This window comes from Streptomyces sp. NPDC005791 (genome assembly GCF_042871485.1).
In the GTDB taxonomy this organism is placed as follows: Bacteria; Actinomycetota; Actinomycetes; order Streptomycetales; family Streptomycetaceae; genus Streptomyces.
In genome coordinates, this window is the sequence record NZ_JBIAIP010000006.1 from 1 (window position 1) to 114310 (window position 114310).

Here is a 114310-nt window from a genome sequence, read left to right on the forward strand (position 1 = left end):
CAGTTGTACGACTGCAACGGTACGGCGGCGCAGCAGTGGTCGGTGGGTGCTGACGGGACCGTGCGTGCGCTGGGCAAGTGCTTGGACGTGGCTTCCGGTGGGACGGCGGACGGTACCCGGGTGCAGTTGTGGGACTGCAACGGTTCGGCGGCGCAGCAGTGGGCGACGCCGGCTGCCCGGGACATCGTGAACCCGCAGGCGAACAAGTGCCTGGACGTGGCCGGTGGCAGCAGTGCCAACAGCACGCGGCTCCAGATCTGGACCTGCACCGGCTCCGCCAACCAGAAGTGGACGGTGCCGAGCGGCGGCGGGACCCCCGGGCCGGGAGCCATGGCCGTGGCCCCGTACCTCTACAACGGGTGGGGCGGCCCGCCCAGCCCCATCACCGTGATGAACGCGACGGGCGTCAAGTGGTTCACGCTCGCCTTCGTCCTCAGCAACGGCTACTGCGACCCGCAGTGGGACGGCAGCCGGCCGCTGACGGGCGGCGTGGACCAGCAGACCGTCGACACCGTGCGCGCGGCCGGCGGTGACGTCATCCCCTCCTTCGGGGGCTGGAGCGGCAACAAGCTGGAGAGCTCGTGCTCCAGCGCGGGTGAGCTGGCCGCGGCGTACCAGAAGGTCATCAACGCCTACAGGCTCAAGGCCATCGACATCGACATCGAGGCAGCGGCGTACGACAGCCCCACTGTCCAGCAGCGGACGGTCGACGCGCTGAAGACCGTCAAGGCGAACAACCCCGGGATCAAGGTGTACGTCACCTTCGGCAGCGGTCAGAACGGCCCCGACAGCAGCCTGATCAGCAAGGCCGCAGCGTCGGGGCTCACCGTGGACAGCTGGACGATCATGCCGTTCAACTTCGGTGGGGCCGGTCAGAACATGGGCACCCTCACCGTCCGCGCCGCCGAAGGCCTCAAGACCGCGGTCAAGAACGCCTACGGGTACTCCGACGACCAGGCCTACCGGCACACCGGGATCTCCTCGATGAACGGCATCACCGACAACGGGGAGACCGTGACCGTGGCCGACTTCCGCACGATCCTCGGCTACGCGCAGCAGCGCCATCTCGCACGGCTGACCTTCTGGTCGGTCAACCGTGACCGGCCCTGCACCGGTGGCGGAGCCGACACCTGCTCGGGAGTCTCCCAGCAACCGTGGGAGTTCACCCGGGTCCTCACCTCGTACACGGGCTGAACACCGCGCTTCGGCGCACGGCCCTGACGGACGCCTCCCCGGAATGCCCGCGGAGGCGTCCGTCAGGCGGTCAGCGACCGCCCTGCTCCTCGATGGCGGCGGGGCGGGACTGGGCGGCGCGGATGCGATCGACGTCCAGTTTCGTGCTGCGGTCGAAGCGGTAGATGCCGTTCTCCTCCTGGAAGACATCGGTGAGCTGCGTGTAGCAGTAGCCGAACATGGCGGGGTCCTGCAGCAGCACCCCGGTGAGGCCGCTGAAGCGCGCGTGGAACTCCTCCTCGTTCCGCACCCGCTCGCCGTAGCCCCAGGAGACGGTGCGGTCCTCGCCGGACAGTTCGGCGGCAGCCTCCGGGTTCCACCAGATGCCGCCGAACTCGCTGACGAAGTACGGCTGCCCCCGGTAGGGCTGGGAGTACGGGGCCCCGTTCTCGTAGGCGTTGACGAACGGCTCTCCCTTGGACAGGCCGGCCATCAGCTGCCGCAAGGCCTCCGGATCCTGCTCGTAGGTGTGGGCGTCGTAGATGTCGGTCTCCGCCACCCGGTGGGCGTAACCGGACGCGTCGATCACGGGCCGCGTGGTGTCCATCGCCTTGGTGGCCAGGAACATGGCCCGGGTGACGTCGTCGAGCCCGGTGATGCGGTCGTGCAGTTTCTGGTACGTCTCGTTGAGCGGGCACCAGCCGACGATCGAGGGGTGCGAGTAGTCACGCTCCACGGCTTCCAGCCATTGGCTGACGTAGGAGGCGTCGGGCTGCTGGTTGTTCCCCGACGAGCCGCCCGTCTCGCAGCCCCAGTCGCCGAACTCGCCCCAGACCAGGTAACCGAGGCGGTCCGCGTGGTAAAGGAAGCGCTCCTCGAAGACCTTCTGGTGGAGCCGGGCCCCGTTGAAGCCGGCTTCCATGGCGAGCTCGATGTCGCGGACCAGTGCCTCGTCGGTCGGCGCGGTCATCAGCCCGTCCGGGTACCAGCCCTGGTCGAGTACGAGCCGCTGGAAGAGCGGGCGCCCGTTGAGGGTGACCGCCTTGCCCCGTAGACCGATCGCCCGCAGCCCGGCATAACTGTCCACCGTGTCGAGGACCTCCCCCCGCTCGTCGAGGAGTTCGAGCCGGAGGCCGTAGAGGTGCGGGTCGTCAGGGCCCCACTCACGCCTCCTGTCCGCCGGGACCGGCAGGTGGAGGCGGGGCGCGAGATCGAGGTCGGCGCGTGCCTCCGCACGGCACACCTCTCCGTCCCCGTCGCTCAGGAACGCGCGTACGCGGTGGCCCGGGAGGTTACCGGACAGCGGGAGTTCCAGGTGGAACGCGGAACCTGTCAGGTCCGGGGTGATCCGCGGACGCCTCAGGTGCACCTCGTGGACGGGCTCCAGCCAGACCGTCTGCCAGATCCCGGTGACGCGCGTGTAGTTGCAGTCGTGGTTGGCGAACTGGATCGCCTGCTTTCCACGGGCCTGCGGGCCCGAGCGGGGATCACGGGCCCGGACGGTGATGACGACGTCCTCCCCGGAGCCCGCGATGTCACCGAGATCCGCGGTGAACGGGGTGAAGCCACCGCGGTGGCGCCCGACCTCGGTGCCGTTCGCCCAGACGGTCGCGTCGTGGTCGACGGCCCCGAAGTGCAACAGGACCCGGCGCCCTGCCCAGGCGGCGGGCAGGGTGACGACGCGCCGGTACCAGACGGCTTCGAGGAAATCGGTGTCGCCGATCCCGGAGAGCTCGGATTCGGGGGGGAAGGGGACGAGGATCTCACCGTCCAGTTCACGGCTGAGGAGACCGCGCTCGAGGCCGCTGTCCCCCCGGTCGGTCTCGAACTGCCAGAGGCCGTTCAGGTTGAGCCAGTCGCGACGGGCGAACTGCGGTCGCGGGTATTCCGGGCGCGGGAGGGACGGAGTGGGCACGCATGCTCCAGTGAGTCGGGAGGAGGGGAGAGGCGGGAGAGGGGTGGATCAGGCGCCGCCGAGGCCGGTGGTGGCCACCGAGCTGACGATGCGGCGCTGGAAGAGGAGGAACACCACGAGCAGAGGCAGCGCGGCGAGCAGTGCCGACGCCATGGCCTGCGCGTACTGGATGCCGAAGGCGTCCTTGACGGTGGCGAGCCCGACGGGCAGCGTCATCAGGTCGGGGTCGTTGGTGACGATGAACGGCCACATGAAGTTGTTCCACGCGCCGATGAACACGAAGATCGAGACGGCTGCCACGATCGGGCGGGACAGCGGCAGGACGACCGACAGGAAGACCCGCAGTTCGGACGCGCCGTCGAGCCGGGCGGCGTCCTCCAGCTCCCGGGGGACGCCGTCGAAGAACCTCTTGAGGATGAACACCATCATGGGTGCCACCACTTGGGGCAGGATCATCGCCGCGTAGGTGTCCACCAGGTCGAACATCAGCATCTGCTCGAACAAGGGCACGACGAGGAGCTGCGGCGGGACCATGACGGCGGCGACGGTGACGGCGAGCAGGGCGCGGCGGCCGCGGAAGGTGCCACGCGAGAAGCCGTAGGCCGCCAGCGTGGAGATCACGATGGTGATCAGGGTGACCAGCCCGGCCACCAGGAAGCTGTTGGCCGCCCAGACCGTGACGTTCCCGCGTTCCAGGATCTGCCGGTAGGCGTCCAGGGTGAAGGCGCCCTTGAAGGGGGACAGGCCGGGCTTCGCGACGTCCTGCTCGCTCTGGACCGAGGTGGCGACGGCCCAGAGGAACGGCACCAGCCAGACGGCCGCCAGTACGCAGAGCGCGGTGCCGGTCAGAACGCGTGGCAGCCGGCCGTGCCCGAGGAGCAGAGGGGAGCCGGCCGGTTCCCTGCGGGGGCGGCGGCGGATCCCCGAGGTGGGTGCGGTGGTGGACATCGGTCAGTCCTCCTGGCGGAAGAGGCGGAGCTGGGCGAGCGAGACGACGATGACGAGGGCGAAGAAGACGTAGGAGATGGCGGACGCGTAGCCCAGCCGGTAACCGGTGAACCCGACGTCGTAGACGTACTCGAGGAGGGGGCGGGTCGAGCCGTTCGGCCCGCCCTTGGTGAGGATGTAGATCTGGTCGAACACCTTCAGCGAGGCGAGCACCTGGAGCATGGAGATCAGTACCGTGGTCCTGCGCAGCTGCGGCAGGGTGACGGACCACAGGCGCCGCCAGGCACCGGCGCCGTCGAGCGCGGCCGCCTCGTCGTAGGCGGTCGGCAGGGACTGCAGCGCCGCCAGGTAGAGCAGGAAGTTGAAGCCGACCGTCCACCAGACGGTGAGTGCGGCGACCGACCACATCGCGACAGCTTCGTCGGACAGCCAGCCGACGGGCTCCATTCCGAAGGTGCCCAGCAGTTCGTTACCGAGTCCGACCTCCGGTTGGTAGAGCCAGGTCCATATGAGGGTCACGACGGTCACCGGCAAGAGGTAGGGCACGAAGAAGGACAGTCGCCACGCCCACTGCCCGGCGAGCCCACTGTGCACCAGCAGCGCCATCGCCAGCGCGATCAGCACCAGAGGGACGCTGGAGGCAGTGGTGAAGAAGACGGTGTTACCGAGGCTGCTCCAGACGTCCGGGTCGCCGAACGCCTCGGCGTAGTTGTCGAGCCCGACGAACGACGTGTCGCGCAGCGCCAGGGAACTGTCGGTGAAGCTCATCCAGAGGCCTTGGGCCACAGGCCACACCAGGAAGAGTGCGAACGGCACCGCGAAGGGCAGGACGAAGAGCAGGCCGGGCCCGCGGCGGCCGGTGCCGCGGCGCGGCGCCCTGGCGACAGGGGGCTCGGCGGCCGGTGCGGGGGCGCCGGTGGGCGCGATGGTGGTCACGTCGGAAACTCCTTCTGCTCGGTCAGGCCACCGGATTGGGCTGCCGCAGCAGCGCGTTCGCCTCACGGACCATCTGCCGCACCGCCTTCTCGGCCGAGGTGTTGCCCAGCAACGCCGACTGGAGCGGCTGGCACATGCGGTTCTGGAAGTTCGAAGCCGCCCCGGCGAACCAGTTCGGCGGATCGAGCACCGCGACATCTCCGGCATCGGCGTACGAGGACTGCGGGTCCAGCGCCGCGTACCGCGGTTCGGCGAGCACCGGTCGGTAGGCGGGGATGTGTCCGGCGCTCGCCCAGGTCAGGCTCTGCTTGAGTATCTCGGCGACGTAGCGGTGTGCTTCCCTCCGGCGGGCCGGGTCCGGGTCGCTCTGGTGCGGCAGGACGAAGCTGTGGGAGTCGGTGTAGACGGCGGGCCGGCCGAACACCTGGGGGAAGGGCGCCGCTCCGAGCGGGATGCCGGACTTCTGGAGCGTCGGCAGCTCCCATTCCCCGAGCATGGCCATACCACCGCGACCGCCCAGGAATCCGGCCAGGGCACCGTTGTAGTCGAGGTTGTTGGGATTCGTCCGGCCGTCGAAGAGCTGCTGCATGAACGACACGACCTGTACCGCGGCATCGGTGTCGATCTCGGCCGGTCCGCCGTCCGGCAGGGTGAAGGCGGCTCCGGTCTGCGCATAGAGAGCGGCGAACTGCCGCCAGCTCTGGGCGGTGTCCGTGACATGGCCGAAGAGGATGCCGGACTTCCCCGTCACCTCCGCGAGTGCCTTGCCCGCCTCCAGGAGCGCCCTGGGCGAGCCCATCGGGGCGAGTTCACCCTGCGGGTCGAGGAGGCCGGCCTTTCCCGCGGCCTCCCGGTCGTAGAAGACGATGAACGGGTGGACGTCCAAGGGGACCGCGTAGACGCCCCCCGCGTGCTTCGTACGTGCCCAGACCGCTGGCGCGAAGTCCTTCTCGGTCACGCCGAACTCGGCGAGTACCTCGAGGTCGAACGGGTCCAGCAGGCCGCCGGGCGCGTAGCCGGCCAGCCGGGACAGGTGCAGGACCGCCACGTCCGAGGCCCGTCCCCCGGCGGCCGACATGGCGAGCTTGGTGTAGTACGACGGGCCCCAGTCCAGGATGGGAGAAGCTCTCCCTCACGGTACTGATCCACCAGAGCGGGGCGGACCGTGAGCACGAGCTGGCAGCCCTCGCCGGTTTCGGCTCCGACTTCGTCGACGGGATCATCCTCAGCCCGCTCGCCCTCACCGCGGACGATCTCCGTGAACGGGCGGGCGTACCGCCGACCGTGCTGCTCGGAGAGCTGCTGGAGGAGGGCGCCGACCACGTGGCCATCGACAACGAGAAGGCCGCGCGCGAGGCCACCGAGCACCTGCTCGGCCTCGGGCGCCGGAACATATGCGCGGTCGGCGGACGGGAGGCCCCCGGCCTGGGGACCGCGGAGGCCCGTACCCGTGGCTACCTCGCCGCCCTGACGGAGGCGGGCCTCGCCCACCACCCGGACGCGGTGCTGCCGGTGGACGACTTCCGGATGCCCGACGGCGCCCGGGCGGTGACCGGGGCCCTGCGCGCCGGAGCACGGCCGGACGCGCTGCTGTGCCTCAACGACCAGCTCGCCCTGGGCGCATTGCGCGCTCTTCATGAACACGGCTTGCGCGTACCTGAGGATGTGGCGGTCATCGGGTTCGACGATGTGGAGGGAGGCCGGTTCAGCGTGCCGACGCTGAGTACCGTGGCGCCCGACAAGGCAGCCGTGGCCAGGGTCGCCGTCCACCTCCTGCACCACCGCATCGAGGAGGCCGCACAGACACCTCAGGCGTCCGGCGCGGGGGCCGCCGTCCGCGAAGTCCAGTCACCGCAGGACCGCGTGGTGGCACACCGCCTCGTCCTGCGTGAGAGCACGGAGGGCGTGGCGTGAAAGAGGGCGCGGATCGCTGCCCCAGGTGATCGTGGTGCGTCCCGTCCCGGTACTGCCCGCTGCCCAGAACCGTAGACGTACGACTCGCACCACCGCGTCGCCGAGTGACTCGCGCGGGAATCGATACTGCTGTCGACCGTCCTGTCGATACCGGTCCTGGTCACCATCGCCGCTCTCCTGGGATAGGCGGCATGCTGCCTGCGGCGACCGGCACGCCCAGGGACGGCGTGGGGCACGGGCGTGGATTGCTGGTCCATACACCCGCCGAGCGGGCTCACGCAGCATTACTGAAGTATGCGTCTGCCGGACGACGTCACCCGCATACGTTCGTGCACATGTCTGATTCCCTTGACGCCTCGTCACCTTCCGTCCCTCCCTCCCGGCGCGGTGTGCTCCGTGCGGCAGCCGTCGTCGGCGGAGTCATCGGCGTCCCCGGAGGGGCGCTGGCCGCGGGAACGCTCCCGTCCGCCGCGGCAACGCCGACGATCGTCCCGGCCCGGGCTCCCGAACTGCCCTCAGGGCTGGAGGCGTACCGCACCCCGTACATCAACTGGTCCGGCGAGATCACCCACCACGGGCTGTGGGCCTGCGCTCCCCGCACCGGCCAGGATCTCGCCGATCTCGCGAACTGGGCGCACAGCAACGGCTGGCGGCTGCGCGCACGCGGCAAGGCGCACAACTGGTCCCCTCTTACCATCACAGGGCCCGCCGAGTCGGATCAGCACGTGCTGCTGCTGGACACCACCGAGCACCTGACCGCCATGGAACTCGTCGCTCCGCCCGCCGGGGCCCCCGGCGCCGTCCGGGCGCAGACCGGGGTCACCCTGGAGACGCTGACGGCATTCCTCGCCGACCACGGGCTGGGCGTCACCAACACCCCCGCACCGGGTGAGCTGACACTCGGCGGCACGCTGGCCATCGACGCGCACGGCACCAGCGTGCCGGCCGTGGGGGAGGACCCCCGTCCGGGACACACCTACGGCACCCTGAGCAACCTCGTCCTGTCCATCACCGCTGTCGTCTGGGACGCTGCCCGGTCCGCCTACGTGGTGCGTACGTTCCACCGTGGCTCCGACAAGGAGTGCGAGGCTCTGGCCACTCACATCGGCCGAGGTCTCGTCGTCGAGGTGGTCCTCCAGGCCGGTGAGGAGGTACCCCTCCGCTGCCGGAGCCGGGTCGACCTCACCAGTGACGAGTTGTTCGCCGCGCCGGGCAGCGCACTCGCGGCCCGGGGAAACACGTTCTCCGACTTCCTCGACCGTTCGGGGCGGGTGGAGGCGATCTGGTTCGCCTTCACGGACAAGCCCTGGCTGAAGGTGTGGAGCCTCAGCCCGGAGCGCCCCGTTACGGCGAGGGCAGTGCACCATCCGTACAACTACCCGTTCAGCGACTCGCTGCCCACGTCCGTCGCCCGCCTGGCCGGGCGCATGGTGGGTGAGGCCGCCTGGTACCTCGCCCCGGCCTTCGGCGCCGCCCAGTACACGGTGGCGGCGACGGGGCTGGCCGCCACCTTCGCCACGGACCTGTGGGGCGCCGCGCACAACCTGCAGTTCTATCTGCGCCCCACGACACTGCGGGAGACCGCCAACGGCTACGCCGTGCTGACCCGGCGCGCGGACGTGCAACGTGTCATCTCGCGCTTCGCGGCCTATTACGGCGAGCAGTTGAAGACACTGGCCGCACGAGGCGAGTTCCCCGTCAACGGGCAGGTCGAGATTCGGGTGGGCGGGCTGGACCGGCCCGAGGAATCGGTGGCCCCCGGCGCGCGGCCGCCCCTGCTCTCCGTCGTACGACCGCCGGTGGACCGGCCGGAGTTCGACTGCGCGGTGTGGATCGATGTCCTGACCCAGCCGTCCACTCCCGGAGCCCACGCGTTCTACCGGGACCTGGAACGCTTCCTTCTCGCCACCTTTGACGGACAGTACGCGCTCACCCGGGTCGAGTGGTCCAAGGGCTGGGCGTACACCGACACGGAGGCATGGGCGGACCCGGAGATCATCGGTACCACTGTTCCGGCGTCCTACGGGCCGGGACAGTGGGCGGAGGCCGTCGGAGCACTCGACCGTCTGGATCCGCACGGCGTCTTCGGTAACGCCTTCACCGACCGGCTGGTCCGCGTGTGACCGCTCCCGCCGTGCCTCACATCGTCCGGTGCAGCAGGAACCCGAGCAGCACCTCGATCTCGCGTGCCGCGCGTGGGACGAGGGGCACGCTCCGCAGGCAGGCGCGGGCCGCGTCGAGGTGGTGGCGGGCTTCGTCCAGGGTGGCGGTGCGGCCGCCGCAGGCTTCGACGAGTGCGGCCGCGCGCCCCGTATCCGCGTCGTCGAGGGGGAGCGGGGAGTCGAGGAGGGCGGCGAGTTCCCCGGCGGGCGGACCGCCCTCGGCGAGAGCGGCCAGCACGGGGTAGGTCTTCTTCTGCTGGCGAAGATCGTTGTGCACGGGTTTGCCCGTCACCGCCGGGTCGCCCCAGATGCCGAGCAGGTCGTCGACGGCCTGGAACGCCACCCCCAGATGCCGTCCGGCCAGGTCCAGCGCGGCGACGGTGTCGGCGGGCGCCCCGCCCAGAAGGCCGCCGAGCGCCGCGGCACACCCCAGCAGCGTGCCGGTCTTGAGTTCCGCCATGGCGCGGTACTCGTCGGCCCGGACGGCCCCCGGACCCGTCCAGGGCCGGGCGGCGAAGAGCAGGTCGTCCGCCTGGCCGTGTACGAGACCGCTCGAGGTCTCGGCCAGGCGGCCCACGGCCGCAGCCGTGTGCGGCCCCGGGGTTTCGGCGAGGATCTGCACAGCGAGGGCGAACAGTGCGTCGCCCGCGAGCACGGCGGGCCCGGTGCCGTACGCCTTCCACACGGTCTCCCGCTGCCGCCGGGTCCCGTCCCCGTCCATGATGTCGTCGTGCAGCAGCGAGAAGGTGTGGATCAGCTCGACGGCCACCGCCCCTGCCACGGCGCTCTCCCCGGCGGCCCCCGCCGCCTCGGCGCACAGGACCGCGAGGGCCTGGCGGACCCCCTTGCCCTCGAACGACCCGTCGGTGGGCGCGCCCCCGACCTCGCACCAGCCGAGTGAGAACGCGGCCATCTCGCCCGTCCAGGGATGGAGCCGGCCTATCGCGGCCGACAACGAGGGGCGCACGAGGTCGCGGCAGCGGGCGAGTATGCGGGGAGCCTCGGCCTGCGGGGGCGCGGCCTTTCCGGAGGGCGCCGCGGTGCGTTCGGCGGTGCCGACGGAGAACTTCGTCACAGTGGTCATCGCGTCGCCGCCTCCTCGACACGACGGCCCACGTCGGGCAGGGGTCCCACCCCCAGCTCGACGGTCGCCTTGTCGACCATGTCCCGGGCGTGCTTGAGACCGATCCGGTCCAGCGTCCGCCGCAGTTCGGCCAGTTCCACGACTGTCTCCGCCGGGTTCCGCCCGAGCCGGGCCAGCGACTTGGCGAGCCCCAGCCGCGACAGAGCGGTCCCCCGTGGCTCGTTCATCTCCTGGAACTCCGCCAGTGCCTGCGCGTAGGTGTCACGGGCCTGCGCATACTGCCCGGCCCGGTAGAGCACATTGCCCCGCATCTTGTGGTTGTACGCCAGCGCGCTGGACAACTTCATCTCGCGGCAAGCGGTTTCGGCCTCGGTGAGCAACGCCAGTGCCCGCTCCACATCGCCGTCCCGTACGGACACCACGTCGGCGATGCCGCGCAGCGCCCAGGCCCGGCCTCGCCAGTCGTCGGCCCGGCCGGCGGTTTCGGCCGCCTCCTCGAACAGAGCGAGCGCCTTGTCGTACGAGCCGGTGTTCCGGTGCATCTGGGCTATGCCTTCCAGGGCCCACACCGTGTGCCGGGCCTCGCCCCGCCTGCGGGCCTCGGCCAGCAACTGTTCGTGCAGTTCGCCGACGGCCTGGTAGTCGCCCTGGATGCGCCCGGTTTCCGCGAGGCCTGCGAGCGAGTAGCCGCGGACCACCACGTCGCCCCCTCGTTCACCCATGTCGGCCGCGAGCCCGAGCAGTCGGTACGCCAGGGCCAGCGAGCCCCGTTGGCGGGCGAGTGTGCCACCACTCCACAGGGCCCAGGCCATCGCCCCGACGTCCTCGGCCGAACGTGCCGCACGGAAACTCGACTTCCACGCGGCATCGGCCTCGGTCACCCGCCCCAGCCTCCGGCAGGCCTCCGCCACCGCGAGCCCGCAACGAGCCATCTCCGCATGCTCGCCGGCCCGTTCGGCCGCACGCAGTTCCTCGATGCCCTTCGCCAGTACCTCGGTGAGGGAGGAGTTCACCGACAGTGAGCCGAGGGCCCCCTGATACTCGGGAGCGAACGCCTTGCCCTTCGGCCGATCCTGCTGAGTCACCCGTGCCACCTGCTCACTGTGTCGCCCGTCTCCGGAACCGCTGACCACGGCGGTGGTCGGCCGCCGTCCCTGATCAAGACGGTATGAGTGAGGAGAGGTTCCGCGAATCCCTCTCCGTGTTGGTCGTGGGTCGTCCTTGAGTGCTACGTGAGCGACCTGGACCAGGTAGTGGGACGGACACCGGCCGGCCAGGCCGGCAGCGCGGGCGTGGTCGGGGGAACGGTGGGCCCCGGGGCGACAACCAGAAGCGGGATGGGTAAGGTACCGACAGGCAAGTGAAGGTAGCCTTACCTAACTTTGAGGAGTGTCGGTGACCAACCCCTTCGAGGACGAGAACGGCACCTATCTGGTGCTCGTCAACGACGAGGGACAGCACTCGCTGTGGCCCGCCTTCGCGGAGGTGCCCGGCGGCTGGACCGTGGCCCACCAGGAGGACACCCGTCAGGCGTGCCTGGAGTACGTGGAGCGGAACTGGACCGATCTTCGGCCCAAGAGCCTGATACGGAGCATGGCTTCCGGTTCCGCGTAAGTGTCGCCGGGGACCGCTCACGGAACGCGCGAGGGCGTTCGTCCGGACACTCGGACGAACGCCCTCGCGCGGTGAACCGTCCGGGCGGATCCCGTTCAGGACCCCTCGGCCGCCGCCTGCTCCGCTACCGGATCGGCGACCGACGGCGCCGGCTCGTCGCGCCGTGACCGGTGGGACATCCAGGCGGCGACCAGGGCGCCCGAGATGTTGTGCCACACGGAGAACACCGCGGCCGGCAGGGCGGCCAGCGGGCTGAAGTGGGCCGTCGCCAGCGAAGCGGCGAGCCCGGAGTTCTGCATGCCGACCTCGAAGGCCATGGCGCGGCTGGCCGGCCTGCCCAGGCCCGCGATCTTGCCCGCACCGTAGCCGAGCGCGAGTCCGAGGCCGTTGTGCAGCACGACGGCGATCAGCACGGTCACGGCGGCCGACTTGATCGTACTGGCGCTGCCCGCCACGACGGCACAGACGATCGCGGCGACGGCCAGGGAGGACAGCCAGGGCATCAGGCCCAGCACCCGGTCCACCAGTCCGCCCGCGACCAGTCGCACCACCAGGCCGCCGACGACCGGGAGCAGGACCGTCTTGAGGATGTCGGTGATCATCGAGCCGGCGTCCACCGGCAGGTAGGCCCCGGCCAGCAGCAGCGTCAGCGGCGGCGTGACCAGAGGGGCGACCAGGGTGGAGACGGTGGCGACGGAGACCGACAGCGCCACATCACCGCGGGCCAGGAAGGTCACCACGTTCGAGGCGGTGCCGCTCGGTGCGCAGCCGACCAGGATGAGTCCGGCCGCCAACTGCGGCGGCAGCCCGAGCAGGTGCGCGATCGCCCAGCCGAGCCCCGGCATGATCACGTAGTGCGCGACCAGGCCGATCGCCACGGCCCACGGGCGTTTCGCCACACCCTTGAAGTCCAGCGGGGTCATCGTCAGCCCCATGCAGAACATGACGATGCCCAGCAGATACGGGACCGATTCCGTCCAGCCGTCGAACGTGCCGGGGGTGACGAGACCGGCTACGCCCGCCACGAGCACAAGGACGGGGAACACGGTGACGGCGCGCCTCGCCGCCTTGTCGTCGGAGGCCGGTTGATCAGGGGTTATCTGTTCTGTCTGCACAGGCGCGATGGAACGCCGCAGCCATGTGCCTCCGCAAACCCGTCTCATCATGCGGACGGGATGTCCAGGATGTGTTCACGCCGGGGTCTTTGTCGATCTGGGGCACAGGCGTACCTCACGCCCCTGCCAGCGCCTTCGCAGCCAGCGGTCGTCACCGGCCAGGACGATCGCTCCAGGGCCCGCTCCCATCGCTGCCTCGAGTTCGTCACAGAGTCGCGGGGAGAGGTGGTTCGTGGGCTCGTCGAGCAGCAGGAGCTCGGGCGGGTGCGCCACCAGAAGGGCCAGCGCGAGCCGGCGGCGCTGACCGACGGACAGCCGTCCGACCTGCTTGCCCAGATCCCTCTCGCGTCTGGGCGATCTGCACATCGACGCGCGATACGTGCCCGCCGAGAGCGAGGCGATGATCGGCGGAGACCTGTACGTGGCGCAGAGCACCCCGTACGGAATCCGGGTCATGGTCGGTGACGTGCGAGGGAAGGGACTCGGGGCGGTCAGCGCCGTCAGCGCCGACCTCGGCGCATTCCGGTACGCGGCGGACGAAGCCGAGGACCTGCCGCGGCTGGTGACCCGGCTGGAACGGGCCCTCCTGCGTGAGGGTGGCCGGCGCGGCGGCCAGCAGCAGGAGGAGGGCTTCACGACGGCCCTCATCGCGGAGTTCTCCACGGACCTGGAGACCGTACGCATGGTCAACCGGGGGCATCCGCCCCCGGTGCTGCTCGACGCGCACGGCCACGCCATGCTTCTCGAGCCGTCCGAGGAAGCACCCCCGCTGGGCATGAGCGATCTTGGCGTGTGGTCCGCCCCGGTCGACAGCTTCCCGTTCCCGGCCGGCTCCACCCTGCTCTGCTACACCGACGGCGTCACCGAGTCCCGCGACGCCACCGGGCGTTTCTACGACCCCGTCACCCGTCTGCCGCTCGTGCTCGGCAGGCGGGCGCGCTCCGTGCACCTCTCGCGCCGGGGCAGGTCCTGGACATGCTGATCCAGGACGTCCGCCGCCACTCCGGCGGCCGGCCCCAGGACGATCAGGCCATGCTGGCCCTGTACCGCGCGCCCGCCGGAGGCGAACCCGCTCCTCCGGTCTCCCTGAGTTGACCGCCGTGGGGGACGGCTGCCGGTCGCCGAAGCACGACGGGCCGCGGAGTGAGCACTGCGGGCCGCTCCGCAACGGTGGCGGGGTGAGGCGCGTCTCACCCCGCCGTCAGCCCTTGCTATGCAACCAGTTGCATAGAACGATCGGGGCATGGCGCTCGAACACGCGATCCTCGTCTCCCTGCTGGAACAGCCGGGCTCGGGCTATGAGCTCGCCCGGCGGTTCGAGCGGTCCATCGGCTACTTCTGGACTGCCACGCACCAGCAGATCTACCGCGTCCTCAAACGCATGGAGAGCGACGGCCTGCTCGACGTCCGTGAGGTCCCCCAGGAGAGCCGGCCGGACAAGAAGGAGTACTCCGTCGCCGGCCCGGGCCGCGCCGCCCTCTCCGACTGGCTGCACGAACCGATCGAACCCGAGAGCCTGCGCCACGATCTCGCCGTGAAGATCCGCGGCGCGGCCTTCGACGATCCGGCCACGCTCCTCGACGAGGTCGAGCGGCACCACCGGATCCACAGTGACCGGCTCGCGCACTACCTGGCCGGGGAACTCCGCGACTTCACCGGCCCGGACGCCCCCGCCCCGCTCGACGCGGGTCAGGAACTGCAGCACGTCGTGCTGCGCGGTGGCATCGCGTACGAGCGTATGACGGTCGCCTGGCTCGACGACGTACTCGCCACCCTTCATCGGCTCGGCGCGACCGACCCGCGCATCTGAACATCCCCGGCATCCTCTGCCCCCACCCTCGGAAGGCGTATCACCATGGCCGACCCGCTGCTCCTCAACCCGCGTACCTACGACCCGGCGCACTTCGACCCGGAGACCCGCAGGCTGCTGCGCGCCACCATCGACTGGTTCGAGAACCGTGGCAAGCGGCGGATCGTCGAGGACTACCGCTCCCGCGCCTGGCTGGGGGACTTCCTCGAGTTCGCCGCGAAGGAGGGACTCTTCGCCACCTTCCTCACGCCCGCCTCCGCCGCGGAGCGGGAGGACCAGCGCTGGGACACCGCCCGGATCGCCGCGCTCAACGAGATCTTCGGGTTCTACGGGCTCGACTACTGGTACGCCTGGCAGGTGACCATCCTCGGCCTCGGCCCGGTCTGGCAGAGCGACAACGCGGCAGCCCGGAGCCGTGCGGCACAACTCCTGTCCGAAGGCGAGGTGTTCGCCTTCGGCCTGTCGGAGAAGGCGCACGGCGCCGACATCTACTCCACCGACATGCTGCTGGAGCCGGACGGCGCACGCGGCTTCGTGGCCACCGGTGCCAAGTACTACATCGGCAACGGCAACGCCGCCGGCCTCGTCTCCGTCTTCGGCCGCCGTACCGACGTCGAGGGCCCGGACGGCTACGTCTTCTTCGCGGCCGACAGCCGCCACCCCGCCTACCACCTGGTGCAGAACGTCGTCGACTCCTCCAAGTACGTCAGCGAGTTCCGTCTCGACGGCTACCCGGTGGGTCCCGACGACGTCCTGCACACCGGCCGAGCCGCCTTCGACGCCGCCCTCAACACCGTCAACGTGGGCAAGTTCAACCTGTGTACCGCCTCGATCGGCATCTGCGAACACGCGATGTACGAGGCCGTCACCCACGCGCACAACCGCATCCTCTACGGCCGCCCCGTGACCGCCTTCCCACACGTCCGCCGTGAGCTGGCCGACGCGTACGTCCGGCTCGTCGGCATGAAACTGTTCAGCGACCGCGCCGTCGACTACTTCCGCTCCGCCGGGCCCGACGACCGGCGGTACCTCCTGTTCAACCCGATGACGAAGATGAAGGTGACCACGGAGGGCGAGAAGGTCATCGACCTGATGTGGGACGTCATCGCCGCCAAGGGCTTCGAGAAGGACACGTACTTCGCCCAGGCGGCCGTGGAGATCCGCAGCCTGCCCAAACTCGAGGGCACGGTCCACGTCAACCTCGCCCTCATTCTGAAGTTCATGCGCAACCACCTGCTGGATCCGGCCGGGTACGAGCCGGTGACGCCCCGTCTGGACGCCGCGGACGACGCGTTCCTCTTCCAGCAGGGTCCGGCCCGTGGTCTCGGCTCCGTCCGCTTCCACGACTGGCGCCCGGCCTACGACGCGTACGCCGCGGTCCCCAACGTCGCCCGGTTCCGGGAGCAGGCGGACGCACTGTGCGACTTCGTCACCCACTCCGCGCCCGACGAACAGCAGAGCCGCGACCTCGACTTCCTGCTGTCCGTCGGCCAGCTCTTCGCCCTGGTGGTCCACGGTCAGCTGATCCTCGAGCAGGCCCGGCTGACCGGTCTGGACGAGGACGTGCTGGACGAGCTGTTCTCGGTGCTCGTCCGCGACTTCTCCGCGAACGCCGTCGAGCTGCACGGCAAGGAATCCGCGACCGAGGAACAGCAGCGTTGGGCCGTTGCCGCGGTACGGCGCCCCGTCGTGGACGAGGCTCGTTCGGCGCGGGTCTGGGACCGGGTCGAGGCGCTGTCCGGGGCCTACGAGATGGGCTCGTAGGCCCTGCGCGCCGCGGTCCGGTCCGTGCGGGAGTTCAGCGGTGGGCGGACCGGCCCGGCCCACCGGCGCGCACCACGTTCACGAGTGGCTCACCTCGCTGCGAACGGCCGATGTTGTCCGCGATCTCCTCCGCACGCGCGGCGAAGGTGTCGGTGGTGTGGCCCGAGTGGTGGGGCGTCATGAGCACATGGGGAAGCTCGTGGAAGGGCAGCCGGCTCGGCCGGTCCGGCGGGCCGGACCACCACACGTCCAGGGCCGCGCCGCCGATGGCACCGGAGCGGAGCGCCTCGTAGAGGGCCTCCTCCTGCACCACCGGCCCCCGGGCCACGTTGACCAGCAGTGCCCCGGGCCCCATGGCCTTCAGTTCGGCCGGGCCGATCATCCCGCGGGTGGCGGGGCTGAGCGGGACCGTGACCACCACGATGTCGGACTCGGCGAGAAGGTCGGGCAGCCGGTCGTCGCCACCGACCCAGTCGGGCCGCAGGTCGACGGGGATCGGTGCGGTGGGATCGCGCCGCACGGCGCGCACCCCGAGTCCGACCGCCTGACACAGCCGCGCGACCTCGGTCCCGGTCTCGCCGAAGCCGATGATGCCGACCCGCCGGCCGCGCAGGGTCGAACCGAACGGGAGCCCCGGATCGACGGCCACGTTGCGCCAGCGTCCGGCGCGCAGCGCGCGGTCGGCTGTCAGCACGTCGCGGGAGAGCATCAGTACGGACATCAGTACGTGCTCCGCGATGGAGCTCCCGTGGTGGTGGGTGGTGGCGACCGTCACCCCGGGGGGCAGCGCGTCGAGCGGTATGCCGTCGTAACCCGCGCCGACGACGTGCACGAGCCGCAGCCGCGAGGCCCGCCGGGCGTCCTCGGCCCGGAGCTTCGTTCCGACGTACACCTCGACGTCGGGCAGGGCCTCGGAGATCCGGTCGGCGTCCCAGTCGCAGGCGTCCAGCCAGACGTGTCCGCTCCCCGCGCGCGTGATGAGTGGTTCGTGGAACCGGCTGAGGATGCGGTGATTGAGCATGATGCGCACGAGCGGGTCACCACCGGGGGGTCTCGGTCGAGAACGAGGGGTCGAAGCCACGCATGTAGCCGGTGTCGTCGCGGTCACGGAGCCCGCAGTCGAGATACTGGCGGTGGAGCCGTGCCAGCGCGTCCCGGTCCAGTTCCACGCCCAGGCCGGGAGCCGTCGGTACGGCGAGGCTGCCTTCGCTGAACCGCAGCACGCCAGGATCCACCACATCCTCGTCCGGCCGTTTCCAGGGCCAGTGCGTGTCACAGGCGTACGTCAGGCGCGGGGTGGCCGCCGCCAGGTGGGTCATCGCCGCGAGGCTGATGCCGAGGTGCGAGTTGGAGTGCATCGACATGCCCAGCCCGAAGGTCTCGCAGATCGCGGAGAGCTGGCCGCACCGTCGTAGTCCGCCCCAGAAGTGATGGTCGGACAGGACGATGCCCACCGCTCCCTGGGCCACGGCCGGGGCCAGGTCGTCGAAGGAGACCACGCACATGTTGGTCGCCAGCGGGGTCGGGGTTCGCCCGGCCACGGACGCCATGCCCTCGATGCCCTCGGTCGGGTCCTCCAGGTACTGCAGGACGCCGTCGAGCTCGCGGGCGACGTACAGCGATGTCTCCGTGCTCCAGGCGGCGTTGGGATCGAGGCGCAGAGGCAGATCCGGGAACGCCTTCCGCAGTGCCCGTATCGCCGCGATCTCCTCGTCCGGCGGGAAGACGCCTCCCTTGAGCTTGATGGAGGAGAAGCCGTACATCCCGATCATGCGGCGGGCCTGGTCGACCAGGCCTTCCGGGTCGAGGGCCGGGCCCCAGTCGTCGTCCTCCTGAGAGGGGTGTCCGGCCCACTTGTAGAAGAGGTACGCGCTGTAGGGGACCGTGGAGCGCACGGCCCCACCGAGCAGATCGCAGACCGGCCGGCCGACGAGCTTGCCCTGGATGTCCAGGCAGGCGACGTCGAACGGTGCCATGATCCGGTCCACGGTGCTGCTGCCGGTGACCATCCCGGACATACCGTCGCCGCCTGTGGTGTCGGCTCCCAGCGCACGTGTGGTGCGGGCGATCAGATCGTTGAGGCTCCAGACGTCCATGCCGGTCAGTTCGGTGGCGGCGCGGCGCAGCCGCTCCAGGTGCACCGTGCCGCCGTAGGTCTCGCCGATGCCACGGATCCCGCCCTCCGTGGTGATCTCCACGACGGTGCGCAGCGCGTACGGCTCGTGCACACCGACCGTGTTGAGAAGGGGGTGGTCGCGGAAGGCCACGGGGGTCACGGTGACGTCGGCGATACGTTCGGAGGTGCGCGCCATGGAGACCGTCCTCACATGCTTGGCGTTCTCATCTGTAGACACCATTTCTATATGTGGACGCACTGCGGCGTCAATGGGTCGTCGGGGACGCCTCCGGTACCGGAGTGAGCAGGATTCCCTCGGTCATGAACCGCCGCACGTTGCGCAGGGCCAGGTCGCCCATGGCCGCACGGGTCTCATGGGTGGCGCTGGCGATGTGCGGGAGCAGTACCACCCGGTCCGACTCCAGCAGGCCCCGCGGTACGTTCGGTTCGTCGGCGAACACGTCGAGCGCCGCACCTGCGATCCGCTCGGCCTCGATCGCCGCGACCAGGGCCGGCTCGTCCACGACGCTGCCCCGTGCGACATTGACCAGGTAGCCCTCGGGGCCGAGGGCGTCCAGCACCGCCGCCGAGACCAGCCCATTCGTGCCGTGTCCTCCCGCGACGGTGACGACCAGCGCGTCGCAGGCTTCTGCCAGGGCCTCCGCGGTGGGCAGGTGGCGGTAGTCGACGCCGGGGACCGGTGAGCGCGTGCAGTAGGCGACCTGCGCGCCGAAGCCGTCGAGCCGTTGCGCGACGGCCCGGCCTATGCGGCCCAGCCCGAGGATGCCCACCCGCTTCCCGCTCATCCGGGAAGCGAGCGGGAAGGGCGTGGTGCCCCAGTTCCCCGCGCGCACGTACCGGTCGGCGGCCGACATCCGGCGCATGACGTCGATCAGGGCGCCGACCGCGAGGTCGGCCACGCAATCGGTGAGCACGTCAGGGGTGTTGCTGACGTCGATGCCCCGCGCCCGGGCCCGGATCACGTCGGTCGTCTCGTAGCCGACACCGAAGTGGACGATCGCCCCGAGTCGAGGCAGTGCGTCCATCACGGCGTCACTGACGCCGACCCGCGCGCTCGTCACCGCGGCCACCACGTCCTTTCCGTGGTCGCGCAAGTAGTCCGCGGGGTCGGGAAGTTCCGTCAGGCGAACCGTGTGGAAGTGCTCCGACAGCGCGTCCTCCAGAGCGGGAAGCAGGGCGGACACCTGGAGGACGGTGCCCGGGGTGCTCGTGCGGAGGGATGGGTTCGGCAAGGTGGGGCTCCGGTTCTCGGTGGCGGTTCGGGGGTTTGATCCGGCGGTCGGCGGCGTGGGCGTGGGAAAGGTCGCGGGGATGTTCGTTATTCCACATGTCTTGACGCTGCCGCGGTGCCGGTTTAGCTTCGCGTTCACAGATACAGACCGAGTACGCAATTGTAGACAGCCCGCAGTGACGGGCCCTCTACCCCGTGCACGGAACGCGACACATAGCGTTTCCCCGGAGACAGGTGACGATGAAGTCCTCCGTTTCATCCACCCAGCGCGCCGCGCCGAGGCGGACCCACAAGCTGATGGCCACCTTGCTGGCGGGCGCCGTGCTCACGTCCAGCGGCTGCGCCGTGGCCAACAGTGCGGGCGGCGAGACCGGACGCGCCGACGGCCGGACCCTACGGGTGGTGCTCACACAGGAACCGCCCACCCTGGAACCCTGTGAGGCATCGCTGACGAGCACCGGTGTCGTCGTCCGCTCCAACATCACCGAACCCCTGGTCGAACGAGACCCCGTGTCCGGTGAGCTGAAGCCCTTGCTGGCGACCGGCTGGGAACGGAGCGGCCCCCGCACCTGGACCTTCGACATCCGTTCCGGGGTGACCTTCCAGAACGGTGCACCCTTCACGGCCGAGGACGCCGCCTTCTCCATCGACCGCGCGGTCAACTCCGATCTCGCCTGCAACGTCGAGGGCTACGTGTTCGGCAACGACGACCTCGATGTGGAGGCGGCGAACGACCACCGGCTGACCGTCACCACCGAGGAGCCGGACCCCATCCTCCCGCTGCGCCTGAGTTTCGTGGAGATCGTGCCCCGCACGACCGACACCGACGCCAAGGTGCGCACCCCGGTCGGGACAGGCCCCTACGCCGTCCACTCGTGGCAGCCGGGAGCGGCGATCTCGCTCAACCGATACGCCGACTACTGGGGCGAGGACCCGCCCTTCCCGCGGGCCCGTTACGTCTGGCGCAGCGACGCCAGTGTCCGAGCCGCCATGATCGACAAGGGTGAGGCGGAGATCGCCGTGGCGCTCGACCCCATGGAAGCCGAGAAGGACACGACGGTCGCCTATCCCAACAACGAGACGACCGCCCTGCGGCTGGACGGCCGTGAGGCCCCGCTCGACGACGTGCGGGTGCGGCGGGCGATCGACCTGGCCGTGGACCGCCAAGGCATCATCGGCGCCCTGCTCGGCGGTCTGGCCGAACCGGCCGGCCAGCTGGTTCCGCCCGGAGTGGTGGGACACAGCGACACGATCGAACCCGCCCGGCAGAACGTCACCGAGGCCCGCGCACTGATCGAGGAGGCGGCGGCCGACGGTGTGCCCACCGACCGCCAGATCACCCTGGTCGCCCGCAACGGCATGTTCTCCGGGGTCTCGGAAACCGCGGAGGCCCTGCAGTACCAGATGGGGCGGATAGGGCTGAACGTACGGGTCCGTATGGCGGATACCGCCACCCAGCTCCAATACCAGCTCCGTCCGCTGCCCGAGAACGTCGGCCCGATCGCTCTGCTGATCATGCACGGCAACCAGGCCGGTGACGCGGCGTTCACCACCAGTCAGTACCTGCTGAGCGACGGCCCCCAGTCGGCGTTCGGCTCGAAGGACCTCGACCGGCGTATCGCCGAAGCGGCTGAACTCTCCGGCGAGAAGCGGCAGAAGGCTTTCGCCGGCCTGCTCGCGGAGCAGAACGAATCGGTCGTTCAGTACGCCCATATCGCACACATGACCGGACTGCTCGGCCTGTCGCCGTCGGTCCGGTACCGGCCCGACTCCGCCACCGGGGACGAACTGCGGCTGGCCGAGGTAAGCCCGGCCAAGGGGGCGGAGCACTGATGATCCCATTCCTGCGCAAGCGCATAATCTCCAGTGCCGTCCCCCTGGTCTGCGTCGTCCTCGGCGTGTTCTTCCTCGCCCGGATGACCGGCAACCCCGTCGACCTCTACCTCGCCCTGAGCGCCACCCCCGAGCAGCGTGCGGAATTCTCCGCCGCGCAGGGCTTCGACCTCTCGATCCCGGCACAGTTGTGGAACTACCTCGTCGACGCCGCGCACTTCGACTTCGGCACCTCGTTGCGGACCGGACAGTCGGCGGGCTCGATGGTGATCGACGCATTCCCCGTCACCCTGCAGCTCGCCGGCGTGACCATGCTGCTCGCGATCACCGGAGCGCTGCTGATCGGCAGCCTGGCCGCCTACCGTCCCAACTCCCTGATCGACAGGATCGCCAGTCTGCTGTCGATGACGGCCGCCAGCATTCCCGACTTCTGGTTCGCCATCATGGGCGTGCTGGTCTTCGGCGTGAGCCTCGGGCTCCTGCCGACGTCGGGCACGATCGGCGGACCCGAGATCTGGGTGCTGCCCATCGCGACCCTGCTCATCCGCCCGTTCGGTGTACTGGTGCAGGTGGTCCGCGGCAGCATGGTCACCGCGCTCTCCGCTCCCTACGTCAAGATCGCACGGAGCAAGGGTGCCACGCCCCAGCGGGTGGTCTTCGGCCACGCCCTGCGCAACGCCATCACACCGGTGCTGACCGTGGCGGGCGACCTGGCGGTGGGTCTGGTCAACGGCGCGGTGATCGTCGAGACGATCTTCGGCTGGCCCGGCATCGGCAAACTCATGATCGACTCCATCCTCCAGCGTGACTTCGCGGTCCTCCAGGCGGCCGTCCTCATGACCGCCGTGACGATCTTCGCGCTGAACATCCTCGTCGACGTCTGCCACGCGCTGACCGACCCCCGAGTGCGTCAGGCGGTGCCGGCGTGAGCGAAGGAAGCACCATGACCCGAGACGATTCCTCCACCGGGGACGCGGCCGCCCCGGCCCGCACGGCGCAACCGAGCCGGTGGCGGATGCTGGGCCGCGACCGCGCCGCGACCGTCGGGGCCCTGATCCTCGGCGTGGTCGTCCTCGTGGCCCTCTTCGGCCGGCTGTTCATCGGTGACCGCGCGCAGAGGCAGGACCTGGGCGCCTCCTTGCGGCCACCGTCCCTGAGCGACGGGGTGTACGGACTGCTCGGCACCGACGTCCTGGGGCGCAGCATGGTGGCCCGGCTGATCGAGGCTGCCGGCACGACGCTGTCCGTAGCCGTCCCGGCCGTCCTGTGCTCCCTGGTGATCGGCTCGGCCGTGGGGCTGTGGGCCGGCTACCACGGAGGACGCCGCGAGAGCGTGGCCATGCGGATCGCCGACGTGATCCTCAGCTTCCCCTCGCTGCTGATCGCGGTGGTCGTGCTGTACGTCTTCTCACCCAGTGCGCTGAACCTCGTGCTCATCCTGGCCGTGACGCGTATCCCGGTGTATCTGCGCACGGCGCGGGCGGAGGCGGCTGAGCTGCGGAGCCGACTGTTCGTCGACGCTGCCCGGACCTTCGGCACGGCCGGCCGGATGATCATCTATCGGCACATTCTGCCGATCGCCCTGCCGACCCTTCTGACGGTCGCCACCCTCGACTTCTGCTTCGTGATGCTCACCGAGTCGTCGCTGAGCTTCCTGGGCATCGGCATCCAGCCTCCGGACGTGAGCTGGGGCCTGATGGTCGCCCAGGGACGGCAGTACCTGCAGTCCGCATGGTGGATCACCGTGCTGCCCGGGCTGGCCATCGTGCTCACGACGGTGTCCGCCACGGTGCTCGCCGCCTGGGCCCGCATCGCCACCGACCCCGCCCAGCGCTGGCGCCTGACGCTCCCGAAGAAGCGCAGGGCCCCCTCGGCCGCCGTCCCTCCGGAGATGACCCCGTGACGACCACCACCCGTCCCACCCAGCCCGGCACCGAGACCCCGGCCCTCGCCGTCGAAGGACTGTGCGTGGACCTGACCACGCCCTCCGGGACCGTACGCGCCGTCGACGGCGTCAGCTTCAGCGTCCTGCGCGGACGCACCCTGGCCCTCCTGGGTGAGTCCGGCTGCGGCAAGTCGATGACCGCCTTGTCCGTGGTCGGGCTGCTGGACCCCGCCGCCTCCGTGACCGGTGGAGCCATCCGGGTCAGGGGCGACGACACCCTCCGTATGAGCCCGGCCCGACGCCGCAAACTGGCCGGGCCCGTCCTGTCGATCGTCTTCCAGGACGCCCTGACCGCCCTCAACCCCGTGCAGCCGGTCGGCAGACAGATCGGCGAACCGTTCCGCATTCACCGAGGATTCACCCGGCGCCAGGCCCAGGAGAAGGCCGTCGAGTTGATGGAGCGGGTGGGCATACCCGATCCGAGGCAGCGCGCGCGGTCCTATCCGCACCAGTTCTCCGGCGGCATGCGGCAACGGCTGCTGATCGCGATGGCCGTCGCGCTCGCCCCCGACGTACTCATCGCCGACGAACCCACCACCGCACTCGACGTGACCGTGCAGGCGCAGATCATGCGGTTGCTGCGGGACCTCCAGGACGAGGGGGACATGGCCCTCGTCCTGATCACCCACGACCTGGCCGTGGTCGCCCAGCGTGCCGACGACGTGGTCGTGATGTACGCGGGCACGGTCGTGGAGAACGGGCCGGTGCACGACGTCTTCTCCGCACCCCGCCACCCCTACACCCGCGGACTGCTCGACTCGGTTCCGGAGGACAGCGTGCGCGGACGCCCGCTGCCCGCCGTCCCCGGCAGCCCTCCCGAGCTGAGCGCGGTGCCGTCCGGCTGCGTCTTCCAGGCCCGTTGCCCGCTGGTGCGGGAGCGCTGTGTCCGGGAACGGCCGCCCCTGCGGACCGCGGGCGACGGACGCTCGGCCGCCTGTCACTTCTCCGAGGAGCTCGAACGTGTCTGAGTCCCGCGCCACCACCCCGTCCGGACCCCGCGCGGACGGTCCGCAGGAGAACCCTCCGCTGCTGGAGGTCCGCGGGGTCACCAAGACCTTCGGCAACGGCCGGCGCCGGCTGACCGCACTGGACGGGGTGGACGTCCGGATCGGCCGGGGACAGACACTCGGTCTCGTCGGTGAGTCGGGCTGCGGTAAATCGACCCTGGCCCGGGTACTGCTCGGGCTGGAGCGTCCGGACGCCGGCACCGTGCGCTTCGACGGAACCGACCCCTTCGCCCTGCGCGGCAAGGAGCTGCTGGCCTGGCGCCGCCGTGTGCAGATGGTCTTCCAGGACCCCTTCGCCTCACTCAACGCACGTATGTCCGCCGCCGATCTGATCGGCGAGCCCTGGGCCACCCACCGGGACGTCGTGCCTGGTGCGAAGGCCCGCGAGAAGCGCATCCGGGAACTCCTGTCCCTGGTCGGCCTCCGGGAGAGCGACGCCCACCGTTATCCCGACGAGTTCTCCGGCGGACAACGCCAACGCATCGGCATCGCACGCGCGTTGGCCCTGGACCCCGACCTGATCGTCTGCGACGAGCCGGTCTCCGCCCTCGACCTCTCGGTGCAGGCGCAGGTCCTGAACGTCCTCTCGGAGCTGCGCACCCGGCTGGGCGTCACCTACGTCTTCATCTCCCACGACCTGTCCGTGGTCCGGTACATCTCCGACCGGGTGACCGTGATGTACCTGGGCAAGGTCATCGAACAGGGAGACACGGAGAACGTCTTCGAACGCCCCCAGCACCCCTACACCGCCGCGCTGATGTCGGCGGCTCCCGTCCTGAAGCCCGCCCGCGACGCCCGCCACCAGGAGATCCACCTCCAGGGAGAGATCCCCTCACCCTTCGACATCCCTTCCGGGTGCCGCTTCCGCACCCGCTGCTGGCGCGCCGAGGACCGGTGCGCGACCCGGACACCTCCGGTCGTCGTCAGGGAGACGGACAACGTGGCCGAACCGCACACGGCCCTGTGCCACTTCCCGCTGGAGGCGGAGTCCGCGTGGGCGTGACCGGCCTGGAGTTCGCTCTGCTCTGCGTCACGGTGGGGGTCGGGGCTCTGCTCCAGGTCTCCATAGGCTTCGGCCTCGGCATGATCGCCGCGCCCGTCTTCTCCCTCGTGGATCCGGCGCTGGCCCCGGCCGCGGTCCTGCTGCTCGCCGGCGGAGTGACGGCGTCGGTGCTGGTGCGCGAACGCGGCCGGGCGGACCTGCGCGGCTGCGGATGGGCGCTGGCCGGACGAGTACCGGGAGTACTGGCGGGCACCCTGCTCGTCGTCGCCCTCCCCACCCGGTACCTCGCCCTTCTCATCGCCGGTGTGGTCCTGGCCGGCGTCGCGGTGAGCACGGCCGGCTACGTTCCCCGGCAGCGGCGGGCCGCGGTGGTCCTCGCCGGCATGGCCTCCGGCGTGATGGGCACGGCGACGTCCATCGGCGGTCCGCCCATGGCGATGGTGTGGCAGCGGCTGCGCGGCCCGGAACTTCGCGCCACGATGAGCGCGTTCTTCCTCACGGGCTCACTCATGAGCCTTGCCGCACTGACCGCGGCCGGTACGGTCGGAGCGCATGCCTTGCAGGGCGCCGTGCTGCTCACTCCGGCCGCTGCGGCCGGAGTGCTGCTCGCACGGCCACTGACCCGTCGGCTGAACGTACGGCGCACCCGCACGGCCGCCACGGCACTGGCCGTCGCGGGGGCGTCGGTGCTGGTGGTGCAGCAGTTCGTCTGACCGCTGCGGACGGGCCGCGCTGATGACCCGTCAGGCACTCAGCAGGTTGTCGTCCGGCTGTGTACCAGCGGGCCGGCGAAGCGCCGGTGAGACCGCGGCCGGCATGCCGAGCATGGTGTCGGCGACGTGGAGGGCCTGCGTGACGGCCCGCGTGCCGGTCATCACACAAAGGGTGTAGGCGGCGTCCTCCAGGGCTTGGACGGTCGCGTCGGTGGAGCGGCGCGCGTCTTCGATCCGCGCGTCGGCGTAACGGGCCAAGGCCACTCTCAGGTCCTGAGGACCAGGTGTCAGCACAGCGGGTACTCCTCCGGTTCGATCCACGTCCGATACGGCACGCCGGGACACGGGGGGCCGTCGCCGGGCCGCCCCGCGGTGTGGTTCACCCACCGCCAGGTGACCCGGTGTCACGCCTCTACCCCCTCGCGGGCGGAGTACGCACCCGCCTGCGTGTACACCGGCGCTCGCCGGTCCCGGCGTTCTACCGTGCACCGATGCGATCTGTCCCGCAGTGGGTCCTGTTCTCCTCGTTCTCGGCGCCGGTCCTCCTCGTCGGCGGATGGGCGGTCTCCGGGCAGCTCCAGGGGCCCGCCTACGATCCCGCGTCGGCGACGATCAGCATCCTCGCCTCCGACGGCGCCGGCGGGTACTGGGTGATGACGTCGGCCCTGGTCGCCCTGGGAGCCTGCCATGTGGTCACCGCGTGCGGACTGCGACCCGCCGCACCGGCCGGACGGGTCGCGCTGGCCGGAGGCGGACTCTCGGCGATGCTGCTGGCCCTGTTCCCGGCGCCGAGCAGTGGCGGCTCGTTCTCCCACGGCGTGGTCGTGGCCGTGGGCTTCTCGCTGCTCGCGGTGTGGCCGGTCATGGCCGTACGACGCGCCACGCCTGCACTGCGGACCGGGGCCCGGCGGCGAGCGGACGACGGCCCGCGTGCCGCGGTCCCGCCATGGGGGCTGCGGCCCGGGCCGTCCGTCACGGCGGCCGCGCTGATGTGGCTCGGCGGCGCCTGGTTCCTGCTCGCCCTGTTCGTACTGGACGCCGCGGGAGCGGCCGAGCGGGTCCTCACCTTCGCGCAGTCGTTCTGGCCTCTCGTCGTGGTCCTCTCCTGTGTCCGGGACAACGGCCGACCGGCATGAGGTCGGATGTCCACGCTCTCAGGGGCGCGGCCCGATCAGCAGGTCCCCGTCGCGGACCACGATCGCCGCAGCCGGACAGGAGTCCGCGGCGTCCAGCGCCCGATCGTCCGGGGCGATCCGGGTACGCACCGGCCTGGCCCGGTCCTCGTCGTCCAGCGCGTACAGATCGGATGCCATACCCGCACACATGCCCGACCCCATGCACAGGTCGCGGTCCACCGCCGTCGTCCACGACACGGCCGTCACCACCCCACCGGCATCCGGCGAGGACCCCGCACGAGCATCTGGTTCTTCCATTCCACGTCCCCCGCCACCTTCAGGGCGGGGAAGCGGACGATCAACGCCTCGAGCGCCTCCTGCAGTTCCAGCCTGGCGAGCGGTGCGCCGAGGCAGTGGTGGACCCCGTGCCCGAAACCCATGTGCTGGACACCGGTCCGGGTGACGTCGAGCCGGCCCGGCCCCTCGAACTTCAGCGCGTCACGATTGGCGGCGCCGACCGCGACGAGCACCGGCTCACCGGCCCGGACGAGCGTGCCACCGACCTCGACGTCCTCGGTCGCGTACCGGGGGAAGCCGGCGCCACTGCCGAGCGGCACGAACCGCATGAGTTCCTCGACCGCCCCACGGATCAGCCCGGGACTCTCCCGCAGCAGCTGAAGCTGATCAGGGTGGTCGAGCAGCGCGTACACGAAGTTCGGGATCTGGGTCGCGGTGGTCTCGTGCCCGGCGACGAGGATGCCGACACAGAGGTCGATCAGTTCCAGTTCGCTGAGCCGGTCCCCGGTGTCGCGGGCCTCGATCAGTCCCGTCATCAGGTCCTGCCGGGGGCTGCGCCGGTGTTCCTCGATCAGCGAGCTCATGTAGGCGCGCAGTTCCTCACCGCTGCGCAGGAATTCCTCGGCCGTCAGGGAGCTGGTGGAGAGAGCGGCATCGCTCCAGGCCCGGAACTTCGGACGGTCCTCCTCCGGCACGCCGAGCATGCGGCAGATCACCGCGACGGGGATCGGCAGCGCGTAGTGCTCCACCAGGTCGGCCGGCTGCCCCCGCTCCTCCAGCTCGTCGAGCAGGCCGTGCGACAGCTCACGTACCCAGGGGCGCAGCTTCTCCACCTGATGCACGGTGAACGCCTTGGCCACCAGGGTGCGCAGCCGGGTGTGTCCCGGAGGGTCCATGCTCAGGATGCCGCTGTCGCGTTGTCCCTCCGACTGGCGCGGCTCGTCGTGGCGCAGGGCCTCCGCCCGGCTGAAGCGGCGGTCGCCGAGGACCAGGCGCGCGTCGGCGTAGCGGGCGGCCAGCCAACCGGGTTCTCCGTACGCCATGCGCACCCGCACGAGCCCCGGCCGTACCAGGGCCTCCTGGTAGGCGTCTGCCAGCTCCAGTCCGTCCGGCTCGTTGAAGGGATAGGGGACGGGCGTCTGTCCGGCTTTGGCCGTCATCGTAGGTCTCCCTCTTCGCGGTGGATCATCCGAGAATCAGGGGGCGCGGCCAGTGGGGTCAACAGCGCCTTGTCGGCCATTCCGGGCCGTGACTCCGTTCGGAGCGACGGCCCGGGGGCTGCCGGACACGGGCTACGGCTTGCGTCCCACCGCCACGTAGCCGGCGCTGATGACGTCGTCCTGGCCCGGGACCGGCTCACCGAGCTCGGGGTGCCACGCTTCGGCCGCCACGATGCCGGGCCCGACGACGTCGACTCCGCCGAAGAAGCGGGCGAACTGCTCACGGGTACGGGGCGCGAGGGTGAGCGTGTTGGCCTTGTACATCTCGTCGACCTTGTGGGCTGCCGCCGGGTGGAAGTCGGCGGTGAGGTGCGAGATCACCACATGGCTGCCCGGTGCGAGTACTGCGGTCAGCCGGTCCACCAGTTCGTAGGCGCCGTCCTCGTCGCTCACGAAGTGCAGCAACGCGATCATCGACAGTGCGACCGGTCGGCTGAAGTCCAGGGTCTTGCCGGCGTGCCGGAGAATGGCGTCCACGTCGCGGGCGTCCGCCTGTACGTAGTCGATGGCGCCCTCCGCGCTGCCCTGCAGCAGGGCCTCGGCGTGTGCCAGGACGATCGGATCGTTGTCGCAGTAGACGACCCGAGTGGACGGCGCCGCCTGCTGGGCCACCTGGTGGAGATTCGGCTCGGTGGGTATCCCCGTGCCGATGTCGAGGAACTGCCGGATCCCCTGGTCGGTCAGCCATCGTGTGGCGCGGTGCATGAAGGCCCGGTTCACCTTCGCCATGACCGGGACCGCGGGCTCCACGGCAAGCATCTGCCGGCCCAGGGCCTCGTCGACCGGGTAGTTGTCCTTTCCGCCCAGGAACCAGTCGTACATCCGGGCGGGATGGGGTCTGCTCGTGTCGATCCGCAGGGCGGGGGCGTCGTTCTCCGGTCGGGACATGACGAACTCCTGAGTGTGCGCGGCAGCGGGTGATCAGCTTGCGGACAGAATAGGGAACGTATGTGCCGGGGAGGCGATCGAAGACCGGCTCGACGACGGGAGGAGCTGGAGCGCGAGGTCGGTCGAAGCCGGAGGAGCGGCGGGTAGGGCGCCGCTCCCGCGGCCCGGGACGTGCTCGGGCGTCAGACGGTGCTGCAGGAGACGGTCGGCCAGGTCCAGTTGCCGTTGGCCTGGATGGTGGCGCCCCAGTTGTTGCCGCTGCCGTTGGATCTGGCGGTCAGTACCTGTGCGCTGGGGTACGTGGCCGCGGTGTTCCAGGTGGAGAGGATTTTCGCGGGGGAGGGGACGTTCATGGTGACGGTCCAGTTGCTGGAGCCGGCGACCGAGACGTTGAGGTTGTAGCGGTCGTTCCATCTGCCGCCCGCGGTGACGGTGGCCGTGCAGCCACCGTTGCCACCGCCACCGTTGCCGCCGCTGTCGGGGGCGACCGCGCGGCCGGTCTGCGGGGAGATCATGCCGGCGCACAGCCCTCGGCTCGCCAGGCCCTGGGCGATGCGGGGGACGGCGGCCAGCGTGTTGGCCGACCAGTCGTGCATGAGGATGATCTGGCCGTTGGTGAGCCGGGCGTTGGCCTGCACGATCGCGTCGGTGCTCGCGCCGTTCCAGTCCTGCGAGTCGACGTCCCACGTGATCTGGGTCAGGCCGTACTTGGCCGCGGCCGCCTGCACCGTCGCGTTGGTCTCGCCGTACGGCGGGCGGAACAGCTTCGGCGTGCCCCCACCGGCGTCGGCGATGGCCTGCTGGGTCCGGGAGAGCTCCGAGTCGACCTGCGCCTGACTCTGCTGGGTCAGGTGCGGGTGGGTGTAGCTGTGGTTGCCGACCCACATGCCGGCGTCGACCTGCGCCCGGACCTGGGACGGGTTGGACGCGGCGTACTGGCCTTGGTTGAACATCGTGGCCCGCAGCCCGTTCTGCTTCAGGGCGTTGAGCAGGCCGGGGGTGCTGCTCGACGGACCGTCGTCGAAAGTGAGACCGACGTATCCGTTGCACGCGGCAGTGGTGGCGGCGTGGGAAGGCGCGGTGCCGACGGCGACGGTCGCGGTCGCTGCCGTCGCGGCGACGGCCAGTGCCGTGACAGCGGGCCGTAGGGACAGACGTGGTGTGATGCGCATGCGGGTGAGCCCTTCTCGTCTGGTGGGCATGGGGAGAACGCCGGGTGCGGAACGGTGAGGGTCCGGGCGAGCCACCGCCCCGCACCGTGCGATGTGGCTGGTGGTCCGGGCGTCAGACGGTGCTGCAGGAGACGGTCGGCCAGGTCCAGTTGCCGTTGGCCTGGATGGTGGCGCCCCAGTTGTTGCCGCTGCCGTTGGATCTGGCGGTCAGTACCTGTGCGCTGGGGTACGTGGCCGCGGTGTTCCAGGTGGAGAGGATTTTCGCGGGGGAGGGGACGTTCATGGTGACGGTCCAGTTGCTGGAGCCGGTGACCGAGACGTTGAGGTTGTAGCGGTCGCTCCACCTGTCGCCCGCGGTGACGGTGGCCGTGCAGCCACCGTTGCCACCACCGCCGTCACCGCCACCACCGGACGTACCGCCCACGGTGATGTGGGAGTTACCGCTGCTCTGGTAGCCCTCCGTGGCCATGATCATGTAGTTGTGGGTGCCCAGGTTCATCCCCTGTCGGGCCCACGCGTCGAAGTGGTTGCCGGTGGTGATGGTTCCGCCGGTCCGCTTCGACTGGCGGACGCTCCAGAACTGCTTGAACGTGCGCGTGCCCTCGATGGAGGGGGCGTTGACGCGGGTCGTCTCGTAGATGTCGTACGTGCCGCCGTCGCTGGTGACGGTGCCCTTGAACGTGCCCGTCGGGCGGTAGGTGCCCCAGTTGTCGACGATGTAGTACTCCACGAGCGGGTTCGTCGACCATCCGTAGAGGGTCAGGTACGCGTTGCCGGACGGGTTGAAGGTGCCCGAGTAGGTCACGCTCCTGCGTCCGCCGGTGCTCCAGCCTTTGCCGGCGACGAAGTTCCCGGTGTTGCTCCACGAGGTGCTGTAGTTGCCCCCGGACGCCAGGTTCATCGAGACCGTGCCGGGGCTGTCGGTCCAGAAGGAGTAGTAGTAGCCGTTGTCGGTGCCGGTCCGGTTCGAGTTGACGACCGTGTCCGCATGGGCGGTGCCGGGCAGGGCCAGCACGGCGACAGCGGCCATCGCCATGGCGAAGGCATTGCGGATGGACCGTCTGAGACGGCCGTCTGTGCGGCTCTTCAGCTGTGCGGGTGCGTTGAACATGTGCGTGTCTTCCTCCTCGTTCTCGTGCGGCCGGATGGTTCCGGGCAGCGCGGGACGCCCTCGGTGGGTGTCCGTGAACAGGCGATGACGTCGGCCGCGCGTCGGTGCCGCGCCCCGGCCGGCAGCCGGGGTCTGTCGACGGCGAACAGTGTTGATCTGGCCCAGGTGGGTGTCAATAGTTGCGGCAGGAATTACGAAACCGTCGAACCGGGAGGGTTGAGTCGCCGGTGGCGTGTTACCAGCTCAATCGGTGTGCGAGGCCGACGCCGGCGCGGCAGAAGGTGTGCATGGAAAAGCTCTGATCGCAAGGGGAGGGCAAGTAACTCCGAAAGTTTCGACAGCTTTCGGAGTGTTATTCGGCGTCTGAGTGAGGAACAGGTGGGGGCGGTCCCGTCTCCGGAGCCGCCCCCGCGTGCGACCGGGGCCGCGTGTGTCAGCTCCTGCTCGCCTCCCTGAGCGCGATGTTGAGCTCCAGCACGTTGACCCGGGGCTCGCCCATGAACCCGAGGACGCGGCCCTCGGTGTGCTCGGCCACGAGCTTCGCGACCTGCTGGACGGGGAGGCCGTTCCGCTCGGCGACCCGGTGGACCTGGAGCTTCGCGTACTCCGGGGAGATGTGCGGGTCGAGACCCGAACCGGAGGACGTGACCGCCTCGGCCGGTACGTCCTCGAGCCGCACCGTGTAGGACCGGGTCGAGTTGTCCGCGACGACCGCCGCCTTCGCCTCGGTGACCCACGTGGTCAGTTCGGCATTGTCCGCCGAGCGGTTGGTGGCTCCGGAGAGGAGAAGTGAGTACTGGAGGTTGACGCTGTTGCTGCCCAGGCCGTTCGACGGTCGGGGCTGGAACCACTTCAGGTCCGGCTTCGCCCGCTCCTGCGGATCGTCCGGGTCCTGCTTCGGCAGGTCGTACGTCTGCCCGATGAGGGACGACCCGACGGTGCGTCCGCTCCCGTCCCGGATCTCGGATCCGTTGGCCTGCTCACTGAAGAGCGCCTGGGCGGCGCCGGTGACGGCGAGCGGGTAGAGGACGCCGCAGACGACGCTCAGGACGAGCAGGGCGCGTAGCCCCGCCCCGAGCAGGCGGGCGGTGTTCTTGAGGGAGGTGTTCATGGCAGATCGGCCGTTTCTGGTTCAGGAGAGCCCGGGAAGGAGGGAGATGAGCAGGTCGATGATCTTGATGCCGATGAACGGGGCGACCAGGCCGCCGAGTCCGTAGATCCCGAGGTTGCGGCGGAGCATCCTGTGGGCGCCGGCCGGCCGGTACCTGACTCCCCTGAGGGCGAGCGGTACGAGGGCGATGATGATCAGCGCGTTGAAGATGACGGCGGACAGGATGGCGGATTCGGGTGACGCGAGACCCATCACGTCGAGCTTGTCCAGGCCCGGGTGGACCACGGCGAACATGGCCGGGATGATCGCGAAGTACTTCGCCACGTCGTTGGCGATGGAGAAGGTGGTCAGCGCGCCCCGGGTGATGAGGAGCTGCTTGCCGATCTCGACGATCTCGATGAGTTTGGTGGGGTCGGAGTCCAGGTCCACCATGTTCCCGGCCTCCTTGGCGGCCGAGGTGCCGGTGTTCATCGCCACGCCGACATCGGCCTGGGCGAGTGCGGGGGCGTCATTGGTGCCGTCCCCCGTCATCGCGACGAGCTTGCCGCCCGCCTGCTCCCGCTTGATGAGGGCCATCTTGTCCTCGGGGGTCGCCTCCGCGAGGAAGTCGTCGACTCCCGCCTCCTCGGCGATCGCCTTGGCGGTCAGCGGGTTGTCACCCGTGATCATGACGGTCCTGATGCCCATCCGGCGCAGTTCGTCGAACCGCTCCCGCATCCCGTCCTTGACGACGTCCTTCAGGTGGACGACGCCCAGGATCCGGGCGCCCTGCGCGTCCTCGACGGCGACCAGCAGAGGCGTACCACCTGCCTCCGAGATCCGGTCGGCGAGCCGGCCCGCGTCATCGGCGACGTGGCCGCCCCGCTCCCGCACCCAGGCGATGACCGAACCGGCGGCCCCCTTACGGGCCTTGACGCCGTTCACGTCCACTCCCGACATACGGGTCTGCGCAGTGAAGGTGACCCATACGGCCTGGGAGAGTTCGCCCTGGCCGCGTTCGCGCAGGCCGTACTTCTCCTTCGCGAGCGCCACGATCGAGCGCCCCTCGGGGGTCTCGTCGGACAGGGACGACAGCTGTGCGGCGGCGGCCAGTTCCGCCTCGGTCACACCCTTCGACGGCACGAATTGCGAGGCCTGCCGGTTCCCGAGCGTGATCGTGCCGGTCTTGTCGAGCAGCAGCGTCGAGACGTCACCCGCCGCCTCCACCGCGCGCCCCGACATGGCCAGGACGTTGCGCTGGACGAGACGGTCCATGCCCGCGATGCCGATCGCGGAGAGCAGCGCGCCGATGGTCGTCGGGATCAGACAGACCAGCAGCGCGGTGAGGACGGTCATCGACTGCCTCGCGCCGGCGTGGACCGCGAACGGCTGGAGCGTCACGACGGCGAGCAGGAAGACGATGGTGAGCGACGCGAGCAGGATGTCGAGCGCGATCTCGTTGGGGGTCTTCTGCCGGGCAGCGCCCTCGACCAGGGCGATCATCCGGTCGATGAAGGTCTTGCCCGGCTCGGTGGTGATCCTGACGACGATCCGGTCGGAGAGCACTTTCGTCCCCCCGGTGACCGCGCTGCGGTCACCGCCGGACTCGCGGATCACCGGGGCGGACTCGCCGGTGATGGCGGACTCGTCGACGGACGCGACCCCCTCGACGACATCACCGTCGCCGGGGATGATGTCGCCCGCCTCGCAGACGACCAGGTCGCCGACGCGCAGCTGCGTGCCGGGCACCTCCACCTCGTCGCCGCCTTCCAGCCGGCGGGCGACCGTGTCGCTCTTGGCCTTGCGCAGGGTGTCGGCCTGGGCCTTGCCGCGTCCCTCCGCGACAGCTTCGGCGAGGTTGGCGAAGACCGTGGTCAGCCACAGCCAGGCCGCGATGGCCCAGCCGAACCAGTCACCCGGATTCCTCAGTGCCAGCAGGGTGGTGAGCACCGAGCCGACGAGCACCACGAACATGACCGGGGACTTGACCATGACGCGCGGATCCAGCTTCCTCACCGCGTCCGGGAAGGACCTGAGCAACTGCCTCGGGTCGAAGAGGCCCCCGCCGACACGGCCTGGCACGGCGGCGCCGTCGCCGGGCACGTCCTTGTGCGGGGCGCGGGTGGGGGTGACGGTGCTCATGAGGCGAGTCCTTCAGCGAGCGGACCCAGCGCCAGGGCCGGGAAGTAGGTGAGACCGGTCAGGATGAGGATCGTGCCGACGAGCAGGCCTGCGTACAGGGGCCTGTCGGTGCGCAGAGTGCCTGTGGTGGCCGGGACGGGACGCTGCTCGGCGAGCGAGCCGGCCAGTGCCAGGACGAACACGATCGGCAGGAAGCGGCCCAGCAGCATCACGATGCCGAGAGTGGTGTTGAACCACTGCGTATCGGCGTTCAGCCCGGCGAACGCCGAGCCGTTGTTGTTGGCGCCGGAGGTGTAGGCGTAGAGGATCTCGGAGAAGCCGTGGGCGCCGCTGTTCGTCATCGAGTCGGCCGGAGTGGGCAGGACCATCGCGACCGCGGTGAAGCCGAGGACCAGCGCCGGGGTGATCAGGATGTAGCACGCCGCGAGCTTGATCTGGCGGGTGCCGATCTTCTTGCCGAGGTATTCGGGTGTACGGCCGACCATGAGGCCGGCGATGAAGACCGCGATGATCGCCATGATCAGCATGCCGTAGAGGCCCGATCCGACGCCCCCCGGGGCGATCTCGCCCAGCTGCATGCCCAGCATGGTGATGCCCCCGCCCAGTCCCGTGTACGACGAGTGGAAGGAGTTGACCGCGCCGGTCGAGGTGAGGGTGGTCGCCACGGCGAAGATCGATGACCCGGCGATGCCGAAGCGGGTCTCCTTGCCCTCCATCGCTCCACCGGCGGCCTCGAGAGCCGGACCGTGGTGGGCGAACTCGGTCCACATCATCAGAACCGTGAAGCCGATCCAGACCGTGGCCATCGTGGCGAGGATCGCGTACCCCTGCCGCAGGTCGCACACCAGGCGGCCGAAGGTGCGGGTCAGCGCGAACGGGATCAGCAGGATCAGGAAGATCTCGAACAGGTTGGAGAAGGGAGTCGGATTCTCGAACGGGTGGGCGGAGTTGGCGTTGAAGTAGCCGCCGCCGTTCGTCCCGAGCTCCTTGATGACCTCCTGGGATGCGACCGCGCCGCCGTTCCATTGACGGCTGTCGCCCGTGAACTGCCCGACCGGGTGGATGCCGGAGAAGTTCTGGAGGACGCCGCACGCGACCAGCACGAGCGCACCGATCACCGCGATCGGCAGCAGGATGCGCAGGGTGCCGCGCACCAGATCCGTCCAGAAGTTGCCCAGCTCGCCGGTGCGGGCACGCGCGAACCCACGTACGAGGGCCACGGCCACGGCCATGCCGACGGCGGCCGAGACGAAGTTCTGCACCGCGAGGCCGCCCGTCTGTACGACGTGGCCCATGGCCTGTTCGCCGTAGTAGGACTGCCAGTTGGTGTTCGCCACGAAGGACGCCGCGGTGTTGAACGCCTGGTCCGGGTCGATCGACACGAAGCCGAGCGAACCGGGCAGTATTCCCTGCACGCGCTGTAGCGCGTAAAGGAAGAGGACACTCACCGTGGAGAAAGCGAGTACGCCGCGCAGATAGGCGGGCCAGCGCATCGAGGCGGACGGATCGGCTCCGATGGCCCGGTAGATCCACTTCTCAGGCCGGTAATGCTTGTGCGAGGAGTAGACCCGGGCCATGTGGTCACCGAGCGGACGGTATGCCAGGGCGAGCGCGGAAATCAGCGCGAGCAACTGGAGCGCACCAGCTGTTACGGGGCTCATGTCGGGCTCAGAACCTCTCCGGGTGTACGAGCGCGAGGACGAGGTGGACCAGCAGGGAGACGGCCACGACCAGGCCGGCGATGTTCTCCGCGATCACAGCTTCGTCACCCCCCTCGCGATGAGAGCCACCAGCGCGAAAAGCGCGACCGTGGTGACGACGAAGGCCAGATCGGCCATCGTGAGCTCCTGTATGAAGTGGACGAGTGGGACGCGGCCGGTGCGGCCGAGCAAGAGCAAACCGCAGGAGAAGTCCCGTGTTGCACGCTGTTGACGGGCTCCATACGGACGTCGCGGATTTCTTGACGCGGTGCGTACGCGGAACCGGACGGGCCTTTCATATGTCGGCCGTGCGCTGCTCACGACGTCCCGACTGCGGAAAATGGCCGACCGATTCACGGCGCGCCGACAGCCGGTGGTGCGCCGCCGTCCGTCACCGTCGGGAGCCGGTCAGGCGCACACCGCCGTCCTCACCGCCGCGGAGAGCGGCAGCCGAGCAGTGGCGCTGCGTGGTGCCTCTGACGGGTATCGGCCTGCGGCCTCGCAAGCGGTGCGCTTCGCGCGACCAGAGAGGCTGAACCTAGGTGAGTCGCATATTTGCCTAAGCCTCCTAGGCAGGCGCATAATCGAACCCCCCGAAGGATATGGTGGCCATGGCACGAGCAGGACTGACCGCAGAACGCCTTACGCAGGCGGGAGCCGAGCTGGCCGACGAGGTCGGCTTCGACAAGGTGACCGTCGCGGCACTCGCCCGGCAGTTCGGCGTCAAGGACGCGAGTCTCTACTCGCATCTGAAGAACTCCCAGGACCTCAGGACGAGGATCGCGCTCCTGGCCCTGGCCGAACTCGCCGACCGCGTCGCCGCGGCTCTGGCCGGGCGGGCGGGCAAGGACGCACTGGAGGCGTTCGCGAACGCCTACCGCGACTACGCCCGGGAGCACCCGGGCCGCTACGCCGCGGCGCAGCTCAGGCTCGACCCGGAAGCGGCCGCGGCTGGCGCCGGCGTCAGGCACGCCCAGATGACGCGGGCGATCCTGCGGGGCTACGACCTGACGGAACCGGACCAGACGCACGCGGTCAGGCTGCTGGGCAGCGTCTTCCACGGCTACATCAGCCTGGAGTCGGGCGGAAGCTTCAGCCACAGTGCCCCCGGCACGCAGGAGACCTGGTCACGGGTCCTGGACGCTCTCGACGCCCTGCTGCGGAACTGGCCCGAATCCTGACCCGCCCGCTCGGCACCTCCCGCCCGGAAGCAGACACGCACACCAGGAAAGGCAGCTGGAAATGAGCGTCCGGACCCAGTTGACGACCATCCCCCTCACCGAAGACCTCGTGCGCGGCGCTCTGGAGCTGGAGCGCACCGAGCACGGTCTGCTGCCGCACCGGCTGCCGGCCCGTGCCCGCGCCCAGAACACCGACGGCCCGTTGGCCATGGCGGAGGTGCAGCCCTCCGGCGTACGGCTCGTCCTGCGTACGCGGGCGACGGTCGTGGAGCTGGACACCCTGCCCACCAAGCGGGTGTACACGGGCGCCCCGCCCCGTCCGGACGGGATCTACGACCTGCTGGTCGACGGCCGCCCCGCAGGCCAGGCCGGCGCCACCGGTGGGAACACCCTGACCATCGACCTGGCCACCGGATCCTCACAGGTCCGGCCGGGACCGGCCGGCACGCTCCGCTTCAGCGGTCTGTCCGCCGCATCGAAGGACGTCGAGATCTGGCTGCCGCACAACGAGACCACCGAGCTGATCGCCCTGCGCGCCGATGCCCCCGTCGAGCCGGTCCCGGACCGGGGGCGCAAGGTGTGGCTGCACCACGGCAGTTCGATCAGCCATGGTTCCGACGCCGCGAGCCCCACCACCACCTGGCCCGCGCTGGCCGCCGCCCTCGGCGGTGTGGAGCTGACCAACCTGGGGTTCGCCGGCAGCGCCCTGCTCGATCCGTTCACCGCCCGTACCCTGCGTGACACCCCTGCCGACCGGATCAGCGTCAAGATCGGAATCAACCTGGTCAACGCCGATCTGATGCGGATGCGCGCCTTCACCCCGGCCGTCCACGGCTTTCTCGACACGATCCGAGAAGGCCACCCCACCACACCGCTGGTGGTCGTCTCGCCCATCCTGTGCCCCATCCACGAGAACACACCGGGCCCCAGCGCACCGGACCACAGCGCGCTGAGCGTGGGAAAGCTGAACTTCCGGGCCGGGGGCGACCCCGCGGAAACAGCTGCCGGGAAGCTCACCCTGAGCACCATCAGGGGGGAACTCGCCCGCATAGTCGAGCAGCGGGCGGCCGAGGACCCGCACCTGTACCACCTCGACGGCCGTGCACTCTACGGTGAGCAGGACGCCGCTGAACTGCCGCTTCCAGACGCCCTGCACCCGGACGCCGCCACGCACCGCCGCACCGGCGAACGCTTCGCGCAGCTGGCCTTCCACCCGGGAGGCCCGCTCGCCGTCACGGACGCCTGAACCCGCGAGCAGGCCCGAGACCGACGGTGTCCTCCCGCACCGACCTGACGGTGCCGGCGCTCCCCGCGCTCGCCCGTGCGGGGCGGACGCCGCCGGAGCTGAGCCAAACGGCTGTGACGGGGCGGGGGCGGTTGAGAGAGGTGACACACACGGGCATCCTTGAACAAAGGTCGCATATGTGTGTTCGTGGGCGACCTGTCTAGGCGGTGAGGACGAGTGATGGGCCCATGAACATGGACGAGCAGGGTCGTGCGGGCCCGGCTGCGGGTGAGCCCACGCCGTCGGCTGACAGTGCCGGAGGAGCCGTCCGCGTACCGTCCGACGAGGTGCGCTGCCAGATTTTGGAGCAGCTGCCGGTGCCTGTGGCCTACTTCGGCCGGGACCAGGTGCTCGCCATGGCCAATCGGGCGGCGGCCGACGCGGTCGACAGGACCGAGGCGTCGCTGATCGGACTGTTGCCCGGGGAGATCGAGCCCGGGCAGCTCCTGGAGGGTGGAAAAGGGCTGTCCGACGCCATTCGCCGGGTGCTGAGGACCGGTGTGGGCGAGCCGTACGAGACGCACCTCAGGCTGGACGGCGGCGAGCACATCTGGCAGGCGGCGATGTCGCCCGTACGCGACGCCGCCGGTGAGGTCCAGGGCGTGTCCGTCGTGACACTGGACACGACGGAACAGTTCTGGGCACGGCAACGCCTGGCAGTGCTGAACAAGGCCAGCATGCGCATCGGCAGTACCCTCGATGTGGGCCGCACCGCCGAGGAGCTGGTCGAGCTCGGCGTCGAGGACTTCGCCGATTTCGTGACCGTCGACCTGTTGTCCGAGGTGATGGCGGGCGACGAGGCGCGGTCCGTGCTGCACCGGGACAGGATCGCCTTCCACCGGGTGGCCCAACGGTCGGTGCAGGAAGGCTATGCCGAATCGGTCGTCCCGCTCGGAGGGATCCATCACTACGACGGGAACTCCGTGGTGGGCCGTGCTCTGATCGCCGGAGAGCCGTCGCGTCACACGGTCGACGAAGAGGCCCTGCTGCGGTGGACGGCCGAGAAACCGACGCGTGGGCGGCGCATGCGTGTCAACAAGGTGCATTCGGTGCTGCTCGTCCCGCTGCGGGCTAGAGGTATCACACTCGGCATCGTGATCTTCGCCCGCCATCGGACGCCCAGGGGATTCAGCGGCGCGGATCTGCAACTGGCCGCCGAGCTGGTCTCGCGCGCCGCCGTCTGCGTGGACAACGCCCGGCGCTACACCCGTGAAAGGGCCACGGCACTCGCCCTGCAGCGCAGTCTGCTGCCCCGCAGGGCCGCCCGTCAGAAGGCGGTCGAGGTCACCGCGCGCTACCTTCCGAACACCAACGGCGCCGGCATCGGAGGTGACTGGTTCGACGTCATCCCGCTCTCCGGCGCCCGGGTCGCCCTGGTCGTCGGAGACGTCGTCGGCCACGGTCTCCACGCGTCGGCCACCATGGGCAGGCTCCGCACCGCCGTGCGGACCCTCTCCGACGTCGACCTCGCCCCGGAGGAACTGCTCACCCAGCTCGACGACCTGGTGCTCGCCCTGGACCGCGAGGAACCGGCGGACAGTGCCGTCGGCGCGACCGTCGCCGGCGCCACCTGTCTGTACGCCGTGTACGACCCGACGGCAGGATGCTGCACGCTGGCCAGGGCCGGCCATCCGGAGCCGATGCTGATCCGCCCCGACGGCACCGTCGAACAACTGGCCCTGCCCGCCGGGCCCCCGCTCGGAGTGGGGGGCCTGACCTTCGAAGCGGTCGAGTACGAACTGCCCGAGGGCAGCCGGCTGGCCCTCTACACGGACGGACTGATCGAGACGGCGGGCAGGGACATCGACACCGCGCTCGCCGAGCTGCGCGAGCTGCTCGGCCGCCCCGCCAACTCCCTCGAGGAGAGCTGCGACACCGTCATGGACACGATGGTCCCCGAGCAGCAGGGCGACGACGTCGCCCTGCTGCTGGCCCGTACCCGTCGTCTGGACGCGAACCACTACGCCTCGTGGGACCTGGCCGCGGATCCGGCCGTCGTGGCGACCGCCCGCAAACGCGCCTCCGCCCAACTGCTGGAGTGGGGGCTGGGCGACGCCGTGTTCACCACCGAACTGGTCGTCAGCGAGCTGGTCACCAACGCCATCCGCTACGGCGGCGATCCGATCCGTCTCCGCCTCATCCGGGGCACCGCGCTCGTCTGCGAGGTCTTCGACGGCAGCAGCACCGCCCCCCATCTGCGCCGCGCCCGGATCTACGACGAAGGCGGGCGTGGCCTGCTGCTCGTCGCGAGTCTCACCGAACGCTGGGGCACCCGTTACACCGGCACGGGTAAGACCATCTGGGCGGAACAGCCGTTGCCGGGCACGGACGAGGCGAACCTGGTGTGAAACCGGTCCGAGGTTCAAGGTGAGCGGTCAGCCGGCCGACAACTCAGGTATGTCGCACGCACACACACGCCGCACCGTCCTGGCGGGTGGCGCCCTGCTGGGCGCCGGCGCGCTCCTCGGTGCCGCAGCCCCCGCAGGCGCCACCGACGAGCCCGTCACCGAACGCCGACTGGACGAACGACTGATTGATCTCACCTTCGACTCCACGGCCCTGGGCGGCCGGAGCACCGTGGCCCTGCTGACACCACGGGGCTGGGACCGGCGCCGGCCCGGAGACCGCTGGCCCACGCTCTACCTGCTGGCGGGCGGAGACGGCGACCACACCACCTGGACGACCCTGTTCAGGGTGCAGGATCTCACCGAGCTGCGCGATGTCCTGGTGGTCATGCCGGCCATGCCGCTGTTCGGCTTCTGGACGGACTGGTGGAACCACGGCACGGCCGGTCCTCCCCGGGTACGCACGTACTTCCTCCGCGAAGTCGTGCCCCTGGTGGAGCGGGACTACGGCGCCGGGCCGAACCGGGCTGTGGCGGGGGAGTCCCAGGGAGGCTTCGGCGCCCTCGGAATCGCGTCCCGGGTCGCGGGGCTGTTCGGTGCCGTCGCCGCTTTCGGAGCACCCGTGCATCCGGTCAGGCACCCGGAGATGTGGCTCTCCGGAGCGAAGTTCGTCGGAGTGGACGGATACGCGATCTTCGGCGACCCGTGGAAACAGTGGAAGACCTGGATCGACTGGGACCCGTACCACCATGCCGCGGGACTGCGTCACACTCCCGTCCATCTGGCCTCGGGCGACGGGAAGCCCGGCCCGCTCGACGGAGACGAACCAGACCCCCACATCCCCGGCACCGAGAAGTGGGTCGCGCTCGCCGACGACGGTGTCGTGTCCGTCACCGAAGCCGTCTGCGGCGAGGAGACGCGGATGCTCGGCGACCGGCTCACCTCCCTCGGCGCGCCCGTCACCACGCACTTCTACGCGGGCGGACACAGCGGGACGTACGGGTACAGGGAACTGCGCCGCGCGCTGCCGATGCTGACGGCGGCCCTGCGCCGGTGACACCCGGACCGTCCGGCCGGCGGGTCCCGGCGCAGGGAGCCGCCGGCCGGACGGATCAGGCCGCCGGGGCCGGGTAGGTCGGGTACTCGACGCCGGAGACGTGCTGGACGACCCGGACGACCTGCGAGGAGTAGCCGAACTCGTTGTCGTACCAGAGGTAGAGAATCGCGTTGTCGCCCTCGACCTTGGTGGCGCCCGCGTCGACGATCGAGGCGTGGCGCGAACCGATGAAGTCGCTGGAAACCGCGTCGGGAGCGGTGATGAAGTCGATCTGGCGCCTGAGCGGCGAGGTCAGCGACACGTTGCGGAGGTAGTCGAGGACTTCCTCGCGGTTGGTGCCGCGCGCCAGCTGCAGGTTGAGGATCGCGATCGAGACGTCCGGCACCGGGACGCGGATCGAGCTGCCGGTGATCTTCGCCTCGAGGTCGGGCAGTGCCTTGGTGACCGCGGAGGCGGCACCTGTCTCGGTGATGACCATGTTGAGCGGCGCCGAGCGGCCACGGCGGTCCGAGTTGTGGTAATTGTCCAACAGGTTCTGGTCGTTGGTGAACGAGTGGACGGTCTCCACGTGGCCGCGCAGTACGCCGTACTCGTCCGCCATCGCCTTCAGCGGTGGGACGATCGCGTTGGTGGTGCAGGAGGCACAGGAGATGATCTGCTCGCCCGGCTTGATGGTGTCGTGGTTGACGCCGTGCACGATGTTGGGGACATCGCCCTTGCCGGGCGCCGTCAGGACGACCTTCGCGATGCCGGGCCGAAGGTGCCTGGACAGCCCCTCGCGGTCGCGCCAGCGGCCCGTGTTGTCGATGAGGATGGCGTCCTTGATGCCGTGCGCCGTGTAGTCGACCGACGTCGGGTCGTCGGAGTAGATCACCTGGATCTCGTTGCCGTTGGCGATGATCCTGCTGTTCGCCTCGTCGACGGTGATCGTGCCCTGGAACTGGCCGTGGATGGAGTCGCGGCGCAGCAGCGAGGCGCGCTTCACGAGGTCCTGGCCGGCGCCCTGACGTACGACGACGGCGCGCAGCCGCAGGCCGTTGCCGGAGCCGGTCTTCTCGATGAGCAGGCGCGCCAGGAGGCGGCCGATGCGGCCGAAACCGTAGAGGACCACGTCACGCGCTTCGCGGCGCTCCGTCTTGTTGGCTCCGGTGGCGCCTGCCACGGCCTCCGCGGTGAAGTCCTCCACCGACAGACCGCGGTCGTCGGCCCGGTGCGTCGCGGCGAGCATGCCGAGGTCGATCTGCGACGGGCCGAGGTCGAGCGCGGTGAGGGCGTGCAGGAACGGCAGGGTCTCGGTGACCGAGAGCTCCTCGCCGGCTATCTGCCGTGCGAACCGGTGGGTCTTGAGGATGCTGACCACCGACTTGTTCACCAGGGAGCGGCTGTGGAGCAGGATCGTGACGTCCCGTTCCCGGTGCAGCTTCCCGATGATCGGGATCATCGACTCCGCGATCTCCTCGCGGGTCTTCCAATTGGTGAACGAGTCCTCGGTGGCAGTCACAAGTCCATCTTTCGAGCTAGGCGGTGCTCATATGTTAACCGCACTCGATTTTGACCAGGCAAGCGGTTCGGCGTCCTGGTTCCGGAGGGGTGACCAGCCGAGGCGGCGCCGGCGGCGGCCGGGGAGCCATCGGGCTCGGGCCGGTCAGATGAGGCGATCGGCTTCGTCGAGCAGGTAGCGGCGCTCGACCTGGTTGCCGGTCAGAGCGGCCGCCTCCCGGTACAGCGTCGCCGCACCGGACGCGTCACCGGTCATCTGCAACAGGTGGGCGCGCACCGCGCGTTCCCTCTGCCGGGTAAGGGGGGCCTGATCCAGTCCGTGGCGCCGGTTGAGGTCGTCCAACAGCGCCATCCCCCGGGCCGGCCCGAAAGCCTGGGCGACCGCGACCACCCGGCTCAGCCGCACCGGCGCGGTCGGGGTGAGTCGTTCGAGCCAGAGGTACAGCATCGCGATCTGCGGCCAGTCCGTCCGCTCCGGCGCCGCGGCTGCCGCGTGCAGGGCCGCGACGGCCGCCTGCAGCTGGTACGGGCCGATCGCGCGCCGGCTCCAGACGCCGTCGACCAACTGGGTGCCCTCGTGGATCAGAGCGCGATCCCAGCGTGTGCGGTCCTGCTCGTCCAGCGGCACCAGGGCGCCGTCGACGTCCAGGCGGGCCGCGCGCCGCGACTCGGTGAGCAGCATCAGCGCCAGCAGGCCGGTCACCTCGGCGTCGTCCGGCGCGGTCTCGCCGAGCACCCGGGTCAGCCGGATCGCCTCGTCGGTCAGACAGATGCGGGCGAGTTCGTCACCGGCGGAGGCCGTGTAGCCCTCGTTGAAGATCAGATAGAGCACCCGCATGACGGTGGCCATGCGGGTGTCCCGGTCGGCGGCGGTCGGTGCGGTGAAGCGGGCCCCGGCGCGGACCAACTGCTGTTTGGCGCGGCTGATCCGCGTCCCCAGGGTGGTCTCCGCCGTGCCGTAGGCGTGCGCGATCTCGGCGGTCGTCAGACCGCCGACCGCGCGCAGGGTGAGCGCCACCTGGGAGGCGGGGCTCAGCGCGGGGTGACAGCAGAGCAGCAGCAGGGTGAGGCTGTCGTCGGTCTCCTGCGCGGGTCCCCCCTGGCGGGCCGGTTCCCGCATGGCCAGTTCGGCCATGCCGACTTCCTGCTCACGTCGGCGACGCGCCTGCTCGGAGCGGAGCAGATCGACCATCCGCCGGTAGCCGATCCGGATCAGCCAGCTGCGCGGATTCTCGGGCACGCCTTCGGCCGGCCATGTCCGGCTCGCGGCGAGCAGTGCCTCCTGCACCGCGTCCTCGGCGACGTCGAAGCGGCCGAAGCGCCGTACCAACGCGCCGAGCACCTGCGGCGCTTCAGCGCGGAGCAAGGGCTCGAGGTCCGTGGTCGTGTCCGGTCCTTCGTTCACCGGTCGAAGTGGTCCGCTGTCCGTGCCGGGCCTCGTGGAGGACACCCGGTCATGCTGTGAAGTCCTCTCCCATGATCGGCCGCACCTCGATCGGTTCGCCCAGTACCTCCACGATCCGCGAGGCGATCTCCACGGCCCGCTCCCGGCCGGTCACATCGATGACGGCGAAGCTGGCCAGGACCTCCTTGAGTTCGGCGAACGGGCCGTCGGTCGCCGTCACGCCGTCCGGGGTCCGGTTCACCGTGGTGCTGACCGCAGGGTGGCCCAGGCCCTCGGTGCCGACGAGCTCTCCGGACTCGAGCAGTTCCTTCTCGAACCTCTGGTACGCGGCGAACGCGGCCAGCGCCTCCTCTGTCGGGGTATCGGCGGTCGCGGCGTCCCAGGCGGCGGCTGAGGTGTATCCGAGCAGCAAGTACTTCACGGGGTCTGTTCTCCGATCATGCTTGGCGATGGCAGGGAAGGCCGGCGCGTGCGGCGGACGACGGTGGTGGCGGCCGTCCTTCAGTCTCCCTGACGGGGTCCCACCGGGTACCTCGTGGCCGTGGCTGAGATCTCGACACCCCCTTCATGTGACGTGTGTCACTCAACAGGTGTGTCGAGAAGGGGCTGACGGATTCGAGGTAGCCGCTGAACCCACCTAGGGCGTGTTTCGAAAGTCCCGCCTGCCTGGCGACGCCTGGCACGCACGCTCGCCGCGTTGTCGGGATCACCCCGATACATCCAGTATCGGGGCGACCCTCCGCCTTGCGATCGCACGCACCAGACGCCGCCAGGCCCGCCCTTCGGGCGGACGGCGCTACTTTCGAAACACGCCCTAGGAGGACGAGATGACCGAGACCAACCGACCGAGCGCCGAACTGAAGGCCCTGGACCGCCTGGTCGGCACCTGGGCGGTGACCGGCGGCGCCGAGGGGACCGTGCGGTACGCCTGGATGCCCGGCCGGTTCTTCCTCAGCCAGCACGTCGAACTCACCCAGTTCGGGGAGCCGGTCAACGGCCTGGAAGTCATCGGGAACCTGCGCCCGTTCGGCGAGCCGGCCGGCGCGGACGTGGTGTCGCGCTACTACGACTCGAACGGCAACACCTTCGACTACGTCTACGAACTGACCGGCGACACGCTCATCATCTGGGCCGGGGCGAAGGGAAGCCCGGCCTACTACGAGGGCACCTTCAGTGCCGACGGCACCAGTGTGACCGGTGACTGGGTCTACCCGGGCGGGGGCGGCTACAGGTCGACCATGACAAGGATGTGAATTCGGCCCGCAGCAGGCCGGGACGGCGGCCCGGTCCGCTTAGTCTTGCCACCTATGAGCACCCTGCGGACCATCCATGACGTGCCTGTTCTGTTGTGCACCACCGAGGGGGAGATCGTCCGGGGTGAACGCGAGGCCTTGGATCTCATCGGTGACGCGGGCTACCAGGGCGCCCGTTGGGTCGTCGTTCCGGTCGAACGTCTCGGCGAGGACTTCTTCCAGCTGGAAACCCGTGTCGCGGGAGACATCGTCCAGAAATTCGTCCAGTACCGCATGGGGCTGGTCGTACTCGGCGATGTCTCCCGCCATACCGCGGGCAGTTCGGCGCTCCGGGACTTCGTCCGGGAGTGCAACCGGGGGAGTCAGACGTGGTTCGTCGCCGATGCGGGCGAGCTGAACGAGCGGCTGAAGGCCTGAAGGCCTGAAGGGTCGGGGCGGCTACCGAGCCGTTCCGGCCCGCTCCTGGTCGGCGTCGAGGATCGAGACCTCCAGCTTGCGCAGCAGCCGCGCGAGTTGCCGGCGCTCGGAGGGGAGCGGTGGCGTCGGCCGCTCCATCCTCTGAGGAGACACCATGCGCCACGACAACGGAGGCGATCTCCTCGTCACCGTCCTGCGCGAACTCGGCATCGCACCGTCTTCGGCAGCGTCCACAACCTGCCGCTCGTCGAGGCCGTCGACTGCGCCGGCGACGGCGGTGCCACCGGTCACCCACCAGCGGCACCGCAGGACGGGGTGCACGCCCACCTCACCGGGAGGGGCGGGCTCCAGTGTGCCGACGGGCGCCCGGATGCGTGTCGTGCCCGCCACCCTGCTCCGTTTCGGCCGGTTCGGTGACGACGTGGCCGATGCCCGCCCGCTCCCGTTCGAGGTGGGCGTGCACCCGGTGCAGGAGGGAGGCGAACCGGTCACGCTCCTCGTGGGTCAGCGGAGTGAGGAGCTCTGCCTCGGCAGCGGACACATCGGAGTTGAGCCGCGCCAGGGCACGCCCGCCCGCAGGGGTCAGGGTGACCTCGATGCGGCGGCGGTCGGAGGGGTCGCGGGCACATTTCACGTAGCCGGCCGCGTCCAGGTCGGTGACCGTCCTGGTCAGATCACTCTGGTTCATGTCCAGTCGCGCGGCGAGGTCTCCTTTGGACAGCGGTCCGGCCTCGTCCAGCATGGCCAGGATGGTCAGGTGCCACAGCCGCAGTCCGTGAGCCGTCAGCGTGTCCGTGAGCCTGCGGCGTGCGGCTTTGCCCGTCGCGTACATGAGATAGGCGTTGAGATCAAGCACGCTGGAGGGCGTCGCGCCCCCGGCTCGGGATGAGTTCACCGCGGCCGGGGGGCTCGGCTGTTGCATGGTTCTTCCTTACGTGGCGACGGCGGACGGCCGGACGTCAGGGCCGGCCTGTGAGGTAGCCGCCCATCGAGGTGAAGTACTCGGTCGCGGGCATCTCCTCACCCTCCTCCGTACGCACCCGGGTGATGGCCAGACCGCGGTTGCGGCCGGTCCTGGCATCCGCCCCGGCGACGATCACCACGCCGTCGCCCTCGCGGTAGAAGATGCGGCCGGGGGTGCCGCCGTAGCGCCCCTCCGAGACGGCCGCCGTCACGATCTCCAGACGCTTGCCCCGGTGATGGGTGAACGCGCTGGGATAAGGAGCGGACTGGGCGCGTACCAGACGTTCGAGGTCCTCGGCCGGCCAGTTCCAGTCGACGCGGATGTCCTCGTCCGACCGCTTGTGGAAGAAGGTGGCCTGGGACCGGTCCTGCGCGGTGAAGTCCGTACGTCCCGAGGCGATGAGGTCCAACGCGTCCGTGACGACGGGGGCGATGAGGTCGACGGTCTTGTGGAACAGGTCCGTGGCCGTGTCGGCGGGCCCGACCTCCACCGCGCGCTGCACCACGATGTCGCCGGCGTCGAGCTCGGCGTCCATCAGGTGCGCGGTCACACCCACCTCGCGCTCCCCGTTGATCAGCGCCCAGATCAGGGGCGAGAAGCCCGCGTACTTCGGCAGCAGCGAGTCGTGCACGTTCAGCGTGCCGTGCCGGGGGAGGCCGTAGATGTGCGGGGGGATCCACGTACGCCAGTTGTTGGCCACGATGATGTCCGGATCCGCCTCCTTGAGGCGAGCGAGCAACTCCTCGTCGTCGGGCCGACTGCGGATCAGGACGGGCACGCCGTTCTCCTCGGCGAGATCGGCGACCGAGTCGCTCCAGATCTTCTCGTACGCGTGCTCGCTCCTGGGATGCGTCACCACCGACGCCACGTCATGGCCGGCGTCCAGGAGAGCCCGCAGGGTCCGGTGCCCCCACGTCTGATAGCCGAACATGACAACCCGCATGGATTTCTCCTCGGAACGACAACAGAAGATTCTTAGTAAAGCAAGCCTAACCTAAGCGTTCAATAGGTAACCCGGCAAGTCGAGTTGACGGCAACTGGCCGGAGTTCACCCGCCCGCCCTGTCGACAGCGCGACGTGATGAGGTTAGCTTTACCTAAGTTGCTACTCGGCTGCCGCTCCGTCGGTGTGCCCTGTTCCGTTGTCCCCATGTCCGCCAAGCGGCTGCCCCCCGCACGATGGGAGTCCCATGTCACAGCCTTCACCCGACGACGCGCCACTGGTCCACGACCTCATAGGAATCGGCTTCGGACCGTCCAACGTGGCCATGGCGATCGCGCTCACCGAGCGCAACGCACGCGTCGGCAGGCAGCAGGCCGTCACCGCTCACTTCTTCGAGAAGCAGCCGCGATTCGGCTGGCACCGCGGGATGCTGATCGACGACGCCACGATGCAGGTCTCCTTCCTCAAGGACCTGGTGACGCTGCGGAACCCGTCGAGCGAATACAGCTTCCTCTGCTACCTGCAGAGCCAGGGGCGCCTGGTCGACTTCGTCAACGGCAAGAGCCTCTTCCCGCTGCGCGTCGAGTTCCATGACTACTTCGAGTGGGCCGCCGCCAAGGTGGACGACATGGTGTCCTACGGGCACGAGGTCATCGCCGTCCGGCCCGTCGTGTGTGACGGAGTCGTGGAGTACGTGGACGTGACCGCGCGATCGGGATCGGAGGTCGTGGTGCACCGGGCGCGTAACCTCGTGATCGGTACGGGCCTGCGACCCCAGATGCCCGAGGGCGTCGAGCGAACGGACCGGATCTGGCACACCTCCGACCTGCTGGCCAAGGTGGAAGGCCTGGACGGGGCCGGGTCCCCGACCCGCTTCGTCGTCGTCGGTGCCGGTCAGAGCGCCGCGGAGAACGTGGCGTATCTGCATCGTCGTTTCCCCGAGGCCGAGGTCTGCGCGGTCTTCTCCCGCTACGGCTACAGCCCCGCCGACGACAGCGGTTTCGCCAACCGGATCTTCGATCCGGACGCGGTCGACGAGTACTACACGGCTCCGGACGAGACCAAGCGCAAACTGATGGGTTATCACGGCAACACCAACTATGCCGTGGTGGACATCGACCTCATCGACGACCTCTACCGCACGGCCTACCAGGAGAAGGTGCTCGGCAAGGAGCGACTGCGGTTCCTCAACGTCTCCCGGGTGGTCGACGCCATCGAGACGCCGGACACGGTCAGCACCACGGTCGAATCGCTGGTCACCGGGGAACGGACGACGCTGGACGCCGATGTGGTCGTCTACGCCACCGGCTACCGGTCGGCCGACTCCCTCGGCCTCCTCGGCGAGATCGGACAGTACTGCCGGCTCGACGACCAGGGGCGTGTCCGCGTCGAGCGCGACTACCGCGTGGCGACCGATCCCGGACTCAGGTGTGGTGTCTATCTGCAAGGCGGCACGGAGCACACCCACGGCATCACCTCGTCCCTGCTGTCGAACACCGCGATCAGGGTCGGCGAGATCCTCGACTCGATCGTGGAACGCGGACCGAGCAACGCGGCCGGGCCGGCTCACGACGCCGTCGGCGAGATCAGCGCACCCCTCTGACGCGCGCGGCCTGGCCCGCCGACACCGTCAGCGGGCCAGGGCCGGGTCCCGGTCAGCCGGGAACACGCCGCCGGCCGCCCCTGGCCGCTGCCACCAGCTCGGGAAGCGTCGCCAGCTTGACCCGGGGGCGGCCGTCGCGGCGCCCCAGGGCCAGTTCGGCACGCTCGATCTCCGCCAGGCCGCGGGCGTCCACGGTCCTCGGGTTCCGGCGGCGCACGAGACGCTGGAACGCTTTCGCCCCGTGCTCCGGCGCGGCCAGCGTGCCGGCCACCGCGTCGTCCAGCAGCGTGCCCACGGTCTCCGCGGCGCAGGTCCGGTTGGCCCCGATGCCACCCGAGGGGCCGCGCTTGATCCATCCCACGACGTACGCCCCCGGCAGGCCCGTCACCCGGCCGCCCTCGTGCGGAACGGTTCCCGTCGCCTCGTCGAACGGCAGCCCGGGAATCGGCAGTCCGCGCCGGCCGACGGCCCGTAGCAGCAGCCCGGCCGGGATCTCCCGTTCGTCGTCGCCGCCGGTCACCCGCACGGCGCGGATGCCGCCGTCACCGAGGACCTCCACCGGTGCGGAGTGGAAACGGAACACGATGCGGCGCCCGGCCGGCGGCGGGGACGCCCAGTCCACCGTCTCCCGGGTGGCTCCCCGCAACAGCGCGGCCCTGTCGCCCGGGCCCGCGGCGTCGATCGCCGCCCCGGTCCGAGGATCGTGGTCGTCGACGACCAACTCCACGCCGGTCAGATGCGTGAGCGCGAGCAGTTCGGACCGGGTGTACGCCGCGTCCTCGGGCCCTCGCCGCCCCAGCAGCACCACCTCGCGTACCGAACCGGCGCGCAGCGCCTCCAGCGCGTGGCCGGCGATGTCGCCGGTGGCCAGCGCATCGGGGTCCGAGACCAGGATCCGTGCCGCGTCGAGGGCCACATTGCCGTTGCCGACCACGACGACCCGCTCCGAGGACAGGCCGACGGCGTCCTGGGCGACCTCGGGGTGGGCGTTGTACCAGGAGACGAACGTCGTCGCGCAGATACTGCCGGCCAGGTCCTCGCCGGGAATCCCCAGCCGGCGGCCGGCCGGGGCGCCGACGGCGTAGATCACCGCGTCGTGATGCGCGGCGAGTTCCTCCGGCGTGATGTCCCGGCCCACCTCCAGGCCGAGGTGCATGCGCACCCTCGGGTGGGTGTGGAATCTCGCGAACGTGTCGCCGGCCTTCTTCGTCGACAGGTGATCGGGCGCCACACCGTAGCGGATGAGCCCGCCCGCGACGGGCAGCCGGTCGAGAAGCGTCACCTCGGCGCTGGTGTGCAGCAGCAGGTCCTCGGCGGCGTACATCCCGGCCGGCCCGGTGCCCACCACCGCGACCCGGATCGGCGCGAAGTCCGACGGCAGGCCGCGCTCGAAGGAAGGCTCCCCCCACACGTGGAAGTTCGGCCCCTCGGGTACGTCCTGACCGGACCCCTTGTCCGCGAAGTACGCCGCGTTGAGCGGACCGTACTCCTGTTGTGCGGCAGGCAGGCGGTCCAGCGGGAAGACCGCCTCCACCGGGCAGGCGTCGGCGCAGGCGCCGCAGTCGATACAGGACTTCGGGTCGATGTACAGCATCTCGGTCCGGCCGAAGTCCGGTTCCTCCGGCGTCGGATGGATGCAGTTGACAGGGCACACCGAGACACAGGTGGCGTCGCTGCAGCACGTCTGGGTGATGGCGTAGGTCATCTCGTCCGCTCAGATCAGATGGGCGCGCTTGTAGAACACCAGGGCGGGCTTGGTGAGCAGGCGGGCCGATGCCAGGAAGTCCATCAGGCCCGAACAGCTCGAGCGCATCATCGACTTGTGGTGCTCGTTGGCCTTGGCCTCGCCGAGCGCACGCTTCCCGTCGAGTCCGGCGTTGGCGTAGACGTCCTTGTTCACCATGCTCGTGACGATGACGTACGAGGCGACGGCGATGACGAGTGCGTTGATGTGCCGTCGCACCAAGCCCGCACCGCTCAGGTGCTTGCGGGTCTCCGCGCGGGCGAACTTCATGTGCCGGGACTCCTCGACGACATGGATGTTGTTGATGGTGCGGACGAAGGGGACGACCCGCTCGTCCCTCATCCAGTCGCGCTGCATGACGTCGAGGACCTCCTCGGCGACGAGGATCGCCGCGTAGGCCGCCTCGCCGAACGCCAGCGTCTTGAACGCCCGCCCCAGTTCCACCGCGAGCCGATGCGGCCGGTAGGGCGGGGCGCCCAGCTTCTGCGCGCCCCGGGCGAACATGATCGAGTGGCGGCACTCCTCGGCTATCTCGGTCAGGGCCCACTGCACGTCCGCGCTCGTGGGGTCCTTCGCGTAGACGTCGCGCAGGACCATCTGCTGCAGGATCATCTCGAACCAGATACCGGTGCTGGCCACCGAAGCGGCTTCCTGGCGCGTCAGTTCCCTGCGCTGTTCCTCGGTCAGCTCGCCCCAGTACGCGGTGCCGTACAGGGTGCTCCACTCCGGGCTCGCACCGTGGAACTCCTTGTCCAGGGGCGTGTCCCAGTCGACCTCCGTGGCGGGATCGTACGCCAGCGTGGCGGCCGATTCGAGCAGGCGGCGTGTGAGGTGGTCCTCGGGCGGACGGTCCTCGGCATCCGGTCGGACAGTGCTGCTTGCCATGGTGCGGCTCCTCGGTCGGTCGGTGATGTCCTTGGTGTTCCACACGGTTGATCGTGACGAGGCGTCATATGCGTTCGTTCGGCCGGAGGGGGTGGCCGCCCGCCCCGCTTATTAGACGGAAGGTATAGCAAGGATGCCGGGTGGGCCTACCCTCCAGTAAGAAATGTGAGCGCATCCTCGCGATATCTCCTCGCGTACCCCCGTGTGTGCGGCGCGCTGTCGGGTCGAGGGGATGAGGCCGACACTCCGTTCGTGATGTCGAACATTGTTCGCAATTTCAGCGCGAGTCATTGACGCCGCGTTTTCCCGCGCCTACGGTCCCGTCCGAAGTGGCGGCCATGCGTCGAAATATCGAACGTACGGCCTTCCCTTCACGCGTCCCCGCACCCTGAGACGAGCCGAGACGAGCCGCCATGCAACCACCCCTGTTCAGCCGGCGCCGAGCCCTCGCGGGCGGTGCCGGCGTCCTGGCCGCCGCCGGAGCCCTGGGCTCCCTGTCAGGCTGCGCCGCACCGGCCACCGCCGCGGGTCCGGGACAGACCCTGCTGCGGTACTGGCATCTGTTCGGCGGCGGCGACGGCGTCAACATGCGGGGGATGCTGGACGACTTCCGGGCCGCGCACCCGGACATCGCCCTGGAGTCCTCGACCCTGCAGTGGGGAGCCCCGTACTACACCAAGCTCGGTATGGCCGGCGCGGGCGGCCGGGCGCCCGAGATCGCCGCCCTGCACCTCGCCCGGCTCGCGGGCTTCGCACCCGGCCGGCTCCTCGACCCGTTCGACCTCGACCTGCTGGCTGAACACGGCGTGCGGGAGGCGGACTTCCCGCCGGACATCTGGCGCAGGGGCCAGGTGGACGGCAAGCAGTACGCCGTTCCGCTGGACACCCACCCCTTCGTCCTCTACTACCAGACCGAGGTCTGTGAGAAAGCCGGACTGATGTCGGGCGGCCGGCTGGAGACGATCAACGGCGCGGACGCGTTCGCCGACGCGCTGCGCGCCGCGAAGAAGGCGACCGGACAGCCGGGGCTGGTGGTCGAGACGCTCGGGCCCGACTGCATCACCCCCTGGCGTCTCTTCTCCACCTTCTACGCGCAGACCGGCGGCACGGTGCTCTCCGCGGACGGCAAGCGCCTCGCGCTCGACGACGCCAAGGCGCTGCGGGTACTGGAGTACCTGGCCCGGCTCATCGAGGAGGGGCTGATGGTGCGCCGCGTCGACTACGCGGGGTCCGTCGGCGTCTTCAACGGCGGGAAGACCGCCTTCCACCTCAACGGCGAATGGGAGATCTCCACCTTCAAGGCCACGGGACTCCCGTTCTCCATGACCCGCATACCCGCGCTCTTCGGGACCGCTGCCGCACAGGCCGACTGCCACGCCTTCGTCCTGCCGCACCAGAACGACCGGGGCGGCGCCACGAACGAGGCGGCCCACGTCCTCGCCGCGTGGATGCTGCGGAACTCCGTGGCCTGGGCGGAGGGCGGGCACGTGCCCGCCTACCTGCCGGTGCTCGACGACCCGGCCTACCTCGCCCTGCAGCCGCAGTCCGCATACCGCTCGGTGATCGACGACGTGGCGCTGGACGAACCCGCGTGGTTCGCCGGCTCCGCCTCCCGGATGTGGATCGAGCTCGGCGCCGTGTTCTCCGGTGTCCTCACCGGCTCCCGTAGCCCGCGCAACGCCCTGACCGAGGCCAAGTCCCGGCTGCGGACACTCCTCGACACCCGCAACCCCCTCCCGGGAGCCGCGTCATGACCCCCACCACCGCGGCGGCGCCGGCACCCGTGGCGAAGTCCGCGGAGGGCGCGGCCGGGCGTCCGGCCCGTGGCGTGCGCAGGAAGTGGACCGAACACGGCCTGGTGTTCATCGCGCCCTTCCTCCTGGTGTACGCCGCCTTCCTGGTCTGGCCGCTGATATCCGGCCTCGGCATGAGTCTCACCAGCGAGAACATCACCGGCACGGGAGGAGAGTTCGTCGGCCTCGACAACTACGCCGAGGCGGTGCGCGACCCCGACGTGTGGTCCTCGCTGTGGAACACCGTGTGGTTCACGGTCCTGTCCACCGTCCCCCTCGTCGTCGTCGGACTCGTGCTGGCACTGCTCGCCCACCAGCTGAGGGTGGTGCAATGGCTGTGGCGGCTCAGCTGGTTCGCTCCCTTCCTGCTGCCGTCCGGCGTCGTCTGCCTGCTGTTCATGAACATGATCCTGCCGTCCGATTTCGGTCTCGCCGACCAGATGCTCGCCTCCGTCGGCCTGACGCCGGAGATCGGCTGGCTGACCGACGAGCGGTACGCCATGCTCAGCATCGTGGCGACCACCGTCTGGTGGACCGTCGGATTCAACTTCCTGCTGTACCTCGCCGCCCTCCAGGCCATCCCCGCGCACCTGTACGAGGCTGCCGAACTGGACGGCGCCGGCGCCGGGAAGCGGCTCCTGCACATCACCCTGCCGATGCTCCGCCGCACCACCGGCGTGGTCGTGGTCCTCCAGGTGCTGGCCTCGCTGAAGATCTTCGACCAGGTCTACATCATGACCGGCGGCGGTCCCGACGAGTCCACCCGGCCGATCCTCCAGTACGTCTACCAGCAGGGCTTCACGGGTTACCGCATCGGCTACGCCTCGGCCGTCTCGTACATCTTCTTCGCCCTGATCCTGACCGTCTCCCTGGTGCAGCCGCTGCTGTCCCGGCGCCGAGCTGAGGAGGCCGCGAAGTGAGCGGTTCCACCACCGTCACCACCCGCACCGCCCCACGGCGGGAGCGGCCCGCCGACGCCGGAGGCCGCCGCCCGCGCTGGACGCCCGGCAGGATCGTCCTGCTCGTCATCGCCCTGCTCCTCACCGCGGCCTGGCTGCTGCCGCTCGCCTGGGCGGTCGCCACCTCCCTGAAGCCGGAGGGCGACACGACGAAGACGCCGCTCTCCTGGATCGGCTCGCGCGTCACCTTCGACGCGTACAGCAAGGTCTGGGAGTCGGGCGACCTGATGGTCTGGCTGATGAACTCGGCGTACATCTCCGTCATGACCACCCTGCTGACCGTCGTGACGTGTGCGATGGCCGCGTACGGTTTCACCCGCACCGACTTCCGCGGCCGGAGGCTGCTCTACGGGCTGGTGCTCGCCGGCATCATGGTGCCCCCGCAGGTGCTCATCGCCCCCCTGTTCCGCGAGATGGTCCAGCTCGGACTCGTCGACACCTACTGGGGGGTGATCCTCCCTCAGGTAGCCGTACCCGCCATGGTGTTCATCCTGGTGAAGTTCTTCGAAGGTGTGCCCCGGGAGCTGGAGGAAGCGGCCTTCGTCGACGGCGCGGGACGCTGGCGGGTGTTCTGGACGATCGTCATCCCGCTGTCCCGGCCCGTGCTGGCAGCCGTCGCGATCTTCACCTTCATCTCCACCTGGAACAACTTCCTGTGGCCGTTCCTCGTCACCACCGACCCGGGCGGCATGACCCTGCCCGTCGGCCTCGTCAACGTCCAGTCGACCTTCGGGGTGCGGTACGCCCAGATCATGGCCTCGCTCGTGATCGCCGGGATGCCGCTCCTGATCGTCTTCGCCTTCTTCCAGCGGCAGATCGTGCGCGGTATCGCGCACACCGGCCTCTCCGGCCAGTAGAGGCACCAGCACCTGACGGCCCGTACGGATGGCATGGGCATCCGTACGGGCCGTCAGGCGATACCCGGGCCCCGCGTGACGAGCAGTGCCACATCGGCCGCCGCCACCGCGACCGCTCCGGCGAGGGCAGCCTTGCGCCAGGCCCGCGCCGGCCGTGGACCGGCACACGCCGTCGCCACAGCCACCGCGCAGAGCGTGCCCCCGGAGAGAACGACGACGTCCCGCCCGCCGGGCACCCCCGTGGGCCCCATGACCAGCACGGCGGTGGAGGCCACCAGGGGAAGGGGCAGCAGAAGCCGGGTACGGGCAGGGCCCAGCCGCTGGGGCAGCCCTCGGACGCCCGCCCGCAGATCCGCCTCGATGTCCGGCAGCACATCGGCCAGATGAGCCGCAACGCCGAGCAGCGCACCCGCCGCCACCGCCCACCACGCGGGCCACGGATTCCCCGGCAGGCTCAGGGCGACCAGACACGGAAGGCTGCCGAAGCCGATCGCGTACGGCAGCCAGGACAGCACCGTCTCCTTGAGCCGCAGGTTGTACGCCCACGCCGCCGCCACCCCGGTCAGATGCGCCGCACCCGCCGCCCCACCGCACGCGAAGGACAGCACCACGCACAGGAACAACGCGGTGAACGCCGCACCCCACACCACGCCCGGCCGCACCGCGCCCCGGGCCACCGGCTTCCCCGGGCGCGCGGCCTCGGCGTCGCGGCGGGCGTCGAACGCGTCGTTGCACCAGCCCACCGAGAGCTGCCCGGTCAGCACGGCCCCGGCGACCAGCGCTCGACGGCCCCCTCCCGGACCCGAGCTGACGGCCAGGGCGACGGCGAGCACGGTCACCGCCGCGACGGGTCCCGGATGGCAGGACAGCACCAGCCCAGCCGGCCGGAGCGGCGGGCGCGGGCCGGGGGCGTGTGACCGTGGCCGTTCCGTGGTGTCCACGGGGTGATCGTAAGGACACCAGCACGTGCGGACACGGCAGCCGCGTGTCGCATGTGCACGGAATCGCCCGGTTATGTGGGCAGGATGGAGCCATGATCTCTCCGAAACGGTGGGCAGGGTGACCCGGATCGCGGCTGTGCACGGAGTCCTGCCGCCGCGCCGCCACCCCCAGCGGGCCGTCACCGACATGGTGGCGCGCACCTGCCTGCACGCGGGGGCCGACCGCCGTGTGCTGGACCGGATCCACGCGAACGCGGGCGTACGCACCCGGAACATGGTGCTGCCTTTGGAGCGCTACGAGGAACTGGACGGATTCGGGGCGGCGAACGACGAGTTCATCCGCGCAGCCGTCGACCTCGGTGCCGAAGCCGTTCGTGGCGCCCTGCACAAGGCCGGGCTGGCCCCGGCCGACGTGGACCTGCTGCTGTTCACCTCGGTCACGGGGATCGCCGCGCCCTCCATCGACGCGCGGCTCGTCGGACGTCTCGGTCTGCGCCCCGACGTGAAGCGGCTGCCCGTGTTCGGGCTGGGCTGTGTCGCCGGAGCCGCCGGAGTGGCACGGCTGCACGACTACCTGCTCGGCCGGCCCGGACAGGTGGCCGTGCTGCTCTCGGTCGAACTCTGCTCCCTGACCTTCCAGCGGGACGACGCGAGCCCCGCCAACCTGGTCGCCACCGCGCTGTTCGGCGACGGAGCCGCGGCAGCGGTCCTGATCGGCGGCGGGCACAGGACGCAGGCGGACGGCCCCGAGGTGGTGGACACCCGAAGCCGCCTGTACCCGGACACCGGCCACGTCATGGGCTGGGACGTGCGGGGCTCCGGCTTCACCGTGGTGCTGGACCCGGCCGTCCCCGATGTCGTACGCCGGTATCTGGCCGAGGACGTCGGCGGCTTCCTGGAACAGCACGGGCTGAAACCCAAGGACATCGCCCGCTGGGTGTGCCACCCCGGCGGGCCCAAGGTCCTGGAAGCAGTCACCGACGTCCTGTCCCTGCCCGAGGGCGCCCTCGACATCACCTGGCGTTCGCTGGCCGAGGTCGGCAACCTGTCGTCGTCCTCGGTCCTCCAAGTCCTGCGGGACACGATGGAGCACCGGCGGCCCGAACCCGGCGCGCCCGGTCTCATGATGGCCATGGGCCCCGGCTTCTGCTGCGAACTGGTGCTGCTGCGCTGGTAGTCGGGAGGAACACATGATCTGGTTCACGGTCCTCGTGCTGGTCGTCGCCGCCGAACGCCTGGCCGAGCTCGCAGTGGCGTCGCGTAACGCCCGCTGGAGCCTGCCCCGGGGCGGTACCGAAGCAGGCCGCGGGCACTATCCGGTCATGGTGGCCCTGCACACCGCCCTGCTCGCCGCGTGTCTCGCCGAGACATGGCTGGCCGGCCGCCCGTTCGTGCCGTGGCTCGGCTGGGCCATGGTTGCTGTGGTGGCCGCGGCGCAAGCGCTGCGCTGGTGGTGCGTCCGCACACTGGGGCGCCGCTGGAACACCCGGGTCATCGTCGTCCCCGGCCTGCCCCTGGTGACCGGCGGGCCCTACCGGTGGCTCCGGCACCCCAACTACGTCGCGGTCGCGGCCGAAGGGGCGGCCCTGCCGCTGGTCCACGGTGCCTGGCTGACCGCGGCCCTGTTCACCGTGCTGAACGCGGCGCTCATGACCGTACGCGTCCGGTGCGAGGACGTGGCGCTGACCGGTCTCGCCGGAGCGGACACACGCGCGTGATCGACATCCTGGTGGCGGGCGGCGGGCCGGCCGGCCTGGCGGCAGCGATCCGGGCCGCCTCGGCAGGCCTGGAGGCCGTCGTGGTCGAACCCCGCCCCACGCCCGTGGACAAGGCCTGCGGCGAGGGGATCATGCCCAGCGGAGTGACCGCCCTGCACGCGCTGGGCGTCACCCCGGCCGGCCGCGCACTCCGCGGGATCCGGTACATCGACGGTGCCCGGCAGGCGGAGGCCGCCTTCCGGGGCCGCCCCGGGCTCGGCGCCCGGCGGACCGAGCTGCACACCGCCCTGCACCGGCGGGCCCGGGAGCTGGGCGTACGAGTCGTCGCGGGCCGGGTGGGGGAGGTGCGCCAGAGTGCGGACAGGGTCACGGCAGCAGGGCTGACCGCGCGCTGGCTGATCGCCGCCGACGGCCTGCACTCCCCGGTGCGCCGCGCGCTCGGCCTGGAACGCTTCTGCTCCGCGCCCCGCAGGTACGGGCTGCGCCGGCACTACCACATCGCACCCTGGACCGACTTCGTGGAAGTCCACTGGTCGCGACACGGCGAGGCGTACGTGACACCGGTGGGGGAGGAGCTGGTGGGTGTCGCGGTGCTCAGCCGCCTCCGGGGCTCCCACGAACAACACCTCGCCGCCTTCCCCGCGCTGGCCCGTACGCTCCGGGGCCTGGAGGCCGGTCCCGTACGCGGCGCCGGCCCCCTGCGCCGCACCGCGAGCACACCGCGAGCCGGGCGGGTCCTGCTGGCCGGTGACGCGGCGGGCTACGTCGACGCGCTCACCGGGGAGGGCGTCGCCATGGCGGCGGCCACCGCGTCGGCGGCGGTCGACTGCCTCCTCGCGGGACGCCCCGAGGACTACCCCGCGACATGGGCACGGCTGACGCGACGCCACCGACTGCTCACCCGCGCACTGCTGGGGGCCGCGGGGCACCCACTGACCGCCGGACTGATCGTGCCGGCCGCCCACCGGCTGCCCCCGTTGTTCGGCGCCGCGGTGCGCGCCCTGCAGTAGCCGTGCGCGGTACCCCGTACCGGAGTGGCCGACCGCTCTGCCATTCTGTCCGGGTGCCGCCCCTCCTCCGTACGCCGCAGCCCGTCACCCCCGACCCGCCGCACCCGGCGATGAACCCGCTGATGACACAGTCCTGGCTTGACCTGGCATTCCTGCACTGGGCGGCCGACCCCGACGACGTCGCGCCGCTCCTGCCCACCGGGACCGTGCCGGACACCGTGGACGGAGTCACCTATGTCGGACTCGTCGCCTTCCGGATGCACCGCGTCGGGTGGCTCCGCCTCCCCGGCATCCCTTACCTGGGGACTTTTCCCGAAACCAATGTCCGGTTGTACTCACGCGACGCGCACGGCAGACGCGGGGTGGTCTTCCGCTCGCTCGACGCCTCCAGACTGATCCCCGTGGCCGTCGCCCGGGCCGCCTTCCGGCTGCCGTACGTGTGGTCCCGGATGGAGATCCGGCGCGACGCCGACACCCTCACCTACACCAGCAGCCGGCGCGTCCCCGGGCCGCGGGGCGCCCACAGCCGGATCGTGCTGCGCACCGGCGGACGGATCGAGGCCCCCAGCGAGCTCGAACACTTCCTGACCGCGCGCTGGGGTCTGCACAGCACCTTCCGCGGGCGCACGATGTACCTCCCGAACGCCCACCCCCGCTGGCCTCTGCACCATGCCCGGCTGCTCGAGTGCGAGGAGAGCCTGGTGACGGCGGCGGGACTGCCCGCGCCCGTCGGGGAGCCGGTGAGCGTGCTGTACTCACCCGGAGTCCCGGTACGCTTCGGCCGCCCGGCACGCCCTTGAGGACGGCGGGGCGGCGAGGAGGCGGGAAGCCGTGTAGAAAGGGGAACATGGCCGGACGCTACGGCCGCCCGCGTTCGTTTCTCCGAATGAGAAGCCTCGCCGGTCAGGTCTTTCTCCTGCAAGTGGCGATCGTGGTGCTGCTCGTCGCTGCGTCCGTGGCCGCGCTCGTGCTGCAGTCCCGGGCCGACAGCGAACGCGAGGCCCGCAACCGCTCGGTCGCCGTCGCCGAGACCTTCGCCGACGCCCCCGGCACGGAAGCGGCTCTGCGGGGCCCCGACCCCAGCGCCGTTCTCCAGCCGAAGGCCGAGGCGGCACGGAAGGGGTCCGGGGTCGACTTCGTCGTCGTCATGAACCTCGAGTCCGTCCGCTACACCCATCCGCTGCCCGACAGGATCGGCAAGAAGTTCGTCGGCAGTGTGGCCCCCGCCCTGGACGGGCGCGTCGTCACCGAGAAGATAGACGGGACCATCGGCCCGCTCGTCCAGGCCGTGGTGCCCGTGACCGGCTCGAACGGCGAGGTCGTGGGCCTGGTGTCCGCGGGAATCACCATCAAGAACGTCAGCGGGGTCGTCGAGGGCCAGTTCCCCCTCCTGTTCGGCTCCGCCGCGGGCATCCTGCTGCTCACCATGGGAGGCACCGCGCTCGTCACCAGGCGGCTGAGACGCCAGACGCACGGCCTCGGCCCGACCGAGATGACCCGGATGTACGAGCATCACGACGCCGTCCTGCACGCCGTACGCGAAGGCGTGGTCATCGTCAGCGGCGACAGGCGGCTCCTGTTGGCCAACGACGAGGCGCGACGGCTGCTCGGGCTCCCACCGGACATCGAGGGCACACCCGTGGCCGAACTCGGCCTCGACCCGGTCATCACCGGACTGCTGGACTCGGGCCGCAGCGCGACCGACGAGGTGCACTCGGTGGGTGCGCGGCTGCTGGCCGTCAGCCAGCGGGCCACCGACCGGAACGGAGGGCCGCCCGGCAGTGTGACGACCCTGCGTGACACCACCGAGCTGCAGGCCCTCACGGGCAAGGCCGCCGTGGCGCGCGGCAGGCTGAAGCTCCTCTACGACGCGGGCACCGAGATCGGCACCGCCCTGGATGTCGTACGGACGTGCGAGGAACTGGCGGACTTCGCCACGGCCAGGTTCGCCGACTACGCCACCGTCGATCTCGCCGAGGGTGTACTGCGTGGCGAGGAGCCGACGGCCGCCCGCGTCTCCGCCGAAGGCCTCCGCCGCTCGGCCTTCAGCGGCCCCCGCGACGACACCGGGCTCCATCCCCTGGGTTCTGTGGTCCGCTTCGTGCCGGCCACGGTCATCGGTGCCGGTCTGCTCAGGGGCGAGGCCGTCCTCGACGCCGACCTGGCACAGCGCTCCGGCTGGCAGCAGCAGTACCCGGAACGCGCCGAGCGCATCGTCCGGTCCGGCTTCCACTCGATGATCGCCGTCCCGATGCGGGCCAGGGGCGTCATCCTGGGCGTGGCCATTTTCTGGCGGGCCGGGAAGCCCGAGCCGTTCGAGGAGGAGGACCTGTCCGTCGCGGAGGAGCTCGTCGCCCGCGCCGCGGTGAGCATCGACAACGCGCGCCGCTACGCGCGCGAGCACAACGTGGCGGTCACCCTGCAGCGCAGCCTGCTGCCGCAGGGGCTCCCCGACCAGAGCGCCATCGACGCCGCCTACCGGTACCTCCCCGCGCAGGCCGGGCTCGGAGGGCTGGGCGGGGTCGGCGGCGACTGGTTCGACATCATCCCGCTGCCCGGCGCCCGCGTCGCACTCGTGGTCGGTGACGTGGTCGGTCACGGGCTCCACGCCGCCGCCACGATGGGGCGCCTGCGCACGGCGGTCCACAACTTCTCGACCCTGGACCTGCCCCCCGACGAGCTGCTGTGGCACCTGGACGAGCTGGTGGCGCGTATAGATCTGGACGAGTCGGCCGAAGGATCCGAGGGAGGCGGCGTCACCGGGGCCACCTGCCTGTACGCGATCTACGACCCTGCGTCCGGCCGCTGCACCATGGCACGGGCGGGCCATCTCCAGCCGGTGATCGTCAGCCCCGGCGGTGAGGCGGTGTTCGCGGACGTTCCCGGAGGCCCGCCCTTGGGGCTCGGCGGCATGCCCTTCGAGACCCTCGACGTACATCTCCAGCAGGACAGCCGGCTGGTGCTCTACACGGACGGCCTCGTCGAGGACCGGCACCGCGACATCGACGAAGGGCTGGAACTCCTGCGTGCCACCCTGTCGGGGCACCCCGACCGGACACCGGAGGAGACGTGCGAGGCCGTCATCCGCGTCCTGGTGCCCGCCAGGGCACGTGACGACGTCGCGCTGCTCGTCGGCCGCACCCGCTGTCTCGCCGCCGAGAACGTGGCCGAGTGGGACGTGCCCTCCGATCCCTCGGCGGTCGCCCGGGTCCGCTCCCAGGTGTCCCGCAAGCTGGGCGTATGGAATCTGGTCGAGGAGGCGTTCACGACCGAGCTGATCCTCAGCGAACTGGTCACCAACTCCATCCGCTACGCCAGCGGACCCATCCGCGTGCGGCTGATCCGGGACAGGACGCTGATCTGCGAGGTGTCCGACCGCAGCAGCACCTCACCCCATCTGCGCCAGGCTGCCAGCACGGACGAAGGCGGCAGGGGACTGTTCCTCGTCGCCCAGCTGGCCGAACGCTGGGGCACCCGCTACACCGACGACGGCGGCAAAGTCATCTGGACGGAACAGCTTCTGCCGCCGGAGGCGCCCGGTTCGGTGTGAGGTGAACCGTCAGGCCCGGCGGCAGTCCAGGAAGAGGTGAGGTTCGGGGACGGCCCCCGGGTGGGACGGGGTGAACACCGTGCTGTCCTCGTGCACGACGGTGAGCCCGGCACCGGTCGCGAGCGCTCTGAACGCCTCCGGGCCGAAGCTGTGCACCCGTACCTCCTGACCCATGAAGACGGCGCTCGCCCCCTCCACATCCAGCGGCACCGTCGCCAGGAACAGATGACCGCCCGGCCTGAGAGCCGCGGCCAGGCGGCGCACGAGGGAGCGCTGCTCGTCGCGCGACATCTGCAGGAGCGAGAAGTAGACACAGACCGCGTCGAAGCTCTCCTCCTCCAACGGGACCTCACGGACGTCGGCACAACGGAAGGACGCCTCAGGAACACGGGCGGCCGCGAGTCGCACCATGACGGGCGAGACATCGACCCCCAGCACCTCGTGCCCGGCCGCCGCCAGGGTCCGGGCGGTCGGCCGGCCCGTTCCGCTGCCGACGTCCAGAACCCTGCTGTGCGGGGGCAGCCGCTCCAGCAACCGGTTCAGTGAGGCGTGGTGCGCCGCCGAACCGGCGAACGCCGTCTCGTAGTCCGCCCCGATGGCGTCGAACGTCGCGGCTGCCGCGTGCGGATGGCCGTCGGCCATGGGTACCTGCCCTTCCTGGCCGGTGCTACGGGATCCGTGCGACCGCGACGTAGACGCCGCTCATCTCCGGCTGAGGGGCCGGCGTGCCGCGGAACCACTCGGGGGCCGTCACCAGACCCGGCTCGACGATGTCCAGGCCCTCGAAGAAGCCGGCGAACTCGGTGCGGGTGCGCAACGCGAGCCGGATGCCGCCCTTGCCGTATTCGGCCGCGCCCTGCTCGCCGCGCTCGGGGTTCACGTCCGATGCGCCCTGGGACAGCACCACGTAGCTGCCCGGCCGCAGGGCGTCCGTCAGGGTGCGCACGATGGCCCGCGGGTCCAGGTCGTCGGGGAGGAAGTGGAGGAGCCCCAGGAGCGAGAGAGCGACGGGGCGGTCGAAGTCGAGGACCTTGCGGGCCGCGTCGAGGATGGTGGCGGGCTCGAGCACATCCGCGTGCACGTAATCCGTAACCCCCTCCGGGGTGCTCACGAGGAGGGCCTCGGCGTGCCGCAGGACGATCGGGTCGTTGTCGCAGTAGACGACCCGTGAGTGCGGATTGATCTCCTGGGCGATCTGGTGGAGGTTCGGCGCGGTCGGGATGCCCGTGCCGATGTCCAGGAACTGGCTGACGCCCTCACCGGCCAGCCAGGCCGTCGCACGGTTCATGAAGGCACGGTTCTGGAACGCCCCCGCCTTCGCCTCGGCCGGCAACTGCCGGGCCACCGCCTCGTCCACCGGGTAGTTGTCCTTGCCGCCGAGCAGCGAGTCGTAGACCCGTGCCGAGTGGGGCCTGCTGGTGTCGATCGGGGGCTGAGGCGTCCCAGGCGTCATGACGAGCTCCGTTGCAGATGAGGTGAACCGCTCCACCTGTGGAGTCTGCCACAGCAACTCATGGCGCATCGGACGTCGTTGACGGCGGTAGGCGGCTGTGGCGCACTTCAGGCGCGGGCATGTCCGACCGGGCGCGTCCAGGCCGATATCCGCTGTGATCCGGCTCCGCCGCACCGGATCAGGTGCCTGCGTGACCGCTAACGGGCGCGAAACGGGCGGTACTGTCGGCAAAGCAGGCGTCACCTACGCGCCGTGCCGCCGCGAGAGCACGGTTGACCAGCGAGGGAACCTTCGGTGAAACGGGCATGAACGGGCGCAGCCCGTGGCGCGAAGAAGGTGGTCGAACGGCCGTTTCTGCTTGTACAAACAATGCGTGGGCCCGAACGGACTACGGGACCATGGTGAATTCGCACTAGCGCAGGGATGGTGTCGTGGGCACCGAGGAACGCCGACGAGGCATTCTCGAGACGGCTCGGCGGGACGGTTCGGTCGACGTGAACCGGCTGGCCGAACAGTTCGAGGTGGCCAAGGAGACCATCAGGCGCGATCTGCACACCCTTGAGGAACACGGTCTCGTACGGCGCACGCACGGCGGTGCGTACCCGGTCGAGAGCGCCGGGTTCGAGACGACCCTGGCGATGCGCACCACGCACCATGTGCCGCAGAAGTCGCGGATCGCGACGGCCGCCGCCGAACTGCTCGGTGACGCCGAAACGGTGTTCGTGGACGAGGGCTTCACCCCGCAGCTCATCGCCGAAGCCCTGCCCCGCGACCGGCCGCTGACCGTGGTCACCGCGTCCCTGGCTGTCGCGACGGTCCTCGCCGACGTCGAGAAGACCGCCGTGCTCCTGCTCGGCGGGCGTCTGCGCGGCAGCACCATGGCGACCGTCGACCACTGGGCCACGCGCATGCTCGCCGACTTCGTCATCGACCTGGCCTACGTCGGTGCGAACGGCATCTCCCGCCAGTACGGGCTGACCACCCCGGACCCGGCGGTCGGCGAGGTCAAGGCGCAGGCCATGCGCAGCGCACGCCGCCGCGTCTTCGCCGGAGTCCACTCGAAGTTCGGCGCGGTGAGCTTCTGCCGATTCGCCGACGTCGGGGACTTCGAGGCCGTCGTCACCGACACCGGGCTGCCGTCGGCGGAGGCCCAGCGCTACTCCCTGCTCGGCCCGAACGTCATCCGCGTCTGAACCCACCGACGGCGCTCCCCGGAGCGCCGTCCCCTCACCCCTACCGACTCGTCCCCGCTCTCCTCCCCGCTCCCGTCAGGAGGCCGGTGGACAGACCCGCCATGCCCGGAAACCGTCAGGAGAACCCGGAGGGCACGGGCATCGATCCGCGAGCCGCTACGACGATCAGGAGAACTACTTATGCCCCACCAGCAACGACGCCGTGGGATCCGCGTGCGTGCGGTCGCGGGCACGGCGGTGATGTCCTTCCTCGCCGCCGGGTGCGCCGGAGCAGGCGGCACCGCGTTCGGAGGCGGCGACGCACTGAACGTACTCATGGTGAACAACCCGCAGATGGTCGAGCTCCAGAAGCTGACCGCCGAGCACTTCACCGCGGAGACCGGCATCAAGGTCCACTTCACGGTGCTCCCGGAGAACGACGTCCGGGACAAGATCAGTCAGGACTTCTCCAACCAGGCCGGACAGTACGACGTCGGCACGATCAGCAACTTCGAAGTGCCCTTCTTCGCGAAGAACGACTGGCTGCACCCGCTCGACACCTACGCGGCGAAGGACACCGCCTTCGACCAGGAGGACATCCTCGAACCCCTCAGGGAGTCGCTCACCGCCGAAGGCAGGCTCTACGCCGAACCCTTCTACGGCGAGTCGTCCTTCCTCATGTACCGCAAGGACGTCTTCGAGGCGAACGGGCTGACGATGCCCGCGCACCCCACCTGGAAAGAGGTGGCGGAACTGGCGGCGCGGGCGGACGGTGCCGAATCAGGGATGAAGGGCATCTGCCTGCGCGGACTGCCCGGCTGGGGCGAGCTCATCGCCCCGCTCACCACCGTCGTCAACACCATGGGAGGCGCCTGGTTCACCGAGGACTGGAAACCCCGGCTCACCTCACCCGAGTTCAAGAAGGCCACCCAGTTCTACGTCGACCTCGTGCGCAAGCACGGGGAGCGTGGCGCCTCCCAGGCCGGGTACGCCGAGTGCCTCAACAACATGACCCAGGGCAAGACCGCCATGTGGTACGACGCCACGGCCGGCGCCGGCTCACTGGAGGCGGCGGGCTCACCGGTCAAGGGGAAGATCGGCTACGTCCCCGCGCCGGTCGAGGAGACCAAGAGCTCGGGATGGCTCTACACCTGGGCCTGGGGCATCCAGAAGGCTTCCAAGAAGTCCGACGACGCCTGGAAGTTCGTCTCCTGGGCGTCCAGCAAGGAGTACGAGTCGCTCGTCGGCGAGACCAGCGGCTGGTCCAACGTTCCGGCCGGCAAACGGGCCTCCACCTATGACAACCCCGCATACCGCAAGGCGGCAGGCGCCTTCGCGGACGTCACCGAGCAGGCCATCTCGGGCGCCGACCCGAAGAACCCGGGCGTCCAGCCGCGCCCCGTGCCCGGGATCCAGTTCGTCGGCATCCCCGAGTTCACCGATCTCGGCACCAGGGTCGCGCAGGAGATCAGCGCGGCCATCGCCGGCCGCCAGTCCGTGGACAAGGCGCTGGCCACTTCCCAGAAGCTGGCCGAACAGGTCGCCAAGGAGTACCGATGACCACAGCAGTCGGCACCACCCCCCAGTCACCACCCCGGCCACCCGCCCCCGCCCGTAAGAAGACGGGCCCCCGGGCCTGGGCCACCAGGGCTCCGCTGCTGCCGGCGCTGGTCTTCCTGATCGTCGTCACCCAGCTGCCCTTCGTGGCGACCCTGGTGATCTCCCTCTTCGACTGGAACTCGCTCAACCCGGACAAACGCGCTTTCAACGGGCTCGACAACTACGCCTCCGTCTTCACCGACGCCGCGCTCCGCGACTCGGTCCTCACCACGATCCTGCTGACCGCCGGTGTCGTCATCGCCACCGTGGTCCTCGGACTGGCCCTCGCGCTGCTCCTGGACCGCACGTTCTTCGGCCGGGGCATGGTCCGTACCCTGCTCATCACGCCGTTCCTGATCGTGCCCGTCTCCGCAGCCCTCCTGTGGAAGCACGCGCTCTACAACCCCGAGTACGGCCTACTCAACGGCGCGCTCAGTTGGCTGGGAGAACTCTTCGGCGACACGAGCCCGAGCCAGCCGGACTGGATAGCGGACATGCCGCTCCTCGCCGTCATCGCCGCCCTGGTCTGGCAGTGGACGCCCTTCATGATGCTGATCCTGCTCGCGGGGCTGCAGAGCCGCCCCGCCGAGGTCGTCGAGGCCGCGCGCCTGGACGGTGCGAGCGCCTGGCAGACCTTCCGCTACCTGACCCTGCCGCACCTGCGCAGATACCTCGAACTCGGGGTCCTGCTCGGCGCCGTCTACATCGTGCAGAACTTCGACGCGGTGTTCACGATCACCGCCGGCGGACTCGGCACCGCCAACCTGCCCTACACGATCTACCAGACCTTCTACCAGGCCCACGAATACGGACTGGCGTCCGCCGCGGGAGTCGTGGTGGTGATCGGCACGATCATCATCGCCACCTTCGCGCTCCGGACCGTCTCGTCCCTCTTCAGTGAGGAGGCGAACCGCGCATGACCACTGCCACCGTCCCCGCTCCGTCCGCGCGACGGATCCTGCGGCGGGCCAAACGGCGCAACACCGCGCTCGGCCTGCTGGCCTGGGCGGCAGGACTCGCCTTCTGCCTGCCCGCGCTGTGGATGCTGCTGACCTCCCTGCACGCGGAGTCGGACGCCGCCACCAACCCGCCGTCCGTCTTCGCGCCGCTCACCCTCGACGGCTACCGCGCCTTCTTCGGTGCCGACACAGGCGTCACCCCGTGGCCGCCCCTGCTCAACTCCCTGGGCGCCTCGTTCTTCTCCACGGTCCTGGTGCTCCTGCTGGCGCTCCCGGCGGCGTACGCCCTCTCCATCCGGCGCGTCCGCAAGTGGACGGACGTCATGTTCTTCTTCCTCTCCACCAAGATGCTGCCGGTCGTCGCCGGCCTCCTCCCCGTCTACCTGTTCGCCAAGAACGCCGGGATGCTGGACAACATCTGGCTCCTCGTCCTTCTCTACACCTCGATGAACCTGCCGATCGCGGTCTGGATGATGCAGTCGTTCCTCGCGGACGTGCCGGTCTCCGTCATCGAGGCCGCCCAGGTCGACGGCGCGAGGCTGCCGACCGTCCTCGCCCGGGTGGTCGCGCCCATGGCCGCGCCGGGCATCGCGGCCACCGCTCTGATCTGCTTCATCTTCAGCTGGAACGAACTCCTCTTCGCGCGGGTGCTCACCGGCGTCGTCGCCCAGACGGCGCCCGTCTTCCTCACCGGATTCGTCACCAGCCAGGGCCTCTTCCTCGCCCAGCTGTGCGCCGCGTCCGTCGTCGTGTCCCTGCCGGTGCTCGCCGCCGGCTACGCCGCCCAGGACAAACTCGTCCAGGGCCTGTCTCTCGGAGCAGTGAAATAATGCGGGCAGCGATCGTCGAAGCCCCCGGCAAGATCTCCGTCACCACCGTCCCCGACCCGACGCCGGGCCCCCGTGACGTCGTCGTGTCCGTCGCGTCGTGCGGGCTGTGCGGAACCGATCTCCACATCCTGCAGGGCGAGTTCGCGCCCACCCTCCCGATCGTCCCCGGCCACGAGTTCGCCGGGGAGATCGTGGGCATCGGCCGTGACGTCACCGAACTGGCCGTGGGCGACCGGGTCGCCGTCGACCCCTCCCTGCACTGCCACGAGTGCCGCTACTGCCGTATCGGACGCGGCAACCTCTGCGAGCGGTGGGCCGCCATCGGCGTCACCGTGGCCGGCGGCGCGGCCGAGTACGCCGTCGCCCCCGTGGCCAACTGCGTCAAGCTGCCCGAGCACATCGACGTGAAGGACGCGGCCCTGATCGAGCCGCTGTCCTGCGCGGTCCGCGGTTACGACGTGCTGAACAGCACCCTCGGCGCCGAGGTGCTCATCTACGGCTCCGGGACCATGGGCCTGATGATGCTGGAGCTCGCCAAGCGCACCGGAGCGGCCGGCGTCGACGTCCTGGACGTCAACCCCGACCGCCTCGCCACCGCCGCACTCCTCGGCTGCTCCCGGTCCGCGGCCGCGGCCGACGAACTGGACCGCCCCGGCGGCTGGGACGTCGTCATCGACGCGACCGGCAACGCCGCCGCCATCCAGGACGGGCTGGGCCGGGTCGCCAAGGGCGGCACCTTCCTCCAGTTCGGGGTCGCCGACTACGCGACCAGGGCGGTCATCGAGCCGTACCGGATCTACAACCAGGAGATCACCATCACCGGGTCGATGGCGGTCCTGCACAGCTACGAACGAGCCGCCGCGCTCTTCGCCGCCGGGGTCCTCGACCCCGCCGTCTTCATCAGCGACCGGCTGCCGCTCGACGCGTACCCGCAGGCCATCGACCGCTTCAAGGCGGGCATCGGCCGCAAGATCGTGGTCGAGCCGTGACGGGCGGGCCCGGCGCCGTCCTCGTGCTCGGCGAGGCCCTCGTCGACCTCGTGCCCGTGGCGGGGGACGGCGGCGTACGGTCCGCCCAGTTCGGCGGGGCCCCGGCCAACGTCGCCGTCGGGCTGGCCAGGCTCGGCACCCCGGCGGTGTTCGCCGGGGGCCTGGGCGGCGACGGCTTCGCCCGGATGATCGAGGAGCGGATGCGGGCGGCCGGGGTCGACCTCACCCACTGCGAACGCTCCGGCCTGCCCACCGCACTGGCCGTCGCCGAACCGGGTGACGCGGGAACGGGATACCACTTCCACCTCCAGGACACGGCCACGTTCCGCCTGCCGGACCTGTCCACGCGTGCGGCCGGATTCGGGGCCGTGTACGTGGGCGGCCTCGCGGCCGTCGTCGAGCCGGCGGCATCGGCCGTGCGGGCGACCGCTCTCGCGGCTGCCGAGCACTCCCTGCTCGTCGTGGACCCCAACGTCCGCCGGGACCGCACCCTGGGCACGGACCACGGCTCGGCCACACTGCGCGAGCTGTGCGGCCTCGCCCATGTCGTGAAGGCCAGTGACGAGGACCTGGAAAGGCTGTGGCCGGGAACCGATCCGGAGGAGACCTGCCGGAAGCTCGCGGACGCGGGGCGGCTGGTCGTCCTCACCCGGGGCGCGAGGGGCAGTACGGCGTTCACGGCGACCGCGCCGCCCGTGTCCGTCGCGGCCACACCGGTCGAGGTCGTCAACACGATCGGCGCGGGTGACGCGTTCACCGCGGGCCTGCTGAGCCGGATGGGCGCCCTCGGCTCGTTCGCGGCGGCACCGTGTCCGGACGAGGTGAGGGACATGCTGTCGTTCGCCTCCGAGGTCGCCGCCTCGGTGTGCGCACGCTCGGGCACGGAGCCTTCCGTGCCCGAGTGAGGACCGGTCTCAGGCGTCGGGGCGGCTCGAGGTTCGCGCCTCATCGCCCACAGCACCGGTCCGCCGTCCGGCAACCGCAGTTCCGCGCGGACGGTGAGGCCGAAGGGCTCGTAGAAAGCCAGGTTGAACGGCCTGGAGGACTCCGAGTGCCCGGGCAGACCCGCCGCGTCGGCCTCGGGCAGTCCCGAGCGCAGCGGAGCGGCCCTTTGTCCCCGGCCTCGGGACGCCGGGTCGGCACCGATCAACGCCAGGTACCGGTGCGGTTCCGGGGGCGTGTGCTCAGCCGCCGTCTCGACCATGTTCCGGAAGAGCGCGGCCCTGTCGCCGAGGATGTCGCGCAGCTCCTGGAGGGTGTCCGCGCCCGTCCTCGAAGGCACGCGACAGAGTGTGACTGATCGACGCGACGTCGTCGATCAGTCACACTCCTCACGGTGTCCGCTGTCGCCGTACGACTCGTTCTGCCGACCGGTGATCCTGGGTGACGGAGCGGGGTCGACCCCGCCGGCAGTGGACACGCGCACCTGAGCGGGCCCCGGCAGGCCCGCTTCTCCGCCCGTCACAGCCGGACGCGTTGTCCGTCATACGGAACGCGCGCGGTGCGGACTGCGCCCAGGGCGCGCCGGTGAGGCATTCTCTGCTGGTCGGGCAGAACGGGTCCGTGGCGATGTGTGGATCTTCCGCCGCGGTCTGTGAACGAGAAGGATTCGGAACCAGATGGCAGACAACTCGGACCTGTTGGCCTTCGTGCGGGCACGCCTCGCCGAGGAGGAGAGCATCGCCCGGGAAGCGGGCGGCGACGGCTGGCGGACCCCCGCAGAGGCGCCCGGTGAGGTGCACGACCGCACCAGCGGGATCGCGTTCGTCGTACGGTCGCGTGGCTACGACCGGCACATCGCCTTCCAGGACCCGGCGCGCACGCTGCGCCGCATCGAGACCACAAGGGTCCTCCTGGACGAGTACGAGGAGATCGCGGTCCTGGACACCGATCGCCCCGCCCAGGACTTCACCTCGGGCCGCGCCGTCGGGCTGGGGTTCGTCGTCCGGCAGATGGCCGCCGAGCACGCCGGGCATCCCGGCTACCGGGTGAAGTGGCTGCCCCGGTTCTCCCACTGGGGCCCGCCCTCCCCACCGGAATGAAGACCGGCGAGGCGGGTACCCGCCTCGCCGGTTCGCGGAGCGGCCGGTCACCAGGGATGCTGGGGCGCAGGTACCACCGTGGCGGCCGACCCCCGAGGAGGCGCGGATGACGCGCAGAGCCGGTCCTCTGGAGGGCCGCGTCGTGGTCGTGACCGGCGCGGCGCGCGGCGTCGGTGCGGCCGTCGCACGGGACCTGGGTAGCCGTGGCGCCACGGTCGCTCTGCTCGGCCTGGAGGGAGCCGGCCTGGAAGCCGTACGGGACGAGCTCCCCGGCCGGGCGCTGCGCTGGGAGGTCGATGTCAGCGACGATGCCGCCATGGCGGAGGTGGCCGACGACGTCCGCGAGCAGCTCGGACCCGTCTCGGTCGTGGTCGCCAACGCGGGGCTGGCCGAGGGCGGGCCCTTCACCGAATCCGACCCGGCGACCTGGCGGCGCGTGATCGAGGTGAATCTGATCGGCAGCGCGATCACCGCCCGCGTCTTCCTGCCCCATCTGCGTGCCACGCGTGGTTACTACCTGCAGATCGCCTCGCTGGCCTCCATCGGCGCCGCGCCCATGATGAGCGCCTACTGTGCTTCCAAGGCCGGTGTGGAGTCCTTCGCGCACGCGCTGCGCGCCGAGGTCGCCCATGAGCACGTCGGAGTGGGCATCGGCTACCTGAACTGGACCGACACCGACATGATCCGCGACGCCGACCAGTACACGGTGCTGCGCGAGCTACGGGGACACATGCCGAGGCCCGCACGCAAGGTCTACCCGGTGGAGACCGTGGCGCGCCGCATGGGGCGGGCGGTCGAGCGGCGCAGTGCCGCCGCGTACGTGCCCGCGTGGCTCCGCGCAACTCAACTGGTGCGCGCCGCCATGCCCCCGGTCGTCACGGCCGTCTCGAAGCGTGAGCTGGCCGAGCTGGAGCGGCGGGCCCCGTTCGCGGCCACCGGGCTCCTGGGAGCCGGCGGCCGCGCCGACTCCGTGGCCCGACCGCACTCCGAGCGCGCGCGGCCCGGAGCGGACTGAGTACGGGGGAGCGGCTCGTCTGAGTACGTCGTCCGATGGCGCCGAGGGCCCCCGCTGGTCGAATGAGGTCCATGGTCCCCGACGCGCCGACGCGCCCCCGCATCCAGAACCTGACCAGCGCCGGAACGGCGCTGGCCGTGACCCTGCTCCCGCTTGCCGTCGGCGTCCTGCTGGCCAGGACGATGGCGCTGGATCCGATGACACCCGTGAACGCGCTGGTCACCAGTGGCGGCCAGCGGGCCCGCTTCGCCCCTTCACGATGGATGCTGACGGTTCGAACGCGAGAGCTCCTATCCCGGCGGTAATGGAACCCCTGTCCAGGTAAGCGCTGTCGCTTTTGTTACGTGGATCCGCGAGGGCTGGAGCGGGTGGCGGGGAGAGCCGGGCAGGGGAGGGCGGGAGGTCACGGCCAGGCGCACCGTACCCCGGAAGGGTCGGTGCAACGATCAACGGTTGACAGGTCTACGACTGCCGGGATCCGTGCCGGATGCAGTCGTGTGTGACAGAAATGTCCGCACTTCGTCACACGAACGAGGGCACCTTTCGGCCACCTCGGAAGCGGGACAAAGTTTGCGTTCCCGGCACGACGCCGGGTCGGAAAATGCCCGGCGCTCCCTACCGGGCCCGCATGATGAGGGGTTTCCATGTCCCGTTCCGCACGACGGATCACCGCCACCGTTCTCGCCTCGGGAGCTCTGCTGACCGCAGCGGCCCTGCCGGCCACAGCCGATGGCCGGGACCACGGCCACAACCGTCCGTCTCACCGCTCGACCGTCGTCCTGGGCGAGATCCAGCACAACAGCCCCGGCCGCGACAACGGCTCGAACCGCAGCCTGAACGCCGAGTGGGTCACCGTCACCAACACCGGCCGTCACGCCGTCAACCTCCGGGGCTGGACGCTCACCGACGAGAGCCGTCGCTCGTACACCTTCGACCTGAGGCTGCCCGGCCGCTCCTCCGTCCGCGTCCACACCGGTGTCGGCCGTGACACCCGTCACGACGTGTACCAGGACCGTCGCCACTACGTATGGGACAGCAGGGACACCGCCACGCTCCGCGACAACCGTGGACACAGGGTCGACTCCGAGTCCTGGGGCCGGCACCGCGACGGCGGTCACCGCGGCAATCGCTGATCGGCGGCGGTAAGGGGAGCGGCGTTCCCCCTGACGAGCTGCCTGGCTGAAACGGCGTACCACGGGTTCATCCCCGTGGTACGCCGTTGTTCGTGCAGTTCGCAGCGCCATGGGGTGGGGTCTGTGCATCGGAGGGCGGTGAGTGATGTCAGGATGGGTCCATGACCATCAAGGCGTATTTCGACATCACCATCGACGACCAGCCCGCAGGGCGGATCGTGTTCAACCTCTTCGACGACGTGGCCCCCAAGACCGCGGAGAACTTCCGTGCACTGGCCACCGGTGAGCAGGGCTTCGGCTACGCGGGCTCGCCGTTCCACCGGGTCATCCCGGACTTCATGCTCCAGGGCGGCGACTTCACCAACGGCAACGGCACCGGCGGCAAGAGCATCTACGGCGAGAAGTTCGCCGACGAGAACTTCACCCTGAAGCACAACAAGCCGGGCCTGCTCTCGATGGCCAACGCCGGCCCGAACAGCAACGGCTCGCAGTTCTTCATCACCACCGTCGTCACCCCGTGGCTGGACGGCAAGCACGTGGTCTTCGGCGAGGTCGCCGACGAGTCCAGCATGGAGCTCGTCCGCAAGATCGAGTCGTACGGCTCCTCGAACGGCAAGACCAAGGCGAAGATCGCCGTCTCCGAGTCCGGCGTTCTCTGAGCACTCGACGGGGCTCCCGGCCGGTTTCCACGGGCTGGGAGCCCCGAGTCATGTCCGGGAACAGCCCGGTGCCGCGTGGAGCCGGGCCGACCGGAAGGCGTCCGGGCCAGGACGGCGAGCGCGCCCGGACCTCGCAAGGCATCGGGCGATCGTGGCCTGACCTCGCGGACTGGCATGATCGGGGGCATGAACGAGCGCATCATCGCCGCGTGTGACGGGGCATCGAAGGGCAATCCGGGACCTGCCGCCTGGGCGTGGGTCGTGGCCGATGGCCTGGGTGTCCCCCAGCGGTGGGAGGCGGGTCCGCTGGGCACCGCCACGAACAACGTCGCCGAGCTCACCGCCCTGCTGGAACTGCTGAGGTCGACCGATCCCGCCGTGCCCGTCGAGGTACGCATGGACTCGCAGTACGCGATGAACGCGGTGACCAAGTGGCTGCCGGGGTGGAAGCGCAACGGCTGGAAGACATCGGCGGGCAAGCCGGTCGCCAACCGGGAGCTGGTGGTCGGCATCGACGAGCTGCTGAGCAGCCGCAGCGTGACCTTCCGTTACGTACCGGCGCACCAGGTGGACGGTGACCCGCTCAACGCGGTGGCCGACCAGGCCGCGAGTGAGGTGGCCGTATCGCAGCAGGCCGCGGGCACGGCGTACGGCACCGCGGACATGCCGGTGCCGGCCCCCGCCCGCTCGACGAAGAGCCGGACGGCAGGCGGGGGAGCCGTCAAGGGCGGGTCCACGGGCGGGGCCGCGGGCCGACCTCGCTCCGGAGGAACGATCCGGGCCAAATTCGCGGGCCGGTGCCACTGCGGAAAGCCGTACGCGGCCAAGGACATGATCGCCAAGAACCCCAACGGCTGGGGTCACCCGGAGTGCCGGGCGGCGCTCGCCTGACCCGTCGTGCAGGCGCTCCGACATTCCGTCGCGGCGTCGGCGCGTCCAGGCGCATCAGGCCAAGGCCGTCCACGGCCACCGACGCGAGGCCGACACCGTCGTCCGCGCCGCCGGGACCGCCGCGCGCCACCCACCGGGCACGTCACGGTGCGGGGGCGCCGCTCGGTCCCCGCCGCCCTCCTGACCGGTGTCCCCACCCGCCGTATCTGCTCCGCGTCGCCCGGTTCCCCTGCCGGAGAGCAGCCGGAACGCCGAAAACTCCTCAACGACAGGGCTGTTGTGGTTTCGAAAGCCCGATGACGGTCACGCGCACAGTGCGGAACCGAAACGAAGCGGAATCCAGCTGACTCAACGGCTTCGTCGTCCGTGAGACCTGCGAGCCCTTTGAGACCTGTGAGAAGGAGTGAGTGACATGGACAACTGGCGCATGCACGCGGCATGCCGCGACGCGGATCCGGACCTGTTCTTCCCCATCGGCAGCAGTGGCCCCGCGGTCGTGCAGACCGAGGAGGCCAAGGCCGTCTGCGGGACCTGCCCCGTTCGGGAGCGGTGTCTGGAGTGGGCCTTGGAGAACGCACAGGACGCGGGCGTGTGGGGAGGCATGGACGAGAACGAACGCCGTGCCCTGAAGCGCCGCCGTGCCCGGCAGCAGGCCAGGAGCCACGGGTGACGCCTCACGGCTCAGGCCGCTCCGCCCTGAGAAGATGAGCCATGGACATCTCGGTCTGGCTGCTCGTCGGGGCGCTGGCGCTCCTGCTCATGGCGGGTGGCGCCGCCGTCCTCCTGGTACGCGTGATCCGGGCCAGGAGGCTCCTCGTCGACGCCGGAGTCCCCCTGCGCGACAAGGCGCTCGTGTGGGCAGCGGTCATCTACACCGTGTCGCCCGTCGACCTCCTGCCGGACCCTGTCTATCTCGACGACATCGGCTTCCTGCTGCTCGCCCTGCGTTCGCTGCACGCCGCGGCGCACGCGGCCCGCGCGGGGCTGGGCCGGCCGACTGCGACGAGACCGGGCGGGAAGCAAGCAGCCGCGGTACGAACGGAATCCGGCGGCAACCTTTCGGCCTCGGGGAGCGACTGAGGGGCGTAAGCCATCCCCTGCCAGAAGGTGCCTCTAGTGGAGCCTCTGCTTCCCCGCCCCGATTCCCGCCCCCGCCGCAGAAGCCGTATCACCCGTACCCGCGCGCTGTGCGGCGCTCTGGCGGCCGGGCTGCTCGCCGCAGGCGGGCTCGTCGCACTCGGCCCGGCCTCGCAGGCCGCCACCGCGCGGCAGGCCGAGGCGCTCGACCGCGGCGTCGTGAGCGTGCACACCGACAGCGGGAACCTGGTCAGCTGGCGCTGGCTGGGTACCGACCCCGACAACGTCTCCTTCAACGTCTACCGGGCCGGCACCAAGGTCAACGCCTCGCCGGTCACCACGTCCACGAACTACTTCCACTCCGGCGCGCCCGCCACCGCCGACTACACCGTGCGCGCGGTCGTCGACGGTGTCGAGCAGAGTGACTCCGTGCACGCGATCCAGTTCCGCGCCGGATACAAGGACGTCCCCATCAGCCCGCCCGCCGGAGGGACGACACCCGACGGGGTCGCCTACACCTACGAGGCCAACGACGCGTCCGTCGGCGACCTGGACGGCGACGGCGCCCTCGACTTCGTACTGAAGTGGCAGCCCACCAACGCCAAGGACAACTCGCAGTCCGGCTACACGGGCGACACCATCATCGACGGGATCCGCCTCGACGGCACCCGGCTCTGGCGGATCGACCTCGGGCACAACATCCGCTCCGGCGCGCACTACACCCAGTTCCAGGTGTACGACTACGACGGTGACGGCCAGGCCGAGGTGGCCATGAAGACCGCCGACGGCAGCGTCGACGGCGTCGGCAAGGTGATCGGCAGCTCCTCCGCCGACCACCGCAACTCCTCCGGCTACATCCTGTCCGGGCCCGAGTTCCTGACGATGTTCAACGGGAGGAGCGGCGCGGCGATGGGCACCGTCGACTACGTCCCGGCGCGCGGCACCGTCTCCTCGTGGGGCGACTCGTACGGCAACCGGGTCGACCGCTTCCTCGCCGGCACCGCCTACCTGGACGGCGCGAGGCCGTCCCTGATCATGGCGCGCGGCTACTACACACGCAGCGTCATCGCCGCCTGGGACTGGCGGGGCGGCGCCTTCACCCGGCGCTGGACCTTCGACACGAACAGCTCGACCAACGCCGGCAAGGGATACGACGGCCAGGGCAACCACCAGTTGTCCGTCGCCGACGCCGACGGTGACGGCAAGGACGAGATCATGTACGGCGCCATGGCCGTGGACGACAACGGCAGCGGACTGTGGACCACGAAGAACGGCCACGGCGACGCCATGCACGTAGGGGATCTCGACCCCTCCCGCGCGGGCCTCGAAGAGTTCAAGGTCGACGAGGACAGCTCGAAGCCGTCCTCGTGGATGGCGGACGCAAGGACGGGGCAGATCCTGTGGTCCACCGCGGCGAGTGGCGACAACGGACGTGGTGTCTCCGGTGACATCTGGTCCGGCAGCGCCGGCGCCGAGTCATGGTCCTCCGCCGTCTCCGGGGTGCGCAACCCGAAGGGCGCCGTGGTCACCAGCCGCAAGCCGTCCAGTTCCAACTTCCTGTCCTGGTGGGACGGCGACACCACCCGCGAACTCCTCGACGGCACCCACATCGACAAGTACGGCACCTCGGGCGACACCCGTCTGCTGACCGGCGCATCGGTCCACTCGGGCAACGGCACGAAGGCCACGCCCGCGATCTCCGGTGACCTCTTCGGCGACTGGCGCGAGGAAGTCGTCTGGCCGACCACCAACAACACGGCGCTGCGGATCTACTCCACGCCGCACGAGACCGGCACGAAGATCACCACACTGCTGCACGACACCATGTACCGGACGGCGCTGGCCTGGCAGAACACCGCCTACAACCAGCCGCCGCACCCCAGCTTCGCCATCGGCAGCGGGATGGCGACCGCGCCCCGACCGAGCGTCAGCACCCCGTAGCGCGCGTGCGGGTCGTGCTCCCTTCGTCCTGGGGCACGGCCCGCCGGTGCTGTGGTCGTTGCGCAGCCGGCCTACCCGCCCGTCACGGGATCGCGCCCCGTGAGGCAGTAGACGCCCCCGGCCGGGTCCCGCATCACCGTCCATCCGTCGCCGTCGCGGACGAACTCGGCGCCGTACTCCTCATGGCGGACCCGCCCGGCGGCCAGGTCGGAACACGCCAGATCCAGATGGGCCGAAGCGGCGCGGGGCTCCTCCAGGCGCTGGACGAGCAGGTGGACGGGCAGATCCAGGGACGGGCGAAGCACATGGAACTCCCGGTGGTCGCCGGGGCGCGCGTCCCAGCCGGTCAGTTCCGCCCAGAAGGCGACCTCCGCGTCGAACGCCGCCGGTGACACGTCGAGGCAGATCTGGTCCAGTCGGCTCGTGGAGCCGCCGGGATCGGTCAGGACCGGCGGCCGGCGTGCTTGGCCCCGCCAGGGGACGACGCAGAAGGGCTGGCCGCCGGGGGAACGGAGCACCGTCAGTTCCGGGTGCCGGGCCTCGGTTTCCGCGCCCAGCCGACAGGCCCGGGCGGTGAACGCGGGAACGTCCTCCACCGCCAGGTCGGGATGAGCCCCGCCCGCCCCGCCCACCGCCTGGATCGCCAGGCAGGCGTCCGCTCCGTCCGGCAGCAGCGTCGTGAACTCGCCACGCTCACCCCAGGGCGGGGAGGAACGCGTCCCGGTGACCGCGCCCCAGAAGGCTGCCGCGCGACCGGCGGTCGCCGTCGGGCGGTCGATGAAGGCGTAGGTCCAGCGGATCACGGCGTTCCTCTGCTGTGGGTTCGGTGTGGCTCCCGGCAGCGCTCATGGTGCCAGGGCGCGGGTTGCGGAGGCCCGTTCATCACGCGTTCACCGGTCGGATCCGTTCGCGGCATTCCCTCGCACGCCATGGCGACCTACGCTCGGCCCGTATCGATCAACGTTGCCCGCACCGCTGTCCGAATGGTGCTGACAACGTTGTCCCTCTCTGTCGGAGGTACCCGCGACCATGCCCCCCAGACCGTCTGCGCCCCGGCGTCTCGCCGCACGGGCCGCCGCGATCGTCCTCACCGGCGCACTCGCAGGCGCCGTCACCCCGCCGGCCGCACAGGCCGAGGCGCTCGTCACGCGTCCCACCGCCTATGTCGACCCGATGATCGGCACGGCGAACGGCGGCAACACCTACCCCGGCGCGGTCCGCCCGTACGGCATGATCGCCTGGTCGCCGACCAGCACCACGGGCGACCAGACGAGCACCGGGGCGGCCAACGGTTACGAGTACGGGGTGACCCGGATGCGCGGACTGAGCCTCACCCATGTCAACGGAGCGGGGTGCAACCCCGGCGCCGCGGGTGATGTGCCCATCATGCCGTTCGTCGGTGATGTCACCTCGTCCCCGTCCGCCGACACCAAGGACGCCGTCTACGCGTCCGGCTTCTCGCACGACGACGAGCGTGCAGTACCCGGCCGTTACACCGTCGCACTGGACTCCGGCGCCACGGCGGACCTGGCCGTCAGTGAACGCGCGGGTGTGGCCGACTTCAGCTTCCCGGCGGACAAGCCCGCCAACCTGCTCTTCCGGGTGTCGAACTCCCTCAACGGCAGCGAGGACGCCGAGGTCGAGATCGACACCGCGCACCGCAAGGTGACCGGATCGGTGCTGACCGGGGCGTTCTGCGGCCGGCGTGCCAACGGCGGTACGAACAACCGCAAGAGTTATTACCGGCTCTACTTCAGCGCATCCTTCGACCGTGACTTCGCCACCACCGGCACCTGGCGCGACGGCACCCTGACACCGGGCGCCACCAGCGGAAGCGGCGGAGAGGGATACGCCACCGGGGCCGACCGCGCCGGGCGCGGATCCGGTGGCTGGGTCGGCTTCGACACCGAGGTCGACGCCGACGTCCGGATGCGGATCGGGATCTCCTACGTCAGCCAGGCCGGCGCCGAGGCCAACCTCCGCAAGGAGATCGCGCCGAGAGCGAGCGTCGACGACGTGGCCCGGGCGGGATCAGCCGCCTGGGACAGCGAACTCTCCTCCGTGCGCACCGGCGGCGGCAGCGACGCGCAGCGCACCTCGTTCTACACGGCGCTGTACCACTCACTGATGCAGCCGAATCTGATCAGCGACACCGACGGCCGCTACCCCGGCATGGACGGGAAGCCGCACCGTGTGACGCGCGGTCAGAAGGCCCAGTACAGCAACTTCTCCGGCTGGGACCAGTACCGCGCCCAGATCCAGCTCCTCGCCCTCCTCAAGCCGAGGATCGCGGGGGACTTCGCCCAGTCGTTGTACAACTTCGCGCGGCAGAACGGCGGTGTCTGGGACCGCTGGGTGCATGTCAACGGCGCCACGCATGTGATGACCGGTGATCCCACGGCCGCCACCCTCGCCACGTTTTACGCGATGGGCGTACGCAACTTCGACTACGAGGGTGCCTTCGAATCCCTGGCCCGCCAGGCCACGGTGCCCCACCCGGACGGCCTCTCCGACGCGGGCTGCCCCGGACAGTGCACCGGCCAGCGGCCCAACCTCGCCCAGTACCTGGAGTCCCGCTACGCGGCTCAGGACGTCTGCCACTGCTGGGGCGGCGCCGCCGAGACCCTCGAGGACGCGGTCGCCGACGCGGCGCTCGGCAGATGGGCCCGGCTGCTCGGACGTGAGGAGGAGGCCACCGCCTTCGAGGAACGCGGACTCTGGTGGCGCAACGTGTTCAACCCCGAGGCCGGCGACGGCGCCGGAACGACCGGCTACGTCCAGGCGCGCAACCTCGACGGCTCCTGGGTGACCCCCTTCAGCCCCGGCAGCGACCGCGGCTTCGCCCAGGGGACCAGCGCCACCTACACCTGGATGGTCCCGCAGGACGTGCAGGGCCTGGCCGCGGCGATGGGCGGACGCGACATCGCGGCTCAGCGGCTGGACGGCTTCTTCCACAAGGCGGACGGCTCCTGGTCGGTCAAGGGTGGCGACGCGCTGCGCTACGACCCGACCAACGAGCCGGGCATCCACGCCCCGTGGCTCTACAACGCGCTGGGTCAGCCCTGGAAGACCCAGGAGACCGTACGCGAGATCGTGAACACGGTCTACGGCACAGGCCCGCGCGGTCTGCCCGGTAACGACGACCTCGGCACGATGTCGGCCTGGTACGTCTTCTCGGCTCTCGGCCTCTACCCGCAGACGCCGGGCAGCGCCACCATGCTGCTGGGAGCGCCGCTCTTCCCGTCCGCGGTGCTGGACCGCCCGCAGGGCGGGGACATCCGCATCCACGCTCCGCAGGCCGATGCGACACATCCGTACATCGATGCGGTCAGCGTCGACGGGCGGGCGAGCGACAGGTCCTGGACGGACGCCGGGCTGGTCACCAGGGGCGGGTCGCTGACGTACCGGCTCGCCGACCGGCCGAACACGTCCTGGGCCGCGGGAGCTGCGGGTCTTCCGCAGTAGCGCACCGATCGGCCCCGGTACGCAGACCGGTGGGCGGCGCGATGCCGCCCACCGGGTCTTGCGTGCCCGTCGGGGAGGGGAGAGGAGGAGCCAATTTTCTATCGTTGAAAATTCTGTGTGCACGACCGTTGTCAGGTGTTTGAGGCTGTGGCTCAATGTTCGACTATGTGCAGTGCTCCGCGGTTCGGGGCACTTTGGCTTCTTCGACGAGGACGACGCCTTGATACGACAACTAGCCCGCCCCCGCACACTTTTGAGAACCCTCGCCTGTACGGCGGCGCTGCTGCTCCCCGTGGGGGCCACCCTGGTCCCGGCCGCTGCCGCGGCCCCTGCCGCGGGCACCGCCTCCGCCTCGGCGGCCTCGGTGGAGGTCCCCTCCACCGAGGTGCACGGCCTCAAGGGCGAGTACTTCGCCATGTCCGCCCCGGGCGCCCGCGACTTCGCGAAGCTCGGTGCCACGGCGCTCGACCCCGAAATCAACTTTCCCGGGCTGACCGGTGCGTTCGAGTCGGCCACCGGCAGGACCGAGCACACCACCGCCCGCTGGACAGGGCAGATAGAAGCACCGGAGACCGGCGACTACACCTTCGCCGCCATCGGTGACAACGGCTTCCGGCTCTTCATCGACGACAAGGCCGTCATCGACCACTGGGAGCCGGACTGGGACAAGGAGCAGACGAGCGCGCCGGTCGCCCTCGAGGCCGGTGAACCGCACACGTTCCGGCTGGAGATGTTCCAGGACACCGGCGGAGCGAACATGTTCCTGCGCTGGTCGAGCGCGAAGCTCGCCAAGCAGGTTGTCCCGGAGTCGGCCTTCACCCCGCCCGCCGACTTCGAGGTCTACCCGGTCGGGCTGAGCGTCGCCGAGAACGGTCTGGAGCTGCAGGCGGCCTTCGACCACGACATCAGCGGTATCGAGGACGTGAAGGACCACCTCGACATCGAGGCGGACACCACGCCGATGCCCGTGAAATCGGTCGCCAGGGTCCCCGGCAACCGCAAGGCGCTCGTCGTCACCCTGGACGCGGCCGTCCAGAAGGGCCAGCAGGTCAAGTTCGTGTACGACGGTGAGGGCGGCCTGAAGGCCGGCGACGAGACCGTCCCGGAGATCAGCCGCAGGGCGAAGAACCTCTCCACGCACCGGCTGCTCACCCCGTGGGGCGAGAAGGTCGACCGCAGGAACCCGCTGCCCGAGTACCCACGCCCGCAGCAGGTGCGTGACGACTGGAAGAACCTCAACGGGCCGTGGGAGTTCGCCGGGGCCGAGGCGGGTGAGCAGCCCGTCTTCGGCGAGACGCTCGACGAGCGCATCACCGTGCCGTTCCCCGTCGAATCCCAGCTCTCCGGACTGGAGCGCCACGAGGACCACATGTTCTACCGCAAGCTGGTCACCGTGCCCAAGGGCTGGTCGGTCGGCAAGCGGAGCGGTGACGACCGGCTGAAGCTCAACTTCGGTGCCGTCGACTACCAGGCGCGCGTCTGGGTCAACGGCAAGCAGGTCGCCGAACACACCGGCGGTTACACCGCCTTCAGCGCCGACATCACCGACGCCCTCAAGGGCAGCGGCCCCCAGGAGATCGTGGTCGCGGTCACCGACACCACGGGGGCCGACCAGCCCACGGGCAAGCAGTCCGCCAACCCCAGCGGCATCTTCTACACCGCCTCCTCCGGCATCTGGCAGACCGTCTGGATGGAGCCCGTCGCTCCGGCCGCCGTCGACTCCCTGAAGACCACGCCCGACATCGAGAAGGGCCGGCTCGCCCTGACGGTCAACTCCGAGGACGCCTCGGGGGCCGCCCGGATCACCGCAGTGGCCCGCGACAAGAAGGGCAAGGTCGTCGGCAGGGTCACCGGCCCGGCCAACAGCGAGCTGAGCCTCCCGGTCGCCAGGCAGCACCTGTGGACGCCGGACGACCCGTACCTGTACGACCTGGAGGTCACCCTCAAGGACGGCCGATCCAAGGACACGGTCGACAGCTACTTCGGTATGCGTTCCTTCGGCGTCGCCGAGGTCGGCGGCTACCAGAAGCTGGTGCTCAACGGGAAGCCGTTCTTCTCCCTCGCCCAGCTCGACCAGGGCTTCTACCCGGACGGCCTGAACACGGCGCCCAGCGACGACGCCCTGGTCTTCGACCTGCAGGCGCAGAAGGACCTCGGCTTCAACTCCGTCCGCAAGCACATCAAGGTCGAGCCCGCCCGCTGGTACTACCACGCCGACCAGTTGGGTCTCCTGGTGTGGCAGGACTTCGTCTCCGGCAACCTCACCGGTGAGAAGGGCCAGAAGGCCTTCCTCGACCAGGGCGCCGAAATGATGGAGCAGATGCACAACTACCCGTCCATCGGAGCCTGGATCGTCTTCAACGAGGGCTGGGGCGAGTGGGACCGCACCGAGACCGGCAGGATCACCGAGAGGGTCCAGGCCGCCGACCCCTCGCGCGTCGTCAGTGCCCACAGCGGTGTCAACTGCTGCAACTCCAAGGGTGACTCCGGCAAGGGCGACATCATCGACCACCACGACTACAACAACACCGACCCTGCCTTCCCCGACGAGACGCGCGCCGCGATTGACGGTGAGCACGGTGGCTTCACCCTGCGCATCCCCGGCCGCATGTGGCCCGGCGCGCCCACCGCGATCTACAGCGGTGTCGCGGACAAGGCCGCCCTCACGGCCAAGTACGTCGACAACACCCGCACGTACTACCTGGAGCAGGCCGGCGCCGAACTCTCCGGCTCCATCTACACCCAGGTGACCGACCTGGAGAACGAGCTCAACGGTCTCTGGACGTACGACCGCCGGGAGATCAAGGTCGACCCGGCTAAGGTGCGGGCGATCAACGAGGAGGTCATCGCGGCCGGCGCGGCCGCCGGCGAGCGGGACGAGATCAAGGGCGGCGGTGCCTGGTCGCTCGACGAGAACGAGGGCACCAAGGCCGCCGACAGCGGTCCCAACCACAAGGACCTCACTCTCACCGAGGGCACGTCCTGGACATCCGGAGTGCAGGGCTCGGCGCTGAAGTTCGACGGCGAGGGCCAGTACGCGGAGACCGACGGCCCGGTCGTCGACACCACCGGTGACTACACCGTGTCGGCCTGGGCGTCGCTCGACGCCCTTCCGGGTAACTACGCGACCGTGGTCAGCCAGGACGGCCGCCGCCAGGAGAACCCGTTCTACCTCCAGTACGGGCAGGGCGGGTTCGCCTTCTCCACCCCGGGCGCCCACCGGGCCCGGCTGGAGGCCGAGCCCGAGCTCGGCCGGTGGTACCACCTCGTCGGCGTACGCAGCGGGGACGAGATCAAGCTGTACGTCGACGGCGAGCTCGCCTCCACCGCGGCGGCCGGGACCGCCGATGTCAGCACCGGGGCGCTGTCCGTGGGCCGCGCCAAGTGGTCGGGCGGCAACACCGACTTCTGGAACGGCTCCGTCGACCAGGTGAAGGTCTACGACAAGGCGCTCACCGACCAGGAGGTGACCGCGCTCCACGACGGCGAACAGCCGTAGGACCCCTCGTCCGGTCGCGCCGGACTGCGGCCGGAGCCGAACGAAGACCCCAGGTCCCCGGACCGGACGACCGCTCCCGGCGGGCGCGTGGCGAAGGCGCCCGCACCGCCGGGAGCTCGGTCCGCCCGGGCCCTGCTCAGACGGGGGAGACGGAGGCCCCGGTGCTCTCCCGGACCAGCACCCGGTGCGGGACGACGATCCGGCGCGCGGGCAGCGTGTCGAGCCGTCCGAGCACACGCTCGGCCAGGCACTGCACCGCCCGTTCGGCGATCTGCTCCCGGTCCGGGGCGATCGTGGTGAGTGACGGGGCCGAGAAACGGCCGTCCTCGATGTCGTCGAAGCCCATCAGCGCCACGTCGTCCGGCACCCGCACACCCTGTTCGGCCGCGACGCGCAGGGCGCCCAGCGCCAGTTCGTCACTGAAGCAGAAGACGGCGTCGGGGCGCCCGGGCAGGAGCAGCAGCTCACGCAGGGCCCGCGCTCCCTCCGCGCGGTGCAGATCGGTCACCTCCACCTCGGCGACCGGGCTCAGTCCTGCGTCCCGCAGGCCCATGCGGAAGCCTTCGGCGCGCAGCTCGGCCGTGCCGTGTCCCAGTCCGGACTGCAACCCGATCGCGGCAACGCGTCGGCGGCCCAGTGCGACCAGGTGCGCGGCGGCTGCCCGCGCGGCCGCCACGTTGTCCAGGGCGACATGGTCGATCGACCCGAGCGGGTCCAGTTCACCGAGGACGACCAGAGGCAGACTGCCCGCGAGCGAGGCGAGTTCGGCCGGCGAGGTCGACCACGGGCTGATGACCATGCCGTCGACCTGGTGGCCCTCCGAACCGTCGAGGAGCCGTCGCTCCAGGTCCGCCCGCCCGCCGGTGCGTTCCAGGAGCACCGTCCAGCCGCGCGCCTGCGCCGCGTCGATGAGATGACCGGCCAGCGCCCCGAAGTAGGGGGAGTGGATCTCGGGAACGACGACCCCGATGAGCCCGGTGCGCCCCTGCCGGAGGTTACGGGCGGCGAGGTTGGGGCGGTACCCCAGTTCCGCCACTGCCGCCAGGACGCGCGCACGGGTGTCCGGCGCGACGGCGGCCGTGTTGCTCACGACGTTGGAGACGGTCCGGACGGACACGCCCGCGAGCGCGGCGACGTCCTTGAGTCTCGCTGCCACGGCCGGTGTTCCTGCCCCTCTGCCTGCGGGGGCGGCGGACCGCGCCCTCTGAGCTGTGCACCGTAACAGGTCCCACGGCACGCGATGGCCCCTCCCTCTTGCCTCGTTGATTGCAACGTTGCAACATGAGGCGCGGCACACGGCGGAGCCAGGCCGAGCTCCCCTGGAACAAGCCGGTTGTGCCCCCTTCCGCCGATGAGAGGACCACCGCCATGCATGAGGCCGCGACATCCGCCGCCCGGTTCCCGCACCCCGACGCGGCAGTCCAGGATCTGTACTCGGCAGGGATCACCGCGTGTCGCGGTGCCTTCGCCCCGCAGTGGGCCGACCTGATGCGGGAGGACATCGACACCGCCTTCACCGAGGCCCGCGGCAGGGAGGGCGGAGTCGTCGGCCGGGGACCCCACCGGTACTACGCCGAGATCCACCCCGAGCAGCTGCGCGGCTTCGTGGGCCTCGTCGACCATCCCTGGGTCCGGGGAGTGTGCGAGGCCGTCCTGGGGGAGGACTACCGCATCGTCGAGCTCGGGTTCGACATACCGCTGGCAGGAGCGGTCGACCAGCCCTGGCACCGGGACTTCCCCATGCCGGACGCCACGCGTCAGCACCGCCGGCTGACCTCGCTCGCCTTCAACCTCACCGCGGTCGACACCCGCGACGACATGGGGCCCTTCGAGATCGCGCCCGGCACCCAGTGGGACGACGACGCGCGCTTCGGCCATGCGATGTTCCCACCCCGCGAGGACCACCCGCGCTACGCCGCGCTCGCCGAACGGAGGTACCCGCGACGGGGTGACATCTCGGCCCGCTCCGCCCTGACGATCCACCGGGGCACGGCGAACCGGTCGCCCGACCCCCGTCCCGTCCTGGTGCTGGGCGTAGACGCCCCGGGTGCGGGCAACGACGCCCAGCACGACATGGCGGTCACCCGGGAGTACTGGGCGTCCCTGCCCGGCCGGGTGCGGGCGCATCTGCACTGCCCGGTCGTGCGGGAGCTGACCCCCGTCGTCCAGAAGCACGCCATCGAAGGCCTGGTCATGGGGGACGCCTGACGCCCCCGCACCCGCCGCCACGGCTGCAGCCGCACCCGCAGCCCAGGGCGGGAAGCCGATGTCGGCGTATGACAGCACGCGGTCGGCCGAGTGTCCAGGGGTGCCGCAGTGGCTGGTGGGGTAGTGCCCCGGAAGCCGTGCGGCGGCGGGCCGCGCCCCGGGGCGACACATTTCGGAAACCATCGACAACGCTCTTGCCGCCTGCGGCGCCTCGCCTATATAACGTTGTAAACCGAGCCGCCGAGAGGCCGCACAGGCCCTCATGACCGCAGTTTCCGCAGCTCGCAGCGGGGTCGTGAGGGATACAGCGTCATCTGCCGCCGAGCGGCCGATGCACCGTCCCGCCATGCCCGACCGCACGCCAAGGGTGTGCCGTCACCTCGCCAAGGAGCGTCCCGCGCATGATGACCCAGCGTCGATCCCGTACCCTCGCCGCGGCCTGCCTGCTCGCCGCCACCGCCACGCTGGCCGTTTCCGGCTGCTCCAAGTCGGAGACCACGGACAGCGCGGGCGGTGACAGCGGCCAGGGGGCACAGGCGGCCAAGTCCCCCGAGGCCGCCTCCGGTCCCGGCTGTTCCCTGCAGAGCTACGGCGCGCCCAAGATCGACCTCAAGGACGCCGTGGTCGGCTTCTCCCAGTCGGAGAAGGAGGCCAACCCGTTCCGTATCGCCGAGACCCGGTCGATCAAGGACGAAGCCGCCAAGATCGGCGTCAAGAAGCTGCTCACGACCAACGCGCAGTCGCAGCTGTCCAAGCAGATCAGCGACATCCAGGACATGCTGTCCCAGGGCGCACAGTTCCTCATCATCGCCCCGCTGAACTCCGACGGACTGGAGCCCGCGCTCAAGGCCGCGGCGGCGAAGAAGGTGCCCGTCCTCACCATCGACCGCAAGGTCAACGCCACGGCCTGCGAGGACTATGTGGCCTTTCTCGGCTCCGACTTCGTCGAACAGGGCAAGCGGGCCGCCGACGCGATGATCAAGGCGACCGACGGCAAGGGCAAGGTGGCGATCCTGCTCGGCGCCTCCGGCAACAACGTGACCACCGACCGGACCAAGGGCTTCGTCGACCGGATAGAGGCCGAGGCGCCCGGCATCGAGATCGTCGCCCAGCAGACCGGTGAGTTCGCCCGTGACAAGGGCCAGCAGGTCATGGAGCAGCTCATCCAGTCCAAGCCCGACATCACCGCCGTCTACGCGGAGAACGACGAGATGGGCCTCGGCGCCGTCACCGCGCTGAAGGCGGCCGGCAAGAAGCCAGGCAAGGACGTCAAGATCGTCTCGGTCGACGGCACCCGCAACGCCGTGCAGGCCCTGGCCAACGGCGAGTACAACGCCGTCATCGAGTCCAACCCGCGCTTCGGACCGCTGGCCTTCGCGACCGCCCAGAAGTTCTACGGCGGCGAGGAGATCCCCGAGAACGTCATCATCACGGACCGCGCCTACGACGAGACCAACGCCAAGGAATCGCTCGGCGGGGCGTACTGATCCGCTCCTGACACCAGCGGCCCCGGCCGCCGTGGCGCCCGCACCGGGCCACGGCGGCTCCCGGGCCCTCCCCCTTGGACAGCGGAAGGCCGAGGAACACCCATGGCACCACCCGAAGCAGTACCTCAGGCACCGGAAGCAGCCGGGTCCACGGCCTGTGCCGTGCTCGAAGCCCGCGCGGTGAGCAAACGGTTCCCCGGCGTCGTCGCCCTCGACGACGTCACCTTCTCACTGCGTGCGGGGGAGACCCACGCACTCGTCGGGGAGAACGGTGCCGGAAAATCGACCCTCATCAAGGTGCTGACCGGCGTGTACCGGCCCGACCGGGGCGAACTGCGGATGGCCGGCGAGCCGGTCAGGTTCGCCCGGCCGTTCGAGGCCCAGCAGGCCGGGATCTCCACGATCTACCAGGAAGTCAACCTCGTCCCGCTGATGAGCGTGGCGCGCAACATCTTCCTCGGCCGTGAACCCAGGAACCGCTTCGGGCTCATCGACTTCGCCCGCATGCACCGGGAGACGGGCGAACTGCTCGACGGATTCGGCGTACGCGTCGATCCGCGCCGTCCCCTGCACACCCTCGGCATCGGCACCCAGCAGATGGTCGCCCTCGCCCGTGCGGTGTCCGTCAACGCCCAGGTCGTCATCATGGACGAGCCCACCTCCTCGCTCGAACCGCGCGAGGTGGAGACCCTCTTCCGGGTCATCGGGGACCTGCGGGACCAGGGCATCGCCGTCCTCTACGTCAGCCACCGCATGGACGAGCTCTACCGCGTCTGCGAGCGGGTGACCGTGCTGCGCGACGGCCGGCACATCCACACCGGCGACCTCGCGGACCTGGACCGGATGCGACTCGTGTCGATGATGCTCGGCCGCGACCTGTCCGAGGTGCGGCGCTCCGGCGTCACCAGCTTCGCCGCGGAAGGGCACGAGGCGGCCCGTACGCCCGTCCTCACCGCGACCGGGCTCTCCAGCCGTCTTCAGCTCCACGACATATCCGTGTCCCTGTACGCGGGCGAAGTGCTCGGTCTGGGCGGGCTCCTGGGCTCCGGCCGCAGTGAGACGGCGAAGGCCCTGTCCGGCGCGCTGCCTCTGGACGCCGGCGAACTCACCGTGGACGGCGCCACCTTGAAGCGCCTCACCCCGGCCGCCGCCATCCGGGCCGGCATCAGCCTGCTGCCCGAGGACCGTAAGGCCGAAGGCATCGTGCCCGGACTCTCCGTCCGCGAGAACATCGTGCTGGCCGCCATGCCGCGCCTCTCCCGGGCCGGTGTGGTCAGCCGCGCCAAGCAGGACCGGGTTGTGGAGATCTTCATGAAGCGCCTGCGGATCAAGGCCTCCAGCCCCGAGCAGAAGGTCGGCGAACTCTCCGGCGGCAACCAGCAGAAGGTCCTGCTGGCCCGCTGGCTCTGCCTGGAGCCCAAGGTCCTGCTGCTCGACGAACCCACCCGCGGCATCGACGTCGGCGCCAAGGCCGAGGTCCAGAGCCTCATCGACGACCTGGCCCGCGAGGGCCTGGCCGTCCTGCTCATCTCCTCGGACATCGAGGAGCTCATCGAAGGCGCCGACCGCATCGTCGTCCTGCGCGGCGGCGCTGTCGCCGGTGAGCTGTCGGGCGACGACGTGGCCGAGGACCGGCTGCTCGAAGTGCTGGCCGACCACGCACCGCAGCCGGCGGACAGGGCCCAGGCCGCCCAGGAGGACCCCCGATGACCCAGACAGCCGTCGCCCCGCCCACGCGGGGTGACACCCCCCGGAAGTCCGAGCACCCCCTGGCCCGGCTGCGTGATCCCGCCTGGTACCAGACGTACGGCGTCTATGTGGCCGTGGCCGTGGTCCTGCTCTTCAACGCCCTGTTCACCGAACACTTCATGACCGCCGACAACTTCCGCACCCAGCTCGTCCAGGTCGCCCCCATCGTCATCGTCGCGCTGGGCATGGCTCTGGTCATCGGCACCGAGGGCGTCGACCTGTCCGTCGGCTCGACGATGGCGCTCGCCGCCGCGTTCCTGCCGCTCTACCTCGGATACGGGCTCGTACCCGCCCTTGTCGTCGCCCTGCTGGCCGGCGCGGTCGTCGGAGCGGTCAACGGCGCCCTGGTCTCCCTCGTCGGACTCCAGCCCATCGTGGCCACGCTCGCCCTCTTCGTCGGCGGCCGCGGTCTGGCCCTGGTCATGGCCGACGGGCAGCTCAAGCAGATCGTCAACCCCGACCTGCTGTCGCTCGGCACCGGCTCCCTCCTCGGCATTCCGCTGGTCGTCCTGATCGCCGCGGTGCTGGCCGTCGCCGTCGCCTTCCTGGTGCAGCGCACCACCTTCGGCCGGCAGGTCGTCGCCATCGGCGGCAACCGCTCCGCCGCCGCACTGGCCGGGCTGCCCGTCAAACGGGTCCTCATCGGCGTGTACGTACTCTGCGGAGTGCTCGCCGCGCTCGCCGGGATCCTCGCCACGGCCAGGCTCACCGCGAGCGACCCCTCCTCGCTCGGCACCCTCATGGAACTCTCCGCCATCACGGCGGTCGTGGTCGGCGGCACCCCCCTCAACGGAGGTTCGGTCCGGGTCCTCGGCACCGTGGCGGGCGCCCTGCTCATGCAGCTCCTGCGTGCCACGCTCGTCAAGCACGACCTGCCCGACTCCACCGCACAGATCGCCCAGGCGGCCATCATCATCGCCGCCGTCTACGTCGCCCGGGAGCGTCGGTCCCGATGAACCGAACCGAACCAGTCACCACCGCCCCGGCTCCGGTGCCGCCGAAGGGGCGCGCACCCAGCCCCACGGCGGGCGCCGAGCGGACCGGCCGGCAGCGCGCCGCCGAACTCCTGCAACGCCAAGGCGTCCTCGCGGTCCTGCTGGCCGTGGTGATCGCCGCCTCGTTCATCTACCCGACCTTCGCGTCCCTGGACAACGCCCGCGGGGTGACCATCCAGGCGTCCTTCCTCGCCGTGGTCGCGCTCGGCATGACCATGGTCATCATCACCGGCGGCATAGACCTGTCCGTCGGTTCCGTCTTCGCCCTCGGGGGAGTCCTCGCCGCCTGGGCCTCGCAGTACGGATTCCTCGCCGCCCTGCTGCTTCCCCTCGTGGTGTGCGGCGGGATCGGCCTGCTCAACGGACTCCTCATCGCCCGGGGCAACATGGCCCCGTTCATCGTCACCCTGGCGACCCTGCTGGGCGCACGTGGCCTGCTGCTCGCCCTCACCGACGAGGGCGCGACCACCTACCTGGTACCCAAGGGCTCCGCCTTCGCCGAACTCGGCCAGGGGAGCGTCCAGGGCTTCGGCTACCCGATCCTCATCGCGCTGGTGCTCTTCGGAGCCGGCGGACTCGTCCTGCAGCGCACCTCGTTCGGGCAGACGCTCTTCGCCGTCGGCGGAAGCAGCGACGCGGCCACCCTGATGGGTCTCCCCGTGGCCCGCACGAAGATCCTCGTCTACACCCTCAGCGGTCTGCTCGCCGGACTCGCCGGCGCCCTCAACGCCGCCAGGCTCTCCTCCGGCGTCACCATCGTCGGGGTCGGCATGGAACTCGACGCGATCTCCGCCGTCGTCATCGGCGGCACCCTGCTCATCGGCGGCGCCGGATCCATCAGCGGCACCCTCTGGGGCGTCCTGCTGCTGGCCGTCATCCAGAACCTGATCAATCAGATCGGCTCGCTCAACTCCTCCTACCAGTCGGTGGTCAGCGGCGGCTTCCTTATCGTTGTGGTGGTGGCCCAGCGCTATCTGGCGCGCAGTCGCAGAAGCACCTGACGACGAGCCACCGGTCCGGGGCCGGACCACAGAACAAGTCGAGCCGAGCCGAACCAAGGAGTGCCGTGGGCGTCAGCCTCAAGGACGTTGCGCGACGGGCGGGCGTGTCCATCAAGACCGTGTCGAACGTGGTGAACAACTATCAGCACGTCACACCCGCGATGCGCGCCAAGGTGCAACAAGCGATCGACGAGCTCGGCTACCGGCCGAACCTCACCGCCCGCCACCTGCGCAAGGGCCGCACCGGCATCATCGCCCTGGCCGTTCCCGAATTCGGCAACCCGTACTTCGCGGAACTCGCCGGGGCGGTCATCGACGCGGCCGCCCGGCACGACTACACCGTCCTGGTCGATCACACCGCAGGACTACGGGAGAAGGAACTCCTGGTGAGCCAGGGATTCCGCTCCCATGTGATCGACGGCCTCATCCTCAGCCCCATCCACCTGGAGACCGAGGACCTCATGGCCCGCACCGAGACGGCGCCCCTGGTCCTGCTCGGCGAGCGCGAGTACGAGGCTCCGTACGACCACATCGCCATCGACAACGTGGCGGCGGCCCGCACGGCCGTCCGCCACCTCATCGGCCGGGGCAACCGCCGGATCGCTTTCCTCGGCTCGCGCACCGGACGTGAACGCCAACCCGCACACCTGCGGTTGCGGGGGTGGCGCGAGGAACTCGCCGCCGCCGGGCTGACACCGGACGAATCCCTCGTCGTCGTCACCGACGGCTACGGCCGCGAGGACGGCGCCGCGGGCATGGTGGAACTCCTGGACCGGGGCGAGCGCCCCGACGCGGTCTTCGCCTACAACGACCTCATCGCCATCGGTGCGATGCGGACCATCGGCGAACGCGGACTGCGCGTCCCGGACGACATCTCCGTCGTCGGCTTCGACGACATCGAGGAGTGCCGCTACACCTCCACCACCCTCACCACCATCGCCCCGGACAAGGAGGCCATCGCCCGCCTCGCCGTCGACAGTCTCGTCGAACGGCTCTCGGGCGAAGCCGTCGCCGAACCGCGCAGGCCACGCCCCGGCTACCGACTCGTCGTCCGTGAATCCACCACGCCCCGGCCCCGCTCCGGCCCCACAGAGGACCTCTGATGCCGCGCCCCACCGTGTACAGCACCCCCGTCGGCTCCGCCCGGGGCGTCCCGGTCCGTCTGTGGACCCTCGACAGCGGTACGGGAGTCAGAGCCGACGTACTCACCTACGGGGCCTCCCTGCACCGCCTCGACGTACCCGACACCAGGGGGGCCACCGCCTCTGTCGTCCGTTCGCTCCCGGCCCTCCACGACTACACGGCCACGCACCCCTATTTCGGCGCCGTCGTCGGCCGGTACGCCAACCGCATCGCGCACGGCCGCTTCACCCTGGACGGGACCGAGCACCACATCCCCGCCAACGACCGCGGCCACGCTCTGCACGGCGGCCCCGACGGCTTCCACACCAAGGTGTGGGACGCGAGCGCCGACCGGACCGACGCAAGCGTGTCCGTCCGGCTCTCCCTGCACAGCCCAGACGGTGACATGGGCTTCCCCGGCGCGCTGGACACCACGGTCACGTACACCCTCGACACCACCGGCACCCTGGCCGTCGAGTACGCCTGCACCACCGACCGGCCAACGGTCGTCAACCTCACCAACCACGCGTACTTCGACCTGGCCGGCCACGGCGACGTCCTCGGCCATCAGCTGGAGGTCGACGCCGACACCTATCTGCCGGTGGACGACTCCGGCATCCCGCTCGGGCCGCCGGCCGAGGTGCGGGGCACTCCCTTCGACCTCACCGAGCCCCGCGTCCTCGGGGAACGGCTCGGCCACGACGACCGACAGCTGCGTGACGCGGGAGGGTTCGACCACTGCTGGGTGCTCCGGGACGCCGGCGGGAGCCTGCGCCGCGCCGCACGCCTCACCGCTCCGGACACCGCCCGCGTCCTGGAGGTGTGGACCACGGAGCCCGGCCTTCAGGTCTACACCGCCAACCAGCTCGACGGCTCCTTCACCGACGCCGCCGGCCGTCGCCACGAACGGCACGGCTCGGTCTGCCTGGAGACCCAGCACCTGCCCGACTCACCCAACCGGCCCGAGCTGCCCAGCACCGTGCTGCGCCCGGGTGACACGGCGCGCAGCCGCACCGAACTGCGGTTCTCCCACCTGGAGCCGTGAGCCCCGTGAACGGGCGCGCCGGGCGTCCGGACCGGCCGCGTACGCCGGACCGGCCGGTGTGCGGTCACCCAGGAGGCGGTGGGGCCGTACTGGCCCGCACGACCAGCCTGGTCGGGACCAGGGTGGTCCCCCGTTCCGTCGTCTCGTTGCGGATCTGGCGCAGGACGCCGTCCACACACTGCCGCCCTATCTCGGCGAAGTCCTGGTGGACGGTGGTCAGAGGGGGGAGGAAGGACGCGGAGTCGGCGATGTCGTCGAACCCGACCACGCTGACGTCCTCGGGGACGCGTCTGCCCCGTTCCTGCAGGGCGCGCAGGACGCCCAGAGCCATCTGGTCGTTGGCCGCGAAGACCGCCGTGCAGGCGGGGTCGGCCGCCAGGGTGAGCCCCGCTTCGTACCCCGAGGCCGCGGTCCAGTCGCCGTCCACCGGGGGCGGGACGGGCCGTCCCGCGTCCTCCAGTGTCTGCCGCCAGGCGTGGGCGCGGCGCTGGGCGGCGAACGATTCCACCGGACCGGCCACATGCGTCACGGTGCGGTGCCCGAGATCGAGCAGATGGCGCACCGCCGCCCTGGCTCCTCCGGACTGGTCGGTGTCCACGACGCTGTAGCGGTCGCCGGCGTCGGAGTCGGCCACCACCACATGGGTGTGCGGCGGCAGCGAGATGGCGGCGTCCAGAAGACGTACTTCCATGATCACGATGATGCCGTCCACGACCTGTTCGCCGAGCACGGTGACGGCCCCCCTGACCCCGGTGCTGGTGGGTGAGGCGACGGGAAGCAGGGTGATCGCGTAACCCTCGTCCGCCGCGGAGGCGGAAATGGCCTCCAGCGTCCGGACGTTTCCCGTCGTGGCGAGGGTGAACAGGATGACGCCCAGGGTGCGGAACTTCCCGCTCTTGAGGGCGCGCGCGGCGCTGTTGGGGCGGTAGTTCAGCTCCTTCATGGCGGTCAGGACACGTTCGCGCGTCTCCTCGGAGACCACCGTGTGTCCGTTGGAGACACGCGAGACCGTCTGGGAGGAGACTCCCGCCCGGCGCGCGACGTCGGCCATCGAGGCTTCCTTGCGCGGCGGCCGGCTCATGGCCTGTCCCTGTCCGTGCACTGCGCCCGCCTCCGTCGTGGTCGTGTGGGCCTTTCGCCGTGTGGGCGCGCCGTTCCGGCCGCGGGGCCGTCTTCTCACCGCGTGCGTCGAGAGTGTTCCGATCGGGGCCCGCCCTGTCCCTGCTGCGCGTGTGGCTCGTACCGCGTGGGGACCGAGGGTTCGGGTCACCGGCATTTCTACCACTTCGGACGCACGGTGCCGACACACGGGCGGACGCGGAGGCGGCCGCCGGCGGCGCTGGGTCCCAACTGGTCGGCCTGGCAGGGAAACCGAGCCTTGACCACGAGGTGAGAGACGTGTAGACATCACTTCACCGATACATGTTTACGTAAACATCCGTACTGGTGTTCACGTGGCCATCGGCCTCCTCAAGCACAGCGCCTCCACGATGTCCGGTGTCTCCATCCGGCCGGGGCCATGCTCAACGCCGGAACAACAGGAGTACCCATGACGGCCGTCACGCCGCTCACCACTGGACGCCGCCCACCAGCCGCAGGCCGCGCCCGCGCGCGGCAGGGGCGCGTCGGGTGGCTTTTCGTGGGGCCTTTCATGGCGGTGTTCGCCCTCGTGTTCCTCGCCCCGATCGCCTACTCGCTGTATCTGAGCTTCTTCCGCGACCAGTTGGTGGGCGGTACGTCGTTCGTCGGCCTTGACAACTTCCAGCGGGCGTTCGAGGACGAGCAGTTCTGGTCGGCGGTGGGCCGGGTGACCCTCTTCCTCGCGGTGCAGGTGCCCGTCATGCTCGGCCTCGCCCTGCTCATAGCCCTGGCCCTCGACAGCGGCAGGATCTACGGGAAGAGCTTCTTCCGGATCGCCGTCTTCCTGCCGTACGCCGTACCCGCCGTCGTCGCCACCCTGATGTGGGGGTTCATCTACGGCACCCGCTTCGGACTGGTCGGGAACTTCAACGACGCCTTCGGCGTGTCGCTGCCCGACCCGCTCTCGCCCTCCCTGGTACTGGCCAGCATCGGCAACATCGTCACCTGGGAGTTCATCGGCTACAACATGCTGATCTTCTACTCGGCGCTGCGTGTCGTCCCCAAGTCCCTCTACGAGGCGGCCGAGATCGACGGAGCGGGGCAGTGGAGGATCATCACCGCGGTCAAGATTCCCGCGATCCGCGGGGCACTGGTGATCGCGACGATCTTTTCCGTGATCGGCAGCTTCCAGCTGTTCAACGAGCCCAGCATCCTGCAGAACCTGGCGCCGAACGCGATCACCACCTACTTCACGCCCAACTTCTACACCTTCACGCTGTCCTTCTCGGGCCGGCAGCAGAACTACGCGGCCACGGTCTCCCTCGTCATGGGCGTCGTCACGATGATCATCGCCTACGCGGTCCAGCTGCGCGGCATGCGAAAGGAGGCGTGAGCGATGAGCGCCCCTTCCCTCACCGCCGAGCAGACACCCCGGCGAACCACTCACCGTGCCCCGGCACCCCGCCGACGCCACTCGGCGGACCGGCCGCGCCGCAGCGTGCTGCTCACGGTCCTCATGGGCGTGACCGCGCTCTACGCGCTCATGCCGCTGGCCTGGCTCGTCATCAACGCCACCAAGACGCAGAAGGGCCTGCTCGGCTCCTTCGGTCTCTGGTTCAGCGGTGACTTCGCCCTCTGGGACAACATCTCGCAGACGCTCACCTACGACGACGGCATCTTCGTCCGCTGGTTCCTCAACACACTGCTGTACGTGGTCGTGGGGGCGGGCGGGGCGACCTTCCTGGCGGTCCTGGGCGGCTACGGTCTGGCCAAGTTCGACTTCGCGGGCAAGCGCGCCGTCTTCGCCACCGTCATCGGCGCGGTGGCGGTGCCGGCGACCGCGCTGGCGGTCCCCACCTTCCTCATGTTCAGCAAGATGGGGCTCACCAACACGCCCTGGGCCGTCATCATCCCGTCCCTGATCTCACCGTTCGGGCTCTATCTCATGTGGGTGTTCGCCGCCGAGGCCGTCCCCACCGAGCTGTTGGAAGCCGCCAGGATGGACGGTTCCGGAGAGTTGCGGACGTTCTTCCAAGTCGCCCTCCCGCTGCTCACCCCGGGCATCGTGACGGTTCTGCTGTTCACGATGGTGCAGACCTGGAACAATTACTTCCTGCCCCTGATCATGATCAAGAATCCGGACTGGTACCCGCTGACGCTGGGACTGAACGCCTGGAACGAGCAGGCCTCCACCGCCGGCGGCCAGCCGGTCTTCAACCTGGTCATCACGGGCTCACTGCTGACCATCGTGCCGCTGATCATCGCCTTCCTGCTGCTCCAGCGCTACTGGCAGTCCGGACTGGCAGCGGGCAGCGTCAAGGGGTGACCCGTTCCCCGGCCTCGTCGGCCACCGATTCTCCGCACTCCAGGACCGGTTCCTCCCGGCTCTCGGCCTGTGCGGTGTCCCACCCCTGTCCAGCCCCGCACCCCCGTGCGGACGTTCGACGCTTTGTGCACCACCCCCACCACAACGGAGTGAAGCGATTATGAGAACCATGACCAGACGCGCGATGCGTGGCGTCGGCCTGCTGTGCGCGGCCGCGCTGAGCCTCACCGCGTGCGGGTCCTCCGAGGATTCCGGTTCGGCGGACAAGACCGTATCGGGAGGTGACCTCCGCGCAGCCCTCAAGGAGGGCGGCTCCATCACGGTCTGGGCGTGGGAACCGACGCTGAAGCAGGTGGTCAGCGACTTCCAGAAGAAGTACCCCAAGGTCAAGGTGAAGCTGGTCAACGCCGGTACCGGTAACGACCAGTACACCGCCCTGCAGAACGCCGTCCAGGCCGGGTCCGGGGTGCCGGACGTCGCGCAGGTCGAGTACTACGCCCTCGGCCAGTTCGCCCTCGGTGACAGCCTCGAGGACCTGAGCCGTTACGGTGCCGGAGAGTTCGAGGACGACTACTCGCCGGGACCGTGGAACTCGGTCGCCGTCGACGACGCCGTGTACGCCCTGCCCATGGACTCGGGCCCGATGGCGCTCTTCTACAACAAGAAGGTGCTGGACAAGCACCAGATCGCCACGCCCACCACCTGGGACGAGTACCTGGAGGCGGCGCGCGCTCTGCAGGCGGCCGATCCCAAGGCGTACATAACCAACGACACCGGCGACGCCGGTTTCGCCACCAGCATGATCTGGCAGGCCGGCGGAACCCCCTTCAAGACGCGTGGCACCGATGTGACGGTCGACCTCGCCGCCGACAAGGGCGTCACCGCCTTCACCGAGGTCTGGCAGAAGCTCCTCGACGAGAAGCTCCTGGCGCCCGTCGCCAGCTGGAGTGACGAGTGGTACAAGGGCCTGGCGGACGGCACCATCGCCACCCTCGCCACCGGCGCCTGGATGCCCGCCAACTTCGTCTCGGGCGTCGAGTCCGCCTCGGGCGACTGGCGCGCGGCCGCGCTCCCGCAGTGGGAGAAGGGCGGTGAGGTCAGCTCCGAGAACGGCGGCAGCTCCCTCGCGGTGATGAAGGCGGGCAAGAACAAGGACCTGGCATACGCGTTCAACGAGTACGCCAACCACTCCGAAGGCGTCCAGGCCCGCATAGAGAACGGCGCCTTCCCCGCCACCACGGCAGACCTGTCCTCGCCGTCGTTCCTCGACACCGCCTTCCCGTACTTCGGCGGCCAGAAGGCGAACGAGATCTTCGCCCGGTCCGCCAGCCAGGTACCCGAGGACTGGTCCTACCTGCCCTTCCAGGTGTACGCGAACTCGATCTTCAACGACTCCGTCGGCAAGGCGTACGTCTCCGACACCACGCTCGCCGACGGGCTGAAGGAATGGCAGAAGGCCTCCGTCGCCTACGGCAACGACCAGGGCTTCAGCGTCAACAAGTGACGTCCTGCGGCTGAACAGGCCGGCTGGACAGGCACAGGGCGGTCGCCCGAGGGGCGGCCGCCCTGTGCCGTACTCGCACCTCGTACGTATCCGAAAGGATCATCATGACCCCCGCATCCGAGCGCCACTGGCTGCGCATCCCCTCGGACGACCGTCCCGCGCGCTTCGCCTACGGGGCCGACTACAACCCGGAGCAGTGGCCGCGCGAGGTGTGGAAGGAAGACGTCCGGCTGATGCGCGAGGCCGGGGTCACCATCGTCTCCGTCGCCATCTTCTCCTGGGCACGCCTCCAACCGGCCGAGGACCGGTGGGACTTCGCCTGGCTGGACGAGGTGCTCGACCTGCTCCACGACAACGGGATCGCGGTGGACCTCGCCACCGCCACCGCCTCGCCGCCGCCCTGGCTCACCACCCTGCACCCCGAGATCCTGCCGGTCACCCGCACCGGCGAGACCCTCTCCCAAGGAGCGCGGCAGCACTGGCGGCCCACCTCACCCGTCTTCCGCAGATACGCCCTGCGGCTGGTGGAGGCCATGGCCACCCGCTACGCGGACCATCCCGCCGTGGTCGCCTGGCACATCTCCAACGAGCTCGGCTGCCACAACATCTACGACTACTCCGACGACGCCGCCCAGGCCTTCCGTGACTGGCTGCGCACCCGCTACGTCACGCTGGACGAGCTCAACCGGGCCTGGGCCACCTCCTTCTGGTCGCAGTACTACGGGGCCTGGGAGCAGATCCAGCCGCCGAGGCTGGCCGCGAGCCACGCCAACCCGACGCAGCAGCTGGACTTCAAGAGGTTCTCCTCCGACGCGCTGAAGGACTACCTGCGGGCCGAACGCGACGTCCTGCGCCGTATCACCCCCCAGATCCCCGCCACCACCAACTTCATGGTGATGGGTGACACCAAGGGCATGAACTACCCCGAGTGGGCGCAGGAGATCGACTTCGTCTCCAACGACCACTACGCCCACCCCGGCCCGCAGCGCCTGGACGAGCTCTCCTTCTCTGCCGCCCTCACCCACTCCATCGCCCAGGGCAGGCCCTGGTTCCTGATGGAGCACTCGACCAGTGCGGTCAACTGGCAGCCCGTCAACGTCGCCAAGAGCCCGGGCGAGCTCGCCAGGGACTCCCTGGTCCACGTCGCCCACGGGGCCGACGCGGTCTGCTTCTTCCAGTGGCGCCAGTCCGCCGCGGGCGCCGAGAAACACCACTCGGCGATGGTGCCCCACGCCGGCCCGGACAGCGAGGTGTTCCGTGCGGTGACCGCCCTCGGCCGGACTCTGGAGACGCTCACCCCGGTCACCGGCTCCGTGCGGGAACCGGCACGCGCGGCACTGGTGTACGACTGGGAATCCTGGTGGGCCGTCGAACGCGACTCCCAGCCCTCCTCCCTGTTGCGCTACCGCCAGGAGGCACTCGACTGGTACTCGGCCTTCCTGGCCCTGGGCGTCCGGGTGGACGTCGTCACGACCGCGACCGACCTCACCGGGTACGACTTCGTCGCGGCACCCGTCCTGCACGTCGTCCCGCTGGATCTCGCCGGACGGCTCGACGCCTACGTGCGCGGTGGCGGCCACCTCGTCACCACCTACTACTCGGGTGTCGTCGACGAGAACGACCACGTCCACCTCGGCGGATACCCCGGAGCGCTGCGCGATCTGCTGGGCATTCGCATCGAGGAGTTCGGCCCCCTGCGGGAGGGCGAGGAGGTACGGCTCGACAACGGCCTGACCGGCACGCTGTGGACCGACCGGATCGACCTGACCGATTCCGAGGTCACAGTGCTGGCGCACTACGGCACGGGGGACCTGGCAGGGCGGCCCGCCATCACCCGGCGCGCCCTGGAGGGCGGCGGTTCCGCCGCCTACGTCTCCACCCGGCTGGGCACCCACGGGCTGCCCGACGTGCTGCGGCCCCTGCTGGCCGGCGCCGGCGTGCTCAGCGAGCTGCCCGCCGACGTCCGGGGACGGGTGGAGCTGACCGTACGGACCGACGGCTCCCACGCGTACTGGTTCCTCGTCAACCGTACCGATGAGCCCGTCGCGTTCGGGGTGGTGGCCGGAGAGGTCCTCTCCGGCCCCTCGCCGGCCACCGAGGGCGGCCTCGTTCTTCCCTCACGGGGGGTCGCGGTGCTCCGCCTGGCGTCGGGGGCCACACCCTTCCTCGACGCCACCGTGCCGGGGCACGCCGCCGGGTAGCGGGTGTCACCGTGCGTTCAGTGGGCCCCGGGGGCGGTCGCGTCCCCAGGGCCCATGTCCGTCCCGGTACGGCCTCGGATCCTGGTGCGGAGACGACTCCTGGCGGAGCTGAGCCGGTCCATCCCTCCTGGAGGGGCGCACCTGTCATGTGCTCGGCCGAACAGGTGTGCCCGGTATCGATCGTTGAGCTGTCCGGCTGACGCGGCTCAGGCCCACCGGGGATATGGACGAAAGGTCAGGTGTTCATACTTCGCGGACCTGTCGGGTCCGCGAACCGCTCCTCCACTCCAAGGGAGAACGCATGCGCCTGTGCGCCCGCTGGGCACCAGCCGCTCTACTGCTGATCGCCCCCGTGATCGGCAGCACCACGGCGACGGCCGAAACCGGCGAGACTCCTGTGCCGGTGAAGAAGTCGGCCCGGGCCGTGCCCGGTCAGTACATCGTCACCCTCTCTCCCGAGCAGAAGCCGACCGCCATGGCCGAGCAGCTCGGTGTCACCACCCTCTTCACGTACAGCAAGGTTCTGCACGGCTTCGCCGCCTCGCTCACGGCTGCGCAGCTCGAGCAGGTGCGCGGCGCGGCAGGCGTCCAGGCCGTTGAGGAGAACAGCGAGGCCTCCGTCTCGCCGCCGGCCGCCCAGGCGGCACCAGGGAAGCGGGCGATGGCCGGGAGCTGGGGACAGGACCGTATCGACCAGCGGAACCTCCCGCTGGACGGCCTGTACGACGTGGACGGCACAGGGCAGGGTGTGACCGCGTACATTCTCGACACCGGCATCGAAAGCGCGCACAGCGAGCTCAGCGGCCGGGTGGGCGCCGGGTACGACGCGATCGGTGACGGCCGCAACGGTGAGGACTGCAACGGCCACGGCACGCACGTGGCCGGGACCGTGGCCGGCTCGACGTACGGTGTCGCCTCCGGTGCCTCCCTCGTGCCGGTCCGGGTGCTGAACTGCGAAGGCTCGGGCACCTGGGCCGGGGTCATCGCCGGCCTCGACTGGATCGCCCAGAACGCCCAGCAGCCGGCCGTGGTCAACGCCTCCCTCGGCGGTCCGGCGTCCACGGCCGTCGACGACGCGTTCGACGCGCTCGCGGCGCAGGGCACTCTGCCCGTGGTCGCGGCGGGCAACGAGAACCAGGACGCCTGCGACGTGTCCCCGGCGCGCGCCGACGGAGCGTTCGCTGTCGGCGCCAGTGACGACCAGGACCGGCAGGCGACGTTCAGCAACTGGGGCACCTGCGTGTCGCTGTACGCCCCCGGCGTGGACATCGTGTCCGCGAACCTGGGCGGCGGGTCCACGACGCTGAGCGGTACGTCCATGGCCAGTCCGCACGTCGCCGGTGCCGTCGCTCTGTACAGGGAGCAGCACCCCGACGCGACACCGCAGGAGATCTCCGACCGGCTCACCGCGCAGGCGACCCCGGACGTCCTGACGGGTCTGGGCTCGGGCTCGCCCGACCGGCTTCTTCACACCGGCGGTCTCTGACCGCCGGCCGCCTCCCGGAGCGGGGCCCGCATCCTTGCGAGCCCCGCTCTTCGCTGTGGAGCCCGGCGGGCAGCCGCAGTGACATGCGCCTCCGCCGCCGCGGCACAGCTGTCGGGCCCACGGCCTGCTCTGCGTCGTCAACCTCTCGGGAGGCCCGGTCCCGCTCCCCGCACACGACGAGATCCTGCTGACCAGCGCGCCGATGCGCGCCTCCGGGCCGCTGCCCGACGACACGGCGGTCCGGCTGCGCCGGACGCGATAGCGGGGGAGCGATGGCTGCGGCACAGTGGTCGTATGGATGATCTCAACGCTCTCGCCGACGAGCACCTGGCCGCGGCCCGTGCCGACGCGCACGGGCGCAGCGCCCATCTGCTGCTGCGCCAGGCGCCACTGCGGCAGACGGTGATCGCGCTCACCGCGGGTTCCGCCCTCGACGAGCACAACGCGCCGCCCGCCGCGTCGCTGCAGGTGCTGCGTGGTGCGGTCCGGCTCACCGCGGGCTCCGGGGACGTGGAGCTCACGGCGGGCGGGCTGCACCCCATTCCGCAGGAACGGCACGGACTGCTGGCACTGGAGGACGCGGTGGTGCTGCTCACGGCCGTCAACGACTGAGCGCACCTGGAGTACACCCGCGGGACCGAGGCATGAGAGAAAGGGAGCAGCCGGGCCGTCCTGAGGCGTCCCGGTCGTCCGCTCTCCCCACGTCCCCCGGAGTGACCGCGTGCCCAGCAGGACCGACGCCCCCGTCGCGGAACGAACCGAGCCCGTGGCAGGGCGCACCGCGCCCGGGCACTGGCGCACCGCACTGCGCAGGACCCCCGTGTCGCTGTGGAACGACGACCTCTCCGACTGGGCGGCGGCCCTCACCTACTACGCCATCCTGGCCCTGCTCCCGGCGCTCCTCGTCACCGTGTCCGTCATCGGCCTGGCCAACCCGGGCGCCACCGACGCGCTGATCGCCGACATCACGGCCTTCGCGCCGGCCGAGTCCGGAGCGGCGCTCCGCCGGCCCTTGGAGGCGGCCACCCACGAACGCACCGCCGTCTGGCTGCTGGTCGCCACCGGCAGCGTGAGCGCCGTGTGGTCCGCCTCCAGCTATCTGGCCGTGTTCCGCAGGGCGATGCACGCCATGCACCACGTGAAGGACACCAGGCCCGCCCTGCGCCAGGCCCACATCATCGTGGTGTCGGCCATCGGGCTGCTCGTCCTGCTGATGTCCAGCGCCTTCGCCCTCGTGCTCACCGGGCCTCTGGCGCGCTGGCTCGGCCGTCGGCTGGGTCTGGCGCAGGCCGGCGAGACGCTGTGGGAGGTACTCAAATGGCCCGTGCTGCTCTGCCTGGTCGCCTGCCTCATCGTCGTCCTCTTCAGCACCGGTCCGCGCTCCGCGCGAAGCGTGCGGCAGGCACTGCCGGGCGGAGTCCTCGCCGCGTTCCTGTGGCTGATCGCCTCGGCCGGCTTCGCGCTCTACGCGACCCACATCGGGAGCTACAGCCGGCTGTACGGCTCGCTGGCCGGCCTGGTCGTCTTCCTGATCTGGATCTGGTTCACCAACCTGGCACTCGTGACCGGTGCCCAGTTCAACGTCGAACTGGCCCGCGCGGAGGGCCGGCAGGAGGGCGAGGCCCACTGAAGCGCCCCAGGGCCTTGTGGGAGCGCTCCCAGGTATGAAGGATGGGGCGATGACCCGGACCGCGTACGTACGTCCCTACCGGCCCACCGATCAGGAGGCCCTCGCGGACATCTGCGTCCGCACGGCCGACAACGGCGGTGACAGCACGCATCTGTATCCGGATCCCGGGCTGATGCCCGCGCTGTTCGCCGCGCCCTACGCGCACCTCGAACCCGAGCTCACCTTCGTCCTGGACGACGGTTGCGGCCGCGCGGTCGGCTACGTCCTGGGGACCGCGGACACCCGGCGGTTCGTGGGCGCCTTCCGCGAGATCTGGCTCCCCCGGGTGGCGGACCGCTTCCCCGAGTCCGAGGGAGAGGCCCGGACGCCCGCCGAGGCGATGACGGCGCTCCTGTACCGCCCGGAGCGGATGATCCTTCCGGAGCTGGACGGGCACCCCGCGCACCTGCACATCGACCTGCTGCCGCCGTGGCAGCGCAGGGGCCACGGCAGGCAACTGATGCGGGCGTTCCTGGACGCGCTGCGGAAGAAAGGCGTCCCGGCCGTGCACCTGTCCATGCTGACGGCGAACACCCCGGCCAGAGCCTTCTACGACCGGCTCGGATTCCAGGTCCTCGACGTATCCGACCCCGGGCCGCTCACCTATCTGGGGCGCTCCACGGAGGGTGTCGAACCGATGGGCTGGGCAGGTAGTGGTTGGCGAGCCCGGAAGAGGGCCGAGGCCGCAGGTGCGGAGGGGTGAGAGGTATGACGGAGCAGGAGCAGGGTGCGTGGAGTTTCACGGACGACCGGGGACAACTGGTGGTGGCGGACGGCAGGCCGTCCCGGGTCCTCGCGTACGTCCAGGCGGGAGCGACGCTGTGGGACTACGGGATACAGCCGGAGGGGATATTCGGCTCGGGACACGACGGGGCGGAGCCCGACCGGGCGAAGACCGGCACGCTCCCGCTGGACGCCGTGGACTACCGGGGCGCGGGTGACGACCTGGACGTGGACACGCTGTTACGCGGCAGGCCCGACCTGGTCGTCGCGGTCACCTACGGCCACGGCCAGCTCTACGGACTGGACCCGGACACCGCGAAGCACCTGGAGGAGCGCGTCCCGGTCGTCGTGATCGACGTCGGCCAGGCACGCACCCTCGACCGGGTCGCCGAGCGGTTCGCCCAGCTCGCCCGGGCGCTCGGAGGCGCTCCGGTCCCGGCCGCCGCGGATGAACTGCGAGCCGCCCGTGCGCGGCTCCACGCCGCCACCCGTGCCACTCCCGGAGGGCCCAAGGTGCTGGCCCTCTCGCCGGCGAGTCAGGAACAGGCGTATGCCGGCCGCCCCCAGATGTGGCCCGAGCTGCGCGTCCTGGCCGAGCTGGGGGTCGACCTCGTGTCCCCGCCCGCGGGGGCCGGGGTCAACTGGGCCACCCTGCGATGGGCGGACGTGGCGGCGCTGGAGCCCCGCGTCGTGCTGGCGGACACCCGGTCCAACGCGGTTCCGCTCGACGAGATCGCCGCCCCCGCCTGGGAGGCGGCCGGGCGCGCCGCGCGCATCGTGCCGTGGAACCCGGAACCCCTGTGCAGCCCGCAGGCCCGTGCGCGCTTCCTCGCGCTCGTCGCTGACGCGGTGGAGGGGGTGACGGGCGACTGAGCAGGATCACCGGAAACATGTCCGCGAGAACTGTTCGGAGCGGTGCCGGCGCCCTCCCGGCTGCCGCCGTGGACAGCGACGCCACACATAGCGCACGTGGCCCCGGGCGCGATCCGGCGGCACAGAAGGCGCTCACCGACCGCTGCGCCTGAGGCCGCTCGGCCTGCTGCGGCTAACGGCCCCGCCACCGCGGGCGAACCGCCGGTCAGGACGGGGGAGTCGTCGGCCTCGACCGGCGAGCACCCGCAGGTGCTCGCCGCGTACGCCTCCGTCGCCGAGGCGGAGCACCGCGACGGACGCGAGCGCCGCCGGCAGGCCGTGCACTACGTCACCTCGCCGGGCGACGCGGCCGTGCCCCGCCGGCTGCCCGGAGCCGTCGCGCCGTGGGCGGCAGCGCTGCTGTGGTCCGCCGCTGAGCCGCCGCCCCGCCGACCGGTGCCGCCACCGTTGACGTCGACGGCTGACCCCTGCTCCGTACGGACGTCCCGGATCGCGCGTGGGCGCGCCCTTGGAAAGGCTGGCCTGAAGCCGGGAACCGAGATCCCCGTTCTCCCAGGAGCAGACATGCAACAGGACAAGCACCCGTCGTACCGTCCCGTGGTCTTCCGTGACCGTTCCGCCGGGTACGCCTTTCTGACCCGCTCCACCGCGTCGAGCGAGCAGACGATCGACTGGGACGACGGCAACAGCTATCCCGTCATCGACGTGGAGATCTCCGCCGAGAGCCACCCGTTCTTCACCGGCAGGGCGCGGGTCGTCGACACCGAGGGCCAGGTCGCCAAGTTCGAACGGCGCTACGGCGACGAAGGGCGCGGCGAAGCCTCCTGAGCCCCGGGGCACCACGGTTCCCCGGGCACGGGCAGAATCGGCGGCAGTGTGCCTCGTCACCGTCGCGCCCCCGGGGCGCGACCGCCCGCGTCCTCCAGGAGCCCCTGCCCATGCCCGACAGCCCCGACCTGCTGGTCATCGGTGAATGCGTCGCCGACATCGTCCGGCTGCCGGGCACGCCGGACCGCATCCATCCCGGCGGCAGCCCCGCGAACGTCGCGTACGGCCTGGCCCGCCTCGGCCGGAGCACGACCTTGGTCACCCAACTCGGCCCGGACCCCGGCGGGCGGCTTGTCCGGGACCACCTGGCCTCGGCCGGGGTGCGGATCCTCGACGACGGGAGCGGTGCGCCCACCCCGGCCGCCACGGTGGACCTCGACGACCAGGGCCGGGCCGCTTACACCTTCGAGATCACCTGGGCGCTGGGCCCGGTGCAGCTCCGGGAGCCGCCCCAGCATGTCCACACCGGATCGGTCGCCACGGCCCTGGAGCCCGGCGCGGACACCGTTTTGCACCTCGTCCGGTCGCTCCGGGGTGCGGCGACCATCAGTTACGACCCCAACGTGCGGCCCGCGCTGATGGGAGAGCACGCCCCTGCCGTGGACCGGGCGGAGCGCTGCGTGGAGCTGAGCGACATCGTCAAGGCCAGCGACGAGGACCTGCGCTGGCTGTATCCGGACGAGGCCCCGGAGGAGGCCGCCGAACGGTGGCTGGGTTCCGGACCGGCTGTCGTCCTGGTCACCAGGGGCGCCGGTGGGGCGACGGCGTTCCTGCCGGGCGTGACGGTGAGCATCGGCGCACCGCCCGTACGGGTCGTGGACACGGTGGGCGCGGGCGATGCGTTCATGTCGGGCGCCCTGCACGCCCTGGCCTCGCACGGACTGCTCGGAGCAGCAGGCCGCGCACGTCTGCGCACCCTGGACGCCGCCGTCCTGGACGACGTGCTGCGCCACGCCGTGGCCTCGGCCGCGGTGACCGTCGCACGGGCCGGCGCGCTGCCTCCCGACGGGCACGAGCTCGCAGCGGCTCTGACCAGCATGCCCGTCCCGGAGCGGTAGGGCGGCCAGGGTGTCCTCGCCCGTACCGCGGTCGTTGATTTCGTTATGACCGTGACCCTTACCACCAACCCTCCCCCGTCCACCACCGATCTGCTGACCGGCGTCCTCCTCGGCCCGGAATTCCGCCGCGAGCACGGATTCTGGCAGCGGCTGATCAGCACAGAACCGTTCCGCCGCCCCGCCGGCGGAACGCCCGAGGAGCGACTGGAGCTCGCCTACGACCGGTTGCGGATCCTCAACCTCTCCCTCGACAGCGGGGCACGCCTCGCCGCCGACTCCCGGGCGCTGGCCGCTCTGCACGCCTGGCTCGGCCCGGTGGACCCCGCGCTGACCACCGTGGCGGGCATCCACTACAACCTCTTCCTCGGCAGCCTCCTCGACCACGCGTGCGCGGACCGTCGCGATCTGTCCGACTATCTGACGATGCGGCGCATCGGTACCTTCCTCTGTACGGAGGTGGCACACGGCAACAACGCCTCGGCCATGGAGACCACCGCGACCTACGACCGTGAGAGGAACGGCTTCGTCCTGCACACCCCGAACGCGGGCGCCCAGAAGTTCATGCCCAACACCAGCCCGGCGGGCGGAGCCAAGTCCGGGCTGGTCGCCGCTCGTCTGGTGGCCGACGGATCCGACCACGGGGTACGTCTCTTCCTGGTGCCGCTCACCGACGACGAGGAGACACTGCCGGGCGTCCGCGTGCGGCGTCTCCCGGCCCGGATGGGAAGTCCGGTGGACCACTGCCTGACCTCGTTCGACCGGCTCTTCGTGGCGCGGGACGCCCTGCTGGAACGCGGCGACGAGAGCGAGGTCCCCGGGGAGTTCAGGACCGGCCCGGGGGACAGGCGGCGGCGCTTTCTGACCTCGATCGGACGGGTCGTCCCCGGCCGCGTGTCCATGAGCGCCTGTGCGGCGGGCTCGGCCCGCGCGACCCTCGCCGTCGCCGTGCGCTACGGCGGTCACCGGCTGATCTCCGGGACGCGGGGCGCGCCGCCCCTGCCCGTCAACGCGCACCGGACCCACCACGGGCCGCTCGCCTCCGCCATGGCCACGGTCTTCGCCATGAGCCTCCTCCACCGCCGGGCCCAGCAGCGGTGGGAAGCCTGCACGGGCGAGGACGGCCGGAGGGACGCCGGCAGACTCGTCGACGTCGCCAAGGCGTGGATCACCTGGCGGGCTCGTGACGTCATCGTCGAGAGCCGCGAACGCTGCGGCGCGCAGGCCCTGCTGGAGAACAACGGCATGACCGAACTCGTCACAGGGGTGGAGGGGGCCATCACCGCGGAGGGCGACAACATCGCCCTGTACGCCAAGGCCGCGGCGGAGATGCTCTTCGCCGCCGAGCCCCGTCAGGACGAGGCCCCGGGCCGGGGCCCGAGCCCCGGTGACCTGGCCGACCCGCGCTTCCTGGGCCGGCTCCTCACCGCGCTCCAGGACATCTGGTTCGCCCGGGCGAGGGAGCGCGCGCAGCGGGCGCCCGACGCCGACCTCCTCGAGCGGTGGAACGCGGCCTCGGGCCCCGCCCTGCGCGGGGTCGAGGCATACGCGTACCAGGAGGCCGCCGCAGCCTACGCGGAGGCCCGCGCGGCGCTGCCCGAGGGGGACGCCAAGGACCGGCTGGGAGAACTGGAGCGGCTGTTCGCCGTCGAATGGGTGGCCCGCAACAGCGGTGACCTGCTGGCCGCAGGCCTCCTGAGCGGCGATCAGGTCGAAGCCCTGCCGGAGACCGCCGAGCAGCTGATCGCGGCCGTCGCAGCGCACTCCCCGCAACTGGCCGAATCCTTCGCCCTGCCCGAGGCCCTGCTCGCCGACTGGCCCATCGCCGGACCCGGTTACGCGAACGCGTACGACGATCCCCGCGGCCCCTGGAACACGGGCCCGGCGGACGCCCGATGAGCGCCGTGACCAGGGGACAGACCCTGTACGGCCGCCTGGGGGAGAGCCTGGAGATCCTGGTCCTGCGCGGCGTTCTGCTGGCCTACTGGGGCGCGGTGTCCGTGCTCGCCCGCCGGAGCGCGAAGCCGTGGACGCAAGGCGGCGAATCGGTTCACCCCAAGGGCTGACCCGCCCGAAGGCCGGTACGGAGGGGGCCCGCGCGCCGTACCGGCCGTCGGCCCCCGAGGCCCGCGCCGCGCCGCGTGATAACTTGCAGAAGCCAGTCACACTCCACGTGGAGTCAGGGAATCCGGTGCGAATCCGGAGCTGACGCGCAGCGGTGAGGGGGACGGGCGGGGCCACTGCCACTGGGACACCCTCGGGTGTACCGGGAAGGCGCTCCGTCCGGACGAACCCGAGTCCGAAGACCTGCTGGCACCCGCTTCCGTTCCGGAGGCGGAACACCGTAACGGGCTTCGCGCATGAGCCCAGAGACGCCGAGGGACTCCGTGCCGCCCATAGCCAGCACCGTACGCCGAACCACCCTGCTCCTCGCGGGACTCGTCCTGCTGACCGCCTGCGGCGGCAGCGGATCGACCACAGCCGCGAAGAGCGGGGGCGGCGCCGGTCAACCGGTGACGCTGAAGAACTGCGGGCGCACCGTGACCGTCGAGGCTGCCCCGCGGCACGCGGTCTCCCTCGACCAGGGGTCGACGGAGATCCTGTTCTCCCTGGGCCTGGCGGACCGGATCGCCGGCACCTCCACCTGGACCGACCCCGTGATGAAGGGCCTGGAGAAGGCCGACGCGAAGGTTCCCCGCATCGCGCAGAACCGTCCCTCCTCGGAGAAGGTCCTCGACCAGGAACCCGACTTCGTCAGCGCCTCCTTCGAATCGACCCTGGGCAAGGGCGGTGTGGCTCCCCGCGAGCAGTTCGAGGACCTCGGTGTGCCGACCTACGTCTCGCCGTCCGACTGCACGGCCAAGGACAACAGCGGCAGCGGCGACGGCTCCCGTACGAAGCGTCTGACCATGGACAGCGTCTACACCGAAGTGCGCGAGCTGGCCCGGGTGTTCGGCGTCCCCGAGCGGGGCGACGCTCTCGTCGCCCGCCTCGAGGCCCGTATCGGCAAGGCGACCGAGGGCATGGACGCCTCCGGCACCACGATGCTCTACTGGTTCGCCAACGCCGAGGCCCCCTACCTCGCCGGCTGCTGCGGAGCCCCCGGCATCATCACCGAGGAACTCGGCGCGGAGAACGTCTTCGACGACACCCACGAGGAATGGCCCCAGATCAACTGGGAGACCGTCGCCGACCGCAACCCCGACGTGCTGGTCATCGGCGACCTGACCCGTAAGTCGCAGACGGCCGAGAGCGCCGCCAAGAAGATCGAGTTCCTGGAGTCCAACCCCGCCACCAAGAACATGGACGCCGTCCGGCACAAGCGGTATGTCCTGCTCAGCGGCCAGGCGATGAACCCGTCCATCCGGACCGTGGAGGGCGTGGAGCAGGTCGCCGCGGGTCTGCGTTCGTTCGGGCTCGCGGGGTGACGAAGACCGGACACGCTCTGCACGCTCCGGACATGAGCCTGGAGCAGCCACCCGCGGCCGGTGCGGCCGCAGGAGCCCGGCTGCTGCGCGACGGTGTCCTGTGGGGCGCCGGGTTCGCCCTGCTGCTCCTGTCCGTCGCGGTCGCCGTCACGATCGGGCCCGCCCGTATCTCCGTCCCCGACGTCTGGTCCGCGGTGGCCTCCCACCTCGGCCTCACCGAGGCAGGCCTGACCCCCATACGCGACGGCATCATCTGGAACCTGCGCATGCCCCGCACCCTGCTGGCCGCGGTGTGCGGGGCCGGACTCGCGGTGTGCGGCACCGTGATGCAGTCGCTGCTGCGCAACCCGCTCGCCGA

At 70.4% G+C, this 114310-nt stretch carries 99 protein-coding genes, 6 pseudogenes and 1 riboswitch (1 of these 106 cut by a window edge); of the genes and pseudogenes, 69 read left to right on the forward strand and 36 right to left on the reverse strand.

Annotated features, from left to right (window positions below):
* On the forward strand, positions 1-1194 hold a 1194-nt coding region (locus ACFYSH_RS13440; protein ID WP_388752363.1), incomplete at its 5' end, for a ricin-type beta-trefoil lectin domain protein.
* 70 nt (positions 1195-1264) lie between these two features.
* Here ACFYSH_RS13440 and ACFYSH_RS13445 read toward each other — a convergent pair.
* The 4 genes and pseudogenes from ACFYSH_RS13445 to ACFYSH_RS13460 all read right to left on the reverse strand — a co-directional run.
* The gene (locus tag ACFYSH_RS13445; RefSeq protein ID WP_359474107.1) at positions 1265-3088 is read right to left on the reverse strand and encodes a sugar-binding domain-containing protein; all 1824 of its coding nucleotides are present in this window, start codon (positions 3086-3088) and stop codon (positions 1265-1267) included.
* A gap of 48 nt (positions 3089-3136) precedes the next feature.
* Complete coding sequence (locus ACFYSH_RS13450; protein WP_359474110.1) at positions 3137-4036, reverse strand: carbohydrate ABC transporter permease; 900 nt, start codon at positions 4034-4036, stop codon at positions 3137-3139.
* Between the two features lie 3 nt (positions 4037-4039).
* Positions 4040-4972: a sugar ABC transporter permease gene (locus ACFYSH_RS13455; RefSeq protein ID WP_359474112.1), complete on the reverse strand. Its 933-nt coding sequence runs from the start codon at positions 4970-4972 to the stop codon at positions 4040-4042.
* Between the two features lie 22 nt (positions 4973-4994).
* Positions 4995-6089: pseudogene (locus tag ACFYSH_RS13460) on the reverse strand (extracellular solute-binding protein); the annotation flags it as partial.
* Between the two features lie 2 nt (positions 6090-6091).
* Here ACFYSH_RS13460 and ACFYSH_RS13465 point away from each other — a divergent pair.
* From ACFYSH_RS13465 to ACFYSH_RS13475, 3 genes and pseudogenes are all read left to right on the forward strand, one after another.
* Positions 6092-6886, forward strand: a pseudogene (locus ACFYSH_RS13465) (substrate-binding domain-containing protein); the annotation flags it as partial.
* 52 nt (positions 6887-6938) lie between these two features.
* Positions 6939-7072, forward strand: a pseudogene (locus tag ACFYSH_RS13470) (AEC family transporter); the annotation flags it as partial.
* Positions 7073-7221: 149 nt separating this feature from the next.
* Positions 7222-9009, forward strand: coding sequence for a cholesterol oxidase substrate-binding domain-containing protein (locus ACFYSH_RS13475; protein WP_388752368.1), 1788 nt, complete (start codon positions 7222-7224; stop codon positions 9007-9009).
* Between the two features lie 16 nt (positions 9010-9025).
* On the opposite strand, the gene ACFYSH_RS13480 is transcribed toward ACFYSH_RS13475, so the two are convergent.
* On the reverse strand, positions 9026-10132 hold the full coding sequence (locus ACFYSH_RS13480) for a polyprenyl synthetase family protein (protein WP_359474123.1): 1107 nt from the start codon (positions 10130-10132) through the stop codon (positions 9026-9028).
* A complete protein-coding gene (locus ACFYSH_RS13485; RefSeq protein ID WP_359474125.1) occupies positions 10129-11217 on the reverse strand; it encodes a tetratricopeptide repeat protein in 1089 nt (362 codons plus the stop codon). Before ACFYSH_RS13485 ends, ACFYSH_RS13480 begins: the two co-directional genes overlap by 4 nt.
* Positions 11218-11527: 310 nt before the next feature.
* Here ACFYSH_RS13485 and ACFYSH_RS13490 point away from each other — a divergent pair, with 310 nt between their 5' ends.
* Positions 11528-11746 (forward strand): MbtH family protein, encoded by a 219-nt coding sequence (locus ACFYSH_RS13490; protein ID WP_359474127.1) that lies wholly within the window; start codon positions 11528-11530, stop codon positions 11744-11746.
* Positions 11747-11841: 95 nt separating this feature from the next.
* On the opposite strand, the gene ACFYSH_RS13495 is transcribed toward ACFYSH_RS13490, so the two are convergent.
* On the reverse strand, positions 11842-12861 hold the full coding sequence (locus ACFYSH_RS13495; protein ID WP_359474130.1) for a bile acid:sodium symporter family protein: 1020 nt from the start codon (positions 12859-12861) through the stop codon (positions 11842-11844).
* A 75-nt stretch (positions 12862-12936) separates the two neighbouring features.
* A pseudogene (locus ACFYSH_RS13500) lies at positions 12937-13206 on the reverse strand (ATP-binding cassette domain-containing protein); the annotation flags it as partial.
* Here ACFYSH_RS13500 and ACFYSH_RS13505 point away from each other — a divergent pair.
* The 3 genes and pseudogenes from ACFYSH_RS13505 to ACFYSH_RS13515 form a co-directional block, all read left to right on the forward strand.
* Positions 13190-13956 (forward strand): annotated as a pseudogene (locus ACFYSH_RS13505) (PP2C family protein-serine/threonine phosphatase); the annotation flags it as partial. The pseudogenes ACFYSH_RS13500 and ACFYSH_RS13505 overlap by 17 nt on opposite strands.
* Before the next feature lie 148 nt (positions 13957-14104).
* Positions 14105-14671: a PadR family transcriptional regulator gene (locus tag ACFYSH_RS13510; protein ID WP_359474133.1), complete on the forward strand. Its 567-nt coding sequence runs from the start codon at positions 14105-14107 to the stop codon at positions 14669-14671.
* Between the two features lie 45 nt (positions 14672-14716).
* On the forward strand, positions 14717-16435 hold the full coding sequence (locus ACFYSH_RS13515; protein ID WP_359474136.1) for an acyl-CoA dehydrogenase family protein: 1719 nt from the start codon (positions 14717-14719) through the stop codon (positions 16433-16435).
* Between the two features lie 34 nt (positions 16436-16469).
* Here ACFYSH_RS13515 and ACFYSH_RS13520 read toward each other — a convergent pair whose 3' ends face one another.
* From ACFYSH_RS13520 to ACFYSH_RS13530, 3 genes are all read right to left on the reverse strand, one after another.
* The gene (locus tag ACFYSH_RS13520; RefSeq protein ID WP_359474217.1) at positions 16470-17456 is read right to left on the reverse strand and encodes a 2-hydroxyacid dehydrogenase; all 987 of its coding nucleotides are present in this window, start codon (positions 17454-17456) and stop codon (positions 16470-16472) included.
* A gap of 16 nt (positions 17457-17472) precedes the next feature.
* A complete protein-coding gene (locus ACFYSH_RS13525) occupies positions 17473-18747 on the reverse strand; it encodes a glucarate dehydratase family protein (RefSeq protein ID WP_388752374.1) in 1275 nt (424 codons plus the stop codon).
* A 70-nt stretch (positions 18748-18817) separates the two neighbouring features.
* Positions 18818-19804 (reverse strand): 2-hydroxyacid dehydrogenase, encoded by a 987-nt coding sequence (locus tag ACFYSH_RS13530; protein ID WP_388752377.1) that lies wholly within the window; start codon positions 19802-19804, stop codon positions 18818-18820.
* A gap of 296 nt (positions 19805-20100) precedes the next feature.
* Between ACFYSH_RS13530 and ACFYSH_RS13535 the strand changes: the two genes are divergently transcribed.
* The 6 genes from ACFYSH_RS13535 to ACFYSH_RS13560 are packed head-to-tail and all read left to right on the forward strand — an operon-like array spanning position 20101 to position 26304.
* On the forward strand, positions 20101-21636 hold the full coding sequence (locus tag ACFYSH_RS13535; RefSeq protein WP_359474144.1) for an ABC transporter substrate-binding protein: 1536 nt from the start codon (positions 20101-20103) through the stop codon (positions 21634-21636).
* Complete coding sequence (locus ACFYSH_RS13540) at positions 21636-22565, forward strand: ABC transporter permease (RefSeq protein ID WP_388752381.1); 930 nt, start codon at positions 21636-21638, stop codon at positions 22563-22565. Before ACFYSH_RS13535 ends, ACFYSH_RS13540 begins: the two co-directional genes overlap by 1 nt.
* Before the next feature lie 14 nt (positions 22566-22579).
* On the forward strand, positions 22580-23539 hold the full coding sequence (locus tag ACFYSH_RS13545; RefSeq protein WP_359474150.1) for an ABC transporter permease: 960 nt from the start codon (positions 22580-22582) through the stop codon (positions 23537-23539).
* On the forward strand, positions 23536-24549 hold the full coding sequence (locus ACFYSH_RS13550; RefSeq protein WP_359474153.1) for an ABC transporter ATP-binding protein: 1014 nt from the start codon (positions 23536-23538) through the stop codon (positions 24547-24549). Before ACFYSH_RS13545 ends, ACFYSH_RS13550 begins: the two co-directional genes overlap by 4 nt.
* Entirely contained in the window at positions 24542-25591 is a 1050-nt protein-coding gene (locus ACFYSH_RS13555) for an ABC transporter ATP-binding protein (protein WP_359474156.1), read from the forward strand. The genes ACFYSH_RS13550 and ACFYSH_RS13555 overlap by 8 nt, the downstream gene beginning before the upstream one ends.
* On the forward strand, positions 25582-26304 hold the full coding sequence (locus ACFYSH_RS13560) for a TSUP family transporter (protein WP_388752386.1): 723 nt from the start codon (positions 25582-25584) through the stop codon (positions 26302-26304). The genes ACFYSH_RS13555 and ACFYSH_RS13560 overlap by 10 nt, the downstream gene beginning before the upstream one ends.
* 30 nt (positions 26305-26334) lie before the next feature.
* Here ACFYSH_RS13560 and ACFYSH_RS13565 read toward each other — a convergent pair whose 3' ends face one another.
* A complete protein-coding gene (locus ACFYSH_RS13565; RefSeq protein ID WP_359474161.1) occupies positions 26335-26598 on the reverse strand; it encodes a DUF5133 domain-containing protein in 264 nt (87 codons plus the stop codon).
* Between the two features lie 197 nt (positions 26599-26795).
* Between ACFYSH_RS13565 and ACFYSH_RS13570 the strand changes: the two genes are divergently transcribed.
* Positions 26796-27440, forward strand: coding sequence for a DUF998 domain-containing protein (locus ACFYSH_RS13570; protein WP_388752389.1), 645 nt, complete (start codon positions 26796-26798; stop codon positions 27438-27440).
* Between the two features lie 18 nt (positions 27441-27458).
* On the opposite strand, the gene ACFYSH_RS13575 is transcribed toward ACFYSH_RS13570, so the two are convergent.
* The 10 genes from ACFYSH_RS13575 to ACFYSH_RS13620 form a co-directional block, all read right to left on the reverse strand.
* Positions 27459-27737 carry a ferredoxin gene (locus ACFYSH_RS13575; RefSeq protein ID WP_388752392.1) on the reverse strand — a complete coding sequence of 93 codons (279 nt, stop codon included), beginning with the start codon at positions 27735-27737 and terminating at the stop codon, positions 27459-27461.
* Positions 27683-28876: a cytochrome P450 gene (locus tag ACFYSH_RS13580; RefSeq protein ID WP_359474170.1), complete on the reverse strand. Its 1194-nt coding sequence runs from the start codon at positions 28874-28876 to the stop codon at positions 27683-27685. Before ACFYSH_RS13580 ends, ACFYSH_RS13575 begins: the two co-directional genes overlap by 55 nt.
* A 132-nt stretch (positions 28877-29008) precedes the next feature.
* Entirely contained in the window at positions 29009-29824 is an 816-nt protein-coding gene (locus tag ACFYSH_RS13585) for an SAM-dependent methyltransferase (RefSeq protein WP_359474173.1), read from the reverse strand.
* A gap of 182 nt (positions 29825-30006) precedes the next feature.
* A complete protein-coding gene (locus tag ACFYSH_RS13590) occupies positions 30007-30996 on the reverse strand; it encodes a polysaccharide deacetylase family protein (RefSeq protein WP_388752396.1) in 990 nt (329 codons plus the stop codon).
* A 112-nt stretch (positions 30997-31108) separates the two neighbouring features.
* On the reverse strand, positions 31109-32107 hold the full coding sequence (locus ACFYSH_RS13595; RefSeq protein ID WP_359474179.1) for a glycoside hydrolase family 11 protein: 999 nt from the start codon (positions 32105-32107) through the stop codon (positions 31109-31111).
* Between the two features lie 433 nt (positions 32108-32540).
* Positions 32541-33218, reverse strand: a complete 678-nt coding sequence (locus tag ACFYSH_RS13600) for a potassium-transporting ATPase subunit C (RefSeq protein ID WP_359474182.1) — start codon at positions 33216-33218, stop codon at positions 32541-32543.
* Between the two features lie 21 nt (positions 33219-33239).
* Positions 33240-35339, reverse strand: coding sequence for a potassium-transporting ATPase subunit KdpB (gene kdpB, locus ACFYSH_RS13605; protein ID WP_388752399.1), 2100 nt, complete (start codon positions 35337-35339; stop codon positions 33240-33242).
* Positions 35336-37000, reverse strand: coding sequence for a potassium-transporting ATPase subunit KdpA (kdpA, locus tag ACFYSH_RS13610; RefSeq protein ID WP_388752402.1), 1665 nt, complete (start codon positions 36998-37000; stop codon positions 35336-35338). Before kdpA ends, kdpB begins: the two co-directional genes overlap by 4 nt.
* Positions 37001-37007: 7 nt before the next feature.
* A complete protein-coding gene (kdpF, locus tag ACFYSH_RS13615; RefSeq protein WP_359474191.1) occupies positions 37008-37097 on the reverse strand; it encodes a K(+)-transporting ATPase subunit F in 90 nt (29 codons plus the stop codon).
* Entirely contained in the window at positions 37094-37231 is a 138-nt protein-coding gene (locus ACFYSH_RS13620; protein ID WP_359474194.1) for a hypothetical protein, read from the reverse strand. Before ACFYSH_RS13620 ends, kdpF begins: the two co-directional genes overlap by 4 nt.
* Positions 37232-37650: 419 nt before the next feature.
* On the opposite strand from ACFYSH_RS13620, the gene ACFYSH_RS13625 reads away from it, so the two are divergent.
* The 4 genes from ACFYSH_RS13625 (at position 37651) to ACFYSH_RS13640 (ending at position 42907) form a co-directional block, all read left to right on the forward strand.
* A complete protein-coding gene (locus ACFYSH_RS13625; RefSeq protein WP_359474197.1) occupies positions 37651-38220 on the forward strand; it encodes a TetR/AcrR family transcriptional regulator in 570 nt (189 codons plus the stop codon).
* Between the two features lie 61 nt (positions 38221-38281).
* Complete coding sequence (locus ACFYSH_RS13630) at positions 38282-39466, forward strand: GDSL-type esterase/lipase family protein (protein WP_388752408.1); 1185 nt, start codon at positions 38282-38284, stop codon at positions 39464-39466.
* 227 nt (positions 39467-39693) lie between these two features.
* Positions 39694-41853 carry a SpoIIE family protein phosphatase gene (locus tag ACFYSH_RS13635; RefSeq protein WP_359474203.1) on the forward strand — a complete coding sequence of 720 codons (2160 nt, stop codon included), beginning with the start codon at positions 39694-39696 and terminating at the stop codon, positions 41851-41853.
* Positions 41854-41902: 49 nt separating this feature from the next.
* On the forward strand, positions 41903-42907 hold the full coding sequence (locus tag ACFYSH_RS13640; RefSeq protein WP_359474206.1) for an alpha/beta hydrolase-fold protein: 1005 nt from the start codon (positions 41903-41905) through the stop codon (positions 42905-42907).
* A gap of 55 nt (positions 42908-42962) precedes the next feature.
* Here ACFYSH_RS13640 and ACFYSH_RS13645 read toward each other — a convergent pair whose 3' ends face one another.
* From ACFYSH_RS13645 to ACFYSH_RS13655, 3 genes are all read right to left on the reverse strand, one after another.
* A complete protein-coding gene (locus ACFYSH_RS13645) occupies positions 42963-44408 on the reverse strand; it encodes a glyceraldehyde-3-phosphate dehydrogenase (RefSeq protein ID WP_359474209.1) in 1446 nt (481 codons plus the stop codon).
* Positions 44409-44552: 144 nt separating this feature from the next.
* Entirely contained in the window at positions 44553-45812 is a 1260-nt protein-coding gene (locus tag ACFYSH_RS13650) for an RNA polymerase sigma factor (protein ID WP_388752413.1), read from the reverse strand.
* Positions 45813-45861: 49 nt separating this feature from the next.
* On the reverse strand, positions 45862-46233 hold the full coding sequence (locus ACFYSH_RS13655; RefSeq protein WP_359474214.1) for a YciI family protein: 372 nt from the start codon (positions 46231-46233) through the stop codon (positions 45862-45864).
* Between the two features lie 406 nt (positions 46234-46639).
* Here ACFYSH_RS13655 and ACFYSH_RS13660 point away from each other — a divergent pair, with 406 nt between their 5' ends.
* Both ACFYSH_RS13660 and ACFYSH_RS13665 read left to right on the forward strand, forming a co-directional pair.
* Positions 46640-47065 carry a hypothetical protein gene (locus ACFYSH_RS13660; RefSeq protein WP_388752416.1) on the forward strand — a complete coding sequence of 142 codons (426 nt, stop codon included), beginning with the start codon at positions 46640-46642 and terminating at the stop codon, positions 47063-47065.
* A gap of 54 nt (positions 47066-47119) precedes the next feature.
* Positions 47120-47482: a DUF4180 domain-containing protein gene (locus ACFYSH_RS13665; protein WP_359468298.1), complete on the forward strand. Its 363-nt coding sequence runs from the start codon at positions 47120-47122 to the stop codon at positions 47480-47482.
* Positions 47483-47810: 328 nt separating this feature from the next.
* Here the strand turns inward: ACFYSH_RS13665 and ACFYSH_RS13670 are convergent, their stop codons facing one another.
* Together ACFYSH_RS13670 and ACFYSH_RS13675 are read right to left on the reverse strand one after the other, a co-directional pair.
* Positions 47811-48404 (reverse strand): MarR family winged helix-turn-helix transcriptional regulator, encoded by a 594-nt coding sequence (locus ACFYSH_RS13670; RefSeq protein WP_359468301.1) that lies wholly within the window; start codon positions 48402-48404, stop codon positions 47811-47813.
* 37 nt (positions 48405-48441) lie between these two features.
* Positions 48442-49389: a methionyl-tRNA formyltransferase gene (locus tag ACFYSH_RS13675; protein ID WP_359468305.1), complete on the reverse strand. Its 948-nt coding sequence runs from the start codon at positions 49387-49389 to the stop codon at positions 48442-48444.
* A 246-nt stretch (positions 49390-49635) separates the two neighbouring features.
* Between ACFYSH_RS13675 and ACFYSH_RS13680 the strand changes: the two genes are divergently transcribed.
* On the forward strand, positions 49636-50991 hold the full coding sequence (locus ACFYSH_RS13680) for a lysine N(6)-hydroxylase/L-ornithine N(5)-oxygenase family protein (RefSeq protein WP_359468308.1): 1356 nt from the start codon (positions 49636-49638) through the stop codon (positions 50989-50991).
* Between the two features lie 52 nt (positions 50992-51043).
* On the opposite strand, the gene ACFYSH_RS13685 is transcribed toward ACFYSH_RS13680, so the two are convergent.
* Together ACFYSH_RS13685 and ACFYSH_RS13690 are read right to left on the reverse strand one after the other, a co-directional pair.
* On the reverse strand, positions 51044-52696 hold the full coding sequence (locus tag ACFYSH_RS13685; RefSeq protein WP_388752421.1) for an FAD-dependent oxidoreductase: 1653 nt from the start codon (positions 52694-52696) through the stop codon (positions 51044-51046).
* A gap of 9 nt (positions 52697-52705) precedes the next feature.
* Entirely contained in the window at positions 52706-53620 is a 915-nt protein-coding gene (locus ACFYSH_RS13690) for a diiron oxygenase (protein ID WP_359468314.1), read from the reverse strand.
* 413 nt (positions 53621-54033) lie between these two features.
* Here ACFYSH_RS13690 and ACFYSH_RS13695 point away from each other — a divergent pair, with 413 nt between their 5' ends.
* Genes ACFYSH_RS13695 through ACFYSH_RS13705 form a run of 3 tightly spaced genes read left to right on the forward strand, consistent with a single transcriptional unit; the run spans position 54034 to position 57229 of the window.
* Positions 54034-55374: an extracellular solute-binding protein gene (locus ACFYSH_RS13695; RefSeq protein WP_388752424.1), complete on the forward strand. Its 1341-nt coding sequence runs from the start codon at positions 54034-54036 to the stop codon at positions 55372-55374.
* Entirely contained in the window at positions 55371-56333 is a 963-nt protein-coding gene (locus ACFYSH_RS13700; protein WP_388752427.1) for a carbohydrate ABC transporter permease, read from the forward strand. Before ACFYSH_RS13695 ends, ACFYSH_RS13700 begins: the two co-directional genes overlap by 4 nt.
* Positions 56330-57229, forward strand: a complete 900-nt coding sequence (locus ACFYSH_RS13705; RefSeq protein ID WP_359468324.1) for a carbohydrate ABC transporter permease — start codon at positions 56330-56332, stop codon at positions 57227-57229. The genes ACFYSH_RS13700 and ACFYSH_RS13705 overlap by 4 nt, the downstream gene beginning before the upstream one ends.
* 53 nt (positions 57230-57282) lie before the next feature.
* On the opposite strand, the gene ACFYSH_RS13710 is transcribed toward ACFYSH_RS13705, so the two are convergent.
* Positions 57283-58170 carry a UbiA family prenyltransferase gene (locus tag ACFYSH_RS13710; protein ID WP_388752430.1) on the reverse strand — a complete coding sequence of 296 codons (888 nt, stop codon included), beginning with the start codon at positions 58168-58170 and terminating at the stop codon, positions 57283-57285.
* Between the two features lie 118 nt (positions 58171-58288).
* Between ACFYSH_RS13710 and ACFYSH_RS13715 the strand changes: the two genes are divergently transcribed.
* From ACFYSH_RS13715 to ACFYSH_RS13735, 5 genes are read left to right on the forward strand one after another with little or no spacing between them, the layout of a single operon-like run.
* Complete coding sequence (locus tag ACFYSH_RS13715; protein WP_388752433.1) at positions 58289-59347, forward strand: type III polyketide synthase; 1059 nt, start codon at positions 58289-58291, stop codon at positions 59345-59347.
* Between the two features lie 13 nt (positions 59348-59360).
* Positions 59361-59888, forward strand: a complete 528-nt coding sequence (locus ACFYSH_RS13720; protein WP_359468333.1) for an isoprenylcysteine carboxyl methyltransferase family protein — start codon at positions 59361-59363, stop codon at positions 59886-59888.
* The gene (locus ACFYSH_RS13725; RefSeq protein ID WP_388752436.1) at positions 59885-60898 is read left to right on the forward strand and encodes an NAD(P)/FAD-dependent oxidoreductase; all 1014 of its coding nucleotides are present in this window, start codon (positions 59885-59887) and stop codon (positions 60896-60898) included. The genes ACFYSH_RS13720 and ACFYSH_RS13725 overlap by 4 nt, the downstream gene beginning before the upstream one ends.
* A 53-nt stretch (positions 60899-60951) precedes the next feature.
* Complete coding sequence (locus tag ACFYSH_RS13730; RefSeq protein WP_359468339.1) at positions 60952-61698, forward strand: DUF2071 domain-containing protein; 747 nt, start codon at positions 60952-60954, stop codon at positions 61696-61698.
* 47 nt (positions 61699-61745) lie between these two features.
* Positions 61746-64448: a SpoIIE family protein phosphatase gene (locus ACFYSH_RS13735; protein WP_359468341.1), complete on the forward strand. Its 2703-nt coding sequence runs from the start codon at positions 61746-61748 to the stop codon at positions 64446-64448.
* Between the two features lie 9 nt (positions 64449-64457).
* Here ACFYSH_RS13735 and ACFYSH_RS13740 read toward each other — a convergent pair whose 3' ends face one another.
* Positions 64458-65090: a class I SAM-dependent methyltransferase gene (locus ACFYSH_RS13740; RefSeq protein ID WP_359468344.1), complete on the reverse strand. Its 633-nt coding sequence runs from the start codon at positions 65088-65090 to the stop codon at positions 64458-64460.
* Positions 65091-65115: 25 nt separating this feature from the next.
* Positions 65116-65901, reverse strand: coding sequence for an SAM-dependent methyltransferase (locus tag ACFYSH_RS13745; RefSeq protein ID WP_359468347.1), 786 nt, complete (start codon positions 65899-65901; stop codon positions 65116-65118).
* Between the two features lie 431 nt (positions 65902-66332).
* On the opposite strand from ACFYSH_RS13745, the gene ACFYSH_RS13750 reads away from it, so the two are divergent.
* The 6 genes from ACFYSH_RS13750 to ACFYSH_RS13775 all read left to right on the forward strand — a co-directional run bounded on the left by ACFYSH_RS13750 (position 66333) and on the right by ACFYSH_RS13775 (position 72355).
* The gene (locus ACFYSH_RS13750; protein ID WP_359468349.1) at positions 66333-67094 is read left to right on the forward strand and encodes a DeoR/GlpR family DNA-binding transcription regulator; all 762 of its coding nucleotides are present in this window, start codon (positions 66333-66335) and stop codon (positions 67092-67094) included.
* A 180-nt stretch (positions 67095-67274) separates the two neighbouring features.
* Positions 67275-68633 (forward strand): sugar ABC transporter substrate-binding protein, encoded by a 1359-nt coding sequence (locus ACFYSH_RS13755; protein ID WP_359468351.1) that lies wholly within the window; start codon positions 67275-67277, stop codon positions 68631-68633.
* Positions 68630-69592, forward strand: a complete 963-nt coding sequence (locus ACFYSH_RS13760) for a sugar ABC transporter permease (RefSeq protein WP_359468355.1) — start codon at positions 68630-68632, stop codon at positions 69590-69592. The genes ACFYSH_RS13755 and ACFYSH_RS13760 overlap by 4 nt, the downstream gene beginning before the upstream one ends.
* Positions 69589-70461: a carbohydrate ABC transporter permease gene (locus ACFYSH_RS13765; RefSeq protein WP_359468358.1), complete on the forward strand. Its 873-nt coding sequence runs from the start codon at positions 69589-69591 to the stop codon at positions 70459-70461. Before ACFYSH_RS13760 ends, ACFYSH_RS13765 begins: the two co-directional genes overlap by 4 nt.
* Positions 70461-71450, forward strand: a complete 990-nt coding sequence (locus tag ACFYSH_RS13770; RefSeq protein ID WP_359468360.1) for a zinc-dependent alcohol dehydrogenase family protein — start codon at positions 70461-70463, stop codon at positions 71448-71450. The genes ACFYSH_RS13765 and ACFYSH_RS13770 overlap by 1 nt, the downstream gene beginning before the upstream one ends.
* Positions 71447-72355, forward strand: a complete 909-nt coding sequence (locus ACFYSH_RS13775; protein ID WP_359468363.1) for a PfkB family carbohydrate kinase — start codon at positions 71447-71449, stop codon at positions 72353-72355. Before ACFYSH_RS13770 ends, ACFYSH_RS13775 begins: the two co-directional genes overlap by 4 nt.
* 23 nt (positions 72356-72378) lie before the next feature.
* Here ACFYSH_RS13775 and ACFYSH_RS13780 read toward each other — a convergent pair.
* Positions 72379-72714 (reverse strand): annotated as a pseudogene (locus ACFYSH_RS13780) (GNAT family N-acetyltransferase); the annotation flags it as partial.
* A 355-nt stretch (positions 72715-73069) separates the two neighbouring features.
* Here ACFYSH_RS13780 and ACFYSH_RS13785 point away from each other — a divergent pair.
* The 9 genes from ACFYSH_RS13785 (at position 73070) to ACFYSH_RS13825 (ending at position 80208) form a co-directional block, all read left to right on the forward strand.
* Positions 73070-73492, forward strand: a complete 423-nt coding sequence (locus ACFYSH_RS13785; RefSeq protein WP_359468366.1) for a DUF6221 family protein — start codon at positions 73070-73072, stop codon at positions 73490-73492.
* A gap of 106 nt (positions 73493-73598) precedes the next feature.
* Complete coding sequence (locus tag ACFYSH_RS13790; RefSeq protein WP_359468368.1) at positions 73599-74507, forward strand: SDR family oxidoreductase; 909 nt, start codon at positions 73599-73601, stop codon at positions 74505-74507.
* Between the two features lie 71 nt (positions 74508-74578).
* A complete protein-coding gene (locus ACFYSH_RS13795) occupies positions 74579-74812 on the forward strand; it encodes a hypothetical protein (protein WP_359468370.1) in 234 nt (77 codons plus the stop codon).
* 339 nt (positions 74813-75151) lie between these two features.
* Positions 75152-75640 (forward strand): lamin tail domain-containing protein, encoded by a 489-nt coding sequence (locus ACFYSH_RS13800; RefSeq protein WP_359468372.1) that lies wholly within the window; start codon positions 75152-75154, stop codon positions 75638-75640.
* A 161-nt stretch (positions 75641-75801) separates the two neighbouring features.
* Positions 75802-76299 carry a peptidylprolyl isomerase gene (locus ACFYSH_RS13805; RefSeq protein WP_359468374.1) on the forward strand — a complete coding sequence of 166 codons (498 nt, stop codon included), beginning with the start codon at positions 75802-75804 and terminating at the stop codon, positions 76297-76299.
* A gap of 186 nt (positions 76300-76485) precedes the next feature.
* Positions 76486-77190 carry a ribonuclease H gene (locus tag ACFYSH_RS13810; RefSeq protein ID WP_359468376.1) on the forward strand — a complete coding sequence of 235 codons (705 nt, stop codon included), beginning with the start codon at positions 76486-76488 and terminating at the stop codon, positions 77188-77190.
* Positions 77191-77602: 412 nt separating this feature from the next.
* Positions 77603-77860 (forward strand): WhiB family transcriptional regulator, encoded by a 258-nt coding sequence (locus tag ACFYSH_RS13815; protein ID WP_359468380.1) that lies wholly within the window; start codon positions 77603-77605, stop codon positions 77858-77860.
* 41 nt (positions 77861-77901) lie between these two features.
* Positions 77902-78270 carry a YkvA family protein gene (locus tag ACFYSH_RS13820; RefSeq protein ID WP_359468383.1) on the forward strand — a complete coding sequence of 123 codons (369 nt, stop codon included), beginning with the start codon at positions 77902-77904 and terminating at the stop codon, positions 78268-78270.
* A gap of 36 nt (positions 78271-78306) precedes the next feature.
* Entirely contained in the window at positions 78307-80208 is a 1902-nt protein-coding gene (locus tag ACFYSH_RS13825; RefSeq protein WP_359468386.1) for a rhamnogalacturonan lyase, read from the forward strand.
* Between the two features lie 71 nt (positions 80209-80279).
* Here ACFYSH_RS13825 and ACFYSH_RS13830 read toward each other — a convergent pair whose 3' ends face one another.
* A complete protein-coding gene (locus ACFYSH_RS13830; protein WP_359468389.1) occupies positions 80280-81011 on the reverse strand; it encodes a VOC family protein in 732 nt (243 codons plus the stop codon).
* A gap of 226 nt (positions 81012-81237) precedes the next feature.
* Between ACFYSH_RS13830 and ACFYSH_RS13835 the strand changes: the two genes are divergently transcribed.
* Both ACFYSH_RS13835 and ACFYSH_RS13840 read left to right on the forward strand, forming a co-directional pair.
* Positions 81238-83673, forward strand: a complete 2436-nt coding sequence (locus ACFYSH_RS13835) for a GH92 family glycosyl hydrolase (RefSeq protein WP_388752449.1) — start codon at positions 81238-81240, stop codon at positions 83671-83673.
* A gap of 172 nt (positions 83674-83845) precedes the next feature.
* Complete coding sequence (locus ACFYSH_RS13840) at positions 83846-87172, forward strand: LamG-like jellyroll fold domain-containing protein (RefSeq protein WP_388752452.1); 3327 nt, start codon at positions 83846-83848, stop codon at positions 87170-87172.
* A gap of 136 nt (positions 87173-87308) precedes the next feature.
* Here ACFYSH_RS13840 and ACFYSH_RS13845 read toward each other — a convergent pair whose 3' ends face one another.
* Positions 87309-88328 carry a LacI family DNA-binding transcriptional regulator gene (locus tag ACFYSH_RS13845; protein ID WP_388752455.1) on the reverse strand — a complete coding sequence of 340 codons (1020 nt, stop codon included), beginning with the start codon at positions 88326-88328 and terminating at the stop codon, positions 87309-87311.
* A 212-nt stretch (positions 88329-88540) separates the two neighbouring features.
* Between ACFYSH_RS13845 and ACFYSH_RS13850 the strand changes: the two genes are divergently transcribed.
* From ACFYSH_RS13850 to ACFYSH_RS13880, 7 genes are all read left to right on the forward strand, one after another.
* Positions 88541-89380: a phytanoyl-CoA dioxygenase family protein gene (locus tag ACFYSH_RS13850; protein ID WP_388752457.1), complete on the forward strand. Its 840-nt coding sequence runs from the start codon at positions 88541-88543 to the stop codon at positions 89378-89380.
* 401 nt (positions 89381-89781) lie between these two features.
* Complete coding sequence (locus ACFYSH_RS13855) at positions 89782-90867, forward strand: ABC transporter substrate-binding protein (protein ID WP_359468398.1); 1086 nt, start codon at positions 89782-89784, stop codon at positions 90865-90867.
* A gap of 102 nt (positions 90868-90969) precedes the next feature.
* Positions 90970-92577 carry a sugar ABC transporter ATP-binding protein gene (locus ACFYSH_RS13860; RefSeq protein ID WP_388752460.1) on the forward strand — a complete coding sequence of 536 codons (1608 nt, stop codon included), beginning with the start codon at positions 90970-90972 and terminating at the stop codon, positions 92575-92577.
* Positions 92574-93572, forward strand: coding sequence for an ABC transporter permease (locus ACFYSH_RS13865; RefSeq protein ID WP_359468404.1), 999 nt, complete (start codon positions 92574-92576; stop codon positions 93570-93572). The genes ACFYSH_RS13860 and ACFYSH_RS13865 overlap by 4 nt, the downstream gene beginning before the upstream one ends.
* On the forward strand, positions 93569-94612 hold the full coding sequence (locus ACFYSH_RS13870) for an ABC transporter permease (RefSeq protein WP_359468407.1): 1044 nt from the start codon (positions 93569-93571) through the stop codon (positions 94610-94612). The genes ACFYSH_RS13865 and ACFYSH_RS13870 overlap by 4 nt, the downstream gene beginning before the upstream one ends.
* Positions 94613-94677: 65 nt before the next feature.
* Positions 94678-95715, forward strand: coding sequence for a LacI family DNA-binding transcriptional regulator (locus tag ACFYSH_RS13875; RefSeq protein ID WP_359468409.1), 1038 nt, complete (start codon positions 94678-94680; stop codon positions 95713-95715).
* Positions 95715-96779, forward strand: coding sequence for an aldose epimerase family protein (locus ACFYSH_RS13880; RefSeq protein WP_388752465.1), 1065 nt, complete (start codon positions 95715-95717; stop codon positions 96777-96779). The genes ACFYSH_RS13875 and ACFYSH_RS13880 overlap by 1 nt, the downstream gene beginning before the upstream one ends.
* Positions 96780-96843: 64 nt before the next feature.
* On the opposite strand, the gene ACFYSH_RS13885 is transcribed toward ACFYSH_RS13880, so the two are convergent.
* Positions 96844-97860 (reverse strand): LacI family DNA-binding transcriptional regulator, encoded by a 1017-nt coding sequence (locus tag ACFYSH_RS13885; protein ID WP_388752468.1) that lies wholly within the window; start codon positions 97858-97860, stop codon positions 96844-96846.
* Between the two features lie 468 nt (positions 97861-98328).
* Here ACFYSH_RS13885 and ACFYSH_RS13890 point away from each other — a divergent pair, with 468 nt between their 5' ends.
* The 15 genes from ACFYSH_RS13890 to ACFYSH_RS13960 form a co-directional block, all read left to right on the forward strand.
* Positions 98329-99252 carry a sugar ABC transporter permease gene (locus ACFYSH_RS13890; protein WP_359468414.1) on the forward strand — a complete coding sequence of 308 codons (924 nt, stop codon included), beginning with the start codon at positions 98329-98331 and terminating at the stop codon, positions 99250-99252.
* A gap of 3 nt (positions 99253-99255) precedes the next feature.
* Complete coding sequence (locus ACFYSH_RS13895) at positions 99256-100185, forward strand: carbohydrate ABC transporter permease (protein WP_359468416.1); 930 nt, start codon at positions 99256-99258, stop codon at positions 100183-100185.
* Positions 100186-100345: 160 nt separating this feature from the next.
* Positions 100346-101689, forward strand: a complete 1344-nt coding sequence (locus ACFYSH_RS13900; protein WP_388752472.1) for an ABC transporter substrate-binding protein — start codon at positions 100346-100348, stop codon at positions 101687-101689.
* A gap of 104 nt (positions 101690-101793) precedes the next feature.
* Positions 101794-103890 carry a beta-galactosidase gene (locus tag ACFYSH_RS13905; protein WP_359468421.1) on the forward strand — a complete coding sequence of 699 codons (2097 nt, stop codon included), beginning with the start codon at positions 101794-101796 and terminating at the stop codon, positions 103888-103890.
* Between the two features lie 301 nt (positions 103891-104191).
* Positions 104192-105376 carry a S8 family peptidase gene (locus ACFYSH_RS13910; RefSeq protein WP_388752475.1) on the forward strand — a complete coding sequence of 395 codons (1185 nt, stop codon included), beginning with the start codon at positions 104192-104194 and terminating at the stop codon, positions 105374-105376.
* A gap of 294 nt (positions 105377-105670) precedes the next feature.
* Complete coding sequence (locus ACFYSH_RS13915) at positions 105671-105988, forward strand: cupin (RefSeq protein ID WP_359468426.1); 318 nt, start codon at positions 105671-105673, stop codon at positions 105986-105988.
* A 109-nt stretch (positions 105989-106097) separates the two neighbouring features.
* Positions 106098-107006: a YihY/virulence factor BrkB family protein gene (locus ACFYSH_RS13920; RefSeq protein WP_359468429.1), complete on the forward strand. Its 909-nt coding sequence runs from the start codon at positions 106098-106100 to the stop codon at positions 107004-107006.
* A 49-nt stretch (positions 107007-107055) separates the two neighbouring features.
* The gene (locus ACFYSH_RS13925; protein ID WP_388752478.1) at positions 107056-107748 is read left to right on the forward strand and encodes a GNAT family N-acetyltransferase; all 693 of its coding nucleotides are present in this window, start codon (positions 107056-107058) and stop codon (positions 107746-107748) included.
* 5 nt (positions 107749-107753) lie between these two features.
* Positions 107754-108641, forward strand: coding sequence for an ABC transporter substrate-binding protein (locus ACFYSH_RS13930; RefSeq protein ID WP_359468434.1), 888 nt, complete (start codon positions 107754-107756; stop codon positions 108639-108641).
* 564 nt (positions 108642-109205) lie between these two features.
* A complete protein-coding gene (locus ACFYSH_RS13935) occupies positions 109206-109469 on the forward strand; it encodes a type B 50S ribosomal protein L31 (protein ID WP_359468437.1) in 264 nt (87 codons plus the stop codon).
* Positions 109470-109579: 110 nt separating this feature from the next.
* A complete protein-coding gene (locus ACFYSH_RS13940; RefSeq protein ID WP_359468440.1) occupies positions 109580-110527 on the forward strand; it encodes a carbohydrate kinase in 948 nt (315 codons plus the stop codon).
* A gap of 45 nt (positions 110528-110572) precedes the next feature.
* Positions 110573-112423, forward strand: a complete 1851-nt coding sequence (locus tag ACFYSH_RS13945; RefSeq protein ID WP_359468443.1) for an acyl-CoA dehydrogenase — start codon at positions 110573-110575, stop codon at positions 112421-112423.
* Positions 112424-112428: 5 nt separating this feature from the next.
* Positions 112429-112590, forward strand: coding sequence for a hypothetical protein (locus ACFYSH_RS13950; protein WP_388752484.1), 162 nt, complete (start codon positions 112429-112431; stop codon positions 112588-112590).
* A gap of 76 nt (positions 112591-112666) precedes the next feature.
* Positions 112667-112854, forward strand: a riboswitch (cobalamin riboswitch).
* Between the two features lie 30 nt (positions 112855-112884).
* Positions 112885-113952 carry an ABC transporter substrate-binding protein gene (locus tag ACFYSH_RS13955; protein WP_388752487.1) on the forward strand — a complete coding sequence of 356 codons (1068 nt, stop codon included), beginning with the start codon at positions 112885-112887 and terminating at the stop codon, positions 113950-113952.
* Positions 113953-113984: 32 nt separating this feature from the next.
* Positions 113985-114310, forward strand: the 5' portion of a protein-coding gene (locus tag ACFYSH_RS13960; RefSeq protein ID WP_359468446.1) for an iron chelate uptake ABC transporter family permease subunit. Its footprint extends 733 nt past the window's final position; the window shows 326 of its 1059 coding nt (coding positions 1-326); it begins with the start codon at positions 113985-113987; the stop codon falls past the right edge of the window.

Bases quoted from the DNA above. Each gene is read 5' to 3' on its own strand.
- ACFYSH_RS13885 (WP_388752468.1), bottom strand. From the start codon at position 97,860: ATGAGCCGGCCGCCGCGCAAGGAAGCCTCGATGGCCGACGTCGCGCGC.
- ACFYSH_RS13870 (WP_359468407.1), top strand. From the start codon at position 93,569: ATGAACCGAACCGAACCAGTCACCACCGCCCCGGCTCCGGTGCCGCCG.
- ACFYSH_RS13930 (WP_359468434.1), top strand. From the start codon at position 107,754: ATGACGGAGCAGGAGCAGGGTGCGTGGAGTTTCACGGACGACCGGGGA.
- ACFYSH_RS13475 (WP_388752368.1), top strand. From the start codon at position 7,222: ATGTCTGATTCCCTTGACGCCTCGTCACCTTCCGTCCCTCCCTCCCGG.
- ACFYSH_RS13740 (WP_359468344.1), bottom strand. From the start codon at position 65,090: ATGGCCGACGGCCATCCGCACGCGGCAGCCGCGACGTTCGACGCCATC.
- ACFYSH_RS13700 (WP_388752427.1), top strand. From the start codon at position 55,371: ATGACCCCCACCACCGCGGCGGCGCCGGCACCCGTGGCGAAGTCCGCG.
- ACFYSH_RS13450 (WP_359474110.1), bottom strand. From the start codon at position 4,036: ATGTCCACCACCGCACCCACCTCGGGGATCCGCCGCCGCCCCCGCAGG.
- ACFYSH_RS13570 (WP_388752389.1), top strand. From the start codon at position 26,796: ATGCGATCTGTCCCGCAGTGGGTCCTGTTCTCCTCGTTCTCGGCGCCG.
- ACFYSH_RS13855 (WP_359468398.1), top strand. From the start codon at position 89,782: ATGATGACCCAGCGTCGATCCCGTACCCTCGCCGCGGCCTGCCTGCTC.
- ACFYSH_RS13770 (WP_359468360.1), top strand. From the start codon at position 70,461: ATGCGGGCAGCGATCGTCGAAGCCCCCGGCAAGATCTCCGTCACCACC.
- ACFYSH_RS13675 (WP_359468305.1), bottom strand. From the start codon at position 49,389: ATGCGGGTTGTCATGTTCGGCTATCAGACGTGGGGGCACCGGACCCTG.
- ACFYSH_RS13805 (WP_359468374.1), top strand. From the start codon at position 75,802: ATGACCATCAAGGCGTATTTCGACATCACCATCGACGACCAGCCCGCA.
- ACFYSH_RS13745 (WP_359468347.1), bottom strand. From the start codon at position 65,901: ATGACGCCTGGGACGCCTCAGCCCCCGATCGACACCAGCAGGCCCCAC.
- kdpA (WP_388752402.1), bottom strand. From the start codon at position 37,000: ATGAGCCCCGTAACAGCTGGTGCGCTCCAGTTGCTCGCGCTGATTTCC.
- ACFYSH_RS13510 (WP_359474133.1), top strand. From the start codon at position 14,105: ATGGCGCTCGAACACGCGATCCTCGTCTCCCTGCTGGAACAGCCGGGC.
- ACFYSH_RS13890 (WP_359468414.1), top strand. From the start codon at position 98,329: ATGACGGCCGTCACGCCGCTCACCACTGGACGCCGCCCACCAGCCGCA.
- ACFYSH_RS13640 (WP_359474206.1), top strand. From the start codon at position 41,903: ATGTCGCACGCACACACACGCCGCACCGTCCTGGCGGGTGGCGCCCTG.
- ACFYSH_RS13955 (WP_388752487.1), top strand. From the start codon at position 112,885: ATGAGCCCAGAGACGCCGAGGGACTCCGTGCCGCCCATAGCCAGCACC.
- ACFYSH_RS13785 (WP_359468366.1), top strand. From the start codon at position 73,070: ATGGCAGACAACTCGGACCTGTTGGCCTTCGTGCGGGCACGCCTCGCC.
- ACFYSH_RS13545 (WP_359474150.1), top strand. From the start codon at position 22,580: ATGACCCGAGACGATTCCTCCACCGGGGACGCGGCCGCCCCGGCCCGC.
- ACFYSH_RS13595 (WP_359474179.1), bottom strand. From the start codon at position 32,107: ATGTTCAACGCACCCGCACAGCTGAAGAGCCGCACAGACGGCCGTCTC.
- ACFYSH_RS13835 (WP_388752449.1), top strand. From the start codon at position 81,238: ATGCCCCCCAGACCGTCTGCGCCCCGGCGTCTCGCCGCACGGGCCGCC.
- ACFYSH_RS13880 (WP_388752465.1), top strand. From the start codon at position 95,715: ATGCCGCGCCCCACCGTGTACAGCACCCCCGTCGGCTCCGCCCGGGGC.
- ACFYSH_RS13580 (WP_359474170.1), bottom strand. From the start codon at position 28,876: ATGACGGCCAAAGCCGGACAGACGCCCGTCCCCTATCCCTTCAACGAG.
- ACFYSH_RS13665 (WP_359468298.1), top strand. From the start codon at position 47,120: ATGAGCACCCTGCGGACCATCCATGACGTGCCTGTTCTGTTGTGCACC.
- ACFYSH_RS13670 (WP_359468301.1), bottom strand. From the start codon at position 48,404: ATGCAACAGCCGAGCCCCCCGGCCGCGGTGAACTCATCCCGAGCCGGG.
- ACFYSH_RS13760 (WP_359468355.1), top strand. From the start codon at position 68,630: ATGACCACAGCAGTCGGCACCACCCCCCAGTCACCACCCCGGCCACCC.
- ACFYSH_RS13535 (WP_359474144.1), top strand. From the start codon at position 20,101: ATGGCCACCTTGCTGGCGGGCGCCGTGCTCACGTCCAGCGGCTGCGCC.
- ACFYSH_RS13625 (WP_359474197.1), top strand. From the start codon at position 37,651: ATGGCACGAGCAGGACTGACCGCAGAACGCCTTACGCAGGCGGGAGCC.
- ACFYSH_RS13820 (WP_359468383.1), top strand. From the start codon at position 77,902: ATGGACATCTCGGTCTGGCTGCTCGTCGGGGCGCTGGCGCTCCTGCTC.
- ACFYSH_RS13515 (WP_359474136.1), top strand. From the start codon at position 14,717: ATGGCCGACCCGCTGCTCCTCAACCCGCGTACCTACGACCCGGCGCAC.
- ACFYSH_RS13735 (WP_359468341.1), top strand. From the start codon at position 61,746: ATGGCCGGACGCTACGGCCGCCCGCGTTCGTTTCTCCGAATGAGAAGC.
- ACFYSH_RS13680 (WP_359468308.1), top strand. From the start codon at position 49,636: ATGTCACAGCCTTCACCCGACGACGCGCCACTGGTCCACGACCTCATA.
- ACFYSH_RS13790 (WP_359468368.1), top strand. From the start codon at position 73,599: ATGACGCGCAGAGCCGGTCCTCTGGAGGGCCGCGTCGTGGTCGTGACC.
- ACFYSH_RS13940 (WP_359468440.1), top strand. From the start codon at position 109,580: ATGCCCGACAGCCCCGACCTGCTGGTCATCGGTGAATGCGTCGCCGAC.
- ACFYSH_RS13905 (WP_359468421.1), top strand. From the start codon at position 101,794: ATGACCCCCGCATCCGAGCGCCACTGGCTGCGCATCCCCTCGGACGAC.
- ACFYSH_RS13660 (WP_388752416.1), top strand. From the start codon at position 46,640: ATGACCGAGACCAACCGACCGAGCGCCGAACTGAAGGCCCTGGACCGC.
- ACFYSH_RS13695 (WP_388752424.1), top strand. From the start codon at position 54,034: ATGCAACCACCCCTGTTCAGCCGGCGCCGAGCCCTCGCGGGCGGTGCC.
- ACFYSH_RS13850 (WP_388752457.1), top strand. From the start codon at position 88,541: ATGCATGAGGCCGCGACATCCGCCGCCCGGTTCCCGCACCCCGACGCG.
- ACFYSH_RS13810 (WP_359468376.1), top strand. From the start codon at position 76,486: ATGAACGAGCGCATCATCGCCGCGTGTGACGGGGCATCGAAGGGCAAT.
- ACFYSH_RS13630 (WP_388752408.1), top strand. From the start codon at position 38,282: ATGAGCGTCCGGACCCAGTTGACGACCATCCCCCTCACCGAAGACCTC.
- ACFYSH_RS13635 (WP_359474203.1), top strand. From the start codon at position 39,694: ATGAACATGGACGAGCAGGGTCGTGCGGGCCCGGCTGCGGGTGAGCCC.
- ACFYSH_RS13945 (WP_359468443.1), top strand. From the start codon at position 110,573: ATGACCGTGACCCTTACCACCAACCCTCCCCCGTCCACCACCGATCTG.
- ACFYSH_RS13860 (WP_388752460.1), top strand. From the start codon at position 90,970: ATGGCACCACCCGAAGCAGTACCTCAGGCACCGGAAGCAGCCGGGTCC.
- ACFYSH_RS13925 (WP_388752478.1), top strand. From the start codon at position 107,056: ATGACCCGGACCGCGTACGTACGTCCCTACCGGCCCACCGATCAGGAG.
- ACFYSH_RS13895 (WP_359468416.1), top strand. From the start codon at position 99,256: ATGAGCGCCCCTTCCCTCACCGCCGAGCAGACACCCCGGCGAACCACT.
- ACFYSH_RS13575 (WP_388752392.1), bottom strand. From the start codon at position 27,737: ATGGAAGAACCAGATGCTCGTGCGGGGTCCTCGCCGGATGCCGGTGGG.
- ACFYSH_RS13525 (WP_388752374.1), bottom strand. From the start codon at position 18,747: ATGGCGCGCACCTCCGAACGTATCGCCGACGTCACCGTGACCCCCGTG.
- ACFYSH_RS13865 (WP_359468404.1), top strand. From the start codon at position 92,574: ATGACCCAGACAGCCGTCGCCCCGCCCACGCGGGGTGACACCCCCCGG.
- ACFYSH_RS13910 (WP_388752475.1), top strand. From the start codon at position 104,192: ATGCGCCTGTGCGCCCGCTGGGCACCAGCCGCTCTACTGCTGATCGCC.
- ACFYSH_RS13685 (WP_388752421.1), bottom strand. From the start codon at position 52,696: ATGACCTACGCCATCACCCAGACGTGCTGCAGCGACGCCACCTGTGTC.
- ACFYSH_RS13480 (WP_359474123.1), bottom strand. From the start codon at position 10,132: ATGACCACTGTGACGAAGTTCTCCGTCGGCACCGCCGAACGCACCGCG.
- ACFYSH_RS13800 (WP_359468372.1), top strand. From the start codon at position 75,152: ATGTCCCGTTCCGCACGACGGATCACCGCCACCGTTCTCGCCTCGGGA.
- ACFYSH_RS13815 (WP_359468380.1), top strand. From the start codon at position 77,603: ATGGACAACTGGCGCATGCACGCGGCATGCCGCGACGCGGATCCGGAC.
- kdpB (WP_388752399.1), bottom strand. From the start codon at position 35,339: ATGAGCACCGTCACCCCCACCCGCGCCCCGCACAAGGACGTGCCCGGC.
- ACFYSH_RS13755 (WP_359468351.1), top strand. From the start codon at position 67,275: ATGCCCCACCAGCAACGACGCCGTGGGATCCGCGTGCGTGCGGTCGCG.
- ACFYSH_RS13915 (WP_359468426.1), top strand. From the start codon at position 105,671: ATGGATGATCTCAACGCTCTCGCCGACGAGCACCTGGCCGCGGCCCGT.
- ACFYSH_RS13765 (WP_359468358.1), top strand. From the start codon at position 69,589: ATGACCACTGCCACCGTCCCCGCTCCGTCCGCGCGACGGATCCTGCGG.
- ACFYSH_RS13690 (WP_359468314.1), bottom strand. From the start codon at position 53,620: ATGGCAAGCAGCACTGTCCGACCGGATGCCGAGGACCGTCCGCCCGAG.
- ACFYSH_RS13590 (WP_388752396.1), bottom strand. From the start codon at position 30,996: ATGCGCATCACACCACGTCTGTCCCTACGGCCCGCTGTCACGGCACTG.
- ACFYSH_RS13540 (WP_388752381.1), top strand. From the start codon at position 21,636: ATGATCCCATTCCTGCGCAAGCGCATAATCTCCAGTGCCGTCCCCCTG.
- ACFYSH_RS13900 (WP_388752472.1), top strand. From the start codon at position 100,346: ATGAGAACCATGACCAGACGCGCGATGCGTGGCGTCGGCCTGCTGTGC.
- ACFYSH_RS13600 (WP_359474182.1), bottom strand. From the start codon at position 33,218: ATGAACACCTCCCTCAAGAACACCGCCCGCCTGCTCGGGGCGGGGCTA.
- ACFYSH_RS13585 (WP_359474173.1), bottom strand. From the start codon at position 29,824: ATGTCCCGACCGGAGAACGACGCCCCCGCCCTGCGGATCGACACGAGC.
- ACFYSH_RS13520 (WP_359474217.1), bottom strand. From the start codon at position 17,456: ATGCTCAATCACCGCATCCTCAGCCGGTTCCACGAACCACTCATCACG.
- ACFYSH_RS13720 (WP_359468333.1), top strand. From the start codon at position 59,361: ATGATCTGGTTCACGGTCCTCGTGCTGGTCGTCGCCGCCGAACGCCTG.
- ACFYSH_RS13795 (WP_359468370.1), top strand. From the start codon at position 74,579: ATGGTCCCCGACGCGCCGACGCGCCCCCGCATCCAGAACCTGACCAGC.
- ACFYSH_RS13935 (WP_359468437.1), top strand. From the start codon at position 109,206: ATGCAACAGGACAAGCACCCGTCGTACCGTCCCGTGGTCTTCCGTGAC.